The organism is Methylobacterium sp. JK268, from assembly GCF_054052225.1.
Window position 1 is genome coordinate 112,078 of the sequence record NZ_JBSVZN010000004.1, and the last position, 113,568, is coordinate 225,645.

92 protein-coding genes and 3 pseudogenes (1 of these 95 only partly in view) are annotated in these 113,568 nt (G+C 71.6%); 43 read left to right on the forward strand and 52 right to left on the reverse strand.

Annotated features, from left to right (window positions below; all coding sequences use genetic code 11):
- Positions 1-232: 232 nt before the first annotated feature.
- From ACW9J6_RS06110 to ACW9J6_RS06125, 4 genes are read right to left on the reverse strand one after another with little or no spacing between them, the layout of a single operon-like run.
- Positions 233-826, reverse strand: coding sequence for a class I SAM-dependent DNA methyltransferase (locus ACW9J6_RS06110; protein WP_457115556.1), 594 nt, complete (start codon positions 824-826; stop codon positions 233-235).
- The gene (locus ACW9J6_RS06115) at positions 823-1,566 is read right to left on the reverse strand and encodes a PIG-L deacetylase family protein (RefSeq protein WP_457115557.1); all 744 of its coding nucleotides are present in this window, start codon (positions 1,564-1,566) and stop codon (positions 823-825) included. The genes ACW9J6_RS06110 and ACW9J6_RS06115 overlap by 4 nt, the downstream gene beginning before the upstream one ends.
- Positions 1,563-2,717: an acyl-CoA dehydrogenase family protein gene (locus tag ACW9J6_RS06120; protein ID WP_457115558.1), complete on the reverse strand. Its 1,155-nt coding sequence runs from the start codon at positions 2,715-2,717 to the stop codon at positions 1,563-1,565. The genes ACW9J6_RS06115 and ACW9J6_RS06120 overlap by 4 nt, the downstream gene beginning before the upstream one ends.
- Positions 2,710-3,909: a glycosyltransferase gene (locus ACW9J6_RS06125; protein ID WP_457115559.1), complete on the reverse strand. Its 1,200-nt coding sequence runs from the start codon at positions 3,907-3,909 to the stop codon at positions 2,710-2,712. The genes ACW9J6_RS06120 and ACW9J6_RS06125 overlap by 8 nt, the downstream gene beginning before the upstream one ends.
- Before the next feature lie 223 nt (positions 3,910-4,132).
- Here ACW9J6_RS06125 and alr point away from each other — a divergent pair, with 223 nt between their 5' ends.
- A complete protein-coding gene (alr, locus tag ACW9J6_RS06130) occupies positions 4,133-5,224 on the forward strand; it encodes an alanine racemase (protein ID WP_457115560.1) in 1,092 nt (363 codons plus the stop codon).
- On the opposite strand, the gene ACW9J6_RS06135 is transcribed toward alr, so the two are convergent.
- The gene (locus tag ACW9J6_RS06135; protein ID WP_457115561.1) at positions 5,212-5,775 is read right to left on the reverse strand and encodes a cytochrome b; all 564 of its coding nucleotides are present in this window, start codon (positions 5,773-5,775) and stop codon (positions 5,212-5,214) included. The two genes, alr and ACW9J6_RS06135, sit on opposite strands and share 13 nt — an antisense overlap.
- Before the next feature lie 146 nt (positions 5,776-5,921).
- On the opposite strand from ACW9J6_RS06135, the gene radA reads away from it, so the two are divergent.
- Positions 5,922-7,355 carry a DNA repair protein RadA gene (radA, locus tag ACW9J6_RS06140; RefSeq protein WP_457115562.1) on the forward strand — a complete coding sequence of 478 codons (1,434 nt, stop codon included), beginning with the start codon at positions 5,922-5,924 and terminating at the stop codon, positions 7,353-7,355.
- A gap of 301 nt (positions 7,356-7,656) precedes the next feature.
- Here radA and ACW9J6_RS06145 read toward each other — a convergent pair whose 3' ends face one another.
- Positions 7,657-8,748 (reverse strand): transglutaminase-like domain-containing protein, encoded by a 1,092-nt coding sequence (locus tag ACW9J6_RS06145; protein ID WP_457115563.1) that lies wholly within the window; start codon positions 8,746-8,748, stop codon positions 7,657-7,659.
- A gap of 550 nt (positions 8,749-9,298) precedes the next feature.
- Between ACW9J6_RS06145 and ACW9J6_RS06150 the strand changes: the two genes are divergently transcribed.
- The 4 genes from ACW9J6_RS06150 (at position 9,299) to ACW9J6_RS06165 (ending at position 13,327) form a co-directional block, all read left to right on the forward strand.
- Positions 9,299-10,057, forward strand: coding sequence for an SDR family oxidoreductase (locus tag ACW9J6_RS06150; protein ID WP_457115564.1), 759 nt, complete (start codon positions 9,299-9,301; stop codon positions 10,055-10,057).
- Between the two features lie 233 nt (positions 10,058-10,290).
- The gene (locus ACW9J6_RS06155; RefSeq protein ID WP_457115565.1) at positions 10,291-10,887 is read left to right on the forward strand and encodes a CvpA family protein; all 597 of its coding nucleotides are present in this window, start codon (positions 10,291-10,293) and stop codon (positions 10,885-10,887) included.
- Positions 10,888-11,059: 172 nt separating this feature from the next.
- Positions 11,060-12,559, forward strand: coding sequence for an amidophosphoribosyltransferase (gene purF, locus ACW9J6_RS06160; protein WP_457115566.1), 1,500 nt, complete (start codon positions 11,060-11,062; stop codon positions 12,557-12,559).
- Between the two features lie 6 nt (positions 12,560-12,565).
- Positions 12,566-13,327, forward strand: coding sequence for an SDR family NAD(P)-dependent oxidoreductase (locus ACW9J6_RS06165; RefSeq protein ID WP_457115567.1), 762 nt, complete (start codon positions 12,566-12,568; stop codon positions 13,325-13,327).
- Positions 13,328-13,336: 9 nt separating this feature from the next.
- Here ACW9J6_RS06165 and ACW9J6_RS06170 read toward each other — a convergent pair whose 3' ends face one another.
- Positions 13,337-15,031, reverse strand: coding sequence for a methyl-accepting chemotaxis protein (locus ACW9J6_RS06170; RefSeq protein ID WP_457115568.1), 1,695 nt, complete (start codon positions 15,029-15,031; stop codon positions 13,337-13,339).
- 266 nt (positions 15,032-15,297) lie between these two features.
- Here ACW9J6_RS06170 and ACW9J6_RS06175 point away from each other — a divergent pair, with 266 nt between their 5' ends.
- From ACW9J6_RS06175 to ACW9J6_RS06185, 3 genes are all read left to right on the forward strand, one after another.
- Positions 15,298-15,705: a dihydrofolate reductase gene (locus ACW9J6_RS06175; protein WP_457115569.1), complete on the forward strand. Its 408-nt coding sequence runs from the start codon at positions 15,298-15,300 to the stop codon at positions 15,703-15,705.
- 169 nt (positions 15,706-15,874) lie between these two features.
- Positions 15,875-16,120 (forward strand): hypothetical protein, encoded by a 246-nt coding sequence (locus tag ACW9J6_RS06180; RefSeq protein ID WP_457115570.1) that lies wholly within the window; start codon positions 15,875-15,877, stop codon positions 16,118-16,120.
- Positions 16,117-16,287, forward strand: coding sequence for a hypothetical protein (locus tag ACW9J6_RS06185; RefSeq protein ID WP_457115571.1), 171 nt, complete (start codon positions 16,117-16,119; stop codon positions 16,285-16,287). The genes ACW9J6_RS06180 and ACW9J6_RS06185 overlap by 4 nt, the downstream gene beginning before the upstream one ends.
- Positions 16,288-16,297: 10 nt before the next feature.
- Here ACW9J6_RS06185 and der read toward each other — a convergent pair whose 3' ends face one another.
- From der to ACW9J6_RS06200, 3 genes are all read right to left on the reverse strand, one after another.
- Positions 16,298-17,638: a ribosome biogenesis GTPase Der gene (der, locus tag ACW9J6_RS06190; protein WP_457115572.1), complete on the reverse strand. Its 1,341-nt coding sequence runs from the start codon at positions 17,636-17,638 to the stop codon at positions 16,298-16,300.
- Positions 17,639-17,745: 107 nt separating this feature from the next.
- The gene (locus ACW9J6_RS06195) at positions 17,746-18,468 is read right to left on the reverse strand and encodes a tetratricopeptide repeat protein (protein WP_457115573.1); all 723 of its coding nucleotides are present in this window, start codon (positions 18,466-18,468) and stop codon (positions 17,746-17,748) included.
- A gap of 83 nt (positions 18,469-18,551) precedes the next feature.
- Entirely contained in the window at positions 18,552-19,145 is a 594-nt protein-coding gene (locus ACW9J6_RS06200) for an NnrU family protein (RefSeq protein ID WP_457115574.1), read from the reverse strand.
- 94 nt (positions 19,146-19,239) lie between these two features.
- Here ACW9J6_RS06200 and ACW9J6_RS06205 point away from each other — a divergent pair, with 94 nt between their 5' ends.
- The 6 genes and pseudogenes from ACW9J6_RS06205 to ACW9J6_RS06230 all read left to right on the forward strand — a co-directional run bounded on the left by ACW9J6_RS06205 (position 19,240) and on the right by ACW9J6_RS06230 (position 24,198).
- Positions 19,240-20,406 carry a hypothetical protein gene (locus ACW9J6_RS06205; protein ID WP_457115575.1) on the forward strand — a complete coding sequence of 389 codons (1,167 nt, stop codon included), beginning with the start codon at positions 19,240-19,242 and terminating at the stop codon, positions 20,404-20,406.
- A 335-nt stretch (positions 20,407-20,741) separates the two neighbouring features.
- Positions 20,742-21,527 carry a COG4705 family protein gene (locus tag ACW9J6_RS06210; protein WP_457115576.1) on the forward strand — a complete coding sequence of 262 codons (786 nt, stop codon included), beginning with the start codon at positions 20,742-20,744 and terminating at the stop codon, positions 21,525-21,527.
- 188 nt (positions 21,528-21,715) lie between these two features.
- Positions 21,716-22,111, forward strand: a complete 396-nt coding sequence (locus tag ACW9J6_RS06215; protein WP_457115577.1) for a hypothetical protein — start codon at positions 21,716-21,718, stop codon at positions 22,109-22,111.
- Positions 22,112-22,189: 78 nt separating this feature from the next.
- Positions 22,190-22,543 (forward strand): annotated as a pseudogene (locus ACW9J6_RS06220) (response regulator); the annotation flags it as partial.
- A gap of 129 nt (positions 22,544-22,672) precedes the next feature.
- Positions 22,673-22,852, forward strand: a complete 180-nt coding sequence (locus tag ACW9J6_RS06225; RefSeq protein ID WP_457115578.1) for a winged helix-turn-helix domain-containing protein — start codon at positions 22,673-22,675, stop codon at positions 22,850-22,852.
- A complete protein-coding gene (locus ACW9J6_RS06230) occupies positions 22,852-24,198 on the forward strand; it encodes a sensor histidine kinase (RefSeq protein WP_457115765.1) in 1,347 nt (448 codons plus the stop codon). Before ACW9J6_RS06225 ends, ACW9J6_RS06230 begins: the two co-directional genes overlap by 1 nt.
- Before the next feature lie 18 nt (positions 24,199-24,216).
- On the opposite strand, the gene ACW9J6_RS06235 is transcribed toward ACW9J6_RS06230, so the two are convergent.
- From ACW9J6_RS06235 to ACW9J6_RS06275, 9 genes and pseudogenes are all read right to left on the reverse strand, one after another.
- Positions 24,217-24,993 carry a COG4705 family protein gene (locus ACW9J6_RS06235; RefSeq protein WP_457115579.1) on the reverse strand — a complete coding sequence of 259 codons (777 nt, stop codon included), beginning with the start codon at positions 24,991-24,993 and terminating at the stop codon, positions 24,217-24,219.
- 264 nt (positions 24,994-25,257) lie between these two features.
- Positions 25,258-25,686 carry an acyl-CoA thioesterase gene (locus ACW9J6_RS06240; protein WP_457115580.1) on the reverse strand — a complete coding sequence of 143 codons (429 nt, stop codon included), beginning with the start codon at positions 25,684-25,686 and terminating at the stop codon, positions 25,258-25,260.
- A complete protein-coding gene (truB, locus tag ACW9J6_RS06245) occupies positions 25,679-26,689 on the reverse strand; it encodes a tRNA pseudouridine(55) synthase TruB (RefSeq protein ID WP_457115581.1) in 1,011 nt (336 codons plus the stop codon). Before truB ends, ACW9J6_RS06240 begins: the two co-directional genes overlap by 8 nt.
- A 388-nt stretch (positions 26,690-27,077) precedes the next feature.
- Entirely contained in the window at positions 27,078-27,503 is a 426-nt protein-coding gene (rbfA, locus tag ACW9J6_RS06250) for a 30S ribosome-binding factor RbfA (protein WP_457115582.1), read from the reverse strand.
- A 166-nt stretch (positions 27,504-27,669) separates the two neighbouring features.
- Positions 27,670-30,597 carry a translation initiation factor IF-2 gene (infB, locus tag ACW9J6_RS06255; protein WP_457115583.1) on the reverse strand — a complete coding sequence of 976 codons (2,928 nt, stop codon included), beginning with the start codon at positions 30,595-30,597 and terminating at the stop codon, positions 27,670-27,672.
- Between the two features lie 112 nt (positions 30,598-30,709).
- Positions 30,710-31,489: an RNA-binding protein gene (locus ACW9J6_RS06260; protein ID WP_457115584.1), complete on the reverse strand. Its 780-nt coding sequence runs from the start codon at positions 31,487-31,489 to the stop codon at positions 30,710-30,712.
- A 162-nt stretch (positions 31,490-31,651) separates the two neighbouring features.
- Positions 31,652-33,268, reverse strand: a complete 1,617-nt coding sequence (gene nusA, locus ACW9J6_RS06265) for a transcription termination factor NusA (RefSeq protein WP_457115585.1) — start codon at positions 33,266-33,268, stop codon at positions 31,652-31,654.
- A gap of 86 nt (positions 33,269-33,354) precedes the next feature.
- Positions 33,355-33,951 (reverse strand): annotated as a pseudogene (gene rimP, locus ACW9J6_RS06270) (ribosome maturation factor RimP); the annotation flags it as partial.
- Positions 33,952-34,146: 195 nt separating this feature from the next.
- Positions 34,147-34,869 carry a GntR family transcriptional regulator gene (locus ACW9J6_RS06275; RefSeq protein ID WP_457115586.1) on the reverse strand — a complete coding sequence of 241 codons (723 nt, stop codon included), beginning with the start codon at positions 34,867-34,869 and terminating at the stop codon, positions 34,147-34,149.
- 154 nt (positions 34,870-35,023) lie between these two features.
- Here ACW9J6_RS06275 and ACW9J6_RS06280 point away from each other — a divergent pair, with 154 nt between their 5' ends.
- The 9 genes from ACW9J6_RS06280 to ACW9J6_RS06320 all read left to right on the forward strand — a co-directional run bounded on the left by ACW9J6_RS06280 (position 35,024) and on the right by ACW9J6_RS06320 (position 49,081).
- Positions 35,024-36,052, forward strand: coding sequence for a TRAP transporter substrate-binding protein (locus ACW9J6_RS06280; RefSeq protein WP_457115587.1), 1,029 nt, complete (start codon positions 35,024-35,026; stop codon positions 36,050-36,052).
- Between the two features lie 119 nt (positions 36,053-36,171).
- Positions 36,172-37,734: a class I adenylate-forming enzyme family protein gene (locus ACW9J6_RS06285; protein WP_457115588.1), complete on the forward strand. Its 1,563-nt coding sequence runs from the start codon at positions 36,172-36,174 to the stop codon at positions 37,732-37,734.
- 35 nt (positions 37,735-37,769) lie between these two features.
- Positions 37,770-39,509 carry a thiamine pyrophosphate-binding protein gene (locus ACW9J6_RS06290; protein WP_457115589.1) on the forward strand — a complete coding sequence of 580 codons (1,740 nt, stop codon included), beginning with the start codon at positions 37,770-37,772 and terminating at the stop codon, positions 39,507-39,509.
- A gap of 1,146 nt (positions 39,510-40,655) precedes the next feature.
- The gene (locus tag ACW9J6_RS06295; RefSeq protein WP_457115590.1) at positions 40,656-41,984 is read left to right on the forward strand and encodes an exopolysaccharide biosynthesis polyprenyl glycosylphosphotransferase; all 1,329 of its coding nucleotides are present in this window, start codon (positions 40,656-40,658) and stop codon (positions 41,982-41,984) included.
- Between the two features lie 210 nt (positions 41,985-42,194).
- A complete protein-coding gene (locus ACW9J6_RS06300; protein WP_457115591.1) occupies positions 42,195-43,457 on the forward strand; it encodes a nucleotide sugar dehydrogenase in 1,263 nt (420 codons plus the stop codon).
- 17 nt (positions 43,458-43,474) lie between these two features.
- Positions 43,475-44,800 (forward strand): glycosyltransferase family 4 protein, encoded by a 1,326-nt coding sequence (locus ACW9J6_RS06305; protein ID WP_457115592.1) that lies wholly within the window; start codon positions 43,475-43,477, stop codon positions 44,798-44,800.
- Between the two features lie 10 nt (positions 44,801-44,810).
- Positions 44,811-46,277: an O-antigen ligase family protein gene (locus ACW9J6_RS06310; RefSeq protein ID WP_457115593.1), complete on the forward strand. Its 1,467-nt coding sequence runs from the start codon at positions 44,811-44,813 to the stop codon at positions 46,275-46,277.
- Between the two features lie 199 nt (positions 46,278-46,476).
- The gene (locus tag ACW9J6_RS06315) at positions 46,477-47,625 is read left to right on the forward strand and encodes a glycosyltransferase (RefSeq protein ID WP_457115594.1); all 1,149 of its coding nucleotides are present in this window, start codon (positions 46,477-46,479) and stop codon (positions 47,623-47,625) included.
- A 340-nt stretch (positions 47,626-47,965) separates the two neighbouring features.
- Positions 47,966-49,081 (forward strand): glycosyltransferase, encoded by a 1,116-nt coding sequence (locus ACW9J6_RS06320; protein ID WP_457115595.1) that lies wholly within the window; start codon positions 47,966-47,968, stop codon positions 49,079-49,081.
- A 238-nt stretch (positions 49,082-49,319) separates the two neighbouring features.
- Here the strand turns inward: ACW9J6_RS06320 and ACW9J6_RS06325 are convergent, their stop codons facing one another.
- Positions 49,320-51,893: a hypothetical protein gene (locus ACW9J6_RS06325; protein WP_457115596.1), complete on the reverse strand. Its 2,574-nt coding sequence runs from the start codon at positions 51,891-51,893 to the stop codon at positions 49,320-49,322.
- A 349-nt stretch (positions 51,894-52,242) separates the two neighbouring features.
- Here ACW9J6_RS06325 and ACW9J6_RS06330 point away from each other — a divergent pair, with 349 nt between their 5' ends.
- The 5 genes from ACW9J6_RS06330 (at position 52,243) to ACW9J6_RS06350 (ending at position 57,780) form a co-directional block, all read left to right on the forward strand.
- Positions 52,243-52,959 (forward strand): hypothetical protein, encoded by a 717-nt coding sequence (locus ACW9J6_RS06330; RefSeq protein ID WP_457115597.1) that lies wholly within the window; start codon positions 52,243-52,245, stop codon positions 52,957-52,959.
- A gap of 149 nt (positions 52,960-53,108) precedes the next feature.
- Positions 53,109-53,714, forward strand: coding sequence for a hypothetical protein (locus ACW9J6_RS06335; RefSeq protein ID WP_457115598.1), 606 nt, complete (start codon positions 53,109-53,111; stop codon positions 53,712-53,714).
- Between the two features lie 114 nt (positions 53,715-53,828).
- Complete coding sequence (locus ACW9J6_RS06340) at positions 53,829-56,069, forward strand: polysaccharide biosynthesis tyrosine autokinase (protein WP_457115599.1); 2,241 nt, start codon at positions 53,829-53,831, stop codon at positions 56,067-56,069.
- A gap of 79 nt (positions 56,070-56,148) precedes the next feature.
- Positions 56,149-56,907, forward strand: a complete 759-nt coding sequence (locus ACW9J6_RS06345; RefSeq protein ID WP_457115600.1) for a hypothetical protein — start codon at positions 56,149-56,151, stop codon at positions 56,905-56,907.
- 99 nt (positions 56,908-57,006) lie between these two features.
- Positions 57,007-57,780 carry a metallophosphoesterase family protein gene (locus ACW9J6_RS06350; RefSeq protein ID WP_457115601.1) on the forward strand — a complete coding sequence of 258 codons (774 nt, stop codon included), beginning with the start codon at positions 57,007-57,009 and terminating at the stop codon, positions 57,778-57,780.
- Positions 57,781-57,821: 41 nt separating this feature from the next.
- Here ACW9J6_RS06350 and ACW9J6_RS06355 read toward each other — a convergent pair whose 3' ends face one another.
- Positions 57,822-58,970 (reverse strand): hypothetical protein, encoded by a 1,149-nt coding sequence (locus tag ACW9J6_RS06355; protein ID WP_457115602.1) that lies wholly within the window; start codon positions 58,968-58,970, stop codon positions 57,822-57,824.
- A gap of 67 nt (positions 58,971-59,037) precedes the next feature.
- Positions 59,038-60,165: a polysaccharide biosynthesis/export family protein gene (locus ACW9J6_RS06360; RefSeq protein ID WP_457115603.1), complete on the reverse strand. Its 1,128-nt coding sequence runs from the start codon at positions 60,163-60,165 to the stop codon at positions 59,038-59,040.
- Between the two features lie 333 nt (positions 60,166-60,498).
- On the opposite strand from ACW9J6_RS06360, the gene ACW9J6_RS06365 reads away from it, so the two are divergent.
- From ACW9J6_RS06365 to ACW9J6_RS06375, 3 genes are all read left to right on the forward strand, one after another.
- On the forward strand, positions 60,499-60,807 hold the full coding sequence (locus ACW9J6_RS06365) for a hypothetical protein (RefSeq protein ID WP_457115604.1): 309 nt from the start codon (positions 60,499-60,501) through the stop codon (positions 60,805-60,807).
- Between the two features lie 202 nt (positions 60,808-61,009).
- Positions 61,010-62,254: a polysaccharide biosynthesis/export family protein gene (locus ACW9J6_RS06370; protein WP_457115605.1), complete on the forward strand. Its 1,245-nt coding sequence runs from the start codon at positions 61,010-61,012 to the stop codon at positions 62,252-62,254.
- Positions 62,255-62,432: 178 nt separating this feature from the next.
- Complete coding sequence (locus ACW9J6_RS06375) at positions 62,433-63,080, forward strand: transglutaminase-like cysteine peptidase (RefSeq protein ID WP_457115606.1); 648 nt, start codon at positions 62,433-62,435, stop codon at positions 63,078-63,080.
- A 31-nt stretch (positions 63,081-63,111) separates the two neighbouring features.
- Here the strand turns inward: ACW9J6_RS06375 and ACW9J6_RS06380 are convergent, their stop codons facing one another.
- Both ACW9J6_RS06380 and ACW9J6_RS06385 read right to left on the reverse strand, forming a co-directional pair.
- Positions 63,112-64,329: a glycoside hydrolase family 5 protein gene (locus tag ACW9J6_RS06380; RefSeq protein WP_457115607.1), complete on the reverse strand. Its 1,218-nt coding sequence runs from the start codon at positions 64,327-64,329 to the stop codon at positions 63,112-63,114.
- Entirely contained in the window at positions 64,326-65,735 is a 1,410-nt protein-coding gene (locus ACW9J6_RS06385) for an O-antigen ligase family protein (protein WP_457115608.1), read from the reverse strand. Before ACW9J6_RS06385 ends, ACW9J6_RS06380 begins: the two co-directional genes overlap by 4 nt.
- 585 nt (positions 65,736-66,320) lie before the next feature.
- Between ACW9J6_RS06385 and ACW9J6_RS06390 the strand changes: the two genes are divergently transcribed.
- From ACW9J6_RS06390 to ACW9J6_RS06400, 3 genes are all read left to right on the forward strand, one after another.
- The gene (locus tag ACW9J6_RS06390; protein ID WP_457115609.1) at positions 66,321-67,910 is read left to right on the forward strand and encodes a lipopolysaccharide biosynthesis protein; all 1,590 of its coding nucleotides are present in this window, start codon (positions 66,321-66,323) and stop codon (positions 67,908-67,910) included.
- A complete protein-coding gene (locus tag ACW9J6_RS06395; RefSeq protein WP_457115610.1) occupies positions 67,900-69,069 on the forward strand; it encodes a glycosyltransferase family 4 protein in 1,170 nt (389 codons plus the stop codon). The genes ACW9J6_RS06390 and ACW9J6_RS06395 overlap by 11 nt, the downstream gene beginning before the upstream one ends.
- A gap of 180 nt (positions 69,070-69,249) precedes the next feature.
- Positions 69,250-70,407 carry an acyltransferase family protein gene (locus ACW9J6_RS06400; RefSeq protein ID WP_457115611.1) on the forward strand — a complete coding sequence of 386 codons (1,158 nt, stop codon included), beginning with the start codon at positions 69,250-69,252 and terminating at the stop codon, positions 70,405-70,407.
- An 11-nt stretch (positions 70,408-70,418) separates the two neighbouring features.
- On the opposite strand, the gene ACW9J6_RS06405 is transcribed toward ACW9J6_RS06400, so the two are convergent.
- From ACW9J6_RS06405 to ACW9J6_RS06420, 4 genes are all read right to left on the reverse strand, one after another.
- Positions 70,419-70,895 (reverse strand): hypothetical protein, encoded by a 477-nt coding sequence (locus tag ACW9J6_RS06405; protein ID WP_457115612.1) that lies wholly within the window; start codon positions 70,893-70,895, stop codon positions 70,419-70,421.
- On the reverse strand, positions 70,892-72,853 hold the full coding sequence (locus ACW9J6_RS06410; RefSeq protein ID WP_457115613.1) for an alginate lyase family protein: 1,962 nt from the start codon (positions 72,851-72,853) through the stop codon (positions 70,892-70,894). The genes ACW9J6_RS06405 and ACW9J6_RS06410 overlap by 4 nt, the downstream gene beginning before the upstream one ends.
- A 77-nt stretch (positions 72,854-72,930) precedes the next feature.
- Complete coding sequence (locus ACW9J6_RS06415; protein WP_457115614.1) at positions 72,931-74,052, reverse strand: glycosyltransferase family 4 protein; 1,122 nt, start codon at positions 74,050-74,052, stop codon at positions 72,931-72,933.
- Positions 74,053-74,627: 575 nt separating this feature from the next.
- Positions 74,628-76,799, reverse strand: a complete 2,172-nt coding sequence (locus ACW9J6_RS06420) for an Ig-like domain-containing protein (protein ID WP_457115615.1) — start codon at positions 76,797-76,799, stop codon at positions 74,628-74,630.
- 482 nt (positions 76,800-77,281) lie between these two features.
- Between ACW9J6_RS06420 and ACW9J6_RS06425 the strand changes: the two genes are divergently transcribed.
- The 5 genes from ACW9J6_RS06425 to ACW9J6_RS06445 all read left to right on the forward strand — a co-directional run bounded on the left by ACW9J6_RS06425 (position 77,282) and on the right by ACW9J6_RS06445 (position 83,148).
- Positions 77,282-78,580, forward strand: coding sequence for an acyltransferase family protein (locus ACW9J6_RS06425; RefSeq protein WP_457115616.1), 1,299 nt, complete (start codon positions 77,282-77,284; stop codon positions 78,578-78,580).
- 161 nt (positions 78,581-78,741) lie between these two features.
- The gene (locus tag ACW9J6_RS06430; protein ID WP_457115617.1) at positions 78,742-80,370 is read left to right on the forward strand and encodes a glucosamine inositolphosphorylceramide transferase family protein; all 1,629 of its coding nucleotides are present in this window, start codon (positions 78,742-78,744) and stop codon (positions 80,368-80,370) included.
- A 38-nt stretch (positions 80,371-80,408) separates the two neighbouring features.
- Positions 80,409-80,576: a hypothetical protein gene (locus tag ACW9J6_RS06435; RefSeq protein ID WP_457115618.1), complete on the forward strand. Its 168-nt coding sequence runs from the start codon at positions 80,409-80,411 to the stop codon at positions 80,574-80,576.
- Between the two features lie 82 nt (positions 80,577-80,658).
- Positions 80,659-81,759, forward strand: a complete 1,101-nt coding sequence (locus ACW9J6_RS06440) for a glycosyltransferase (RefSeq protein ID WP_457115619.1) — start codon at positions 80,659-80,661, stop codon at positions 81,757-81,759.
- Positions 81,760-82,380: 621 nt separating this feature from the next.
- Positions 82,381-83,148, forward strand: coding sequence for a class I SAM-dependent methyltransferase (locus ACW9J6_RS06445; protein ID WP_457115620.1), 768 nt, complete (start codon positions 82,381-82,383; stop codon positions 83,146-83,148).
- Positions 83,149-83,289: 141 nt separating this feature from the next.
- Here the strand turns inward: ACW9J6_RS06445 and ACW9J6_RS06450 are convergent.
- Positions 83,290-83,619 (reverse strand): annotated as a pseudogene (locus ACW9J6_RS06450) (transposase); the annotation flags it as partial.
- Positions 83,620-83,899: 280 nt separating this feature from the next.
- Positions 83,900-85,033: an acyltransferase family protein gene (locus ACW9J6_RS06455; protein ID WP_457115621.1), complete on the reverse strand. Its 1,134-nt coding sequence runs from the start codon at positions 85,031-85,033 to the stop codon at positions 83,900-83,902.
- Between the two features lie 984 nt (positions 85,034-86,017).
- On the opposite strand from ACW9J6_RS06455, the gene poxB reads away from it, so the two are divergent.
- A complete protein-coding gene (gene poxB / locus ACW9J6_RS06460) occupies positions 86,018-87,745 on the forward strand; it encodes a ubiquinone-dependent pyruvate dehydrogenase (RefSeq protein WP_457115622.1) in 1,728 nt (575 codons plus the stop codon).
- Between the two features lie 13 nt (positions 87,746-87,758).
- Here the strand turns inward: poxB and ACW9J6_RS06465 are convergent, their stop codons facing one another.
- The gene (locus tag ACW9J6_RS06465; RefSeq protein ID WP_457115623.1) at positions 87,759-88,136 is read right to left on the reverse strand and encodes a hypothetical protein; all 378 of its coding nucleotides are present in this window, start codon (positions 88,134-88,136) and stop codon (positions 87,759-87,761) included.
- Between the two features lie 68 nt (positions 88,137-88,204).
- On the reverse strand, positions 88,205-88,801 hold the full coding sequence (locus tag ACW9J6_RS06470; protein ID WP_457115624.1) for a sigma-70 family RNA polymerase sigma factor: 597 nt from the start codon (positions 88,799-88,801) through the stop codon (positions 88,205-88,207).
- Between the two features lie 389 nt (positions 88,802-89,190).
- Here ACW9J6_RS06470 and ACW9J6_RS06475 point away from each other — a divergent pair, with 389 nt between their 5' ends.
- Together ACW9J6_RS06475 and ACW9J6_RS06480 are read left to right on the forward strand one after the other, a co-directional pair.
- Entirely contained in the window at positions 89,191-90,255 is a 1,065-nt protein-coding gene (locus ACW9J6_RS06475; RefSeq protein ID WP_457115625.1) for an alpha/beta fold hydrolase, read from the forward strand.
- A 268-nt stretch (positions 90,256-90,523) separates the two neighbouring features.
- Positions 90,524-91,552 (forward strand): DUF3616 domain-containing protein, encoded by a 1,029-nt coding sequence (locus tag ACW9J6_RS06480; RefSeq protein ID WP_457115626.1) that lies wholly within the window; start codon positions 90,524-90,526, stop codon positions 91,550-91,552.
- A gap of 84 nt (positions 91,553-91,636) precedes the next feature.
- On the opposite strand, the gene ACW9J6_RS06485 is transcribed toward ACW9J6_RS06480, so the two are convergent.
- The 20 genes from ACW9J6_RS06485 to bchF form a co-directional block, all read right to left on the reverse strand.
- The gene (locus tag ACW9J6_RS06485; RefSeq protein ID WP_457115627.1) at positions 91,637-91,801 is read right to left on the reverse strand and encodes a hypothetical protein; all 165 of its coding nucleotides are present in this window, start codon (positions 91,799-91,801) and stop codon (positions 91,637-91,639) included.
- Positions 91,798-92,853: a phytoene/squalene synthase family protein gene (locus tag ACW9J6_RS06490; RefSeq protein ID WP_457115628.1), complete on the reverse strand. Its 1,056-nt coding sequence runs from the start codon at positions 92,851-92,853 to the stop codon at positions 91,798-91,800. Before ACW9J6_RS06490 ends, ACW9J6_RS06485 begins: the two co-directional genes overlap by 4 nt.
- The gene (locus ACW9J6_RS06495) at positions 92,834-94,360 is read right to left on the reverse strand and encodes a phytoene desaturase (RefSeq protein WP_457115629.1); all 1,527 of its coding nucleotides are present in this window, start codon (positions 94,358-94,360) and stop codon (positions 92,834-92,836) included. Before ACW9J6_RS06495 ends, ACW9J6_RS06490 begins: the two co-directional genes overlap by 20 nt.
- Before the next feature lie 53 nt (positions 94,361-94,413).
- Positions 94,414-95,301 carry an alpha/beta fold hydrolase BchO gene (gene bchO / locus ACW9J6_RS06500; RefSeq protein WP_457115630.1) on the reverse strand — a complete coding sequence of 296 codons (888 nt, stop codon included), beginning with the start codon at positions 95,299-95,301 and terminating at the stop codon, positions 94,414-94,416.
- A gap of 6 nt (positions 95,302-95,307) precedes the next feature.
- The gene (locus ACW9J6_RS06505; RefSeq protein ID WP_457115631.1) at positions 95,308-97,020 is read right to left on the reverse strand and encodes a magnesium chelatase subunit D; all 1,713 of its coding nucleotides are present in this window, start codon (positions 97,018-97,020) and stop codon (positions 95,308-95,310) included.
- Positions 97,017-98,036, reverse strand: coding sequence for a magnesium chelatase ATPase subunit I (gene bchI, locus ACW9J6_RS06510; RefSeq protein WP_457115766.1), 1,020 nt, complete (start codon positions 98,034-98,036; stop codon positions 97,017-97,019). Before bchI ends, ACW9J6_RS06505 begins: the two co-directional genes overlap by 4 nt.
- Before the next feature lie 386 nt (positions 98,037-98,422).
- Positions 98,423-99,634: a 5-aminolevulinate synthase gene (gene hemA / locus ACW9J6_RS06515; RefSeq protein ID WP_457115632.1), complete on the reverse strand. Its 1,212-nt coding sequence runs from the start codon at positions 99,632-99,634 to the stop codon at positions 98,423-98,425.
- 37 nt (positions 99,635-99,671) lie between these two features.
- On the reverse strand, positions 99,672-100,463 hold the full coding sequence (gene puhE, locus ACW9J6_RS06520; RefSeq protein ID WP_457115633.1) for a putative photosynthetic complex assembly protein PuhE: 792 nt from the start codon (positions 100,461-100,463) through the stop codon (positions 99,672-99,674).
- Between the two features lie 7 nt (positions 100,464-100,470).
- A complete protein-coding gene (gene acsF / locus ACW9J6_RS06525; protein WP_457115634.1) occupies positions 100,471-101,532 on the reverse strand; it encodes a magnesium-protoporphyrin IX monomethyl ester (oxidative) cyclase in 1,062 nt (353 codons plus the stop codon).
- Entirely contained in the window at positions 101,529-101,828 is a 300-nt protein-coding gene (locus ACW9J6_RS06530; RefSeq protein ID WP_457115767.1) for a hypothetical protein, read from the reverse strand. The genes acsF and ACW9J6_RS06530 overlap by 4 nt, the downstream gene beginning before the upstream one ends.
- A complete protein-coding gene (gene puhC / locus ACW9J6_RS06535; RefSeq protein WP_457115635.1) occupies positions 101,828-102,280 on the reverse strand; it encodes a photosynthetic complex assembly protein PuhC in 453 nt (150 codons plus the stop codon). Before puhC ends, ACW9J6_RS06530 begins: the two co-directional genes overlap by 1 nt.
- Before the next feature lie 10 nt (positions 102,281-102,290).
- A complete protein-coding gene (gene puhB, locus ACW9J6_RS06540) occupies positions 102,291-102,917 on the reverse strand; it encodes a photosynthetic complex putative assembly protein PuhB (protein ID WP_457115636.1) in 627 nt (208 codons plus the stop codon).
- Positions 102,914-103,699 carry a photosynthetic reaction center subunit H gene (puhA, locus tag ACW9J6_RS06545; protein ID WP_457115637.1) on the reverse strand — a complete coding sequence of 262 codons (786 nt, stop codon included), beginning with the start codon at positions 103,697-103,699 and terminating at the stop codon, positions 102,914-102,916. The genes puhB and puhA overlap by 4 nt, the downstream gene beginning before the upstream one ends.
- Positions 103,700-103,710: 11 nt before the next feature.
- Positions 103,711-105,120, reverse strand: a complete 1,410-nt coding sequence (locus ACW9J6_RS06550) for an MFS transporter (RefSeq protein ID WP_457115638.1) — start codon at positions 105,118-105,120, stop codon at positions 103,711-103,713.
- The gene (gene bchM / locus ACW9J6_RS06555) at positions 105,117-105,815 is read right to left on the reverse strand and encodes a magnesium protoporphyrin IX methyltransferase (RefSeq protein WP_457115639.1); all 699 of its coding nucleotides are present in this window, start codon (positions 105,813-105,815) and stop codon (positions 105,117-105,119) included. Before bchM ends, ACW9J6_RS06550 begins: the two co-directional genes overlap by 4 nt.
- 233 nt (positions 105,816-106,048) lie before the next feature.
- On the reverse strand, positions 106,049-106,942 hold the full coding sequence (gene bchL / locus ACW9J6_RS06560; RefSeq protein ID WP_457115640.1) for a ferredoxin:protochlorophyllide reductase (ATP-dependent) iron-sulfur ATP-binding protein: 894 nt from the start codon (positions 106,940-106,942) through the stop codon (positions 106,049-106,051).
- Positions 106,939-110,655, reverse strand: coding sequence for a magnesium chelatase subunit H (locus tag ACW9J6_RS06565; protein ID WP_457115641.1), 3,717 nt, complete (start codon positions 110,653-110,655; stop codon positions 106,939-106,941). The genes bchL and ACW9J6_RS06565 overlap by 4 nt, the downstream gene beginning before the upstream one ends.
- Positions 110,630-112,165, reverse strand: coding sequence for a ferredoxin:protochlorophyllide reductase (ATP-dependent) subunit B (gene bchB, locus ACW9J6_RS06570; RefSeq protein ID WP_457115642.1), 1,536 nt, complete (start codon positions 112,163-112,165; stop codon positions 110,630-110,632). The genes ACW9J6_RS06565 and bchB overlap by 26 nt, the downstream gene beginning before the upstream one ends.
- 4 nt (positions 112,166-112,169) lie before the next feature.
- On the reverse strand, positions 112,170-113,432 hold the full coding sequence (locus ACW9J6_RS06575) for a ferredoxin:protochlorophyllide reductase (ATP-dependent) subunit N (protein ID WP_457115643.1): 1,263 nt from the start codon (positions 113,430-113,432) through the stop codon (positions 112,170-112,172).
- A protein-coding gene (gene bchF, locus ACW9J6_RS06580) for a 2-vinyl bacteriochlorophyllide hydratase (RefSeq protein WP_457115644.1) crosses the window boundary here: on the reverse strand, positions 113,429-113,568 show its 3' portion. The gene runs 367 nt beyond the window's last position; only the last 140 of its 507 coding nucleotides appear in the window; its start codon lies off the right edge, out of view; its stop codon occupies positions 113,429-113,431. Before bchF ends, ACW9J6_RS06575 begins: the two co-directional genes overlap by 4 nt.

The window sequence follows — 113,568 nt, forward strand, 5'->3', positions numbered from 1 at the left end:
TGTTGCGGCTTCCAGGGGCGTTCAGTCGAAGAATCCACGACCGAGACGACTGAATCTGCAAACTGCCTGCGAGGTGCGGGCATGCGCACGACCCGACGTGTGAATCCGCAAGCCCGTGCGGGAGAGGGGTGCCCGCGATAGACCCGGCAACCGTCGTGTGCCGACGTAAGATGATTCCGCTCGCCGCACGCGGGGAGAGGAGATCCCGCGCGCGCTGGACTGGCATCGTCCGTTACAGCCCCGCGCGCGCCGCCAGTAGGTCGAGCCGGTAGGCCTCCGACCTGTCCTGGCGCGTGACCTTCAGGAAGGACGCGGCGCTCCGGATGAACAGCTCCGCCGCGGCGTCGCCGCCGAGCGGGTAGTCGGTCTCGCCCGTCCAGTGCACCAGCAGGACGTCGCCACCGGGCGCGAGGGCGTCCCGCACGCGGTCGGCCAGCCGCCCGACATCGCCCGCGTCGAGGTAGTAGACGACCTCCGAGAGCAGGATCAGGTCGAAGCGGCCCTCGGGCCAGGTCCCGGGCACCTGCGCCCACGCGAAGCGGACCTGCGGGCAGTCGCGGCAGCGGGCGCGGGCCTGGTCGAGGGCGCCCTCGGCCACGTCCAGGGCGAGGAGCGCGTCGCAGCGCCCGGCGAGGTCCCGCGTCAGCACGCCGATCGAGCAGCCGATCTCCAGGGCCGCGCCGTAGCGCGCGCGGGGCAGGGCCGCCAGCGTCGCGGCGTATTTCGCGCGCTCGTAGCCGCTGGTGGCGAAATCCCAGGGGTCCGGGTCGGCGGCGTAGCGGGCGTCGAAATAGGCGGGCGGCAGCGAGGTCGGGTGGCGCGTCACGGCACCGCCTCCGGATCGACCGCGATGAAGATCTCGAAGGGCCGCGCGAACCGCGCGAGCATCGCCGCGTCGAGGCGGAAGCCGTCCGGATCGTCGGTGATCAGGTCCGTCGTCTGCGAGCGATGCGCCGCGATCGCCGCGGCCTTGGCGGGCAGGTGCCGGGCGATGTCGAGGCGGCAACCCCGCGGCGCCTCCCCGACCTCGGTGTCCGGCGGCAGCGTCCAGCCCCAGACCGGGTAGGCGTGGAGGCGCAGATCGGGGATCCGCGCGCGGCGCGCGAGCGTCGCGGCGGCCCGGTGGTCGCAATGCGGATCCTGCGCCCAGGTGACGAACAGGGCCCCGGCCCCGCTCTCGCGCGCGGCGTCCGCGATGGCCTGCGCGGCGGCCTCCGCCTCCGGCCCCTGCTCGGGCACGAAGCGATCGGGCAGGCGAAGGAAGCGGATCCCCGCCGGATCGAGGCCGAGCGCCCGCGCCGCCTCGCGCGTCTCGGCCTCGCGCAGGGCCCGCAGCCGCTCCGGCGGGTGGCTCGGCGAGTTCGGATGCGAGCCGACGCCGTCGCTCACCACCACGAGGCGCACGGGCAGACCCCGGGCGCAGGCCTCCGCGATGAGCCCGCCGCAGCCGAGGCTCTCGTCGTCCGGATGCGGCGCGACCACCACCAGGCCGCGCCCGCCGGTCAGGTCGGGCAGCGTGCCGAAGGGCAGCGCCTCGGCGGCGGCGAGGTAGGCATCAGCCCTCATCGCTCCTCCTCCGGCCGCCAGAGGTCGCCCGAGGGCTCCCCGGCCGCCAGGATGGTCCGCGCCGCCTCGGTCAGCGCGCGGTCGGGGGCGGGCTGGCGCAGATAGGTGGCGAGGTCGCGCGAGAGGCGCTCCAGCGGATGCCCGCCCAGGAAGCCCGCGAGCCCGACCGAGCGCTGCGCGAGCTGCAGCAGGTCGAGCCCGGCCCGCTCGACGGCGAGCCGCGCGAGGTTGACGAAGGCGACGATGCGCTCGGGCGCGAGCGCCTCCTCCCGGACGATCCGCGCGGCGCGCCCGACCCAGAGCCCCGCCCCTTCGAGGGCGATCGCGCCCTCTCCCAGGCGGGCGAGCTGGTGCGGATCGGTGCCCCGGCCCGTGCGCACGAGGTGGTCCCGCCACGCATCGAGCACCGCCGAGAGGCCGCCGAGCTGCACGGCCGCGAAGCGCCACGCGCCGCCCGAGAAGGCGGGCTGGCGGTGATAGTCGTCGGGCGCCCCCAGCAGGGCGTCGGCCGCGACGGGCAGGCCGGTGAAGTCGAGGGTGCCCGTGGCCGAGGCGCGCATGCCCTGCGCGCGCCACTCCGACAGGTCGGCACGGGTCCCCGGCGCCAGGGGCACCACGAGCATCTGCGGCGCGGTTTGCCCCGGGCGACGGGCCGTCACCAGGGCGCGCGTGACGAAGCCGGCGCCGGACGCGAAGGTCTTCACGCCCCGCAGGGTGAGCCCGTCGCTCCCGGCCGCCAGGACGAGGCCGCCCTCCCCGGGCTCGGTGTTCCAGACCGCGAACAGGTGGCCGGCCTGCGCGTCGGCGAAGAGCCGCCCGCTCTGCGCCGCCGTGCCGTAGCGGGCGACGAGCTGGAGGGCGTTGACGTGACCCTCGTAGAGCCGCCCGAGGGCGAGGCTGCCGGAGCCGAGGAGGCGCAGCACCTCGGCGAGATCGGCGGCGCCGGGCTCCTCCCCGAGCCCCGTCCCGCCCGCGGCCGAGGGCACCGGGGCGGCGAGGAGGCCGAGGCGGGCGAGATCCGCGACGTCCTCGGCCGGGAAGCCGCCGTCGCGGTCCTGCGCGTCCGCCCGCGCGGCGGCGGCCCGAGCCGCCGCCCGGGACGCCGCGAGGATCGCCCGGATCCCGTCGCAGGGCAGCGTCCGCTCAGGCATGGCCGGGATGCTCCGCCGCGGCGGCGGCAAGCGGGACGGACGCGAGGGGCCGCTCGCGGCGCGTCGCCCGCCGCAGGCGATCCGAGAGGCGCAGCAGCACCAGGGCGGCGCGGGCGCGGCGGATTTCGGCCGGCAGCCGGCTCGGACAGAGGCGGCGCGGCGCGAGGTGCGGGCTCGCGCCCTCGACCGCGTCGAGGAGCGCCCCGAGCGTCGGCAGGCGGGCGAGCGCCTCCGCCTCGGCGCGCCGCAGGCCGAGGCGGGGCGCCCAGAGACCGGTGCGGCCGAGGCGCCCCGCCGCGTGCAGGTCCCGCAGGCGTCGCCGCCACGCGTAGCGCCGCAGCGCCCGCAGCAGCGGTTCCAGGCGGGGATCGCAGGGAGATTCCGGCGCCGCGCAGCGCAGCCGCATCGTGTCGGCGGCCCCGCCCGGGGCGCGGCCCTCCAGCCGGCCCGAGGTGACGACGACGATGCCCGGCTCGTGGCGCACCCGGGCATCCGCCGCCCGCAGCGCGGCCACGAAGGCCCGGTCCTCGCCGAGGGCGAGCGGTGGCAGCCCGCCCACGCGGCGGTAGACCGAGAGGCGCACCGCGAGGCTCGCGCCCGAGTCGGTCCAGTGGCAGGGCCAGGGATCGTCGGGGCGCGGATCGATCCGGGCCGCGATCTCGGTGAGCAGGGCCTCGTAGCGGCTCTCCAGCCGGCCGCGGGCGTGCAGGGACTCGGGCAGGCGGGCGGCCTCGTCCGGGTCGAGGGCGATCCGCCCGGCCACGGCATCGGCCCCGTCCGCCAGGGCCGCGAGGCTGCGCCGGACCCAGTCGGCCGGCACCCGGCTGTCGGCGTCGGTGGTGAGGATCACGCCGTCCGGGGAGCCCACCTCCTCCAGCCAGGACGCCGCCGCCTCCATGGCCTCGCGGCGCGCCCAGCCCGCGGTGGCCCGGTCGGAGACGCACGCGATCACCCGGAGCGGCACCGGCAGCGTCCCGCGCAGGGCCGCGACCTCGCGGGCCGTCCCGTCCGTGCAGTTGTTGAGGAACAGCACGATGCCGAACCCGGCGACGCCGTCCTGGACCGACAGCGCCCGCAGGCAGGCCCCGATCCGCTCCGCCTCATTGCGCACCGGGATCGCGGCGATGCAGGCCAGGCGCGCGGCCGGCACGGGCCCGGCCTCGCGCAGCAACACGGTCTGCGGGTCTGTCACGCGACGGCCTCCGGTGGGCCGCGTCCGGACCGCCGGCGACCTCGAGATCCTCACGTAGGTCAACGCACCCGCCTGTCCCGCGCCTGCGACCAAATCGAGCAAGCGCGACGATGCTCGGGCGCGGATGGGGCGCCCGCCGGCCGCGAACCGGCTATAAGCCCCCGACGGGCGGCGAACGCGTGTCGTGCCGAACCCCGACTCCACCCCGCAGGACGGTGATGCGATGACGAACCTGCCGCACGGCGCCCGCCTCACGATCGACCTCGCCGCGCTGGCGGCGAACTGGCGGCGCCTCGCCGGGGAGGCCGAGGGCGCCGACTGCGCGGCCGTCATCAAGGCCGACGCCTATGGCTGCGGCATCGCCCGGGCGGCGCCGGCCCTGGCGCGGGCGGGCTGCCGGACCTTCTTCGTCGCCCACCTCTCCGAGGGCGAGGCGGCCCGGGCGGCCTCGCCCGAGGCGGTGATCTACGTGCTGAACGGCATGCCGCCCGGGAGCGCACCCGCCTACCCGGCGGCGGACCTGCGGCCGGTCCTGGGCGCCCGGGAGGAGATCGCCGAGTGGGCGGAGTTCTGCCGCGCCCGCGGCGAGCGCCTGCCGGCCGCCCTCCACGTCGACACGGGCATGAATCGGCTCGGCCTCACGCCCGATCAGGCCCTCGATCTCGCGGGCGATCCGGTGCTCGACGCCTTCGCGCCCGCGCTGCTGATGAGCCACCTCGTCGGCGCCGAGGTGCCGGACGATCCCGTCACGGCGCGCCAGATCGTGGAGTTCGCGCGGGTGCGCGCGGCCTTCCCGGCCCTGCCGGCCTCGCTCGCCAACTCGTCCGGGACCTTCCTCGGCCCAGCGGTGCGCCACCAACTCGCGCGGCCGGGCTACGCGCTCTACGGCGGCAACCCGGTGCCGGGGCGGCCGAACCCGATGCGGCCGGTGGTGCGGCTCGACGCTCCGATCCTTCAGGTGCGGGAGGTCGCGGCCGGGGAGACGGCGGGCTACAACGCCCGCTGGACGGCGCCGGGGCCGCGCCGCCTCGCCACCCTGTCCCTCGGCTACGCGGACGGCTACCCGCGGGCCGGGTCCGGCCGCGCGGAGGCGATCGTCGCCGGGATCCGCTGCCCGCTGGTCGGCACGATCTCGATGGACCTCGTGATCCTCGACGTCACGGCGGTGCCGCCGGAGGCCGCGACCCGCGGCGCCCCCGCCACGCTGATCGGCGACAGCCTCGACGTCGACGAGGTGGGCCGGCGCGCCGGCACCATCGGCTACGAGATCCTGACCAATCTCGGCCGGCGCTACGCGCGGCACTACGTCGGCTGAACCCGCCGGGCGGGCCACATCCGCCCCAGCACCTCGTCGCGGCGGATGGCGGCGTGCCAGACCACCGCCGCGACGTGGAGCGCCAGCAGCCCGCCGATCGCCCAGGCGCCCCATTCGTGCACGGCGGCGCCCGTGTGCGACAGCGCCTTGTCGAGGGGCACGAGCCGCGGCCAGGAGAAGAGCCCGAACCAGGGCAGCGAATAGCCGCCGGCCCCGGAATCGACGTAGCCGCTCAGCGGCATCAGCAGCATCAGGCCGTAGAGGGCGAGGTGGGCGGCGCGCGCCGCCGCGTGGGCGAGGCGCGAAGGCGGCGCGCGGTAGGACGGCTCGCCGAGGATCCACCGCGAGACGAGGCGGAGCGGCAGCAGGACCAGCACCGTCAGGCCGATCGACTTGTGGATATCGAGGATCTCCCGGCGCGGCGAGGTGCCGGGTGGCAGGTACGCGGCCGCGATCCCGAGCGCCAGGGCGATTCCGATCAGGGCGGCCATGCCCCAGTGGAAGCCGCGCTGCGCGGGGTGGTAGCGGGGGACGTCGGGCTCGCTGGGCATCGGGGGCCGGCTGCGTTGAGGAAGCAAGGCTCGTGTCGCCGAGGATTGCGGCCCCAGAGCGGCGCGCGCGTTGCTCCCGCGTCACCGTTGCATCCGGCCGCCGCCGGGGACATATCGGGAACGTCGAGGAGCTCCCCACCGCGCCGATGGCCAAGACCCACCAGACCTTCGTCTGCCAGTCCTGCGGGGCGGTCTACAATCGCTGGCGCGGGCGCTGCGAGGCCTGCAACGGCTGGAACTCGATCGTCGAGGAGACGGGCGCCGGCAGCCCCGCCGCCGGGCCGGTCGCGACGCGGCCGAGCCGGGCCAAGGGGCGGGTCTTCCCCCTGGAGGGGCTGGCGGGCGAGGTCAAGGACGCGCCGCGCACGCCCTCCGGCATCGCCGAACTCGACCGGGTGACCGGCGGCGGCTTCGTGCCCGGCTCGGTGATCCTGCTGGGGGGCGATCCCGGCATCGGCAAGTCGACGCTGCTGATGCAGGCCTCGGCGGCGCTGGCGGCCCGGGGCGAGCGGGTCGCCTACATCTCGGGCGAGGAGGCGGTCGGGCAGGTGCGGCTGCGGGCCGAGCGGCTGGGCCTCGCGGGCACGCCGGTGGAACTCGCGGCCGAGACCAACGTCGAGGACATCGTTGCCACCCTGAGCCAGGGCCGCGCGCCGGCGCTGGCGATCATCGATTCGATCCAGACCATGTGGACCGAGACGGTGGAATCGGCGCCCGGCACCGTCACGCAGGTGCGCGGCTCGGCCCAGAGCCTGATCCGCTTCGCCAAGACCACCGGCACCTCGGTGATCCTGGTCGGCCACGTCACCAAGGACGGCCAGATCGCCGGGCCGCGGGTGGTCGAGCACATGGTCGACGCGGTCGCCTCCTTCGAGGGCGACCAGGGCCACCACTTCCGCATCCTGCGGGCGGTCAAGAACCGCTTCGGCCCCACCGACGAGATCGGCGTGTTCGAGATGACGGATGCGGGCCTCGCGGAGGTGCCGAACCCCTCCGCCCTGTTCCTGGCGAGCCGCGACCACGCCGCGCCCGGCACGGCGGTCTTCGCCGGCATGGAGGGCACGCGCCCGCTGCTCTGCGAGATCCAGGCCCTCGTCGCCCCCTCGGCGCTCGGCATGCCGCGCCGCGCGGTGGTGGGCTGGGATCCGAACCGCCTGTCCATGGTGCTCGCCGTGCTGGAGGCCCATGCGGGCATCCGGCTCGGCACCCACGACGTCTACCTCAACGTGGCGGGGGGCCTGCGGATCGGCGAGCCGGCGGCGGACCTGGCGGTGGCCGCGGCCCTCGTCTCCTCGCTGTCGGGCGCGCCGCTCCCGTCGGACGCGGTGTATTTCGGCGAGATCGGCCTCTCGGGCGCGATCCGGCCGGTGGCGCAGGCGAGCGCGCGGCTCAAAGAGGCGCAGAAGCTCGGCTTTGCCCGAGCGCTGATGCCGGAGGGACGCGGCGAGCCGCCGGAGAAGGGATTTCCGGCCGAGGCGCTGCGGCACATCACCGATCTGGTGGCCGGGGTGGCGGCGGACCGGCCGGCGGGCCGAGGCGGGCGGCGGCCTCGGGTGCCGGTCTACGAGGCGGAGGAGTAGGATCGAGAGGTGTTCGGGCCGCTTCGCGCGTCCGGACGCACCGCCGTGATCAGCCAGTCACGACACGCAACGGCGGTCGGGGACCGCACATCCGCAGGACGGCAGACCCCGTCGCAGGACAACGGACGATCCATGTCGGGACCGAACGGACGGATGAGCCGGCCGCCCTCCAGATCCCGCGCGACGAGCGTGGTGCGCCCCGGGGCCAGACCCGGACGGACGCGTTGGCAGTCCTGCGGTCTTGAAGCCTGGCGAACCTCATGAGCGGCCCGGAGACCGACTCGGTCGCAGAGCGGCCGGTTCAGGCCGCGTCCAGGAGCCGGGCGGTGATGCGGTAGGCGAAGCGCTCCGGATCCAGGCAGTCGAGGCGCGTGCCCGCCACCTCGGCCTCGGGATACATGAAGAAGCCGACGGGCGGCCCCGCCGTGCCCGGCAGGCGCAGGTCGTGGCCGGAATTGTAGGCGAGCCAGTTCGTCTCCCAGGCGCCGAAGAGCGCCGCGCGCGCGGCCGCCACCTTGGCGTCCGAGATCGGGAGACGGCCCGGCGGCTCCTCCAGCGCGACCTTTCGGACGTCGGCCGGGTCGACCGGCACCCATCCGAAGCCGGACAGGAACACCTCGGCCCGGCAGTGCTGGGCCTTGGTGATCGTGTCGCCGTTCGCCCCGAGGCTCGCGTAACCGAACCGGGACGGCGCCACGCGGATGCCGTAGACGTCGCGCGCCGGCAGCCCGGCCGCGCGGGCCAGGCCGACGTAGAGCGCGTTGATGTCCGCGCATTTTCCGCCGAGGTCGCCCATCGCGAGCATCGAGGCGACGTCGCCCAGCCCGCAGCCCCGCACGGCGGCCTTGCGGAAGGTGTTCTCGACCACCCAGGCGTAGATCGCCCGCGCTTTCTCGAGGTCGGTGTGCGCGTCCGCGGTGATGCGCTCGGCCGTCTGACCAACGATGCCGTCGGTCGGGATCAGCGCGGTCGGGGCCGTGTAGAGCTGCCGCTCGGCCGCCGTGAGGGGCGCGGCCTCGCCCGGACGGTCGAGCGCCACGGCGCGGTCGCGAGCCTCGAAGGTACTCACGATGGTCGCGTCCAGCGGGGACTCGCCCGGCTGCCAGCGCAGGTGCAGGAGGGCGGTCCCGTAGACCGGGTCGCGGTGGATGCCGGCCTCCGCCCGCGTGCTCCAGGTGTCGCCGAGCGGGCGCGTCCAATCCGCTGCGACCGAGGGGAGTGGCACCCAGGCCTGGGCCGAGCCGCCCGCGGGCAGCGTGAGCCGCGTGGTGACCTCGTAGCGCCGCCAGGCGCCGGGACGTGGCGCGAAAACCTCCTGCGCCCCGGCCGGCCGCGGCAGGACCGATGAGGCGGCCAGGAGACCACCGGCCGCCAGCAGATCGCGTCGACGCATCAGCCAATCCCCCATTCGTGCATCCGGACGGTGACCCGTACCGAGGCCGAATGGGAGATAGGCGCGCGTGGGGGGACGTCGACCGACGCTGTGTCCGGCATCGGACACACATTGCCATCAGGGTGGGCCGGCAGGTGCTCAAGGACGTGCTGCCGCTGAGGGGAGCGGGGCTGACCGGGGTCGACAGGGCCCGCGCGGAGCTCGAACCCGGGGCCGCGCAGGAGACGAAGCGGCCGCGCCCGCCCCGTCTCCCACGCTCCGCTCTCGCCGAGTGCCTCGGCACCCCGGTCCACCCGGCCGGGGCGCTGCCCTGCGGGGCAGGCCGAACGCTCGGCGCCGGGCCCGCCGAAGCGGGACACGCGGCCCCCCGTTCGGCCGCGACGCGCGGGACTTGCCATCAAGAACCGTCCGGACACGCGGCATTGACCGCTCATCGAACCCGACCGAAGAATACAGAAAAACATTCAGGTGGCCCCGGGAGCAATTCCACCAAACATCGCGACGTCAAGCGCACGGGGAGATCGCCGCGAGAAGACGGGAGGGACTGAGCATGCCGCGAAACATCGAAGGGCAGGTCGCCTGGGTCACGGGGGCGGGCTCCGGAATCGGCGAGGCTGCCGCGGTGACGCTCGCCAAAGCCGGGGTGCGGCTCGCCCTGACGGGGCGAGGCCGGGAGGCACTCGAGGCGACGGCCGATCGCGTCCGGGAGGCGGGCGGTGAGGCGCTGGTCGCGCCCGCCGACATGGGCCGGGCCGACGCGGTCGAGCGGGCGTGGGAGGTCGTCCGATCCCACTACGGCCGCTGCGACATCCTGGTGAACTCTGCCGGTCTCAACGTTCCGAAGCGGGGTTGGAGCGAGATCGACCCGGCCGGGATCGACGCGGTCATCGGGGTGGATCTCAACGGTCCCTTCTACGCCTCGCGCCTCGTGCTGCCGACCATGCGGGCTCAGCGCGACGGGCTGATCATCCAGGTCTCGTCCTGGGCCGGACGGTACGTGTCGAAGCTGACGGGGCCGGCCTACTCGGCCGCGAAGCACGGGCTCGTGGCACTCTCGGAGAGCTTGAACCAGGAGGAATGCGGTAACGGCATCCGGTCCTGCTGCATCTGTCCCGGCGAGGTGGCGACGCCCATCCTTGACAAGCGTCCCGTCCCGGTCTCCGCGGAGGACAAGGCGCGGATGCTGCAGGCGGACGATCTCGCGGAGACGATCCTGTTCGTGGCCCGCCTTCCCCCGTCCGTCTGCGTCAACGAGATCCTGATCAGCCCGACGTGGAACCGCGGCTACCTGGAGGGTGTGAGGCTCTGATCCCGTCCGGGCGGATCACGCGACCGTCCGAGTGGGCGGTCGCCGCTTCGCGACCGGCCATGCAGGGGGACCGGGGGTCACGGCAGACCGCCGCCGGGCACGCCAACCTCACTCCCGTTCCGGCGCGACAGCGCCGCGGGTGACGGATCGACTCGGGCGGAGTATAGGTCGGCCCGCGGCGCGGAGCAGCCGCAACCCTGGTCAACGCCGCCCGCTCCCGGTCCGTTCCTGAGATGCCGTTCTCCGTTCTCGATCTCGTCGTCCTCGGCGTGGTGGTCATCTCGGCCCTGCTCGCGGCCGTGCGCGGCTTCACCCGGGAGGTCCTGGCGATCGTCGCCTGGGTCGTCGCCGCGGCCGTCGCCTGGAAGCTCCACCCGCTGCTGCAGCCGGTGGTGATGCAGCACGTCTCCAGCGAGACGGTCTCGCGCGTGGTCGCCATCGCGGCGATCTTCCTCGGCACGCTCCTCGTCGTCTCGATCATCACCGTGAAGGTGTCGGACCTGATCCTCGATTCGCGCATCGGCGCGGTCGACCGCAGCCTCGGCCTCGCCTTCGGGGCCGCCCGCGGCTTCCTGATCTGCGTCATCGGCTGGGTGTTCCTCGCCTGGCTCGTGCAGGGCAAGGTGCCGGACTGGGCGCAGCAGGCGCGCAGCCGCGAGATCCTCGACAATACCGGCCAGAAGCTCGTCGCCATGCTGCCGGGCAACCCGGACGAGCTGCTCAAGCAGTTCCGCAAGCCCAAGCCCGAGACGGAGCCCGGCGCCGACGCCCCCGCGGAAGCCGACGCGCCGCCCCAGCGCCGGACGGATGCCACCCCTGCGCGCCGGTAGTCCCGCGCGCCTTGGCTCCGCCTCCTTCGGCGACTACATGACGATCGCGACACCGGGCCGGTTCCACCGCCCCGGTCTCTCCGTCGTGGACGATACGGGATTCGGCCTCGCGCGTCGGGCGCCGGGCCGCTAGCCAGGGCCGTGACGGGATCGGCCGCGAGGGGCTTTCATCATGGCAGCACGGATGGATTCGGGCCGGGGCGACGCTGCTCTCAGCGCGGACTTCGCCGGACTGGACCTCGACGGCGACACGCTGCGCGAGGAGTGCGGCGTCTTCGGCATCCACGCGCATCCCGACGCGGCGGCGATCGTGGCGCTCGGCCTGCACGCCCTCCAGCACCGCGGCCAGGAGGCGGCCGGCATCGTCTCCTTCGACGGCCGGGTGTTCCACTCGGAGCGGCGGCTGGGCCTCGTCGGCGATTCCTTCTCCGACCTCGCCACGATCGAGCGCCTGAAGGGGCTCTCGGCCATCGGCCACGTGCGCTACTCGACCACCGGCGAGACGATCCTGCGCAACGTGCAGCCGCTCTTCGCCGAGCTGGAGACCGGCGGCCTCGCGATCGCCCATAACGGCAACCTGACGAACGGGCTCCTGCTGCGCCGCCAGCTCGTGCGGGACGGCGCCATCTGCCAGTCGACCTCCGACACCGAGGCGATCCTCCATCTCGTCGCCCGCAGCCGCCACGTGCGCATCGTCGATCGGGTGATGGACGCCCTGCGCCAGATCGAGGGCGCCTACGCCCTCGTGATGCTCACGAACAAGAAGCTGATCGGCGCCCGCGATCCCCTCGGCATCCGCCCGCTGGTGCTGGGCGAGCTCGACGGCCGCTACATCCTGGCCTCGGAGACCTGCGCCCTCGACATCATCGGCGCGCGCTTCGTGCGCGACATCGAGAACGGCGAGATGGTGGTGATCGACGAGGACGGCATCCGCTCGATCCGCTTCGCGCCCGAGGCGCCGATGCGGCCCTGCATCTTCGAGTACATCTACTTCGCGCGGCCGGACTCGGTCGTGAACGGCAAGAACGTCTACGCGGTGCGCAAGAGCATCGGCGTCGAGCTCGCCAAGGAGGCGCCCGCCGACGCCGACATCGTGGTGCCGGTGCCGGATTCCGGGGTGCCGGCCGCACTCGGCTACGCCCAGGAGACCGGCCTGCCCTTCGAGATGGGCATCATCCGCAACCACTATGTCGGGCGCACCTTCATCCAGCCGACCCAGTCGGTGCGCGAACTCGGCGTGCGCATGAAGCACTCGGCCAACCGCGCGGCGATCGCCGGCAAGCGGATCGTGCTCGTCGACGACAGCCTCGTGCGCGGCACCACCTCGGTGAAGATCGTGCGCATGATGCGCGAGGCCGGCGCCAGCGAGGTGCATTTCCGGATCGCCTCGCCGCCGATCACCCACCCGGACTTCTACGGGATCGACACGCCCGAGAAGGAGAAGCTGCTCGCCGCCACCCACGACCTGGAGGGCATGCGCCGCTATATCGGCGCCGACTCGCTTGCCTTCCTGTCGATCGGCGGCCTCTATCGCGCGATGGGCGAGGAGGGCCGCCATCAGGCCTGTCCGCAATACACCGACCATTGCTTCACGGGCGACTACCCCACCCCCCTGACCGACCTCGCGGTCGCCTCGCCCCGGCGCATGGCGATCCTCGCCGAAGCTGACTGAGTGCCGATGTCCGACACCCCCCTCCCGGAGACGAAGCCCCTCGCCGAGCGCATCGCGGTCGTGACCGGCGCCTCCCGCGGCATCGGCCGCGCGGCGGCGCTGGCGCTCGCCGCGGCCGGCGCCCACGTGATCGCGATCGCGCGCACGCAGGGCGCCCTGGAGGAGCTCGACGACACCATCCGGCAGGCGGGCGGCACCGCCACCCTGGTCCCCCTCGACCTCACCGACTACGAGGCGATCGACCGGCTCGGCGCGGCGATCCACGAGCGCTGGGGCCGGCTCGATGTGCTCGTCGGCAATGCCGGCACGCTCGGCCGGCTGATGCCGCTGGGGCACGTGGAGCCCAAGCTCTGGGCGACCGTGATGGACGTCAATCTGACGGCCAACTGGCGGCTGATCCGCTCCCTCGACCCGCTGCTGCGGATGTCCGATGCGGGCCGGGCGATCTTCGTGACCTCCGGGGCGGCGTCGAGCTGCAAGGCCTACTGGGGTCCCTACGCGGTGTCGAAGGCCGCCCTGGAGGCCCTGGTGCGCACCTACGCGGCCGAGACCGCGACGACGCCGGTGCGGGCGATGCTGGTCAATCCGGGCCCCCTGCGCACCGCCATGCGCCGGGCCGCGATGCCGGGCGAGGACCCGGAGACCCTGCGCACCCCGGACGATCTCGCCCCGCACATCGTGCGGCTGGCCCGGCCGGACTGGCGCGAGACCGGGCTGATCTACGACTTCCCGACCGACCGGCTCCTGACCCCGCAGAAGCCGGCCTGACCGGCTCCGTCACGCCGCTCTGACATCCGACAGGAACCGGCCGATCTCCTGGGCGAGGCCCTCGGACTGGCGCGAGAGGGCGTGGGCGGCGTCGAGCACGTGGCCTGCCGCCGTGCCGGTGACGCTCGCGCCGTCGCGCAGGTCGGCGATGTTGGCCGTCACCAGCGCGGTGCCGGTCGCGGCTTCCTGCACGTTGCGCGTGATCTCCTGCGTGGCGGCGCCCTGCTCCTCCATGGCCGCGGCGATGCCGGTGGCGTGCTGGGACATCTCGGCGATCACCTCGCCGATCCGGTGGAGGTCGGAGACCGCCTCCCGGGTCGCGGCCTGGATCTCGGCGATCTGGGCGCTGATCTCCTCGGTCGCCCGGGTGGTCTGTCCGGCGAGGTCCTTCACCTCGGCGGCGACCACCCCGAAGCCGCGGCCGGCCGCGCCCGCCCGCGCCGCCTCGATGGTGGCGTTGAGCGCCAGCAGGTTGGTCTGCGCGGCGATCGAGGCGATCGCCGAGACCACGCTGCCGATGCGCTCGGCGGTGGCGGCGAGCCGCTGAACGGTGGCATCGGTGCGGCGCGCATCCTCCACCGCCCGGCCGGCGATCGCCGAGGACTGGGCGACCTGGTGGCCGATCTCGCGGATCGAGGCGGACATCTCCTCGCTCGCCGCCGCCACCGTCTGCACGTTCGCCGAGGTCTGATGGGCGGCCCCCGCCACCGCCACCGATTGCCGGGCGCCCTGCTCGGCCGTCGCCGCCATGCCGGTCGCGGTCGATTGCAGGGAGCCCGCCGCGGCGGCGAGGCCCTGGGTCAGGCTCGCCACCCGGCCCTCCAGGGCCCGGGTCAACCCGTCGAGCCGCTCGGCGCGCCGCATCTTGGCGTCGGCCTCTGCTTCCTGCGCGGCGGCGAGGTCGCGCGCCCGGATCGCGTTGTCCTTGAACACCTGCAGCGAGCGGGCGAGGTGCCCGACCTCGTCCCGGCGCGCCGTCCCGGCGACCTCGACCGCGAGGTCGCCCTCCGCGAGGCGGCCCATCGCCCCGGTCATCCGCTTGAGCGGCCGCGACACGCCGAGAAGGGCGACGGCCGCGAGCACCCCGAGGGCGAGGGTCAGTCCGCCGGCGCCCAACAGGGCGAGACGCCCCGCGGCGGTCTCGGCGATGCGTCCCGCCTCCTCCTTCGCCCGCGCGAGGTCGTGCCGGTTGGCCTCGATCCGCTCGTTGATCGCCGCCACGGCCTCCTGCCGCGCGTGCCGTCCCTCGCCGCTCGAGATCGCGAAGGCGGCCTGGCCCTGGCCCTTGAGGCCGAGGCCGATCGCCCGGCCGGCCTCGGCGAAGTAGGCGTCGAGCCGCTGCCGGGCCGCCTCGTTGGCGGCGCGACGCACGGGATCGTCGGAGAGGGCGAGCAGCCGCTCCACCCCGCCGCGGGCCGCGGCCTGCGCCTTCGTGAACCCGGCCTGGAAGGCGTGCATCGCCTCGGGATCGTGCTCCAGGAGGATGTTCTTCTCCTGGATCGTCGCCTCGTTCACCGCGGTGGCGACCTCACCGGCGATGATCGCGCGGCTCGCCGACACGTCGACGAGATGACGGGTCAGGTCGCCGAGCCCGTCGAGTTGCGCGCGCGCCAGCGTCACCAGGGCGACCGCGACGGCCGTCATCAGCAGGACCGGCAGCGCCAGCTTGCCGATCAGCGGCAAATCGTTCAGAAACCTCGACATCCTCGACCCCCGGACCGGATATGCGCGTTGGCGCGACGGTTGAACCGCCGTATTCGTCGGCCGAATGATGGCCCGATAAAAATTAATGTCGGTTTCTCAGAAAGAAAACTAACCCAGCGGCAGATGTCAGCTAACGGTTACAAGTAGAGAGGCATGCGAGCCGGGCCCGGAACGGGCGGTCGGTGCGGCGGCGCGCCCGCCGCGGGCACGCGGTAGGCGTCGCGTGGGGAATGCCCTATCACCGGCGCGAGGAGCGAGGAGCTGCGATGATCGACGTGCGGGCGATGTGCGCCATCGGGCAGCGGGGCCAACTCGGCCTCGACGGGCGCCTGCCCTGGGAGGGCAACACCGATCCGCTCTACGTGGAGGACGTGACCCGCTTCTTCGCGGAGACCCAGGGCCACGTGCTGATCGCCGGGCCGAAGACGATCGAGGCGGTGCCGGACTTCGCCTACAAGGACCGCACCATCGACATCATCCGCTCGCACGAGGACCCGCGGGCGGTGCTGGCCCGCTACAGGGGCCGGCGGGTCTTCGTGGGCGGAGGCGTGGCCGTGTGGAACGTCTACGCGCCCTTCATCCAGCAATGGGACATCACCCGCCTGCCCTACGACGGGGAGGCGGACCGCTGGTTCGATCCCGCCTGGCTGGTGGGCGGCCCAGCGCGGGCCTGACGCGGGCGCGCCGCCCCGGCCTCGGGCGGCCTTCATCCGCTCCAGGAAGCGGCCGGTCTTCCCCACGAACGTGTCGGATTGCCGGGACAGGTCGCGGGCGGTCCCGAGCATCTGGCCGGCGCCGGTCCCGGTCGCCCCGGCGCCGTCGCGCAGGGTCTCGATCGCGGTCGTGACGCTCGCCGTGCCGCGGGCCGCCGCCTGCACGGTGCGGGTGATCTCCCGCGTCGCCGTCCCCTTCTCGTCCCTGGCGGCAGCGATGGGGGACACGTGCTGCGAGCCGGTCGCGATGACGTGGCCGATCCTGTCGCTGTCGGCGGCCGGAGCGGACCATGACGGCGCGGGCGGCCGCTCTGCGCGCTTGGCGCGGCGCACCCGGCCTGCCAGGGTGCCGACGCAGCGGGGGGCGATTCGATGACCACGTCGGACGATCAGTTCAAGCGCAAGCCGCGCCGGAAGGCGGAGCGCGCGCGCGTGCTCACCGTCTCGGCGGAGCAGAAGGCGGCCTACGAGGCGCTCCTGCGGGAGAAGGAGGAGCGCGAGGCCTACGCCAAGCACCTGCCCCAGGACCAGAAGGTCCGCTGAGCCCGGCCCGTCACTCGCCCTTGTCGAAGGGGTTCTTCGAGGTGCGCAGCGACAGCCGGATCGGCACGCCCGGCAGGTCGAAAGCGTCGCGCAGGCTGTTGACGAGGTAGCGCGTGTAGGATTTCGGCAGCGCGCCGAGCTGGTTGCCGAACAGCGCGAAGTGCGGCGGGCGCGCCTTCACCTGCGTCGCGTAGCGGATCTTGATGCGCCGCCCCGAGACCGCGGGCGGCGGATTGGCCTGCACGGCCTCCGAGAGCCACTGGTTGATGCGGGCGGTGGGCACCCGCCGGTTCCAGACTTCGTGCGTCGCGATCACCGCCTGCATCAGCCGGTCGATGCCCTCGCCCGCGAGGCCGGAGAGCGGCACGGTGGCGGCGCCGCGCACCTGCGGCAGTAGGCGGGCGGCCTTCTCCTTCAGCTCCTTGAGCAGGCCCGGCTGGTCTGCGACCAGGTCCCACTTGTTGAGACCCATGACCAGCGCCCGGCCCTCCTGCTCGACGAGGTCGACGATGGTCAGGTCCTGCTTCTCGAACGGAATCGTGGCGTCGAGGAGCACCACCACCACCTCGGCGAAGCGCACGGCGCGCAGCCCGTCGGAGACCGCGAGCTTCTCCAGCTTGTCGTCGATCCGGGCGCGGCGGCGCATGCCGGCGGTGTCGTGGAGCTTGATCGCCCGGCCGCGCCACTCCCAGTCGAGGGAAATCGAGTCGCGGGTGATGCCGGCCTCGGGCCCGACGAGGAGCCTCTCCTCGCCGAGCATCCGGTTGATCAGCGTCGACTTGCCCGCATTCGGGCGTCCGACGATCGCGACCCGGAGCGGCTTGTCCACGCCCTCCTCGTCGTCGAAGTCGGCCTCCGGCAGCATCTCCTCCAGGGCGTCGGCGAGTTGCCCCATCCCTTCCCCGTGCTCGGCCGAGACCGGTACCGGGTCGCCGAGTCCGAGCCCGAAGGCCTCGTAGGCGCCGGCCAACCCGGCGCCGCCCTCGGCCTTGTTGGCGAGGAGGATCACCGGCTTGTCGGCGCGCCGGACCAGCTCCGCGAAGGGCTGGTCGGCGGGGAGCAGACCCGCGCGGGCGTCGATCACGAACAGGACGGCGTCGGCCTCGGCGATGGCCGCCTCGGTCTGGGCGCGCATCCGGCCGGCGAGGGACTCCGCGTCCGCCTCCTCCAGCCCCGCCGTGTCGATGATGGTGAAGCGCAGGTGCCCGAGCCGCGCCTCGCCCTCGCGGCGGTCGCGGGTCACGCCGGGCCGGTCGTCGACGAGGGCGAGCTTGCGGCCGACGAGGCGGTTGAACAGCGTCGACTTGCCGACGTTGGGACGCCCGACGATCGCGACGATGGGCATCGGCATGGTGCGGATCCTGACCGAGACGAGGGTTGAGATGAAGTTATAGCGCGATCGGCCCCTCTTCCGTCGGGAAGAGGGGCCGATCGCGCCGGGACGGAACGGCTCTGGCGTCAGCGCGTGACGTCGGGCGGCGGCGGGGCCGCCGGGGCGGCCGGCGCGGCGTCGCTGACCTTCACGGGCCCGCCCGCCACCAGGGCGACGTAGACCTCCAGGCGCTGACGCAGGCCCTGCGGGGTCTCGCGGTCCGCCGCGATCTGGTCGAACCAGCGGCCGGCGGCCTCGTAGTCGCCCTTGCGCAGGGCGGCGAGGCCGAGCATCTCGCGGGCGGTGTGGCGGAAGGCGTTCCCCGAGGCAGCGAGCCCCTGGAGGGTGTTCAGCGCCTCGGGATCGTTCCCGTCGAGGCGCAGCATCGCCCCGCGCAACCGCGCCGCGTCCCGCAGGCCCGGGCCGACCGCCGTGTCGTCCGCGATCGCCGCGTAGGCCTTGGCGCCCGCGGCCGGGTCGGTCTGGCCGAGTTCGGCGGCGGCGCGCAGGCGCGCGAGGGCCCGGTAGCCGGCGGGCGACTCGGCCGCCACCGCCTCGAACGTCTTGGCGGCCTCGGCGCCCTTGTCCTTGGGAAGGTCCTTGGCCTGGCGCACCGCCTGGTCGAAGCGGTTGCTCGCCGCCTCGGCCTGGACCTGCTGCTCGTGCTGCCAGAAGCGCCAGCCGCCGACGCCGATCACCACCAGCACCGCGATGCCGATGAAGACGCCGCTGTAGCGCTTCCAGATCTCGGCGGCGCGGTCACGGCGGTAATCCTCGTTGACCTCGCGAATGAACTCGTCTTCTTTCATCTCGGAACCGCTCGCCAAACCGTGCCGCGCGCGCCCCGCGACAGGGGCGTCCGCCTAGCACGATCGCGGGCGGATGGCGAGCTTCAGGCCTGGCCCGGCCAGACCGCCACGCCGATCAGCCAGGGATGCAGGAAGCGGGCGAAGGCGAACCACGCGACGAGGCCGATCGCCACCGCCAGCGCGTCGTTGCGCCACCCGGCCGCCGCCGCGGCCGGTCCGACATGGGGCTTCACCTCGTCCCGCCGCTTGACGCTGATGCGGGCCGCCACCGCCCAGGCGAGGACGCTGCCGAACAGGACGATCGAGCCGAGATCGCCGTTGGCGAGGAGATGCGCCAGCGCCCAGATCTTCACGCCCGCCAGCATCGGGTGCTTCAGCGCCCCCTTGATCCGCCCCGGCAGGTAGGCGGCGACGAAGGCGATGAAGGCCAGGAGCACCAGCAGCAGCGCGAGGTGGCGGGTGAAGACGGGGGGCGACCAGACGTCGATATAGCCGTTCGCGCGGTAGCGGCCGTAGCCGATGGACGTGACCACGATCCCGACCAGGGACAGGATCGAGTATCCCATCTTGTAGGGCCCCTCCCCGATCCGCGCGATCAACCGGGCGCGGGGACCGCGCAGCATGGTGAAGGCGTGCGTGCCGAGGAACAGCACGAGGCCGAGCACGAGGACCAGCATGGACGGGCTCCGCGGTCAGGACAGCGCCGGCTCGGCGCAAGCGAACCGCAAGCATTTGTCGGACAGGTTGGCGGGACGAGTCCAGGTTGTCCCGATGCGCTTCGCCCTCCTCGCCGCGTGTCTCTGCGTCGCGGTCTCCGCCGCCCTCCCGTCCCGGGCGGAGCTCGGCCCGCCGCTCTCGGCCCTGACCCTGGTCGGTCCACCGAGTCCCGTGTTCCGGGCGACCCGGGACGCCTGCGACGGGAACGACGTGCCCGACGCGCCCGCCCGGGCCTTCCGGGACGCGGCGGGCTCCCTCGTGGTGTTCGGCCTGCACTATCGCAACCGGGCGCTGCGCGGGCCGGACCTGGAGCATCTCACGCTCGACTGCCGGGTCGTGCTCGAGTCGGGCCTGGCCGCGGAGCCGGAGCGCTACGACGACCGTAGCTGGATCACCGCGACCTGGACCGAGGACGGGCGCGCCGTCGCGGCCCTCCTCCATCACGAGTATCACGGGGAGGCGCATCCGGGCCGCTGCGTCTCCGGCGAGACGATGGCCTGCTGGTACAACACGATCCTGGCGGCGCGCTCCACCGACGGCGGCGAGAGCTTCGTGCGCGCCCGCCCGCCCGCGGTCGTGGCCGGCCCGCCCTTCCGGCAGGAGGTGGGGCAGGGCCGCCATCGGGGATTCTTCAACCCCTCGAACATCGTGCAGGATGGGCCTTCCCGCTACTTCTTCGCCTCGACGACCGGCTGGGACGGGCAGCCCTTCGGCGTCTGCCTGTTCCGGTCCGACGACCTGCGCGACCCCGCCCGCTGGCGGGCCTGGGACGGGCGCGGCTTCAACGTCGCCTTCCCGGACCCCTACGGCAAGGGCAGACGGCCGGGAGGTTCCTGCGCGCCGATCGCGCCCTTCCCTGCGCCGGTCGGCTCGGTGAGCCGCCACCGCGGCACCGGGATGTGGGTCGCGGTGTTCCAGGCCGCGGCGGGCGGGCTCTTCCCGCGCTCGGGCTTCTACTGGACCACCTCGCGGGACTTGATCCGCTGGGACGCGCCGCGCCTGCTCCTCGCCGGCCCGACCCTCTACGACGACCCCTGCCGGGCCGACGGCGACCTCATCAGCTACCCGTCGCTTCTCGACCCGCAGGCGAGCGGCCGCAACTTCGACGACGTGGGCGACCGGGCGGAGCTGTTCTACGCGGTGCTGCGCCGGAAGGGCTGCGAGATCACCTCCGACCGCGACCTCGTGCGGCGGCCCGTGGCGATCAAGGTCTGGCCGTAGGGTCAGACCCCGATCGGCTTGACCCCGCGGATGGCCGAAGAGGGCGTGTCTCTGCCTGTCGCGCAGACACGCCCTCAGAGCAGAAATGTGCCACGTCCAAACCTTCGCTCTGCGCCACCGGAATGGCCGCACGCGAGGGCGGTCACCGTCGCAACCCCCGACCCAGCGACCATCCGGTCGCGGGGTCTGTCGCGCAATCGCGGGGCGGAGGAGAACGGGGGTGAGCCGGCGCGCCCGCCAACGGCTCAGGCGAATGCCGATCCCGATCGCCTCTAAGCCACCCCTAAGTCGTTCCCGTGATCCTGGGTCCTGTGCCGACGCAGGGAGGGATGGCGATGACGGCAGCCGTGAGCGCTTCCGAGCGCATGCTGAACAAGGTCCCGGAGGTCACGCTGATCTTCTGGCTCATCAAGGTGATGTCGACCACGGTCGGCGAGACCGGCGCCGACTACCTCGCCGTCCATGTCGGCCTGGGAACCGCGATGACAGGTGGAATCATGGTGGCGTTGCTAGCGGCCGCGCTGGCCCTCCAGCTCCGCACGCGCCGCTACGTGCCCTGGATCTACTGGCTCACCGTGGTGCTGGTCAGCATCGTCGGTACGCAACTGACCGACTTCCTGACCGACAAGCTGGAGGTCAGCCTCTACGCCAGCACAGCGGCCTTCGCCGTCGCGCTCGCAGCGGTCTTCGGGCTCTGGTTCGCAGTCGAGCGCACGCTGTCGATCCACACCATCGTGACCCGCAGGCGCGAAAGCTTCTACTGGCTCGCCATCCTGCTCACCTTCGCCCTGGGTACGGCGGCGGGCGACCTCGCCACGGAGGCGCTGGGGCTCGGATTCAATTGGGGCGTCGTCGCGTTCGGCGTGCTGATCGCCGCGGTGGCCCTCGCCCATCGCCTCGGAGCCAACGCCGTCCTCGCCTTCTGGGTCGCGTACATCCTGACCCGCCCCCTCGGCGCCGCCCTCGGGGACCTGCTCTCGCAGTCCCGGGAATACGGCGGCCTGGGCTTCGGCACCGTCGTCACCAGCCTCGTCTTCCTCGGCGTGATCATCGCCTTGGTCACCATCGTGACCTTGAACGCGGCGCCGGCCGCCGGCGCGCGCCCCGCCCAGCGGGCCTGACCCTGCGGAGGGGCGCACCGCCTCACGGGACGAGGCCGCACGACACCCCGGCGTGCGGTCCCGACCAGGAGCGGATCCCGGGCTGCGGGCGGACCGGCCCGGTTCGCCTCTAAGCGATGGCTAAGTCCCGGCAGGCAGACGGTCCTCGGTGACCGGAAGCGAACACCGGCTTGAGAGGAGAGCGACCCATGACGTTCAAGACCATCGCCTGCACCGCCGCGGCCCTGGCCTTCACGGCCCTGTCGCTGCAAGCGGCAGGATGGGGTGACGGGCCCGTGGTCGGCACCGCGCATGCCGCTGCCTCGAAGCTGGGCGACCTCGGCCGGTTCAAGGCCATCGCGGTCGACACCCAGACGCTCGTCGACAAGGGGTACCTCGCGGCCGCCAAGGCCCGGATCAAGGACCTGGAGACCCAGTGGGACGAGGCCGAGGCCGGCCTGAAGCCCCGGGCGGCCGCGGACTGGCACAAGGTCGACAAGGCCATCGACCGCGCGCTGGAGGCGCTGCGGGCCGCGCCGCCGGACGCCGCGGCCTGCAAGGCCGCGCTCGCCGACCTCCTGCAGACCATCAACGCCATGGGCTGAGACGGCTTGCAACCGCCCCCGGTCATCCGGGATCGTCGGGGATACGCCGCACCGGGCGGCGACGGGTCGGATCGGACGATGCGGGTTCTCCTCGTCGAGGACGACAGGATGATCGGGGCCGCGCTCCAGCAGGCGCTGCGGGACGCGGCCTACGCGGTCGACTGGGTGCGGGACGCCGCCGCCGCCGAGGCGGCCGTTGCGACGGAAACCTACGACATCGCCCTCCTCGACCTCGGCCTGCCCGACACCGACGGGATCGACGTGCTGCGCCGCCTGCGCGCGGGCCGAGCGGCCATGCCGGTCATCATCGTCACCGCCCGGGACGGCGTGGAGGACCGCGTCGGGGGCCTCGACGTCGGCGCCGACGACTACGTCACGAAGCCATTCGAGCCGCGCGAGTTGCTGGCCCGGATGAGGGCGGTCCTGCGGCGGCCGCGGGCCGCCGCGGCGCCGCTGCTCGACAACGGCATCGTCAGCCTCGACCCATCAACCCTCTAGGAGCACAACGGCGGGGTCACCTGCCGCCCTACCAGGCGGGAATTCGCCTGCCTGCAGGCCCTCATGCACCGCCCCGGCACCATCCTGTCGCGGCAAGATCTGGAGGGGCGCATCTACGGCTGGAACGAGGAGGTCGAGAGCAACGCCGTCGAGTTCCTGATCCACTCCGTGCGCCGCAAGCTCGGGAACGCGGTGATCCGCAACGTCCGCGGGGTCGGCTGGATGGTGGACCGGCCCGCGTGATGCGCTCCGTCCGGGCTCGCCTGTTCGTTGGGCTCTCGGTGCTCGTCGTGGGGACGAACGTCGGGTTCGGCCTGCTCGCGTACCGTCGCGCCGTCGAGGAAGCCACGGAGCTCCAGGACGCCGTGCTGCGCCAGGTCGGCCAGTTCGCCGTCCATGCGGGCGCATCGACCATCGATTGGACCGACGACCGGGACGAACCCGAGTTTCGCGTCGTCATCGAGACGCTGGGGGCCGCTCGGCGCGGTTCGCCTCTCGAAGGGGTCGCGTCCGACATCCCCGACGGGATCTCGACGGTCCGGCATGGCGGCGAGGCATGGCGGCTTCTCGTCCGCACGCGCCCGGACGGCGGCCGGGTCGGGATCGGCCAGTCGACGGCGAGCCGGGACGAGCGGATCAGGGACACGCTCCTCCAGACGCTCGTGCCCGTCCTGATGCTGGTGCCCTGCCTGCTCCTGCTCATCGGCATGATCATCCAGGCGAGTTTCAGGCCCTTGTCGGTCCTGGCGGCCCGTCTCGACGCACGGGCGACGGGCGACCTGCGCACCCTTCCGGCCGGGGAGGTCCCCGACGAGATCCGCCCCTTCGTCGAAGCCATCAACCGTCTCCTCGGCCGGGTCGGGCAGATGTTCGAGCAGCGCCGCCGCTTCGTGGCGGACGCGGCGCACGAGTTGAGAACCCCGGTCACGGCGCTCACCGTCCAGGCCGACAACCTGTCCCGCCTCGGCCTGTCTCCGGAGGCCGCGGAGCGCCTGGCCGCGCTCCGCGGCGGCATCCGGCGGGTCGCCCACCTGTTGGAACAGCTCCTCTCCCTCGCCCGCTACGAGGCCGGCCCGTCGCGCACGGCCCCCGTCACCGACCTCGATTGGGCCGCACGGGAGGCGGTTGCTGACCTGATGCCGGCTGCCTTCGAGCGCGCGATGGACCTGGGTTTCGGCCGGATCGAGACCGCGCGGGTGGTGGCCGATCCGACCAGCCTGCGGGTCATGATCCGCAACCTCGTCGACAACGCTCTCCGCCACGCGCCGTGCGGCGGGCCGATCGACGTCGAGGTTTTCCGGGACGGAGCCGACGCGGTCCTCCGGGTGACGGATACCGGTCCCGGCATCCCCGAGGCGGACCTCGACCGCATCTTCGACCCGTTCGTCCGGGGCCGCCAGGTCGATGGCGGCGGCACCGGCCTCGGCCTCTCCATCGTCCGGAGCATCGCGGATGCCTGCGGCGGGTCGGTCGCGCTCGCGAATCGGACGGACGGCCCGCGCGGCCTCGTGGCGACCGTGCGGCTCCCGGCGGCGCGAGACGCCCTGACCCATTCCCCACCCGCCGCGGGCGGCCCCGCGATGCCGTGAAAGGACGCCTGTCCAGGTTCAGGGCTTCGCCACCGTCGTCTGGGGATGCTCGCCCGCGCGCTGGGGCAGGAGCACGATCAGGGCGATGATGCAGGCCGCGATCACGGCCGAGGCCAGCGGCCGGCTGAGGTTCAGGCCGCCCTGACTGACGGGCTTGTCGAGGAAGTCGCCGACCGTCGCCCCGAGCGGCCGGGTCAGGATGAAAGCCGCCCAGAACAGGGCGACCCGCGAGACCTCCGTCCGGTAGTACAGGAGCACGACGGCGGCGAGCGCGACGGCGAAGACGACGGCGCCCCCCTCGTAGCCGAGACCGCCGGTGTCGGCGAGCCAGTCGCCGAGCGCCGTGCCGAGGGTCTGCGAGACGGTGATGGCCGCCCAGTAGAAGGCCTCGACGCGCGGGGTCGAGACCGTGTTCACCGAGATCGTGCCCTCGGTGGCGTACCAGATCCCGAGCACGGCCGCGAGGCAGGCGAGCAAGAGGCTCGAGCCGCCGGTATAGCCGATCCCGAGGGAGCGGTCGGCGAAGTCGGCCATGGTCGTGCCGAAGGTGGTCGAGGCGACGATGGTCGCCCAGTACAGGGCCGGGTGGAACCGCTTCGCCAGGATCTGGGCGACGACCAGGGCGACGAGGACGATTGCGAACAGCGCCGTTCCTGCCAGGTAGCCCCAGTCGAGCGTCATCGTGACGGTGTCGCCACCCGTCTCGCCCAGAGTCGTCGCGAGGATCTTGACGACCCAGAAGCCGAGAGTGACGGCCGGTACCTTGCTCAGTGCTGCTTTGTCGTCCGCGTGCATGGCGGGTCGATCCTCGCGTCGGTGATGCGGCCACGCCCTGTCGAAGGGCGCAGGTCCGCGCTCACAGCCGGTGATGCGTCAGACTGAGCGGAGACTTAGTGCACCTCACAAAACTCCCGTCGCGCTGGAGGCGCCACGGCGAGCGGCGACGGTGATCGGGAGTTTTGTGAGAGACACGTAGCGGCTCCGGATCGCATGCCCTCGACGCCACGTGCACGCGGACATGGGGGACTTGCTTGGACGGTCCGGCCGAGGGAGGCGGCGTCAGCCGACCTCGACGACCAGCCGCTCCGTCGCCTCCCGCGCCGCGCCGTCGAGCGCACGCGGCCGGCGGGTGGCGGAATCGATCATCACGCAACTCGCCTCCGCCTCGCCGACGAGACGGTCGTCGCAGAGGATGCGGTTGCGGAAGCCGAGGGAACTGCGCCCGAGGCGGGCCAGCCAGGTCGCGGTGCGGACCCGGCCCGGGAAGTGCAGCTCGCCGCGGAAGTCGATCACGAACCGCGCGATGACGAGAGCGACGCCCGCCGGCACCACCGGGGCGAGGTGGGTGGCGAAGAACAGCACCCGCCCGCTCTCGCAGAAGCCCGCGAAGACCGCGTTGTTGACGTGGCCGTTGGCGTCCGTGTCGCGGTAGCGCAGGACGTCGTCGGTCCACAGGACCCGCGGGTCGTCGGGGGGCAGATCAGCCATGGCGCGGCGTCGGGGCCGTGCCGCCGAGGTGGAACACCCGGTGCGGCACCAATTCGCCCCGCTCCACGTCCCCCACGGCCACGAGGATGCCGTTGCAGGTGGCGTAGGCCTTGCCCCCGATCGGCGCGTCGCGCCCGCGCAGGATCACGGACTGGCCGCGCATCAGCCGCAGGGCCATGTCCCGCGAGACCGGCACGCAGGGGACGGCGTCGAGGGCGGTCTCCACCGGTCGCAGCACCGCCGGCAGGTCCTCGCCCTGGGCGGCCTCCAGCGCCCCGACCGTGCAGGACTGGTCCTCCGTGAAGGGGCCGACCCGGGTGCGGCGCAGGGCCGAGACGTGGCCGAGGCAGCCCAGCGCCCGGCCGAGGTCGCGGGCGATCGCCCGCACGTAGGTGCCCTTGCCGCACTCGGCCTCGATGATCGTGCGCTCCTCCGTGTGGGCGACGATCGCCAGGCGATCGATCTGGACCGGCCGGGCCACGAGGTCGACCACCTCGCCGTCGCGGGCGAGGTCGTAGGCGCGCTCGCCCTGGATCTTGATCGCGGAGTAGCGCGGCGGCACCTGCTCGATCGCCCCGACGAAGCGCGGCAGCACCGCCTCGACGGCCTCCCGGGTCGGACGCTGGTCGGAGGTGCCGACCGGCCGTCCCTCCGCGTCGTCCGTGTCGGTCTCGGTGCCCCAGGTCACCGTGAAGACGTAGGCCTTGCGGCCGTCCATCACGAAGGGAACGGTCTTCGTCGCCTCGCCGAGCGCGATCGGCAGGATGCCGGAGGCGAGCGGATCGAGTGTGCCGGCGTGCCCCGCCTTCTTGGCGTTGAGGGCGCGCTTCACCGCCGCGACCGCGTGGGTCGAGGTCATGCCGACGCCCTTGTCGAGGATGACCCAGCCGCTGATCTCGCGGCGCTTGGGACGCTCGCCCTGCGGGCGCCCGCGGCCGCGGGGCGGCCGCGCCTCGCGCGGTGCAGCCGAAACCGTTCCGGCAGCCTGGTCCTCGTGCATCATCGGTCCCCGTCCCAGAAAAGCAGGCAGCGCGACCGATATCCGCCGGCCGGCCGCTCCCCATCGTCGATAATCGCTTTGGTGACCCGCCGTTTCGTCGGCGCGGCAAGCTGGAGCAGGCTGCTCCCGCATCGGCGCGCGAGACCCGCTCCGGGTTCGAGTACTGCACGCCCGGCGCCGAAGCGCCGGCGCATCATCGCCGCGAGCCTCTCGGGACGCCAGACGGACCCGCCATCGACCAAGGCCGCGATCCGGAACAGGCTCCGGCCCGGCCCGACCGGCGCCTCTCCTAGAGCAGTATCCGATCACGCTGCAATCGGAAACTGCTCTAGGTCTTTGATTTTAACGCATTTTCTGCGACGAACCGGGATCCACTTCGTCGGAAAATGCTCTAGTGGTCCGTCCCTGCCTCGGGCTCGACGTCCCGCTCGGGTTCGAGGTCCCGCTGAACCTTGTCGCTGCGCAGCAGGCGGTCGATCCGCGCCGCCTCGTCGAAGGTCTCGTCGCGCCGGAAGCGCAGCTCGGGCGCGAATTTGAGGTTCACGCGGCGGGCCACCTCCTGCCGGAGCACCTTGCGGTTGCGCTCCAGCGCCTCCAGCACCGGCGCCTCGTCCTGGCCGCCGAGCGGCATCACGAAGGCGGTCGCGTGCTTCAGGTCCGGCGACATGCGGACCTCCGGCACGGTGATGACGTGGCGCGTCAGCACCGGATCCTGAATGTCGCCGCGGCCGAGCACCTCGGCGATGGCGTGGCGGACGAGCTCGGCCACGCGCTGCTGGCGCTGCGAGGGTCCGGCGGTGTCGTTTGGCTTGCGCATCGTGTCGTCTTCCGGGCTGGGACCGGGCCGGGGATCCCGGCCGGGCCGCGCCCGGCCAGGGGTGACGCCTCGGGGCCTGAACCGACGAGCCCGAGGCGGCGGGCGCCCCGGGCTCGTGGGAAAGGGTGGCCGCCCGGCGAGGCGGCCGAACGGCATCAGGCGAGGATCAGAGCGTCCGACGCTCCTCGTGGACGATGTAGCACTCGATCACGTCCCGGACGCGCATGTCCTGGTAGTTCTCGAACGCCATGCCGCATTCCTGACCGGCCGACACCTCCTTGGCGTCGTCCTTGAAGCGCTTGAGCTGCGAGAGCTTGCCCTCGTGCACCACGACGTTGTCGCGGATGAGCCGGACATGGGCGCCGCGCTCGACGCGGCCGTCCTCGACGCGGCAGCCCGCGATCTTGCCGACCTTCGAGACGTTGAAGATCTCGAGGATCCGCGCCTCGCCCAGGCGCTCCTCGCGGAGCGTCGGCGGGAGCAGGCCGGACATCGCCGCCTTCACGTCATCCACGAGGTCGTAGATGATGTTGTAGTAGCGGATCTCGACGCCCGCGCGCTCGGCGGCCTCGCGGGCCTCCTTGTGGGCGCGGACGTTGAAGCCGATCACCACCGCGCCCGACGCCTGGGCGAGGGTGATGTCGGATTCGGTGATGCCGCCGACGCCGGTGTGCAGGATGCGCGCCGCGACCTCGTCGTTGCCGAGCTTGTCGAGGGCGCCCGCGATGGCCTCCACCGAGCCCTGCACGTCGCCCTTGACGACGAGCGCGAACTCCTTGCGGCCGGCCCCCTCCTTGAGGTCGCGCATCATGTCCATGAGCGACCGGCCCGAGGCGGCGCCCGCCGCGGCGGCGCGCTCGCGCTTCACGCGGGCACGGTACTCGGTGACCTCGCGGGCGCGGGCCTCGTTCTCGACCACCGCGACGCGGTCGCCCGCCTCCGGCGTGCCGTTGAAGCCCAGTACCTCGACGGGGACCGCCGGGCCCGCCTCCCTGACGCTGCGGCCGCTGTCGTCGATCAGGGCGCGCACGCGGCCCCACTCGGCGCCGGCCACCACGATGTCGCCGGTGTGCAGCGTGCCGCGGGCGACGAGCACGGTCGCGACCGGGCCGCGGCCGCGATCGAGCTTCGCCTCGATCACCGTGCCCTCCGCCGAGCGGTCGGGGTTGGCGCGCAGGTTCAGGATCTCCGCCTGGAGGGCGAGGCCCTCCAGCAGCTCGTCGAGGCCCTGCCGGGTCTTGGCCGAGACCTCGAACTCGAGGGTCTCGCCGCCCATCGATTCCACCTGCACGTTGTGCTGGAGGAGTTCGGTGCGCACCCGCTGCGGGTTGGCGTCGGGCTTGTCGATCTTGTTGATCGCCACGACCAGCGGCACCTCGGCCGCCTTGGCGTGCGAGATCGCCTCGATCGTCTGGGGCATGACGCCGTCATCGGCCGCCACTACCAGCACGACGATGTCCGTCACCTTGGCGCCGCGGGCGCGCATGGAGGTGAAGGCCGCGTGGCCGGGGGTGTCGATGAAGGTGATCTTGCCGCCGGACGGCGAGGTCACCTGGTAGGCGCCGATGTGCTGGGTAATGCCACCCGCCTCGCCCTCGACGACGTTGGCGTTGCGGACCGCGTCGAGCAGCGAGGTCTTGCCGTGGTCGACGTGGCCCATGATGGTCACGACCGGCGGACGCGGCAGGGTGTCGTCGTCCTCGTCGGGCGCGTCGAACAGACCCTCCTCGACGTCGGACTCCGCCACGCGGCGCACCGTGTGGCCGAGTTCCTCGGCGATCAGCTGGGCCGAGTCCGAGTCGATCACGTCGGTGATCTTGTGGATCTGGCCCTGCTTCATCAACAGGCGGATGACATCCACCGCCCGCTCGCTCATGCGGTTGGCGAGTTCCTGGATGGTGATCGTCTCGGGGATGACCACCTCGCGCGCCAGCTTCTCCTTCTGCTCCATCTGGCGATGGCCGGTGAGGCGCTGGGTGCGGCGGCGGAAGGCCGCGAGCGACCGGGTCCGCTCGTCCTCGCCCGAGGTCGCGTTGGCGATGGTGAGCCGGCCGCGGTTGCGCTCGGCGCCCGCCGTCTTCGGCGTCTTGGGCGGCGTGATGATCTTGAGCGGCATGCCGGGCCGCCGGATCACCCGCTTGGTGTCGGCCTCCTCCTCGGCCGCCGTCGCCGGAGCGCGGCCCGCGGGCGCGGTCCGTGCCGGCGTCGCCCCGGCGGCGGGCTGGGCGCTCGCGGCGGCGGGCTTCGGCTCGGGCTTCGGGGGCTCGGGCGGCTTCGGCGCCGGACGGGCCATGAAGTTGAGGTCGCGGGGCTTGCGCGTATCCGCGGTGATCACGCGGCGCGGCTCGGCCGGCGCGGCCGGACGCAGCGCGGGGCGCGCGGCGGCCCCCGCAGCACCGGCGGGGCGCGCGGCAGCGGCCGGGCGGGCCGGGGCGGCGGCGGCCGGACGGGGCTGAGCCGGGGCGGCCGGCTGAGCGGCCGGCGCAGGGGCGGCGGGCGCCGCGCCCTGGGGGGCGCTCGGCGCCACCACCTGCGCGGCGGCGGCGGCGCGGGCCGCCTCCTCGCTCATGCGGCGCTCCGCCTCCTCGGCGGCCCGGCGCTTGCGGGCCTCCTCCTGGCGGCGGCGCTCCTCTTCCTCGCGCTTGCGGGCCTCGCCGGCCTCGCGCTCGCGGATCTCGGCGGCCTCGCGCTCGGCCCGGCGGCGGGCCTCGTCGGCGGCGCGGCGGCGCTCGTCCTCCTCGCGGCGGCGGGCATCCTGCAGCGCGGCCATGCGGGCGCTCTGCTCCTGATCGCTCAGCGTGCGCAGCACGACGCCCGAGCGGGCCGGCGCCTGACGCGGCTCGGCGGAGCGCGGCGCGGGAGCGCTCGCGGCAGGCCGGCTCGGGGCCGGCGCCGGGGCGGTCTCCTTCGGGGCGGCCGGCGCCTGCGGGGCACCGATGACGCGACGCTTCACCGTCTCGACCACGACCGACTTCGAGCGGCCGTGGGAGAAGCTCTGGCGCACGATGCCCTGCTCGACAGGACGCTTCACCGAGAGCGTCTTCGCGGAGCCACCATGCAGCGTCTTGTCGCCCGGATTCTTCGTCTCACTCATTCAGTTCAGATCCTGGGGGTTCTCATCGTCCCGGGATCCGGCCTCCCGGAGGCCGCCTCCCACCTCTGCATCCCGGGAACGCGCCCGGGAGGGGCCGATCCCATTCATTCCATCACCGGCCTTCCGGGGACCGGTCACGATCTCGTTCCGTCGCCTGGACGTCGTCCGGGAGGGCCGCGTCGGCGTCGCCGTGCGGCGCCACTCCGACATCCCCGGGCGCGGCCTCCGCACCGCGGAAACGGCGGAGCCGACGCCAACGCGCGAGCAAGCCGGCCGTGCCGGCCCCCGCGGCGAGGGCAGCGTGTATCACATGATCCCGGCCCAAGGCCATGTCCAATTCTGCGCCGGACAGGTCATCCACCACCGGGATCTCGCATATGGCATCACCGTAGCGGCGGCGCAATGCCTGGGCGAGCTTGCGGCGGCCGTCCGGGCTGGCGTCGCTGGCATGCAGAAGGGCGGCGACGCCCTCGCGGGACCCGATGGCGCTCTCCACCTTGGTGAAGCCCGTGGTGACGCAGCCCGCCTTGTTGGCCATCGCCAGCGCCTGCCGGAGGTCGGCGCGCAGGCCCGCCTCGATCACGTCCGCGAGATCGGGCGGCACATTCGACGCCTTGCCCTTGAAGGCCCGCTGGAACAGGCGCTTGCGCAGGGCCTCGGCGACGCTCGCCCGGGTGGCCGTCACCCAGGCGCCGCGCCCCGGGAGCCGGGCCTTCAGGTCCGGGACCACGGTCCCGTCGGGGGACAGGGCGAAGCGGATCAGGCCCGACGGGTTCTGGGCCTTGCGGGTGACGAGGCAGGTCCGCTCCGCCTGCGCGCGCCCGCGCCCGATCCCGGCATCGAGGATGTCGGGCGGGAGATCGTCGGCGGCCGGGGCGGTGTCCTGCTGCATCGGGAGCATGGGTGCTGGGAATGGAATGATGGAGGCGGAGAACGGGATCCCCTCTCCCGGGTGGGAGAGGGGAAACGCGCTCGACCTTGAACCGTGAGCGTCAACTTCGAGAGCGACCACCCTCCCCCGGCGAGGGGGAGGATCCGGGCGCGCCGCCTCCGATCAGGTCGGCTGACCCTCGGTCTCCTCCAGGGCCTCCTCCTCGTCCTCGGCGGGGGCCTCCTCCTCGGGCGCCTCGATCCAGCCGGCGCGCACGCGGGCCGCGACGATCATCGCCTCGGCCTCGGCGCGCGAGAGGTCGAACCCGTCGAGGTAGCCCGCGTGGCGGACCGCCTCGGCGCCGCGCCCCTCCGTGTAGCCGACGAGGTCGTCGGTGGCGCAGCCGGCGAGGTCCTCGATCGTCCGCACCTCGTTCTGGCCGAGCGCCACCAGCATCGGCGTCGTGATGCCGTCGATCTCGCGCAGCTCGTCCTCGACGCCGAGTTCCCGGCGCCGGGCGTCGTTCTCCGCCTCGATCCGGGCCAGGTACTCGCGGGCGCGCTCCTGGATCTCGGCGCCCGTATCCTCGTCGAGGCCCTGGATGTTGGCGATGTCGGCGGGCTCCACGAAGGCGATCTCCTCCACCGAGCGGAAACCCTCGGCGGCGAGGAGCTGGCCCACCGTCTCGTCCACGTCGAGGGCCTCCATGAAGGCGTTGGTGCGCTCCACGAACTCCTTCTGGCGCCGCTCCGATTCCTCGGCCTCGGTCAGGATGTCGATGTCCCAGCCGGTGAGCTGCGAGGCGAGCCGCACGTTCTGGCCGCGGCGGCCGATCGCCAGGGAGAGCTGGTCGTCGGGCACCACCACCTCGATGCGGTCGGCCTCCTCGTCGAGCACGACCTTGACCACCTCGGCAGGCTGCAGCGCGTTCACGATGAAGGTCGCCTGGTCCTGCGACCACGGGATGATGTCGATCTTCTCGCCCTGCAACTCGCCGACCACCGCCTGCACGCGCGAGCCGCGCATGCCGACGCAGGCGCCGACCGGGTCTATGGAGGAATCGCGGGAGATCACCGCGATCTTGGCGCGCGAGCCGGGGTCGCGGGCCACCGCCTTCACCTCGACGATGCCGTCGTAAATCTCCGGCACCTCCTGGGCGAAGAGCTTCGCCATGAATTGCGGGTGGGAGCGCGAGAGGAAGATCTGCGGCCCGCGCACCTCGCGGCGCACGTCGAACAGGTAGGCGCGGATGCGGTCGCCCGGCCGGAAGGTCTCGCGCGGGATCGACTCGTCGCGGCGCACGATGCCCTCGCCGCGACCGAGGTCCACGATGGTGTTGCCGTACTCGACGCGCTTGACGAGGCCGTTGACGATCTCGCCGATGCGGTCCTTGTACTCCTCGTACTGGCGGTCGCGCTCGGCGTCCCGGACCTTCTGGACGATGACCTGCTTGGCCGACTGGGCGGCGACGCGGCCGAAATCGAAAGGCGGCAGGGTGTCGGCGATGACGTCGCCGATCTGCGCCGCCGGGTTGTGGCGCCGCGCGGTCTCGAGGTCGATCTCGCGGGCGTCGTTCTCCACCTGCTCGACCACGAGCAGGTGCCGGGAGAGCCGCAGGGCGCCGGTGCGCGAGTCGATCTCCGCGTGGACGTCCGTCTCGGCGCCGTAGCGCGAGCGGGCGGCCTTGGCGATCGCCTCCTCCATGGCGCCGATGACGATCGAGCGGTCGATGACCTTCTCGCGGGCGACGGCGTCGGCGATCTGCAGGAGTTCGAGTCGGTTGGCGCTGACGACGGCCATGGCGTTCTTGTCCCTCTACGCTGTGACTGTGCGCCTCGCGGCGCGGATGGGTGGGTGCGGAGCGGTCAGGAGGCGGCCGGCGGCGCGTCCTCGTCCCCCTCCTCCTCGGAAGCCTCGGTGGGGCCGCCGCGGCGCAGGGATTCGCGGATCAGGGCGTCGGTGAGAACGAGATGCGCCTCGCCGATATCGGCCAGCCGCAGGTCGTAGGCGTCCGGCAGCCCCTCCTTGACGTCGGCGAGTTCGATCCGGACCGTGTCGCCCTCGGGCGCCCGGATGATGCCGCGAAAGCGCTTGCGCCCGTCCAGCGGCAGGCCGAGCTCCACCTTCGCCTCGTGGCCCGCCCAGCGGGCGAAGTCCCCGGCGCGCACCAGCGGCCGGTCGATCCCCGGCGAGGAGATCTCCAGGTGGTAGGCGCGCCCGATCGGGTCGTCGACGTCGAGGAGCGGCGAGATCGTGCGGCTGACCGCCTCGCAATCCTCCACCGTCATGGTGCCGTCCGGCCGCTCGGCCATGATCTGGACCGTGCAGCCGTTCTGGCCGGAGACGCGCACCCGCACGAGGCGGAAGCCGAGCCCCTCGATCGAGGGTTCGACGATCTGCGCCACGCGGGCCGCGACGCCGGTCTCGGTGATGAGCCGCTTCTCGACCGGCTCGGTCGCGCGGATGTCTGGGGCGTCGGTCATCAGTCCTTGCCGTGCCGTCCGGATGGTCAAGTCCGGTTCCGGTCGCGCTCGCCCCGGCTCGCGGCAATAAAAAAGAGCGGACCCCGGGGGGCCCACTCCCGCACCGCAGCCTCATCGACCGCGAACAGAACTGTTGATCGGCTAGATAATCCGGTGACAAGCGGATTGCAAGGCGTTTGAGGGGCAGCCCAGGGCTCAGCGGCGGACGAGGCGGCGCCGGCTGTCCTCGGCCGTGGCCTCCTCCTGCGCCTGAAGGCGGGCGACGAAGACGGTGGCGGCGCGGGCGATGTGCTGCTGCGAGAGCCGGTCGGCCCGCTCCCCCTCCCCGGCCGCGACGGCCTCCAGGATGGCGGCGTGCTCGTCCCAGATGCGGCGGGGCATCGCCTCGTCCTCGCGCAGAACCTCGCCCATGATCCGCTGCAGGTGGTTGAAGTGCGGCGCCACCGTCTCGACGATGATCGGGTTTCCGGAGATCTCTCCCAGGAAGCGGTGAAAGGCGATGTCCGCCGCGATGAGCCGGGAGACGGACGGGCTCGCCGCGGCCTCCCGCCCCGCCGCGATCAGGGCCGGCCCCTCGCGCCCGGCGCGCGCGGCGCCGCGCTCGGCCGCGAGCCGGCTCGTCAGCCCCTCCAGCACGCCCCTGACCTCGTAGAAGTTGCGCACGAAGGAGGCTTCCAGCGGCGCCACCACCAGCCCTCGACGGGGGGCGTCGCGCACGATGCCGTGATTGCGCAGAAGCAGCAGCGCCTGCTGGACCGGCTGGCGCGAGACGCCGTAGGCCTCCGCCAGTTCGTCCTGGATCAGGCGCGCGTTCGGCGCCAGCCGCCCCTCGGTGATCTCGCTGAAGATGGCCTCGTAGACCTGCTCGACCAGCCGGTGGCGCGTCGCGCTCGCCCGGCCCTGTGTCCCACCGGCCATCGCCGGACCCCTCTCACCACGCACTCACACGATGGCGTGTTGCGCAAAGCGCGGGTTCGTGCAATAGCGAATTCAACATTCGAATTCCGAATTCAAATTCGCAGACCGGCTTCGCCGGTTGAGGCGGCGGGAATTCAGCACAGGGAGCGAAACGATGACGGGTCTCAGTCGGCGGCGCCTGCTCGCGTCCGGCCTCTCGGCGGCGGCCATCGGCACCATCGGGTGCCCCGTCGGGTGCCCCGCCCTGGCGCAGGGGGCGAAGCTGAGCCTCAAGCTCGGCACCGACCTCCCCGTCGCGCACCCGGTGAACGTCCGGCTGAAGGAGGCCATCGCGGCGATCGCCCAGGAGACGGGCGGCGCCGTCGAGATCGCCCTGTTCCCGTCGAACCAGCTCGGCAGCGACTCGGACATGCTGTCCCAGATCCGCTCCGGCGCCCTCGAATTGGCGACCTTCCCGGGCACCGTGGTGTCCACCCTCGTGCCGGCCACCTCCCTGACCGGGCTCGGCTTCGCCTTCACGAGCTACGACAAGGTCTGGGCCGCCATGGACGGCGAGGTCGGCAACTACATCCGGCGCGCCATCGAGAAGACCAACCTCGTCCCGTTCCAGGCGACCTGGGACAACGGCTTCCGGCAGATCACCACCAGCACGCGGCCGATCGAGACGCCGGCCGACCTCAAGGGGTTCAAGATCCGCGTGCCGGTCGTGCCACTCTGGGTGTCGATGTTCGCGGCGCTCGGCGCCGCGCCGGTGAGCATCCCCCTGAGCGAGGCCTATTCGGCACTGCAGACCCGCATCGCCGACGGCCAGGAGAACCCGCTGGCGCTGATCAACTTCGCCAAGTTCTACGAGGTGCAGAAGTACTGCTCCCTCACCAACCACGCCTGGGACGGGTTCTGGCTGATGGCGAACGGCCGCGTCTGGCGCGGCATCCCGGCCGACGTGCAGCAGGTCATGGCCAAGCACTTCAACGCCGCCGCCCTCTTGGAGCGCGACGACATCGCGAAGGCGAATGTCAGCCTGCAGAAGGACCTGGAGAGCAAGGGCCTCGCCTTCAACAGCGTCGACCCGGGCGCCTTCCAGGCGGCCCTGCGCGCCACGAAGTTCTACGGCCAGTGGCGCGAGAAGTTCGGACCCGAGGCCTGGGCGCTGGTGCAGAAATACGCCGGCGACATCGGCTGAGATCGAGGCTTTTGTTTTTGCCGCATGGTCTGCGACGAACCGGCATCGGCTTCGTCGAACACTGCTCGGGTCCGGCGCGCGCCCGCGCCGACCCCACGACGTCTCGGACGGAGCGACCGATGAGAGATGTGCTCACGCACGGACAGATGCTCGCCGTGCAGGCGCGCCTGCAGCCCGATCGGATCGGCGCGCGCGACCTCGATCGCGCGATGACCTTCCGCCAGTGGAACGCGCGGGCCTGCCGGCTCGCCAATGCGCTCCTCGGGCTCGGGCTCGCCAAGGGCGACCGGATCGCCGTGCTCGCCTACAACTGCGTCGAGTGGCTGGAGATCTACGCCGCCACCGCCAAGGCGGGCCTGGTGGCGGTGCCGATCAATTTCCGGCTGGTGGGTCCGGAGGTCCGCTTCATCCTGGAGGACGCGGAGGTCTCGGGCCTGATCGTCCAGGACCAGCTCGGCGGCATTCTGGAGGAGATCCGCGCGGACCTGCCGGTGCCGGAGGACCGGGTGATCTGGTTCGGGGCCGCCGCCCGCCCGGCGGGGCTGCACGGCTACGAGGACCTGATCGCCGCGGCGAGCGAGGCCGAGCCGGCGGCGTCGATCGACCCCGCCGATCCCTGGATGCTGATGTACACCTCGGGCACGACCGGCCGTCCGAAGGGTGCGATCCGCAGCCATCGCGGGGCCGCGATGCTGTCGCTCGTCACCGCGATCGAGCTGCGGATCGGGCGGCCGGACGCCGCCCTGCTCGTCATGCCGATGTGCCACGCCAACTCGCTCTACTTCTTCGGGTCATTCAGCTATTGCGGCGGCGCGACCAGCGTCTACTCGCGCAAGAGCTTCGATCCGGAGCATTGCGTGCGCGTGCTGGCGCAGGGGGGCGCCACCTTCACCTCGCTGGTGCCGACCCACTACGCGATGATGCTCGCCCTGCCGGCCGCGAACCGGGCGCAGCACGATCTCGGCCGCGTCACCCGGCTGATGATCTCCTCCGCCCCAGCGCGGCCCGACACGAAGCGGGCGGTGATGGAGATGTTCCCGCGGTCGGGCCTCTACGAGCTCTACGGGGCGACGGAGGTCGGCTGGGCCACGATGCTGCATCCCGAGGAGCAGTTCACCAAGCTCGGCTCGGTCGGGCGCGAATGCGTCGGCTCGGCGCCGATCCGCCTCCTCGACGACGCGGGCAACGAGGTCCCGGACGGCGAAGCGGGCGAGCTCTACTGCAGCAATCCCTACCTGTTCGACGGCTACTGGAAGCTGCCCGAGAAGACCCGCGACGCCTTCCGGGGCGCCTACTGCACCGTCGGCGACATGGCGCGGCGCGATGCGGACGGGTTCATCCACCTCGTCGACCGCAAGAGCAACATGATCATCTCAGGGGGCGAGAACGTCTACCCGTCCGAGGTCGAGGCGGTGATCGGCGCCCACCCCGCCGTGCACGATGTCGCGGTGGTGGGCCTGCCGGATGCCACTTGGGGCGAGCGCGTCCACGCGGCGGTGGTGCTGCGCGCGGGCGCCGCGGCCGACGCGGCCGCGATCCTCGACTGGTGCCGGGACCGGATCGCCGGGTTCAAGCGCCCCCGCACGGTCTCGTTCCTGGACGACGAGGCGATGCCCCGCACCGCCACGGGCAAGAACCTGCACCGCAAGCTCAAGGAGCGGCTCACGGCCGAGGGCGCGTGAGCGTCCCGGAGAGCGAGGAGCCCAGGAGGAGACGGATGAGCCAAGCGCCACAACCGGTCATGGACCTGAACGCCGACGAGCATTCCTGCGCGGCCTGGATCGCGCGCTTCCTCAAGGCACGCGGCATCGCCCGGATCTACGGGCTGCAGGGCGGCCACATCCAGCCGATCTGGGACCACGCCGCCCGGCTCGGCATCCGCATCGTCGACGTGCGCGACGAGGGCGCGGCGGTGCACATGGCCCACGCCCACGCGGAGCTGACCGGAGAACTCGGCGTCTGCATGGCGACGGCCGGCCCCGGCGTCACCAACTGCGTCACCGGCATCGCCAACGCATCCCTCGCCCGCGTCCCCGTCCTGCTCATCGGCGGCTGCACCTCGCGGCCGCAGGCGAATCTCGGACCGCTGCAGGACATCCCGCACGTCGAGATCCTGCGGCCGGTCACGCGCCAGTCGCGCACCGCCCGGGTGGCCGAACAGGTGATCCGGGAGCTCGACGAGGCCGTGAGCCGCGCCATGGGCGATGCCGGCGAGCCGGGTCCCGTCTACGTCGAGATCCCGACCGACGTGCTACGGGCGCACGTGCCGCCGCTTCTCGTCCTCGACGACTGGATGCGCCCGAAGCCCCCGCGCCGGCTGCCTCCCGACCCGGCGGCCGTGGCGGAGGCGGTGGAGACGTTGTGGTCCGCCAAGCGCCCGCTCGTGGTGAGCGGCCGCGGGGCGCGGCAGGCGGGCGGCGCGCTGGTGCGCCTGCTCGACGCGCTCGGCGCGGTCTATCTCGACACGCAGGAGAGCCGCGGCCTCGTCCCGGCCGACCATCCGGCGACGGTCGGCGCGGTGCGCGCCGCGGCGATGAGCGAGGCGGACGTCGTCCTGGTGGTGGGGCGCAAGCTCGACTACCAGCTCGGCTACGGCTCCCCCGCCGTGTTCCCGCAGGCCCGTTTCGTGCGGATCGCCGACAATGCCGGCGAACTCATCGACAACCGCCGCGGCGAGCCTGAACTCCTCGCCACCCCGGCCCTCGCCCTCGACGCCATCGTGGAGGCGGCCGGCAACCGCGCGCCCGCCCTCGACCGCGCCTGGGCGGACGGACTGCGCCGCCGCCACCGGGAGCGCGCGGGGGCCGCCACGGCGGCCGCGACGGGGTCCGACGGGCGCGTCCACCCAGCCGCGATCTTCGCGGCGATCCGCGCGACGGCGGCGCCCGACTTCATCGCGGTGGCGGATGGCGGCGACCTCCTCAGCTTCGCCCGCGTCGGCCTGGAGGCGCGCACCTACATGGATGCGGGCGCCTTCGGCTGCCTGGGGGTCGGCGTTCCCTTCGCCATCGCGGCCTCCCTCGCCTATCCGGAGCGGCAGGTGGTCTGCGTCACCGGCGACGGGGCCTTCGGCATCAACGCCATGGAGATCGACACCGCGGTCCGCCACGGGGCGAAGACCGTGATCGTGGTCTCCAACAACGCGGCCTGGAACATCGAGCGCTACGACCAGGAGACCAATTACGGCGGCCGGGTCGTCGGCACGCTGCTGGCCGATTCCGACTATGCCGGGATGGCCCGCGCGCTCGGGGCGCACGGCGAGCGGGTCGAGAGGCCCGAGGACCTGCCGGCCGCCCTGGAGCGGGCGCTCGCCAACGCGCCCGCCCTCGTGGACGTGGCGACCTCCCGCACCGCCGTCTCCTCGGACGCGCGCAAGGGCCTCGGCTTCGTGCCCGACTACCAGCCGCTCACGGCCTGGGACGACGCGGAGAAGCGGCGGCGCGGCGAGACGGCGTGACGCCCGACGGTCCCCGGGGAGCTCGGCCGCACCTCATCGCGGTACTCGCCCGCTCCCCGCCGGCAACGCACGGGGCGCCCGTTGCCGGCGGCCGGGCGAGATCGCCCGGCGATGCCGTCGACTGCGTAGTCTGGCCCGTGTGTGGCGTGCGGCAAGGCCCGCAAGCTGGATGGGGGCCGCGTGCGCCGGGCCGAGGGCCGGCGACCCCACGCTGCGGGCGAGCCCGCCCTCTCACGGGCCAATATCCCGTTTCACCGACGAGACGAACTGCACCCGAACGTCTCATCGATCCGACTAAACCATAATTGACTTTCCTTCTTCGCGATTGCGCTTGAAGAATGATGTAAATTTACATTCAATCAACGATTATGTCGCGAAACGTACAGACGGTTCCGCGCGCCCATTGCGTCACATCGCCCGCCGCGCTTCCGCGGCGCGCCTGTCGAAAAGATGGTCACAGAACCGTCATACTATTTGATATCCGCGCGAACGAACTGTGGTGAATCTGCAACTTTCACGATCAATTCGTAAAATCGGCATTCTGAGCGGCAGAAAGGCTTCCTCCCCGACTGAAACGACCGAAGCCCTTTCCCTGATCACGAGGCGATATCTTCAGTCGAGAAACGTCGGGAAGGGCATCGGCGCGGTCCGGCACCGCGTCGACGGCGGATCGTGTCTTTCTAGGACTTGCCGCCAACAAAAAGCAATCAATCGAGCGCGACCAGCCGGGGACCCGCCTCTTGAGCCAATTCGGGCGGCGGAGCGGCCTTGGTCGCTGCCGAGCGGCGATGTCCGCCCGTATCCGACCGGCGGAGGGCAACAGGAATTCTTTCCTTCTCTTCAGGGCAGACATCGGGCAGGCATGATCCAAACCTGACAGCAAAATCGCCGCAGACGTCACATCTACACCGTTTTCTCACTGAAAACTGTCCGTATATTGCAGTATAAAACGACTTGATGCCTAGCAAAAAAACGTCTAATCGGGGCCAAGCGCCCTCCATAAGCCGCCCTTCTCCGGTTGGACTGCGTATAGATATGATCGAGTTGACAACTCAGCAGTTCAATCACGAACACGGCATTGCTGATCAACGGTTGTGGCCGGCGGCATGGCACAGGGCCACGCGGCCGAGCGCGCTCGTCGACGCCATGCTGATCGCCTCGGCCAGTCTTCTATCCCACGGCTTCTACGAGCACGTGGTCCTCGGGACCGACCGCGGCGCGGCGATGGCCGCGGGCATCGCGGCCATCGCGCTCGCGGTCTTCGTCCCGACCGCGAGGCTTCAGGGTCATTACGATGCGGACAAGCGCTGGCTTCTGCGCGCCGAGATCGGTGCGGTGCTCGCCCTCTGGATCCTGTCGGTCCTGTTCCTGATCGCCGTGGGCTTCGCGCTGAAGATCGGGAACGACTTCTCGCGGGGGTCGACCTTCCTGTTCGCCGGCTCGGGGGCGATGGCGCTCTGCGGGCACCGCCTGCTCCGTCGGCAATGGGCCGAGGCCGCGCGCAGGAAGGGCCAGGTCCGAGCGCAGAGCGTCGCGCTGATCGGTACGGAGGAGCGCCTGGCGGACGGCAGGATCCGCGAGGCGATGGCGGAGGCGGGCCTGCGGGTCCGGACGCAGGGCACCCTGCGCGGCGCTTCGCTGCCCGGCACGGACCCGGCGGCCGCGCTCAGGGACGTCCTGTCCGCGATCTGGGAGACGGATGCCGAGGAGATCTTCGTCGCCGCCAGCCTGGAGGAGTGGCTGTCGCTCCGGGACGCCTTGCGGGCGCAACCGCTGCCCGTCTACCTGATCCCGGACGACAAGCTGAGCCAGGTGATCGGCTGCCGCCGACGCGCCGTCCACGGCGGGCACGTGGTGGAGGTGCAGCGCGGCCCGCTCTCCGAGGAGGAGCAGCGGCTCAAGCGCTGGTTCGACATCACCGTGGCGGCCCTGGCGCTGTTCCTGCTCGGACCGCTCCTCCTGGTGGTTGCGCTCGCGGTGAAGCTCGACACGCCGGGCGAGGTCCTGTTTCGCCAGACGCGGCGCGGCTTCAACGGCAAACTGTTCCAGATCTACAAGTTCCGCAGCATGCACGTGCAGGAGAACGGCGAGGTGATCCGTCAGGCCTCGCGCCACGACAGCCGCGTGACCCGCGTCGGCTGGTGGTTGCGGCGCAGCAGCATCGACGAGTTGCCGCAGCTGCTGAACGTCCTGCGCGGGGAGATGTCGCTCGTCGGGCCGCGGCCGCACGCCCTCGCGCACGACAATCACTACGCCAAGCTGATCGAGAACTACGCCTTCCGGCATCACGTCAAACCCGGCATCACCGGCTGGGCGCAGGCCAACGGTCACCGCGGCGAGACCCCGTCCATCGAGGCGATGAAGCGGCGCGTCGAGCACGACGTCTGGTACGTGGACCATGCCGGGCTGCTGCTCGACCTGAAGATCATCGTGATGACGGTTCTCAGCATCGTCGTCGCGAAGAACGCCTTCTGACGATGGGCCGTCGAACGGACAGACGTCAGCCCCGCCGGGACCATCATCGTCCGCCCGGGCGGGGACACGGATCGGAAGGGACGACCACGTCCGACACGGCCTGATCGCGTGCCGGACGCCCGTCGCGGGCGATCGGACGCGAGATGCCGACGGAACTCCCAATCACGAACTCGGCAGGGTCGCGGTCGCGATCTGCATCGGAGAGGTATGATGCGCGTCGCTGTATTCGGTCTCGGCTACGTCGGTCTCACGACGACGGCCTGCCTCACGCGGCAGGGCCATCAGGTCGTCGGCATCGACGTGAGCGAGGAGAAGGTTCACCAGATCAACGAGGGCCGCTCGCCCCTGGTGGAGCCGGGGATCGAGGACCTGCTTCGCGCCGCCGTCGACCGCGGCCTGCTGACCTGCACCGGCCGCGTCGGGAGCGAGCTCGACGGCTGCGACGTCGCCATCGTGTGCGTCGGCACGCCGAGCGCCGCGGACGGGTCGCACAACATGCGCTACATCGCGGAGGTCTCGCGCCAGATCGCCCACGCGATCGGGCCGCGCCGGGCCGAGCCGCTCACGGTGATCTACCGCAGCACCATCCGCCCCGGCTCCATCGACGAGCTGATCCACCCGATCTTCCGGTCCGTCCTGCGCGACCGCGTCGGCCTCGTCGAGGTCGTCTACAATCCCGAGTTCCTGCGCGAGTCGACCGCGATCGAGGACTATTTCCGGCCGCCGAAGATCGTCATCGGGACCGCCGACGGCCGGCCCTGCCGCCGGCTCGACGCGCTGAACGCCGGCATCGAGGCGCCGGTCTTCTACACGCATTACCGCGAGGCCGAGTTCACCAAGTTCGTCGACAACACCTTCCACGCCCTCAAGGTCGCCTTCGCGAACGAGATCGGCCGCGTCTGCACCCAGATGAACATCAACACCCGGAAGGTCCACGAGATCTTCATCTCCGACACGAAGCTGAACATCTCGGCGCATTACCTGCGTCCGGGCGGGCCGTTCGGCGGCTCCTGCCTGCCGAAGGACGTTCGGGCGCTGCAGTACATCTCGGGGGACATCGGCGCGAACACGCCCGTGGTCGACGCGCTGCTGCGGTCGAACGAGGCCCACAAGCACTTCGTGTTCCAGCACTGCACGAAGGGCTTGTCCGCCGGCGCCCGCGTGCTGATGCTCGGCCTCGCCTTCAAGAGCGACAGCGATGATCTTCGCGAGAGTCCGCACATCGATCTCGCGCGCAAATTGATCCAGGCCGACTTCCGGGTCTCCGTCTACGACCCGCTGCTGCGGCCGGAGAATCTCGTCGGCCAGAACCTCGGTTACGCGGTCTCCTACCTTCCCGAACTCTCCAACATCCTGGTCGACCGCGAGACGGCGCTGGAGGAGGAGTACGACCTCGTGATCGACACGAACGGGCGCGGCAGCGAGATCGAGTTCCGGCGGACCCGGATCGTGGACGTCAGCAGGTTGTCATGAGCCCGACGGTCACTCCCATGAGCACGGACGCTCCCGCAGGCCACGCCGCCGCGCCCCTCGCGGGACGGCGGATCCTGATCATCGTCGAGAACCTGCCGGTCCCCTTCGACCGCCGGGTCTGGCAGGAGGCGCGCACGCTGGCGGAGGCGGGCGCGACCGTGTCGGTCATCTGCCCGACCGGCAAGGGTTACGAGGCCCGCTACGAGTGTCTCGAGGGCGTGCATATCTACCGGCACCCGCTGCCCGCCGACGCGGACAGCGCGCTCGGCTACCTGCGCGAGTACGCCGCCGCCCTGTTCCACGAGACGCGGCTGGCCTGGAAGGTCTTCTTCCGGCACGGCTTCGACGTGATCCAGGGCTGCAATCCCCCCGACCTGATCTTCCTGGTGGCGCTTCCCTTCAAGCTGCTCGGCAAGGCGTTCGTCTTCGATCATCACGACATCAACCCCGAGCTGTACGAGGCCAAGTTCGGCCGGCGCGACATCTTCTGGCGGCTGATGGTCCTGCTGGAACGCCTGACCTTCGCGTCGGCGGACGTGTCGATCGCCACCAACGCGAGCTACCGGCAGATCGCGGTGGAGCGCGGGCGCATGGAGGCCGACCGGGTCTTCGTGGTCCGCAGCGGCCCCGACCTGAGGCGGCTGAAGGCGATGCCGCCGAACCCCGCCCTGCGGCGCGGGCGGCGCTTCCTCGTCGGGTATCTGGGCGTCATGGGCGATCAGGAGGGCATCGATCTCCTGCTCGAGGCGGCCTCGCACCTCGTCTTCACGCTCGGCCGCGACGACATCCAGTTCTGCCTCGTGGGCGGCGGCTCCAGCCTCGAGAAGCTGCGGGAGCAGGCGCGCCGGATGAACCTCGGCGACCACGTCGTCTTCACCGGTCGCGTCCCGGACGACGAGATGTTCGAGGTGATCTCGACGGCCGACCTCTGCGTCAACCCGGACCGGGTCAACGCCATGAACGACAAGTCCACGATGAACAAGATCATCGAGTACATGGCGTTCGGCAAACCGATCGTGCAGTTCGACGTCACCGAGGGCCGACGCTCGGCGGAGGGCGCGTCGCTCTACGCGAAGGCCAACGACCCGATCGACTTCGCCCGCAAGATCGTCGACGTCCTGAACGATCCCGACCGGGCCGCCGAGATGGGGCGGATCGGTCGCGAGCGGGTGGTGCGCGAGCTGTCCTGGGAGCACCAGAAGCCGATCCTGATCCGTGCCTATCAGCGGGCGCTGCGCATCGCGTCGCTCACCGAGCCGCGGGGCGGCGGCGCGGACACGGCCCTCGGGGGCGCGCTCCTGTCGCCGTCGGCGCCGTCTGCGGAGTCGCGCCCGCGGCAGTGAGCGGTCACCGATGGGAACGCCCGGGAAGCCGCCGGATCGCACGCGCGCGGGTTCGCCTCGGAGCGGCGCGACGACTCGCATCGAGAGCGTCTCGCTGAGCCTGCTCTGCGGGGCGGTCGCCATCGCGCCGCTGTCCTACGGCGCGGTCGAGCCGGCCTGGACGGCCGCCCTCCTCGCCGCCGTCGGGGCGAGCCTCCTGCTCGCCCGCTGGCCGCGGGACGCGTCCGCCCTGGCCGCGCCCGCGCGCGCGATCCTGGCCACGATCGTCCTCGTCGCCGGGATCGCCCTCATCCAGCACTGGCCGGGCGCGCCGCTCGTCGCGGCGGATCCCGTCTGGGCCGAGGTCGGACCGCTGCTCGGGCGCGCCCTGCCCGAGCGCGCGGCCGCCGTGGCGGCGCTCCCGCGGGAGACGCTCGCGCCCGCGCTCCTCATCGCCCTGACGGCCATGCGGGCCCTGCTCGCGGGCGCGGACCGGCGGGCGACCCGGCGGCTCCTCGCCGTCCTGGCGTGGTCGGGTCTCCTCTACGCGGTCGCGGGGATCGTGCTCCTCGAAGTGGCGCCGGACCGCACGCTGTGGGGCGTCAAGACCGCGTATCTCGGCAGCCTGACCGGTCCCTTCGTGAACCGGAACACCGCCGCCACTTATTTCGGCAGCGCGGCCGTGCTGTGGTTGATCGCCGCCCTGCGGCGGCGCGGGCCGGCGGACGCGAGGCGCCGGGTCGGCGCGGCCTGCGCCTTCCTGTGCTGCCTCGGGGCCGTCGCCCTCACCGGGTCCCGCGCCGGCTTCCTCCTGTCCGTCGGCACGGCCGGGGCCTGCGCCCTGCTCTGCCGGCCCGGCCGATCGTTTCGCCGAGGAGCGCGCCGGGGGCGACGCGCGGCCGCCGCCGCGGCGACGCTCCTCGCGCTGGCCCTCGCGGAATTCTGGGGCGGCGCGATCGCCGCGCGGATCCAGTCCGGCGGACTCGGGGACGAGGGCCGCCTCCAGGTCTACGCGACGGTCCTGCGGATGATGGCGGAGCGGCCGCTGCTCGGCTTCGGCCTCGGATCCTTCGAAGCCGTGTTCCCGGCCTATCGCGGCGCCGCGCTCGGCAGCTACGGGGTCTGGGACATCGCCCACAGCACCCCCCTCGAACTGGGCGTCGAACTCGGGATACCGGCCCTCGCCGGCGTCGCGGCGCTGTGGTGCTGGGGCGCCGTGACGCTCGCGCGCGCTTATCGCGGCGGCCGTCGCGGCGTCTCCGCCGTGGCGGCGGCCCTGTGCGTCGGCGGCCTGGGGACCCTGCACTCGGCCGTCGACTTCTCGCTGCAGATCCCGGGCTACGCGGTCGCCTTCGCGGCGGTCGTCGGGTGCGGCCTCGGACGCGCGTGCACGATCCTGGCCCGGACGTCGCCGGGGCGCGACCTTCGGACCGAGCGGCGGGTCCTCCCGGCCATGCCTGATCGAGTCAACCGCGCGGAGGCCGAACGGCTTGCCTGACCCTCTTCCCACGCTCCACGGCAGGGGCACCGCGGCACCCGGGCGCGCGGCCCCCCGCACCGGCCCGCGGGCGGCCCGCACGGGCGACGCGGACGTCCGGTTCTCCGCCGCCGCCCGCGCCGCGGGCCCGGCGCTCGGCGACGACGAGACCGGACCGCATGGGGCGCGCTGTCCCGGAATTGAAGCAACCGACATGACAATGAGTCGACGCACCGACACGCGCCCGGTCGTGCTGTTCTTCGTATCGGGCCTCACCACCGGCGGAGCCGAGCGGCACACGATCGACCTGCGCGCCCGGCTCCGGCGGAAGGGATGGCGGACCCGGGTCATCGCGTACGGGGCCCGTCAGTCGGAAGCCATCCTGACGATGGAGGGGGCCGATGACGTGGTCCAGCTCGGCATCGTCGGGATGCCCCGGCTGCGCGGCTGGGTCGCCGCCTGGCGCGCGCTGCGTCGCGAGCGGGCGGCCGTCGTCGTCGCCGTGAACCAGACGCCCCTGATCGTCGCGGTCGCGTTGCGCCTCGCCGGAGCCTTCCGGGCGCCCATCGTCGGCGTCTTCCACACCACGGTGCTCCAGAAGTCGGACGAGCGGAAGTTCTTCCTCTACCGCGCCGCCCTGCGGCTCGCCGACACCCTCGTGTATGTCAGTAAGAATCAGCGCCGCTACTGGTCGGCGCGCCGGCTGCGCTGTCGCAGGACCTGCACGATCCTGAACGGGATCGACCTCGCGTGGTTTCGAAGCGACCCGCTGGACAGGCCGGCGCTCCGCGCGAGCCTGGGCTTCTCGGAGGCCGATTTCGTCATCGGGTGCGTCGCGGTCCTCCGGCCCGAGAAGAACCATCTCCAACTCCTCGCCGCGGTCGCGGTCCTGCGCGCTCGCGGCATCCGGGCCTGCGCCCTTCTCATCGGGGACGGCCCGATGCGGGACGAGATCGTCGCCGTGGCGCGCCGGCTGTCCGTCGATCAGCACATCGTCCTGGCGGGAGAACACGCCGATGTCCGGCCGCTCGTCGTCTCCTGCGACGTGGGCGCACTCTGCAGTTGCGCCGTCGAGACCTTCTCGCTCGCGGCCCTCGAGTTCCTCGCCATGGGGGTTCCGATGGTGATGTCCGACATCGGGGGAGCCTCGGAGATCGTGACCCACGGCGTGAACGGGTACGTGTTCCCGTGCGGCGACACGGACGCGCTCGTCGCCGCGCTGACCGCCCTGGCGGACGCAGAACTCCGCGCCGCCATGGCCGGCGTCGCGCGGGTCTCGGTCGAGGCACTGACCGTCGAGCGAATGGTCGACGCCTATGCCGGCCTGCTCGAGGGCTTTCTCCCCCGTTCTCCCGATGCGACCGCGTGAGCGGCCAGGTGAGGTCCCATTCCGAGCGACGCGGCAGGACGGCCGCGGGGGAGGACGGCATGCATCGAGCCCGCTCCTGGAGCGAACGGAAGCGACGACGGATCCCGCGATCTTTCCCGGCTCGATATTTACGCCCGAGCCTCGTCCACACCTGTCGGCGCGGCTCACCTCTCGGACGGAACGCGCGCAACTCGGACATTGATCTGCAGATTGACCGCAAAGCCCCATCAATTTGGTGCATCGGAACACCATCCACCATTGACTAGTCGAACGTCTTCCGTCATCTCGGTCAATAAGACATAGCAGCAGTCCTTATATATTAAGGATAACGGGTGTCACGATGCAACCAAAGCCCAAGCTCACCTTCTTCGTGCCGGGTTTGAGCGTCGGCGGCGCGGAGCGCCACACCCTCGATTTGCGATCGCGGTTGGAGTCACTCGGCTATCCAACGTCACTCCTGGTCTATGGGAGCGCCCGCTCTGAGCATGTCCTCACGTGGCCGGGCGCGCGGGACGCCGTGATGCTCGGTTGCGGGGGCGCTTTCAGCCCGCGATCCTGGCACCGCGTCGGCCAAGCCCTCGCGCGCGAGAACCCGGACATCCTCTTCGCGATCAACCCGACGCCGATCGTGTCCGCGATCCCGTTCAGCTGGGGCCTGCGCGCGAAGGTCGTCGGCATCCTCCACTCCACGGTCCCTCGCCGGGGCGAGGGAGCCCGGACGGCGCTGTTCATGGCCGCGGCGCGGTTCCTCGACACGCTCGTCTACGTGAGCGAGAACCAGCGCACCTACTGGCGCAAGCGGGGCCTGCGGGCGCGCCGCGACGTGGCGATCGTCAACGGCATCGACCTGACGCGCTTCTCCCCGCGCCCGTCGGGCCGGGAGGAGGTCCGGCGCGCGTGGGGCATGGCGCCGACCGATTTCGTGATGGGCCTCCTCGGGGCCATGCGGCCGGAGAAGAACCACCGGCAGCTCATCGACGCGCTCGTCGGGCTGCGGCAGGCGGGCATCCCCGCGAAGGTCGTCCTCGTCGGCGACGGGCCGGAGCGCGACGCCATCACCCGCTACGTCGCGCAGACGGAGATGTCGCCCCACGTCCTCTTCGTCGGCGAGCAGTCGGATGTCCGCCTCGCCATCGCCGGCCTCGATGTCGGCGTTCTGTGCAGCTCGACCGAGACGCTGTCCCTCTCGGCCCTCGAGATCCTCGCGAGCGGGGTGCCGGTCGTCCTGTCGGACGTCGGCGGCTCACCGGAGATCGTGCAGGACGGCGTGAACGGTTACCTCTTCGAGGTCGGCCGGACGGACCAGCTCGTCAGCCGGCTCGCGCGGGTCGCCGAGCCGGGGGAGCGCCGCAGGTTGGCGGCGGCGGCGCAGACCTCGGCGACCCGGTTCGACATCCACCGCATGGTCGACGGCTACGATGCGCTGATCGGGGAGCTCGTCCGCCCGGGCCCCTGACCCGCCGGGCCTGGCGGCCCGGCGGACCGTATCGGCGGCCGGTGGATCGGACCGCGCCGCGTGTCGTGGTCCTCCATCCCTCCCTCGTGCAGGCTTCGCTCGCGCCGAACCGGAAACCGCTTCGGCGGGACGCGGTCTAGAGCAGCATCCGATCGCGCTGCAATCGGATGCTGCTCTAGGTCTTTGATTTTTACGCATTTTCTACGACGAACCGGTATCCACTTCGTCGGAAAATGCTCTAATGGAAGCCGAAATCCGCCGAGGTCAGACCCGCGGGATTGACGCCCTTGATGAGGATCTGGTCGGAGGGGCTGAACGCGATGAGCGTATCGCTGCCCGACTGGTGCATCAGGCTCGTGAGGTGTGAGAAATCGGCAGCGAGGCTGGATTTCACGTCGATGACGTCGTGGCCGGGGGCGTTGCCGGCCTGGAAGCCGGTGATGACCGCGCTCCCGAAGGAGGGCTCGAAGATCAGGCGGTCGTTCTGGCCGCGCAGGCTGATCGACTCGCCCGTGCTTCCGTTCACGATGAAGGTGACGTTCGAGGCGTTGATGGTCACGCCGTGCGACCCGTCCGCCAAGGTGCGATCCGTGTAGAGGACCGAGCCGTCCACGCCGTAGGCCGTGTGCGACGCCGCGGCACTCTGCCCCGTCACGAAGGCGTAGGTGTCGTAGGAGGCGTCCGCGTGCTGCACGGTCCGGTTGGCCAGCGCGCCGCCGGCACCGTAGGTCTCGCTCACCGTGTCGGTCCCGAAGCTCTTCTTGCTCAGCAGGGAGCCGTCGGCCCGGAACTGCTCGACGAGCGTGACCCTGCCGCTGCCGTCGTAGCTGGTCAGCGCCGACGCGTAATCCTTGCCGGTCACGCCGAAGGCGAAGGAGTCGTAGGACTTGTCGGCGTGCTGCACGATACGGCTCGCCAGGGCGCCGCCCGCGCCGTAGGTCTCGGTCACCGTGTCGGCCCCGAAGCTCTTCTTGCTGAGGAGGCTCCCGTCGGCCCGGAACTGCTCGATGAGCGTGACCTTGCCGCTGGCGTCGTAGCTGGTCAGCGCCGACGCGTAGTCCTTACCGGTCACGCCGAAGGCGTACGAGTCGTAGGAGGTGTCGGCGTGCTGCACGATCCGGCTCGCCAGGGCGCCGCCCGCGCCGTAGGTCTCGGTCACCGTGTCGGTCCCGAAGCTCTTCTTGCTGAGCAGCGAGCCGTCGGCCCGGAACTGCGCGACGAGCGTGACCTTGCCGCTGGCGTCGTAGCTGGTCAGTGCCGAGGCGTAGTCCTTGCCGGTGACGCCGAAGATATAGGAGTCCGAGGAGGTGTCGGCGTGCCGCACGGTGCGGCTCGCGAGGACGCCGCCGGCACCGTAGGTCTCGCTCACCGTGTCGGCCCCGACCATCTGCTTCGTCAGCAGGGAGCCGTCGGCCCGGAACTGCTCGCTGAGGACGAGCTTGCCGGTGGCGTCGTAGCCGGCCAGCGTCGACGCGTAATCCTTGCCGACGATGCCGGCGGTCAGGACCTCGTAGGACTTGTCCGCATGCTGCACGACCTGAACCGTCGGCGTCGCCGCCCCGCCGACCGGACCCGCTTGGTCCGCCGGGCCGGTCACGGCCGACGCGGCCGCGGCGAGAAGGCCCGTCACGCTCGACGAGGTCAGGCTGGCGCCCATCCCGCCCGCCTGCGCGGCGATCTGCTGCACGATCGAGGTCCCCGTCGCGCCCAGCAGCGACGCCGCCGCGACCGGCAGGGTGGCGAAAGACTCCCCGCTGTTCAGGGCCATCGACCAGTTATTGTAAAGATGAGTGGCGCTCGAAAGTTTGTAGAAGACGTTATTGTAGTGGTAGTTTCCAACCTGCTTGAAGAATGAGTCACCGCTATTGAGGTAGATCGCGTTGTCGTGGAAGCTCAGCTGCCCCGCCTGGTAGGCGGCATCCATGAACACGTTCGCCATCTGCTTGGTCGCGTTGTTCTGCTCGACGACCGTGTTGTGCGACACGTCGAAGTTCGAGAAGCTGCTGGCGAAGGCGCCGCCGCCGTTGTGCAGCGTCAGGAAGTTCCCGTTGTTCAGGCTGACATTGTTGACGATCGAGACGTTCGACAGACTGCTCTTGTTACCGCCCGCCTCGATGAATCCCTCGCTGTTCTCAACCCAGTTGTCGTGGATCCGGATGTTGCTCAGCGTCCCGAACAGCTCGATGCCGCCGCCGTCCTGACCGTAATCGTAGCTCGGCGCCTTCGCGTTCACGATCTTCGTGAACGACACCTCGTTGTTGCTGTTGCCGATCATCACACCGATGGCGCCGTAATCGTCATCAAACACGTTCGCCGTGTTCTTCACCATCGTCAGATCGTGGAAGTCGCTGTGCGTCACGAGGTTGTCGGTGCCGTTCAGCATCACCCCCTCGCCGACGTGGGTCGCCTCCACGTTCCGGATCGTCACGTGGCTCGACGTCCGCGTCACGTTGATCCCCGCCTGACCCGCATCCGCCAGCTTCAGACCGTCGATCACCACGTGCTGCGCGTTCGCGACCTGGATCGCGTCCGAGTAGCCCGCCGCCGTGTTGCCGATCACCGCCGCCGGGCCGCTCCCGTAGGTCGTGAACGTGATCGGCGCCGACGCCGTGCCCGATGCCGTGATCGTCAGCGCGCCCCCGTTGCTCGCCGACGCGGCGCAGGACGTGCCGGCCTTGAACGCCACGGTGTCGCCCGGCCGCAGCGCGAGCTTGTTCACCGCCGCCAGGCTCGCCAGCGGCGCGCTCGCCGACACGCCGCTGTTGCGATCGCTCGCGGCCGAGGAAGACGAGTCGACGTAGTAAACGGTCATGAAAGTCGTCCTCAGATCAGGCATAAATTCCTGTGACGACCATTTGATACATGTCATTTTTTGCGGGTCTGTCGATAAATATGGGTCGATTCGGATGATCAGGATCATCGAGCCTTAACTATCCTGGCCCAACTCCGACCGGAGGCCGCGGATCAACCGTCGCGTCGCGAGACGCTCGACGGGCCGAGACTCTGCCGCCACGCGGAGGGCCTGCCGCGCAGCGCACGGCAAAGACGAGATCGGTACTCCCGGACCCGCCGCCCGCTCTTCACCGGACCGCGCCCGCGCCGTTTACGATCCGCACCGTCCCGGCTTGACCGGAATTTAATCCTGTGATGAAGATCGACTGGTGGATGTCGATGGGATTTTCTCGGTGAGGCGTCCGCCGGATCGGATTTTCGTCATGATCGCTGCCCGGTCGACTCGCGTGGTGATGTACGCCGTCGCGCTCGCTCCGGCCCTCGTCGGGACCGCGCGCGCGGAGAGCTGCGCGCTGCCGCGCGCGCCGGACGTCGAGGCGGCGATCGCGCGGCTGGCGCAGGACGCGAGGCCCCTGCTGGCCGCCTACGCCGGGGGCGGAGGAGCGCTGGCGAGCGAGGTGCGCAACGTCGTCTCCCGCGACTCGTCGGCAGTCGGACGGATCCTCGACCTCGTGCCGAGCGCGACCCCGGCGCAGCGCGTGGCGCTCGGAACGGGGCTGGGCGCGGCCGCGACGATCTGCTTGCGCAGCAACGCGACGGTCGCCCGGCAACTCCAGCAGGCGGTGCTTCTCGCCAGCAGCGACGACGTTCGGCGCGGCTTCGAGAGCGTCGTGGGCGACATTCGCACCGAAGCCATCGGGCCCGCCGCGCACGCGACGTCGAACGCCCCGATCACCGTCCTGGACAGCGGGCCGAGCATCACCGTCTTCCGCTCGCGCGAGCCGGAGCGGCCCGGCCCCGTCGTGACGGCTCCCTTCACGACGACCCTGTTCTCCACCGGTCTGATCGGCGCGGTGGGGCCGCAGCGCGGTTCACAAAACCGAGACCCGCTCCGCTTCTCTCCGGTCAGCGCCTTTCGACCGTGAGCATAGAGGCCCGCCACACCGCCAAGTCTGCTGGGTTGTGGTTGCTCGCGTTAGTCTCTTAATGTAAATGACCCGGGAAAGACCGGATTTTCAACAGGCGGCGGCTTGCTTCCACTGATACAATCCGTCAAGCGGAAGGCGGTGAACAGTTGAGATTTCCTTCATGGGTGACGCCGGTCTGTCTGTCGCTCGGGCTGCTCGGGCCGTGGCCGGCGCAATCGGCCTGCACGCCGCGCTACCGGACCAGCGGCGAGAGCGTGAGCGCCCTGACGGACGACCCCGGCGCGCTGCTGCGGCGGCACCGGAACGATCAGGCCGGGCTCGCCGTCGAAGTGAACACCTTCGTGCTGAGCGATCTCGCCACGCTGCCCGTGCTGCTGAAGCTCAGCCGCACCGCGTCGGTGGAGCAGCGCCAATCGGTGGGCTACGGGCTCGGGAGAGCGGCGGCCTACTGCACGTCGCGCGACGGGGATGTCGGCCGCCGCATCGCCGAGGGCGTGCGCACGCTCGGCGACCGGGACGTGTCCTTCGGCTTCCGGCTGGCGCAGCAGGGTCTGGACAGCGGGGCACCGCGTCTCGGCAGCCTCTCGCCGGACGGCGGGGGTACGGCGCTGAGGACCGGCGACCTGGACGGCGGCGTTCTGCCGATGCGCGGCGAGTCGGACGCCGGCGCGGGGCGGCTGAGCCCGCGGCTCAGTCCGGACTCACACCTGGATGCGCGCGACCTCGACTTGCCGAGCCTGAAGGCGCGGTGAGGGCGGTGTCACGTCGGGGACCTGCGCCGCTTGCGCGGCGGAGGGTCCGCGGCATGCGTGGTTGTGATCGGGATCGTGCCGGGACGCGCTCGCGCCGGGCAGGAGGCAGGCGGGATGTTGAAGGTCGTTGATCAAGCAGCCCTGATCGCGGAGGAGCCGGCGGCGCGGTCGGTGCCGAAGCTCGGTCTCGCGGACATGGTCGCCATCGCGCGGCGCCGCTGGCCCGTCATCCTCGGCGCCATGGCGATCGGCTTCGCCCTCGCCTGCGGCTACGCGTTCACGGCGACGCCGAGCTACACGGCCTCGGCCAAGGTGATGATCGGCACGAAGAAGAGCAACCTTCTAAGCAAGCAGGAATTCGTCACCGAGTCACAGGTCGACGCCGGAACGGTCGAGAGCCAGGTCGAGATCCTGAAGTCCGAGAGCGTGGCGCGATCGGTCATTCGCGACCAGAACCTGCTCAGCGATCCCGAGTTCGTCGGCTCCGACGAGCCGTCCTTGCTCGGATCGCTGGTCTCGCTGATCAGCTTCGGCGGCCAAGCGACGATGCGGGCGCAGGAGGACGTCGAGCGCGACGCCATTCAGGCCTTCGTGCAGCGCGTCACCGCCAAGCGGCTCGGCCTCACCTACGTGATCCAGGTCGACTTCCGATCCAGGAGCGCGGAGAAGTCGGCCCGCCTCGCGAACGCGATCGCGGACGCCTACATGGTCGGCGAGCTGGAGGCGAAGTACCAGGCGACGCGCCGGGCCGGGCGCTGGCTTCAGGAGCGGCTCACGGAACTGAAGGCGCAGGCGACGAAGTCCGACCTCGCCGTGCAAGCCTTCAAGAGCCAGAACAACATCGTCGATACCAGCCGCGGCCTGATGAGCGAGCAGCAGCTCGCCGACGTGAACAGCCAGCTGATCCAGGCGCGGGCCGTGACGGCGGAGGCGAAGGCGCGGCTGGACCGCGTGCGCCAGATCAGCAGCGGCGACCTGCCCGACGCCACCGTCGCCGACGCCCTGCGCAACGACGTCATCAATCGCGCCCGCGCGCAGTACCTCGACGCCGCGCGGCGCGAGGCGGATTGGTCCGCGAAGTACGGCGCCGACCACGCGGCGGCCGTCAACCTGCGCATGCAGATGGCCGAGTTGAAGCGGTCGATCGGCGACGAGGTCCGCCGCATCGCGCAGACGTACGACAGCGACTACCAGATCGCGCGCGCGCGCGAGCAGTCGCTCGAGACCAGCCTCGAGAAGCTGGTCCAGCAGGCGGGAACGACGAGCCAGGCGCAGGTCAAACTGCGCGATCTCGAGAGCTCCGCTCAGACCTACCGCAACATGTACGACAATTTCCTGCAGAAGTTCGAGGAAGCGACCCAGCAGCAGACCTTCCCGATCAGCGACGCGCGGGTGATCACGGCCGCGACCGAACCGTCGGGCAAGTCGTCGCCGAAGCCGACGCTGATTGTCCCGGCCGGCGCCATCGCGGGTCTGATGCTCGGCCTGATGGCCGCGGTCGGGCTCGAACTCGTCGGCAGCGCCTTCCGGACGCCCGCGGACGTCAAGCAGTTCGTGGGGTCCGAGTGCATCGGCATCCTCCCGAGCATCCCGGTGAACGCCGTGCCGCGCCGCTCCCCGCCCGGGCCCGGCCAGATCGCCCAGGGCGCGAGCAACCGCCTCCGCTACGTCGTGGACGAGCCGTTCTCGCGCTACACGGAGGTTCTGCGCAACGTGAAGGTCGCCGTCGACACCGCCCGCCTGACGCGGGAGGTGCGCGTCATCGGCCTCGTGTCCTCCCTCCCCAAGGAGGGGAAGACGACCGTCGCCGCGAACCTCGCGGAACTCGTCGCGCAGACGGGGCACGCCACGCTGCTGATCGACGCGGACCTGCGGAACCCGACCCTGACGCGGCACCTCGCGCCCGCGGCGAGCGCGGGCATCGTCGAGGCGCTGCGCGGCGGCGGCGGCGTTGCCGAGGCGATCCACCGCGACGCGGAGACCGGGCTGCACTTCCTGCCCGCCGTGGTGCCGAACCGCATCGCCAACACCGCCGAGCTGCTCGCCTCCGATCGAATGGCCGAGATCCTGACGAAGGCCCGCGACGCCTACGAGTACATCTTCGTCGACTTCGCTCCCCTGATGGCGGTGGTCGACGCCAAGGCCGCCGCGCACCTGATCGACGGCTTCATCTACATCCTGGAGTGGGACAAGACCTCGCGGCAGGCGGTCCAGGAAGCCCTGGCCGATGCCGGCATGGTCCACGAGCGGATGCTCGGCGTGCTGCTCAACAACGCCAATGCCAGCGCGCTCAAGCGCATGGAGTACTACAAGGGCCGGTACTACAGCAGCTACTATCAGAGCGGGGCGGCGTGACGCGGAGGCTGGCGGCGCCCCGGGACGCGGCCGTCGCCCGCATTCCGTCGGGCCGCACTGGAGCGACCTGACGCGACCCATGCGCCCCACCGCCCAAGGCCGCCCGGTCCTGCGTGTCCTGTGGACGCTTCTGGCGGCCGCCGGGGTCGCCTGCGGCCTCGCCGACCTGCGGCTCCTCGGCGCCTCACCCGACGCGCCGGAGATCGCGGAGGCGATCATCCGCGGAGCCCGCCTCGACGCGGGCGGGCTGGGCGCCCTCGCCGACCGCCTCGACCGCGGCGACGGCCCCTGCCAGCTCCGCCGCATGCGCCACTGGCTGATCATCCGCTCGCGGCTGGCCGGGGAGCGTCTCGACAGCGGCGACCTCGACGCGATCGACGCGGCCTGGGCCGACGTCGATGCCCGCGCGGACGCCATCCTCGCCTGTTTCCCGCGGGACGGGATGGGGTGGCTGTCGAAAGCCTGGGTCGCGCTGCAGCGCGGGGGCCCGAGCGAGGCCGCGTTCCGGGCCCTGCGCAACTCCTACGCGTTCGCGCCCCACGAGGGCTGGCTCGGCGTGCGGCGCAACCGCCTCGTCCTCCTGCGCTACGGCGTCCTGCCGGCGGATCTCCGGGAGCGCGCGCTGCGCGAATTCGCGGACCTGCTCGCGTCGCGCTTCGTCGACGAATGCGTGTCGACCTTCCTGCAGGCGGACCCGCCCCTGCGCACCCTCCTGCTCGGAACCCTGGACCCCGTGCCGACGATCTGGAAGACGAAGTTCCAGCAGGGACTGCAACTCGCCGAAGTCGAGGTCGAGATCACCGGGGTGCCCGTGAAGCCGCCCCGGCCCTGGCGCTGAGCCCCGTCCGGCGGTCCGCGCACCGGCCGGAACGGATCCTGCTCGGCGGAGAGCGGCGAGTCCCACGACGAGACAGGTTCACGACCCATGAGGCGTGCGGTGCGAGGATTGACCGGGTGGCTGCAGCGGCGGGCAGCCGCGGACCGACCCGCCGGACGTCAGCCCTCGACCCCGCCCGGGATCCGGATCTACGTCGTGGGCGACGTCCACGGCCGCTGCGACCTCCTCGACGACGTGCTGATCCGGGTCGCGGCGCATACCCGAGCCAATCCGGGTCCCGAGAGCCTTCTCGTGCTCATGGGCGATTACGTGGACCGAGGCCCGCACTCGGCGAGCGTGCTGGCGCGGCTGGCGCGGCTGAGGGACACGCGCAACGTGGTGGCGCTGATGGGCAACCACGAGGCGATGATGCTCTCGGGCCTCGGGAGTGTCGACCGTCTGGCGGACTGGGTTCGCAACGGCGGTCAGGAGACCCTGCTCTCCTACGGGCTCGACCCCACGCTCCGCCTCGGCGACGCCGCGCAGGGCCGCGCCTTCCTGGACGAGGCGATCCGGACGATCCCGGCGGACCACCTGGGATGCCTGCGCGCCCTGAGGCCGTGCTTCGCGCTGGGCGACTACTTCTTCGCCCATGCGGGCGTCAGGCCCGGCCGCGGCCTCGATCAGCAGCGATGCGAGGACCTGCTCTGGATCCGGGAGCCGTTCCTGTCCTCGTCCGCGGATTTCGGGGCGGTCGTCGTGCACGGGCACAATCCCGTCCCGCGGCCGGATATCCGCGACAACCGCATCAACGTCGATACCGGCGCCTACATCACGGGCCGGCTCACCTGCCTGATCCTTCAGGGGACCGACCGGCAGGTGCTCGGCGGCTGACCGCGGCGAGGGCTGGCACCGGGGCCGACCCGGATCCCCGATCAGTAGGCGCCCTTCCCGGCGGCCGGGCTCCCGGCCCGCAGGCGAAAGTTCTTCCTGTCCGGATCGACGAAACCAGGATCGGCGAAGGCGTCACCGGGGCCGAGCGTCATCGACCAGTTGTTGAACAGGTGGGTGGCCTTGTCGCGGAGCCAGTAGACGTTGCCGGAGTAGTAGCCGCCCGGCCGCTTGAACACGCTGTCCCCCGCGTTGAGGGCGACGACGTTGTCCTCGACGCGGAAGGCGTCCGGGGCCGGATCCGCGTCGAGGTAGAACACGCCCATCGCCTTGGGCCCGGCGGCCGTGGCCACGATGGTGTTGCGCCGCAGCCTGACGCTGCGGAACGTCGCCGCGTAGGCGCCGCCGCCGTTGTGCGGGTTGAAGAAGGGCTTGTCGTGCAGGTTCAGCGCGACGTTGAAGGCGATGTCGACGTCCTGGATCGCATCGCCGCGCGCGCCGCCCGCCTCCATGAACCCGACGCTGTCCTCGCACCAATTGTGATGGATGCGCGCCGCGCTCACCGCGCCGAACAATTCGATGCAGCCGCCATCCTCGCCGTAATCGTCGCTGGGGGCGGCGTTCGCGACGAAGCGATTGTGGTCGATCTCGTGACCGTCTCCCGACAGCAGGATGCCGTTGGCCCCGTAATCGTCGTCGGGACTCACGCTCCTCGGCGTGACCTTCACCATGGAGAGGTCGTGGATGAAGCTGCCGGTGACCCGGCCGCGCGAGCCCATCAGGCCGATCCCGATGCCCACGCGGGCGATCTCGACGCCACGGACCGTCACGCCCACCGTGCCCTTCGGGGCGGAGACCCCGTAGCGGTTGGTGTCCGAGATCGTGATGCCGTCCACCACCGTGTGGGAGCCGACCGTGAGGGCGTCGGTGTAGAGGGCCGGACCGCCCGTGATCCGGCCGCCCCCGGTGACCGTCACGGGGCGCTCCGCCGTCCCCGCCGCGGCCATGACGACCGGTCCCTCGATCACGGTGCCCTTCGGGACCACGAGCCGCGTGCCGGGCGGGTAGGGCTTGGCGAGATCGGAGGCGGTCCGGACGGTGACCGGCGGCCCGGCCCCGGCCCGCGCGCCGCCCGAGCCCGGGAGGAACGCTCCGGTCAGCGCGGCGACGGCGAGAAGGTGCCGGCGCCTCATCGGCCCTCCCGCGGGCGAGGACGCGCGGTCCCGGCCGGAGGCCGGGTCGGCCATGCCGCCGACCCGCTCAGCGCGCCACCGCCGTCACGTCGGCGGCCGGCAGGGTGAAGCTGCGGAAGATCAGGCTCAGCTTCGAGATGTCGGAGGCCGGATGCTCGGCCACGTAGATGATGTCCTTGTGGCGCACGTAGAGGTCGTTGGCCAGGAAGATGCCTCCCGCCTTGGTCCAGTTCGCCCGGTAGATCGTCGGGATGCTGGTGCCCTGGTAGGCCGCGGTATCGACGCCCATGGCGGCGAGGGCGGTTGGTGTCTCGTAGCGCAGGACGTAGATGGCGCCCGCGTCGGAGCGCAGGCCGTCGAGGCCGCCGGCCTTCGCGATCGCCTCGGCGAGCGTCTCGTTGTCGTTGTCGAAGGCGAACCGCCGGTTGTTGGTCCCTCCGATCGAGCCGGGCGAGGGCGTCGACCCCAGCACCATGAAGATCCGCTGCTCGCGGGAGACGTAGATCACGTCGCCGGGCAGCACCGCGACGTTCTGGGCGGGGTCGCGGACGATCGCGGAGAGCGAGGCCTGCCCGGTGCTGCGCCCGCGCTGGATGGTCACGACCGTCTCGTAGGCCGGATTGCGCGGCCCGCCCGCGCGGGCGACCGCCCCCAGCACCTTCAGCGTGCCGGGATCGAGCGGGAAGCGCGCGGGCTGGTTGACCTCACCGATCACGCTGACCTCGTTGCCCCGGCGCTCGACGAGGGAGACGACGACCTGCGGCTCGATCGCCCGGTTGCGCAGCTTCTGCACGATCTCGTCGGAGACCTCCTGCGCCGAGCGGCCGGCGGCGCGGATGGTCCCGGCATACGGGATGACGATGTTCCCGGCCCCGTCCACCTGCTGGTTGGGAACCTGGATGAAGTTGCCCGACCGCGAGCCCGCCTCGTTGGGGATGAACAATCCGCCCGCCTGCGCCTCGAAGATGGTGGCGGACACGATGTCCCCGAGCCCGATCTGCCCGCCGCGCGAACCGCCCCGGCCCAGGAAGCCGCCCGGGAACACGGGGTTCTTGGCGAGCGTGACCCGGTTGGCGACCTCGACCGTCCGCGCGCCGAGATCCACCAGCGCGTAGCTCACGGTGGGCGCCGGCTCCGCCACCACCACGTCGGCGAGGTCCTCGACGCTCGTCCGCGCCGGACCATCCTTGGGCACGAATTGACAAGCACCAAGAAAGGTCAGGAGCAGAACTGCTACGAACCGCATCCGATCCCCCATGAGACGCGTTTGGGGCGACGCTCTCGGCGTCTCCTCCACAACAGGCTGCGGCTATGGCGCAGTTCGCACTTTGACGAAAGCAGCATCCTCCGTAAAACGCGCAAAAAGAGTTGCGAAGGATGGTTTATCGACCAATTTCCCACTGCTCCGTCTCGTCGATGTCACACATGCTGCGACCAAATGGGGCTGTTGGAAGTGACATTTCGGTGGTTGCAAAGTGCGTCTGCGTGAACCAGCCTGCCGTGCAGGAGGCCTGAAATGAGAGCTGCTGTGCTGATCACGGCGTTTGTGCTGAGTTTACAACCAGCCATTGATATTGCCCGAGCGGCTGAGCCCGCGCGAAGCGTCCCGCCCGACCTGCGTGCGGGGCCGGGGGCGCGGGCGCCCGGCTGGGAGGTCGCCTCGGCGCCCGGCGCGATCGTGCTGCCGCCCTGCGGCAACGGCATCCCGCTGCTGCTGCGGTGCACGCCCCGCGTGCAAGTCACGATGGATCCCCGGGACGTCGACCTGCTGAACAGGGTCGCGGTCGCGCCGCGGCCGCGGTCGCGCCCCTACATCCAGACCTTCTCCTGGGATTGATCCGCTCATCCCCGGACCTGAACGGGATTGCGGCGGCCGCGGCCGATCGGCCCCGCGTCTCGGCCGAGGGGGCGCGGAATGCTCCCGCGCCGTCGACACGATGCGGCTGGAGCGCGGTGAGCGGCGCCGATGCGGCGCGCCCGCGCACCGGCCCCTCCCCTGCGGGCGGTCCCGGAAGAGCCGCGCCGAACGAGAGAGATCCATGAAGCGTCTGATCACCGCCATCTGGCTGTCGGCGGCCCTCGTCGCGCCCGCGCGCCTCCGGGCGGAGGAGTACCGCCTCCAGGTCGGCGACACGCTGGAACTGTCGGTGGCGGGCCTCGCGCTGCAGCGGCGCATGACGATCGACGTCGACGGCCGGATCTCGCTGCCCCTCGTGGGCGAGGTCGAGGCCGGCGGGCGAACGGTCTCCGAACTCGCCGACTACGTGCGGCGCGAGATGCCGACGAAGTACCTGAATGTCCGCACGGCCGAGGGCAAGGACCAGATGACCGTGATCGAGGGCCAGGAGATCTCGATCTACGTCGCGGAATACGTGCCCGTCTACGTCAACGGCGACGTCAGCCGCCCGGGCGATCAGAGGTTCCGGCCCGGAATGACGGTGCGCCAGGCGATCTCGCTGGCCGGCGGCATCGACGTGATGCGGTTCCGGGTCGACAACCCGGGCTTGGTGACGATGGACTTCGAGGACGAGCTGCGGACCAAGTGGATGGACTGGGAGCGGTTCCGGACCCGCCAGAGCTTCTTCCTGCGCGCGCTCAACCGGCCGGCGGCGGCGGGCCCCGCTTTCGCCCTCAAGTCGCCGCTGCCGCAGGCGGCGCGGGACCAGATCGCGCGGATCGAGACCGATCAGCTCCGGGCCGGCGTCGACAAGTTCGACCAGGAGAGGGCGGGGATCGAGCAGAAGATCGCGCTCCTCGACGGCGGCATCAAGACCCTCGCCGACCTGAAGAAGACCGACGACGAGAACCTGAAGCTCGACAGTTCGGAAGCGTCGCGGATCAACGACCTGTTCAGCAAGGGCACCCTCCCGGCCAACCGGGTCGCGGACGCGCGCCGGCTGGTGCTGCTGTCGGCGACGAGCTCGCTCCAGGTCGGCGTGCAGCTCGAGAATGCCCGCCGGGACCGCGCCAACGCGAAGGCGGATCTGGACAAGCTCATCAACGAGCGCAACGAGAAGCTGCTGGCCGATCTGCAGGACGCCACCGACTCGCTCGCGAAGGCCCAGTCCCGCATCGACGCGCTGACCCAGAAGATGGTCTACACGAGCGCGCTGCGGTCCCAGCTGCTCGGGTCCGGGATCAGCACGCCGCGCGTCAAGATCGTGCGCCGGGTCACGGGCGCCCCGCAGGTGACCGCCGCCGACCTCGACGCAATCCTCAGCCCCGGGGACGTCGTCGAGGTGCGGCTCGACATCATGCCCACCGGGCGGACCGCCGAGAACTGAGCGCCCGCGGCCCGGGACGCAGCCTCGGCGACACCCCAGTTCGGCCGGCATCCCGCCATAGGGTGGTCTTCAACAGCCCTTAACGGCTCGCCGACTAGACATGGGCAGGCGCGTCGCGCGCGCCCGGCCCTCGCGGCCGGCGGGCGGCCGCCGCGCGGTCGCGCGGAGTCGGGACGGAATGGTGCTCGCAGCAACGATTCGGGTCGGTGCCGCCGCAGCCCTCGCCGCTCCCCTCTGCCTCTCCCCGGCCGGTCCCGCGCGGGCGGGCAAGGCGGGCCTGCCGGGGGCGGTCATCCCGGACGGGCCGGCCGCACTCGCGCCCTTCGCCTATCTGCGCTTCTGCCAGAGATCTCCCGGGGACTGCGCCGCGTCGCAGCCGGCCGCCCGCGTCGAGCTCACGCCGGAGCGGATGCGGGAACTCGCGGCGGTCAACCGGGCGGTCAACGGCCGCATCGCGCCCCGGGCGCAACTCTCGGACGCGGAGGCGTGGTCGCTCACCGGCCGGCGCGGCAACTGCAACACCTTCGCGCTGCAGAAGCGCCACGAACTGCGCGAGCGGGGCTGGCCCCTCGGGGCCCTGTCGCTCGCCGTCGTGAGCACGCAAGCAGGGGTCGGGCACCTCGTGCTCGTCGTGCGGGGAACGACCGGCGACCTCGTCCTCGACAATTTGCGCGAGGACATCCGGAGCTGGAGCATTGCGGACTACCGCTGGCACAAGATCCAGGCGGCCGGCCAGCCGGAGAACTGGGTCGAGATCCCCTCGCGTCCCGGGGATTTCGGGCCGCGGCGGCCGCGCGCCCAGGTCGCCGACGCGCTGGCGGAGTGATCCGCGATCCGCGAGATTGGGGCGGACGCGCTCAGCGCGGCTCGCCCGTCAGGCCCAGGGCGACCAGCACGTCGGCTTCGAGCGGGGGCTCGTAGGCCCAGTAGGCCCAGGGGAAGCCGCGCGCCTCGGCCGCGCTCCGCACGGCCCTCAGCCAGGCGAGCCGGTCCGCCTCGACCGCCTCGACCTTCGCGACGCGCCACACCCCGCCGAACTCGCCGAGCATCACCCGATCGGCGGGGATTCCGTGGCGTCGCGCCCAATCGGCCACCTCCCCGAAGCGCCGTCCGATCAGGTCGGCGTCGCTCGGGGTCGCCATGTAGTCGCGGATCAGCTTGCGCGTCGCGTCCCGCGCCGTGTCCCCGGCGGCGGCCGGCAGGGCCGGGTCGGCCGCGATGCGCGCCGCGGCCGCCTCGAGGAGCGCGCCGGCCTCTTCGGGGCGCGGCGGCCAGTGGAGACCCTTGACGAAGCGCGCGCCCTCGCCCGGTACGCCCTGATGGGTGAAGGTGTGCGGGTCATAGTAGTGGAACGTATAGAGGACGTTGCTCGCCCGGAAGGGCGACGGGTCGAGGCCGACCAGCGCGTCGATCGAACTCCACTGCGCTCCGGTCAGGACGAGCGCGAGGTCGGGGGAGCCCCGCCGCGCCGCCTCGTGCAGGCGCTCCATCATGGGCTGCCAGCGCGCGACATCCGATGTCCGCTCGAGGCGCGGCTCGTTCATGAGTTCGAGGGCGACGCGGTCGTGCGGCAGCACGGTCAGGGCGGCCGCGAGGCGGCCGGCCGCCCGCGCGTAGGCGTCGAACAGCCCGGCGCCCTCGGGGGCGACCAGCCGATCCGGGGCGAGGCGCGGGTTGACGCCCACCGGGTGCAGGTCGACCACGACGGCGAGGCCCGCGCCGAGGAGGCGGCGCGCCGTCTCGACGACCCGCTGCTCGACGGCGTCGCGCCGCTCCCCGTCGGTCGCGATCAGGATGCTCGGATCGACCGTCAGCCGGACGAAGTCGAAGCCCGCCCGCGCCAGGGCCGCGAGCGCCGCGTCCTCGACCTGGAAGCGCGGGCTCGCGAAGGGCGGCCACGCGTAGGTCACCTCGTCGCCGCGGCGCACCACCTCCGGCCAGTTCAGGAGGTCGTGCATGTTCATGCCCCGGCGCAGCCGCGGCGCCGGCGGCGCCGCGGCCCGGCCCGGCTGGTCGACAGCCAGGACGGCGAGCCCGGCGATCACCGCGCGGCGCGTCGCGGTGCCCCGTCTCATTCCGTCTCGGCTCCGACGGGACCGCGCGGGGCGCGCAGCGCCAGCGCCCCCCGGGCGGTGGCGGCGCGCCCGGACGCCCGGACCGCCGCGCCGCCGGGCACGCGGCGGTCCAGCCGCTCGCCCTGGAGCACGGTGAACAGGGCGCAGAACGTGACGGCGCCCTGGAAGCCCGTGCAGTCGAACGGCGTCGACTCGGTGATGCCCATGAACAGGGCCGCCAGCACGATCAGGAACACGATCTCCAGGGCGGCGCGGTCGGCGGAGGGCGGCCGCGACACGATCGCCCCGCCCACACGCGCCAGCCCCACGGCGACGGGTGCGAAGAAGGCGAGCGTGCCGACGAGCCCGAGATCCAGCAGGCTCGTCAGGTACATGTTCTCGGGACCGACGATCGCCTGCTTGGTGTAGCTCTCGACGAAGGCGAGGAAGGCCGGTCCCCCGAAGGTCTGGTAGCCGTGGCCGAGCAGCGGGGCCGACTGGATGTAGTCGACCGAGATCGCCCAGATCTCGGTGCGCCCGGTCAGCGTCAGGTCGCGGCCGAGGAGGCCGAAGACCTGGTCGGCGAAGACCGTGACGACCGCCGCCCCCGCGGCCAGGCCGATCACGGCCGCCAGCAGCGTGACCCCCGCCCCCATGCCCTGCGCGATGCGCACCAGCGCGAGACCGCAGAACATCGTCAGGCACCCGATCAGGGAGGTGGCGGATCCGGAGAACCCCAGGCAGGCGACGGCGCAGAGCCAAGCCACCATCCGGTAGAGCCACGGCGCCTTCAGGAGATGCCCGTACACCAGCAGGGTGACGGTCCCGTAGGCGGCCCACGGCCCGAGCCCGTTCTTGTGGCTGAACACGCCGCGCCAGCGACCCACATGCGACGCCTGGACGACTTCCTGGCCGGTATGGGTTCCGATCGACGGAACCAGGACGGCGAGGAGGGTGCTGACGATCACGACCCCGGCGATGAGGTGCAGCAGCAGGTTCGCCGTGGTCTCGCGGCCGAGCCGCCGGATGACGACCGGCAGGGCGACGGACAGGGCCGTCAGGACGAGGGCGGCGCGCAGCACCTCCTTGATCTCGTCGGCCCAGAGGCAGGAGACCAGCGCCAGCACGATGTACGGCGCCAGCGAGCGCGGGAATGCCTCGCGCACGGCCTGCAGCCCCGCGCTCGCGAACACGACGAGGACGACGGCGGCGCACACGGCGACGCGGACGTAGACGAGGATCGCGCCGATCGGGTCGTCGATGTTCGGATCGTTCAGGCGGTTGAAGAAGACGTCCCGGCCGATGGCCGCGTAGGCCATCAGGAGCATGAGGAACAGGAGGCTCAGCGCGAAGCGCTCCGACGGGGCGGCGAGGCCGTCGACGCCCGCCCTCCCCGTCCCTCCCCGTCGCTTCGACGCTGCGTCCATGTCGACCTTCGGATTGGGACGAACCGGCTCGGCGCGGGCGGGCCCGGCGACGCCCCCGGGATCACCCGGACGCCCCATCCCCCGGGACGTGCGGTCTCGCCATCGTGGTAGGAATGCAGTCTTAGTGGGTTCCGTCCCGCGACTCAACAGAGCGCGGCCGGGAGGGCGGCGGCAAGGCCCCGCGCGCGCCGCGAGCCGCGAGGGCGAAGCGGGCTCGCGGGGCCGATCAGGCCCGCGTTCCGGGGCCGTTCCCGGCGGAGAGCCGGACCGCGACGGGGTGCGATGGTCGGATCGAAGCCGCCGCGACAGTCGATGGGCGGTCCTTGCTGCCGCCGACCCTGCGGCAGTCCCATTCCCGTCGAGCCGATCACGTCGCGATGTCGAGACGACATTGCCCTCGCTCTAGGGACCGTGATGGTCGGATATTTAATGTATATCTCCCCAAAACATCTATCGTTTTTCCTGGCGAGACTTCCACAGAGCGCGTATAGAGCGCGTCAGACAACAGCGCCGCCTTCTCTGAGAACCGACCCAGGTTGAAGGTGTTCCGGCGACGCAGCGACACGCAGTCCAGGACGAGGTCAGATGGGGGCACAAGGCCAGCGCGGCGACGAGAGCCGTCGGCATCATCCGGTGCACCCCGACCCCGGCGGAACCGCAGCGGCGCTGGCAGAGGATGCGGCGCCGAGGCCGCCCGATGACGCGGCGCGCGGCGGCGCGCGGGCGCGGCACCGCCTCGGCGTCGGGGTGTGGGCGGGCGGCCAGTTCCTCCAGCAGGTGCTCACGCTCCTGACGGGCATCCTGATCGCCCGGACGCTCGGCTCGTCGGATTACGGCATCGTCAACATCCTGCGGAATCTGGGGGTGCTGGCCGTCACGCTGACGCCGCTCGGCCTCGACATCGCTCTCCTCAAGTATCTGGGCCGGCACGCGATCGACGAGCCGGGCGTGGCGGCCGTCGTGCGGCAGCTGCGCCTCCTCGTCCTCGGGCTCAACGTCGCGATCGTCGCCCTGCTCGCGCTGGGGGGCGCCGGCCTCGTCGAGCGCTGGCTCTACCCGCTGCCGAACTTCCGTCACCTCCTGCTCATCACGGCGCTCGGGCTGCCCTTCTCCGCCGACCTGGTGGTGATGGGCGCCGTGGCGCGGGCCCGCGGCGAGATCGCCTCCTACGCGCTCCTGACGCTCTACCTGCAATCCGTGCTGCGGGTCGGACTGGTGGTCCTGGCCGCGCTCTACGCGCCCTACGTGACCGCCATCGTCTGGATCAACACCGCTCAGGTCGCGGTGAGCGGGCTCGCCATCCAGGCGCGGGAGTGGCTCGCGCGTCGCGGCGACGGGTTGGCGGTCGCCGGTTCGCGGGGCGGGGACGTCCGGGCGATCCTGTCCGAGTCGGTCCTGATGGGCCTCAACGTGTTCATCTACGCGTCGATGCGCTTCGTCGACGTCCTGACGCTGGGGCTCTACGCAACGCCCAAGACCGTCGGCGAGTACGGCGCCCTCAACACCGTCTCCCAACTCGTTCACCTCTATCCTTTCGCCGCCAGCCTGACGCTCGGTCCCCAGGTCTCGCGGCACTACCACGCGGGCGACCTCGCGGGCGTCCGCAGGGCGCTCGACGACTACCTGCGGTTCGCCTCCATCGTCGCCGGCTTCGTGTTCGGCGGCATCGCGGTGTTCGGGGATCGGCTGGACCTGCTGTTCGGGGCGAGCTTCCACTTCCGCTCCGACGTCGCGTTCCTGCTGCCGCTCGGGTACCTGCTCAGCGCGACGCTGGCGCCGACCGGCTACGCCCTCTCGATGACCGGGCGCCACAAGGCCGAACTCGTGATCCTCGCCTCCGGGGGCGTGCTGCTGGTGGTCCTGTGCAACCTGCTCGTGCCGGCGCTCGAGCAGGTCGGGGCCGCCACCGCGGTCGTCATCACCTTCACGATGATCAACGTGGTGCGCTTCGCCTGGGTCGCGCGGGCGCTCGGCTTCGTTCCGGGCCGTCCGGCCGACATCCTGCCGCCGCTGGTCGCCCTCGCGCTCGCTTCCGCGGCGCGGCGCGCCGTCGACATGATCGGGGAGCGCTCGCTCCTCCTCACCATCGCGGCCTGCCTGCTCTACGCGGCGGCCTTCTCGGCAGCCTATCTGCCGGCCCTGCGCCGGCGCTGGAGGGGTCCGCTTGCGACCTGATCCCGAGCCACGGCGGCGCCGCGTCGCGCTGTTCGCGCCGCACTTCGCCGAGTACGCCACCCGCCTCGCGCTGGCGCTGGCGGCCCGATCCGACGTCCTGCTCGTGGCCGAGCGGGCGAACCTGCGCAGCGAGTGCCGGGACGAACTCGTGGCGGAGGCGCGCGCCGCGCTGCGGCTCGTCACCTACGACGCCCACAGCCGTCTCGGCCGCCTCGCGGCCCGCGCGCGCGTCCCGCTCGCGATCACCGGCTTCCGGCCGGACGTGCTCCACGTGCAGGAACAGCCCGACGCGCTCACCGCCCGCATCGTCGGATGGCTCGGGCGCCGGACGCCGGTCCTCCTCACGGTGCACGATCCGCGCCCGCATAGCGGGCGCGACGCGGCCTATGCGCGGCGCCAGGACGCGCATCGGCAGCGGGTGCGCGGGGCGGCCAGCGCCTTCCACGTCCACGGCGACCATTGCCGGCGCGAGCTGGCCGCGGCCCTCGCGGACGACCGGCCCATCGTCAGCACGCTGCACGGCGCGATCCTCCGCCCCGTCCCGGGCGAGGCGCGCGCGCCGGAGGCGGGACGCGTCCTGTTCTTCGGGCGCATGGAGGCCTACAAGGGCCTGGAGACCCTGCTGGACGCGGCCGACGCGCTCGCCCGCCGGAACGTTCCTGCCCGGATCGTGGTGGCCGGCCGGGGCCCGGAGCTGGACCGGCTGCGGCCGCGCCTGACGGCCCATCCCGAAATCGAGATCATCGACAAGTTCCTCACGCCCGCGGAGGCCACCGCGCAGTTCCAGCGCGCCGAGGTCGTCGTCGCCCCCTATCGCGACGCGACCCAGAGCGGGGTCGTCGCGGCCGCCGTCGGGAACGACCGGGCCGTCGTGGCGACCGCCGTGGGCGGACTGATCGACTCGGTCCGCGACGGCCATAGCGGATTGCTGGTCCCCCCGGACCGGCCCGACCTCCTGGCCGACGCGCTCGCCCGCCTGATCGCGGATCGCGCCCTCTGCGCGCGCCTCGGGGCGGGGGCGCGGGCGGAGGCGGCCGGACGCTTCGCGTGGTCGACGGTCGCGGACGAGATCCTGCGGGCCTACCCGCCGCCGCGCGGCGGTCACGGTGGCCGCCGCGGGCTGAGCCCCGAAAAGTCGCGGCACGGTCGACGCCCTTGACGATCGCGCGATGACCTCGTTAATCAGCTGGCCTCACGAAAGCAACGCCCGATCGCACTGTCATTCGGCGCCGCTCGATCTGATTGTTTTGGACGCATTTTCTACGCTGAACCGGCATCCACTTCAGCAGGAAATGCCCGAAGCCTCATGATGTCTTCACTCGCAATCGGGGAGCACCACATGCGCGAGACCATCGCCTCCGCAGCGGCGTCCCCGGCTGGCTCCAGCGGCCAGATCGAGTCGATCCAGTACGGGCGCGCGCTCGCAGCTTTGGGCGTCTTCCTGTTCCACATGGACATCCTGATCACGCAGAGGATCGGGCGCACCGCCGCGTCGGGAACGATGTTCGGCGGCTCGACCGGCGTCGAGTTCTTCTTCGTCATCAGCGGCTTCATCATCCTCCATGTCCATCGGCGAGACCTCGATCATCCTCAGGCGATCTTCGATTTTCTGGCGAAGAGGTGTGTCCGGCTGTTTCCGATATACTGGCTCGTCGTTATCCCCCTGGGCCTCCTCATGTTCCGGTTCCGCGGCTTTGGAATCGCTGTCGATATCGATTTGTCGAAATTTCTCCGCGACGTTTTCTTGATACCGCGCGAAGGTGCCCGGATCCTGCAGCCGTCCTGGACGCTGCAGCACGAACTCGTCTTCTACATTCTCTTCTCTACGCTGATCCTGAACGTCAGAATCGGGATTGTTGTCATGATTGTCTGGCAAGGCGCCTGTGCGATCGTGGCGCTGAACGAACTGATCCCGGTCGGCTACCAGAACATGCAGCCGCTGTCGCGCTTCGTCGGGCACGAGAACTTCGGCTTCGCGCTGGGGATGCTCACGGCGCTGGCCCATGCGCGGTTCTTCGGTCGCTATCCGGGATGGTTCAGGGCGATCGGGAGCATTGGCGCGATCGGACTCGTCGCCTGTCTCGTCCTCCAGGGATACCGCGGCGGGGTGGTTCTGCCGAACGCGGCGGCCGAGACCCTCCTGTTCCTGGTGCTCTACGCGATGGTGATCTGCGGGCTGCTGTCCGCCCGCCCCCGAGGAGCCGGATCGCTCGCCCGCGCCCTCGGCGTCGTCGGGGCCTCGTCCTACGTTCTCTATCTGATCCACGAGCCGCTCTCGTCCGCCGTTCTCACGGTCCTCGGCGCGAGCCCGCTGCGCGGCTCCGTCGGCGCGCCTACGGCTGCGGCGATCGTCGTCGTCGTCGTGGTCGCGGCGTCGATCGCCGTCCACGTCTGCGTCGAGGCTCCGCTGCTCGAACGATGCCGCGCGGCGGTTCTCCGGGGCCGGCATCGCCCCGCGCAGGCCCCGTCGCGTCCTGATCCGGCCGCCGCTCGATGAAGCCGCGCGGATCAGGGGTGGGCTGGCCCCCCGGGGCTCCTGCGCAGGGTCCAGGTTTCGGGCGAACCGGCCCGCGTCACGGTCATCGTGTCGTCGCCGAGCAGGGCGAGGTAGCGGTCCCGCCCGACCTCGAAGATCACCATCGGGCCGGTGACGTCGATGATCGCCACCGGGTCCCACTGGAAGGGCAGCGCCGGATCGAGATTCGCCGCGAGAGCGTCCGCGTCGAAGGTGAAGCGGCGCCCATCCCCGGCCCAGACCCCCGCGAGGAGCGCCCGCGCCCTCCCGGCATCCGGGCTCACGCTGCGAAAGCCGGACGCCCCACCGCCCTGCGCGAGGCAAGGCGCGGGGGACAGGGACGGCAGGGTCCACGGGACGAGGAGCGCGGCGAGACGCGCGAGATCGCGTCCCCGCCGGCGGCGCGGATGCGTGGTGCGAAGGTCCTCCTGCGCCGCGCCGCCGCTGCGACCGGGTCCGGCGCCGCTCACGGCACCGCCGGCGCGAGCACGAGGCGGGTGCGGATGCCGGACGCGCCCATGCTGCCGCGCCAGACGAGCCGCGGCGCCGCGATCTTCTGCCCGAAGGCCGGCGACACCCAGCCGCCGGCCGCGTCCGCGCCGCCCGCCGCGACGGACACCTCGCCGGGAGCCTCGATCGCGAGGGTGAGGATCGGAGCCCCGTTGCGCTCCGCGCGCCACGACGTCCCCTCCCGGATGAGGCTGATCGCGGGCGCGAACTGGAACACGATCTCGGCGGCGACCGCCTGCCGCGGCGCCGGGTCGAGCCGGTCGGTGATGGACAGTCCCTCCGGCCGGGCCTCGACCAGGCGGAGGTGATCCGTGCCGAACCGGCCGCGGTAGCCGTCGTGCCGCCCGAGCACGGACCAGTTCGGCCCCGGCCGGGCGTGATCGAGCGCGGCGCGGGCCTTGTGCGACCAGTTGAACGGCCCGGAGATCGTGCTCTGGTCCGCCCCGCCGAGCGTCACGGTGTTGTGCGCCCGCGTGCCCCGGAACCAGTCCCGCCAGCGGCCCCCGGAATGGTACAGGTAGGTGCCGGGATCGACGAGGACCGGCGCCCCGTCGACCGACAGGATAAGTGCGTTGGCGTCGGCGTGCCCGTGCGCCGCGATGGCGAGGTAGCCCAGCGGCCCGTGGTCGAGCACGACGGTCAGGTCGCGGCCCGCCCGCACCTCGCGGACCACCGTGAGCCCGCCGGCCGGGAACGTGGTGAGGCCCTGCGGGGCCGTGCCGCCCCGGCCCCTCGCGCCGAAGACGGCGTCGCGCAGTTCGGGGTACGGCGCGGCCGGGCCGAGACCGGGCTGGCCGAGGAAGCCGCCGATCGCCGCCGCGACCGAGGCCGGGTAGGCGTCCTCCCGCGCATGGGCGAGGGTCACGACCCGCCCCTCGTCGTCGTCGCCGATGGCCGGCACGGTCCCGTCCGGACTCGCGAGCGTCAGGACGAAGCGGGCGAAGGCGGCCAGCCGCTCGTCCACCGCGCCCGCGAGCGGATGCCCGCTCCTCCGGGCCGTCGCCGCCGCGAGCAGGAGCATCTCGGCCGTGAAGGCCCCGTAGGTGGGGGATTGCTCGGCCGGAGCCCCATCGGCGAGGATCTGGAGCCCCGCCTCGCGTTCGAGGACGGCGCGCGACGCCGCCCGCACCGCGCCGCTCGCGCTGAGTTCGGGCATCGCGGTCGCGATCAGGAATTCGGCCGTCGCCTCCGCGACGAGGTGGTTGTTGGCCGAGCTGAAGCCGGACGGGTAGCGGCGCAGCCAGTAGAGATGGGCCGCGAGCATCGCGCGGATCCGCGCGCCCGACCCGGCCGAGAGCGCCTCCCCGCACAGGCTCGCCACCACGAGGAGCGAGACCGCCCGCATGGCGAGCTCGATGCCCGAATTCCACGCGATCCCGCGGAAGGGCGGGTTGGCACCGTGCCAGCTCGCGATGGCCGCCTCGAGCGCGGCGAGCGCCGCCGCGTCGCCGTGAAGGGCGACGGCCGCGGCGAGCGGCTGGAGGTGCTGCAGGCGGTTGAACTCCCAGACATACTTCACGTCGCCGAGGTTGCGCTCGTGCCGATAGGCGATGTCGAAGCAGAAGCGCTCGGCGCCGGGCCACGCGCGGCTCGTCACCGGGTCGAGCCGCCAGACGCCGGGGGGGAAGAGCGCGTCGGGATCCCGCTCGGGCCAGGCGACGCCGAGCGCCGCGAAGCGCCCGGCCTTCAGGGCCGCCGCAGCGGCGGCCACCGCCGCCGCGAGATCCGGCGTCGCGTGGCGCAGCACCGCGTCCCGCAATCCCGGCAGGACCGGGAGCGGCCCCTCCCCCACCGCGAAGGCGGACCAGCCGAAGGTGCGGCGGCGGGAGAGCGCCCGCTTGCCCTGCTCCATCACCCGGTGGGCGATCTCGGCGGCGCTCATGCTCGCGAGTCGCCGCGCGTACCAAGCGATGGACATGGAGGGTGCCTGGGTTGGGCGCCCGTCCGCGAACGGGAACGGCGCCGGGTGCGGGTGGAGGGACCGGGCCGTGGCGCTCAGCGGCGCGCCATCGCGGCGGCTCGGCGCCAGGTCTCGACGAGCGTCGCCGCGTAGCGGGTGAGTTCCAGCCTGTCCTCGAACACGCGCCGCGCCCCCGCCCCGAGCCGGCGGCGCAAGGCCTCGTCGCAGAGCAGGCCGTCGAGGGCGGCGGCGAGGCCCTCCACGTCGCCCGGCGCGACGAGAAGACCGGTCTGCCCATCCTCGACGATGTCCGGGATCGCGCCGACCGGCGTGCAGACGACCGGGCGTCCGCGGGCGAAGGCCTCGACCACGGAGAGGGGCAGATTCTCGTCGTAGGAGGGCAGAACCACGATGTCGCTGTCGGCGAGGAGCTCCTCGTAGGTCGTCCCCGAGACCCAGCCCGGCACCGCCACGCGGTCGGCCAGGCCGAGGGCCTCCACGGCGCGCCGCGTCCGCTCCACCTCGCCGTCGCCGGCCAGGGTCGCGCGCCAATTCCGCTGCGGGAGCCGCGCGAGCGCGGCGGCGAGGTCGAGCACGCCCTTGCGCTCGCCGAGGCGCCCGGCGAACAGGATGTGGAGCGGCCGTCCCTCCGGCCTGTCCGCGACGCCCGGATCGCGCGTCGAGGAGGGCAGGATCACCGTCGGTACGGACGGGACGCGCCCGGCGATGTAGTCCCGCCACACGCTCCCCAGCACCAGGACGGCCGCGCTGCCGGCGAACATCCCGGTGATGGCGCGGCTCAGGGGCGCGGGCGCCCCGTCCCAGAACTGGCGGTAGCGCGAGCCGTGCAGGTGCAGCACGTAGGGAAGACCCAGCAGCCGGCAGAACCCGCTCACGATCAGCTTGCGATAAGTGCTGCCGCGCTGGGAGAGATTGATGTGCACGGCGTCGATCCCGCCGACGAAGCGGCGGCGCGCGAGGCCGGCCAGCAGGCGGGCGATCAGCAGCGGCGACGCCGCGTGGGACCCCTGGCCCCGGGTCGTCATGAACACGGCCTCGACATGCGCGAACTGGGGCAGCCGAAGGGCGGATCGCATCTCGTCCATCTGGCGGTCGATCCCGCCGCGCCCCCCCTGCCCGAGCGGCGTCACGACCACGACGCGGAGGCGGTCCGGCGCGGTCCGGGGCCGGGCATCCTGCATCGCTCTGTCCGCCATGGCCGATGTCCTCCTCCGCCCCGATCCATCGCCCCGCGTTCATCCGCAAGAACGAGCGCGACGCCGTGAAGAACCATCGCCCTACCGCGCTGTTAGCAGTTTATAGGGACACCAAAAATGAAAATCAGCGCCGCCCAACCATCATTCCACCAACAAAGTTATCCAGCATATAGGATACATATATTGAAATATTCAGAGATGTGTTGGAACAAAGGCGTTGGATTGATCGACCTCATCGGTCAATTTGACTCAACCCGGCAGCGTTGAACGGAGATCGACGAGGCCGACGGCTGAGATCAAGATCCGCGACTCGTCTCTCGGAGCGGATCGCGCGGCTGGCTTTCGGCGAGATCCGGCCCGCGAGCACTTCGGGGAGGTCGAGGCCTGTCGCACGCGCGTCGCGCCGCGACCTCCCGCGGCCTTGCGGCAGCCGGAGGCGTTGGGCGCGAGCGCCGCGCCCTGCGCCACGCAGATGGGACCCGCCGGCGGTCGCGGGGACCTGGGATCCCACTGGAGCGGTCAGCGCCTCGCCCACGCGGAACTCTGCACGATCGCGGAATCGCGCGGCGATCACCTCACAACCTGAAATCCGAAGCGCTCAAGCTGGTGCCGTTCACGAGGAACTGGAAATCCGCGACCCTGTCCCCGTTCACGTCCCCCGACACGAGGAGATTGCCGCCCGTCACCCTGGCATAGTGCAGCTCGCCCGCCCGGCCGTCGAACCCGCCCGTCCCGAACCACCGGAAGGCCTGGTCACCCGCGACCAGGCTGTTGGCGTCGATCGCCCGCAGGTCGATCCTGTCGCCCTCCGCCGCCGAGAAATCCCCGATCACGTCCATCGCCGAGGCCGGGCCGAAATCGGAGAGCGCCTGGAACGCGAACGTGTCCGCTCCGCTTCCCCCGTACAGCGTGTCGCTGCCCGCCCCGCCGATCAGCGTGTCGTCGCCGGCGCCGCCCGACAGGTAATCGTTCCCGTTCCCCCCATCCAGCCGGTCCGCCCCTGCGTTCCCGCGCAGGCTGTCATCGCCGTCGAGGCCGTACAGCCGGTTGGCGGCGTCGTTGCCGGTCAGCGTGTTCGGGAGATCGTTGCCCGTCCCGTCGATCGACGACGCGCCGAGAAGAGTGAGGCTCCGCACGTTCGGCTGCAGGTCGTAGCTGGCGGTGGCGTCCACGTTGCTCTTGCCGGTGATCACCGCACCGCCGGCCGGGGACCTCGAGCTGCTCAGGGCGAGGCTCAGGGAACTTCCGCCACCGGCATGCCCGGCCACGTCGGTGTAGCTCCCGGCCGCGACCGCGACCGTGTCGGAACCCCGGTCTCCAACCGGCGCCGTGTAGCGCGCGGTGTAGGACGTCCCGCTCACCGCCCTCAGGTCGCTGAGCGTGCCGTACCGCGCCGAGATGTCGGCGGCGTCGAACCCGGTCACGGTCTCGCTGAAGGTGAACGTGATGGTCGCGGTCCGTCCGGCCGCCAGGTCCGCGCGATCGGACGTCTCCCGGACCGAGGGTCCGATCGTGTCCCGCGGATGCCGCCGCGGATCGGGATCGCCGGGCGGCAACGAGGACCGCGATGCCGCAAGACCCACCGGGGTCACGCTGGTCAGCGTCGCTCCAGCCCCGCCCGACTGCGCCGCGACCCGCGCGACGATCGAGGACCCGGACGGTCCCTGGAGCGTGCCCCAGCGTTCGTCACGGCCCAGCGCCATGCCCCAGTTGGTGTAGAGATGCGTCGTCGAGGACGGCTTGTAAAAGACGTTACCGCTGTGATAGTCGCCAGTCTGTTTGAAAAACGAACTTCCAGTGTTGAGATAAAGTACGTTGTTCTTGAACTTCACTCCAGACGTGTTGGCAGCCGAATCGAACATCACGCTCGCCGATTGACCGGGCCTGTTGTTCTCCTCGACAACCGTGTTGTGCGACACGTCGAAGCTCGAGAAGCTGCTGGCGAAGGCGCCGCCGCCGTTGTGCAGCGTCAGGAAGTTCCCGTTGTTCAAGCTGACATTGTTGACGATCGAGATGTTCGACAGACTGCTCTTGATGCCGCCAGCCTCGATGAAGCCCTCGCTGTTCTCAACCCAGTTGTCGTGAATCCGGATGTTGCTCAGCGTCCCGAACAGCTCGATGCCGCCGCCGTCCTGACCGTAATCGTAGCTCGGCGCCTTCGCGTTCACGATCTTCGTGAACGACACTTCGTTGTTGCTGTTGCCGATCATCACACCGATGGCGCCGTAATCGTCATTCAACACGTTCGCCGTGTTCTTCACCATCGTCAGATCGTGGAAGTCGCTGTGCGTCACGAGGTTGTCGGTGCCGTTCAGCATCACCCCCTCGCCGACGTGGGTCGCCTCCACGTTCCGGATCGTCACGTGGCTCGACGTCCGCGTCACGTTGATCCCCGCCTGACCCGCATCCGCCAGCTTCAGACCGTCGATCACCACGTGCTGCGCGTTCGCGACCTGGATCGCGTCCGAGTAGCCCGCCGCCGTGTTGCCGATCACCGCCGCCGGGCCGCTCCCGTAGGTCGTGAACGTGATCGGCGCCGACGCCGTGCCCGATGCCGTGATCGTCAGCGCGCCCCCGTTGCTCGCCGACGCGGCGCAGGACGTGCCGGCCTTGAACGCCACGGTGTCGCCCGGCCGCAGCGCGAGCTTGTTCACCGCCGCCAGGCTCGCCAGCGGCGCGCTCGCCGACACGCCGCTGTTGCGATCGCTCGCGGCCGAGGAAGACGAATCAACGTAGTAAATGGTCATGTCGGAGTCTCTTGATCAAATACTCATTTGACATCTTGCGACACACCATCGCCCTACGTCATCGTGAGTGTCGCCCAACGGAAGTAACCGGCCGTCGATCCTCGGCTGAAGAGCATCGCGCCTCGATGCATTTCGACGTAACGCAATCCTTCGTCTATATTTTCCTCCATTTCAGTCTATCCTCGTCCTCATAAACACTAATATGGTTAAAATATGATTAACATGATCACAGCCCACCGGACCGATCTGCCCCAACACGCTCGGCAACGTCGCGCGTCGGCTCCGCCGCAGCGATGGACTTGAGATGCAGAATGCACCGGGGATCGATGCGGCCGATCGGACGTTCGCCGCGCCCTGGCCGCCGTCGAGCCGCACCATCGACCAGACGATTCTGAGCGGAGGCCGTCGCCCGTCTCGGCGCGACCGGCAGAGCGGCCTCGGCCGAGAGCGATGTCGCGAGATCGACTGCGCCGTCACGATCGATGGCGGCGCGCATCATCAGTGGACGCAATCGAGCGACTGTGAGAAAGCATCAAAACCGGCAACGTGGTCAATCCAGACCGCGTCACCGCACCTCATCGATCGCGGAACAGGTCGTGCTCAGAAACAAACGAACGAGACCATCGCGGCCCCTTGTCGCAACAACACTGCATACGCTGTCTCTCGGCCCGGACCATGTTCCAGCGCGGACTGGACATATTCCTTCTCTCGACGGAATTCGAGCCTGCAGCATCGGCATCGTGATGTTGTCTCACTTCGTTAACAATAAACTATTCCCGGGCGGACTCGGCGTCAATGTGTTTTTCGTCATCAGTGGATTCTTGATCACTCGATTGCTATTTGCCGAGTACAAACAAAACGAAGGTATCGATTTACGGAATTTCTATGCGCGCCGCGCGCTTCGCCTCTACCCCGTCATCATCGTGTATACCGTTTTCGCGGTGGGGCTGTCATACGTCGTCGGGCGCAGGATCAATCTGACAGAACCTGCGTCAGCGCTGTTTTATTTTGCGAATTACTATTATTCCTATCTCGATCTAATAGGTCAGCGCGGCGGCACCATGCCGTTCGCGATCTTCTGGTCCCTCTCGATCGAGGAGCATTTCTACCTGATCTTTCCGATTATTCTGATCGTGACGACGAGCAATATCAGCAAGTTGATCTCGCTGCTCGCGTCGGTGATCGTGGCCGTGCTCATCGGGCGGGTCGTGACGGCCTGGCTGCGGCCCGATCTGCTGGACAGCTACGTCTTCTACTACCAGACACAATTTCGGGTCGACAGTCTCGCGGTCGGCGTCCTGCTCGCAGCCCTGTGCGAGGTGCCGTCGCGGGGCGCGATGATCCGGGTGCTCACCCGCCCCTGGCTCGCGGCCGGGTCGCTGGTCGCCGTGATCGCCTGCCTGACACTGCGCGATCCCTGGTTCAGGGAGACGATCCGCTACACCGTCCTGTCGTTGGCGATCATGGTCCTGATCGTCAACGTCGTGTTCAGCGAACGATACCGACCGATCAACCTCGTCCTCAACAGCCGGCCGATGATCCTGATGGGACGTCTCAGTTACTCCCTCTACGTGTGGCATCTGATCGTGCCGGACATCCTGTCTGCGATGGGGGTCACGGGTCCGAAGTACGTGCAGGCCCCGGCCGAGATCGTGATGAGCTTCCTGGTCGCAGCGGCGTCCTACTACGGCGTCGAGAAACCTTGCCTGTCGTTCCGCCACCGGTTCGGCTCGAGAGCCAGCGATCCGAGCCCCCGCTTGCGCGTGGCCAAGGGCGGCTGACGGAGTCGCCCGACGCGGTGCGGGCAGCCGCGGAAGGGCGACGTCGCCGTCGGACCCGGAGCGCGGTCGACCGCGGCCGCACGGGGACCAAGCCACGATGCGCGGGGGCGGACGATCGGCCCCTCGACCGGATCCAGTCAGCAGCGGGACCAAACGGAGCGATGAGGATACAGATCATCCTTGACGTGGACGCCGCCTTCGCGTGGCACTCGCAGCTCGCGGCGAGGCTGCGCGGGGCGGGCCATCAGGTCGCCGTCGCGGCGGTGGGCGGACCGACCCACTGGCCCGCCTCCCTGAGGCTGCTCCTCGACCTGGAGCGCCTGGTGATCCGGCGGGCCCGTCGCCTCCGCTTGCACGCGCCCCTGCCGCCCGAGCTCCTGAGCAGCCGGCTCGACGGCCGACCGGATCTCGTCCTCGACCTGTCCAGCCGACCGGTGGCGGCGGCCGACGGGATCCGCCTGCTCTTCGACGGCCGGCCCGCTCCCGCCGCGGCGGTCTCGGCCCTCCTGGACGGGCGCCGGCCTCGCCTCGACCTCGTCGAGCGGGGACGGGTCCTGGGGTCGGCCCTCCCCGCCAACGAAGAGCCCGGCCTCCTCACCTCCGGCCTTGCCGCGAGCTTCGCCCGCTGCGTCGACCTGTGCCTGCGCGAGGTGGCGCGGCGGACGGATCCGCGGGCCTCACGCGACGACGCGGTGCCGGCGTCGCCGCCGTCCGCGCGGGAACGGCCCGCTCCGGGAGGCCCCCCGCGCTTCGCCTCGGACGCCGTCCGGTTCGGTGCGGCCCACCTCGCCGCGAAGCTGGGGCAGAGACTGACGCGCCTGCTCACCGGGCCGCTGACGTGGCGCATCGGGTACCGGCGGCTCGGCGGGCCCGGCATTCTCGAGACCGGCACCGTGCCGGAAACCGGGTATTCCTGGGTGCCGGACGACGGCCGGCGCTTCCTGGCCGATCCGTTCCTGATCGCGCATCGGGGGCGGACCTGGCTGTTCTGCGAGGAATTTCCCTACGCCACGCGGACCGGCATCATCTCGGCCTGCGAGATCGACGCCGACGGCGTCGCGGGGCCGATGCGGCCGGTGCTCGAGTCCGGAAGCCACCTGTCCTACCCCTTCGTCTTCGCGCAGGACGGCGAGGTCTGGATGATCCCCGAGAGCCTGGCGGCCGGCGAGGTGGTGCTCTACCGAGCGACCGCCTTCCCCTTCGGCTGGCAGCCCGAGCGCCGGCTGCTCGACGGCATCGCGGCGGCCGACGCGACGCCGATCCTGCACGAGGGCCGGCTCTGGCTGTTCGCCAGCCTGGTGGGCGAGCCCGGCGGGTCGAGCTGGGACGCCTTGGGCCTGTTCCACGCGCCGAACCTTGGCGCCGCCTTCTCGGCCCACCCGTTGAACCCCGTGCTGGTCGACGCCGCTGCCGCGAGGCCGGCGGGACGGATGTATCGGCAAGGGGGCCGCCTGATGAGGCTCGCGCAGGATTGCCGCGCCCGCTACGGCGCCGCGACGACGGTCGCGGTGATCGATCGCCTGGACCCCGAGGGCTACGCTCAGACCGTGACTCACCGCATCGCGCCGCCGTCCTCCTGGAACGCCGCCGGCCTGCACACGATCGACGTCGGCGGCGGCTACGAGGCGATCGACCTCCTCTCGCGCACCCTCCCCGTGTCGGAGGGCAGCGGCAGGGCCGCGATGCCCCGCCACCGCGGGGCGGGACGATCGGCACCGGCATCGACGCGTGCGCGGGCGCTTCAGTTCCGCGGCGATGTGGAAATGTCGGCGGATGGTCATGTCCGGTAGCCGTTCACGACCTCACCACCAGGATAGCGGGCCGACGGATGAACAACGGTGAGGCCGAAGGTGAGGATCGACCCGATTTCGAAAGTGAAGCGAACGCGTGGATCACGCCCGTGATGGCGGACGAGCCCGCATCGTGGTCTCGGGACGCGGTGCCGATGCTCGCCCGCCGTGGCGCAATGCGTGGGCGTGCCCGGCTTGCCTTCTGAACTCCGTGCGGCACCGAGGGCGCGACGACGCCCACGGAGGCCACGCCCGCCCTCCTCCTGCCAGCTGCGGTGAATACGCCCCATGCAACGTATCGTGATCTTCGTGCCGGGGCTCCCCATGGGCGGCGCAGAGCGCCACTCGATCGACCTCCGGCACAGGCTGCGGCAGCGTGGCCACCACGTCGACCTGCTGGTCTTCGGACCTCGCCGCTCGCCGGCCATCCTCGCGATGCCGGGCATCGATCCCTTCATCGCGATCGGTGCCGACGGCATGTCGAAGCCGGGCGGCTGGGTGAGGGTTCATCGCGCCCTCCGGGAGACCCGCCCGACGGTCATCCTCGCCGTCAACCAGACACCCCTGATCGTGAGTGTCGTCTCGCGAGCGTTGCGCGCGACCCGGGCGCGCATCGCGTGCGTCTTCCATACGACGCTGCTGCGGGAGAGCGAGGAGCAGCGCCTGGGCCTGTTCCGGGGGGCGCTGAGGCGCGCCGATGCGATCGTCTACGTGAGCGACAATCAGAGGCGGCTCTGGGAGGGACGCGACCTGAGGGCTCCGCGGTCGGAGGTGATCCTGAACGGCATCGACCTCGACCGCTTCTCGGGCGGAGCCGCCGACCGCGCCGCGAGCCGCGGCCGACTGGGATACACCGACGACGATTTCGTGGTCGGATCGGTCGCGGCCCTCCGCCCCGAGAAGAACCAGGTTCAGATCATCGACGCGGTCGCGGACCTGCGCCGACGGGGCGTCGCGGCCCGGGGGCTGCTGGTGGGGGACGGGCCGATGCGCGAGGCGATCGTGCAGCGCTGCCGGCAGCACGGGCTGGAGGAGCAGATCACGCTCGCGGGAGAGCAGGACGACGTGCGGCCGTGGGTGGCGGCGTGCGACGTCGGCGTCCTTCCGAGCGTCGCGGTCGAGACGTTCTCGTTGTCGGCGCTCGAATTCCTCGCCTCGGGCGTCCCGATGGTCATGTCCGACATCGGAGGCGCCTCCGAAATCGTCGAGAACGGTCGGAACGGCTTCCTGTTCTCCCCCGGCGATACGCCGCAGCTGGTCGACAGGCTGTTGGACGTCTCCCAGCCGGAGCGACGCGTGTCGTTTTCCGCACAAGCCCGACCCTCTGTTCAGCATCTGGCCATCGATCGCATGGTCGATCAGTACGAAGACTTGCTCCGGACACTTTGAGTCCCATCCCATTGATGTGAACACCTGTGTGGAGCAGGGAGGCCGGAAAATTCCAAGACCTGTCTCATGCGCCATGGATCAACCGGCCCGACGCCTGCTCTGATGCACTGGCACATACAGAGGGTTCACACCACGCCTGGGCCGTGCTACCGATGCTGGATGGTTCAGACTGCGTGCATGATACTTGACGCCTCAGAACGGGCCCAGCTGTTAGCTGTTGTCACCGGTCGCAGACAATCCCTCATGCCGGTCAACCGGACGGTCTACAACACTATGCTGGCGACGCTCTGGAACTCTGCTCGGATGAGCAACCCGGCCGAGAGGGCCGGCGCAGGGGATCGACCGCGCGCGGGCACCGACGATGGTCGAGCGGATGGGACCGAGTCGGTCGAGGCTGCAGTGACCACGTGGCGGCAAACGGCCGGCGGGAACCGGTCATTCGTGGTGGCGGCGGTCACGTTCCGCCGCAGATCCGCGGTGTCGGCGCGGCCGGAGCGCCGCGCGGCCTGATCTCTTCGATCGCGCGCCGTCCCGTTCATCCCTCGCCTCCGAGGCCGCCGTTGTCGCAGCGGGTGTGCCGACCTCAGCTCCGGGATGGCTCTACGATGAGGAGTTCGGAACTTGGCTGTTGAGACACACTTTCCTCTTTTCGAGAAAGCGATTCATCATTACTTGAGAGACAAGCAAAATATCAGAATTCTGGAAGTCGGATCGGGCGATGGTAGTCTGGTCAAGGCTTTCGTCGATGCGGGATATGATGCGTTTGGATGCGATATAGTCGAGGGTCGCTTCAGCCGTTACATGAAAGATAGCTCTCGTGTGCTCCCCATCCAAATTCGACCCTACAAACTCCCATTCGGAGATAACTATTTTGACGTAGTTCTGAGCGCAAACGTTCTTGAGCACGTCAACAACAAGGAAGAAACCGCGTTGGAGATTCGCCGCGTGCTAAAAAATGGCGGATTAACTATCAATGCTTTTCCTTCAAAATGGTACATTCCTCTGGAGCCCCACATCAAAGTTCCATTTGTTTCGTGGATGTGGCCGAATGTTCCTGAACTATGGATAAAAATCTGGGCACACCTTGGAATTAGGAACGAATATCAGACCGACATGTCTGCCAAAGAAGTTTTTATGGACAACAAGAGATTTTGCACCGAAGCAATTAATTATATATCTCGCGAGAAATATCGGAAGATTTTCCAAGACATATTCACAGAAATTGATTTTCCTGCGCATCTTTACGCAAGATGGCACAACGGCAAGGCCGGATTCGTGATGAGAGCGCTTCCTGATTGGCTTAAGCCCATGATGCTCCTCTTCAGAGAGGATTTCTTGGTGGCAAGGAAAATGCCGAATGTGAGAGAGGACGGTTCAGTGCCGTCGTAGCGCGCTGGGCACGCCGCCGCAGGGAGCGCCGGCCTCATCCCGAGCCGCTCGACCGGAGCCACCGGCGACGATCGCGCGATTAGTCTGCTGCCGGAACAAGTCCCGGCTCGTTGTGGTCTCGTCGGTCCATGCGCTGCCGCGAACTCCCGGAACGTCGGCCTCCTGGATCACCGCGGTCAGCGCCTTCTCGGCCATCCGGCGCGGTTCCAGGAAGCAGGGGAGGTAGCTGCCGTTGCGCAGCTTGGGGATGCGCAGTTCCACCGTGCCGGCGCGGGTCTCCCAGTCGCGCAGGCGGTAGCCGTTGCGCTGGGCCAGCCGCTCGGGGCTCTTCTCACCGTGGGCAGCGCCGGTCCGCGCGGTGACCTCCAGCTCCATCAGGGGTTGCGCGGCAAAGCCGATCATCTCGCGCAGCTGATCGGGGCCGAGGCTCTTCTCCAACGGCGCCTGAAGGCTCATCATCTCGTCGGCCATCGGGGGTCTCCCGGGTTCGGGGTTGGTGCAAGCAACCCGATCCTAACCCGTCACCGCCGGTGACCACCCCCCCCCGCGAGAGACCCCGCCTGCTACGCCGCTGCGGAGGGCGCGCAGGCGGGATCTCTCGCCTTCGTTCAGCTACACCGCTCGGTGCAACATGACCCCTTAGCGAGGGCCGCTCACCCGGGAGCGACCTCTCCTGGCGGCGATCCGCCCGGACACGGGGCTGTGCCGGGCGCGATGCGGCCGTCCTGCCGCGCGCGGTCGAGCCGTCCGCTCAGGCGATCCGCGATCGGCGTCTTGCGATTATCGATTTCAGCTTGAGGGCCGGCCGTTCAACACCGATCCAAGAGATCGCCGCAAAGATTATCGTGATGACGAGCCCGCTTATTCGAAACAGGTTCTTGCTGTGTGTCAAACTCGGAAATGCGGAAATTAGCGCTTGGCATATCGGGAATCCGTACAGATATATACCATAGGAGAAATCGTTCCGCTTCAGCACACCTGGATACGGGACATGTGTCATGCCAAGCGTCACAGTGAAATATACGATCAGAGGAGCAAGAAGGAAGAGAGCGTAATCATAATATTTCAACACAAACGCTACGGAGAATGCGATGAGAGCAAGCCACCATGACAGCCGGATCCGATCCTTCCACGTGTACAGAGCCGCTCCGAGTGCAAAATGATTAATCAAGAACAGAGTTGAAAAATTTCCGTTAGAATATATCTCAAATCCCTCAAAACTTAGCAATGCAACAACGCAGCTGGTCGAGATCGCAGCGGCTGTCAAAGCGATTTTGTTGTAAAAAATTTTGGTGCTCATGAGAATAATCAAAAATAAATAGCAATAAAATTCACTGGGAAGCGTCCACAAATTCCAATTTACAATGCCAGGTATGCCGTAATTCCCCAGAAAAACTCCAGGCAGTTTGAATGTGACTATCCCGAATGTATTTAGAAAATAGAGATAAAATTGCTTGTCATTGAAGTAATCGATGAGTGAAAGTTCTGTGAAGAGTGGCCCAAGAACAAGTGCTGAGAGACACACTTCGACGCACAGCGCAGGCACGATGCGAAGCAATCGGAAGGACAGGAAGATCGGCACGGAGCGGGTTCGATCCGCAGAGCCGGCGACGAGGAATCCACTCAACGCAAAGAACATCGCAACGGCGAACGGCGTGACCGTATGGAAGAATATTGCGCCCTGCTCTGCGAGGCCAATGCTTTTAAGAACGCCCGCGTGTGAACCGGAATCTTGCTGACCGAGCATCGCCGCGGCGGGCGCTCGACGAATACTCTCTATGTGGACTATAAGTATAAACATGGAAAGAGAAAGCCTAAGAATGTCGAAGCCGCTACCCGTCGAGTCATGATGTCGAGATATTTTGTGCATCGCTTCACCTTTCATTTGATCTATACGCGAAAAAGACACACGCTATATTGCAATCGGTTGATATCGCACGTCTACGATCTTGCAAAGGCGATAACAGGAGCCTGGTTAAGGTCGGCGACACCGAGATACATTCTGATGCGATGCGTGGGAAAAATAGATGAATGAATTATGCGTCTCGTTACAGTGCTACTCAGCTCGCAGACTGAGGCCACAGAGCAAATCCGTCGAACCGGCGGCTGACCAGGATCAGATCTCAAGGAGCAGACTGCCCTCCCAAAGGTCAGCAGTAAGCGTGATGCGGGCGGGCAAGCGTCCTTAGAAACCGGACTGCGCGTCGACCCGGTTCACGATCCGCGACCGGCCCTTTCGGAGAGCCGCTCAGGTGAGGTGAAAGCAAAGTACCTCTGATAAACAGATCTCGGAAATAATAATTACAATGTTTCATTTCATGTAATCGTAATTCATGGATCTAAGTTTATTAAATTTTCATTTAATGCGGCAATTATCGATTTGGCAAAAGCCATTCATATGCCGAATCGAGACAAATTCTTCTGCTTCGGCAAACGAGCCGGTCACGGCGCCGAGGACCGCGTCGGGCTCTGCATCGCCGTCCCGGAGGGAGGCCCTTCCGGTGGTCAGGGCGTACGCGGGCCGTGCGACCGGCGGATGGTCGGTGGGGTTCGCGACAGGGATTGCGCCGGTCGGGGCCCGTCGGGCACCCCGGATCACCGCCTTCGCCACCGTCCGGCGGCGGGCCTGAGCGGCGTCTCCCCCCGTTGCGGCAAGCGCGGTGGCCGTCCGGCTCAGCCCGGCGAACGCGCGCTCACCGGCCGATCGACGGCAAGGCGTCGCCGGGCGATGCGGCGCCGATGTCCGCGGTTCATGCGCGACCTACATCCTGCCCCGGGGAAGCCCGCATCGTCGGCCCGGCCCCGCCGGTGGGCGGGCCCGGACGACAGCCGTCCCGCCCCGCCGGGGCGCCCCGCCAGGAGACCCGCCATGGCCCGCCAGACCGTCGCCGACCTCATCGCCGACACCCTGCACGCCGCCGGGGTGCGGCGGATCTACGGGATCGTCGGGGATTCGCTGAACGGACTGATCGATTCCCTGCGCCGCAAGCGCAGCATCGAGTGGATCCACGTCCGCCACGAGGAGGTGGCGGCCTTCGCGGCCGGGGCCGAGGCGCACCTGACCGGCGCGCTTGCCGTCTGCGCCGGGTCCTGCGGGCCGGGCAACCTGCACCTGATCAACGGGCTCTACGATTGCCACCGCTCGCGGGTTCCGGTGCTGGCCATCGCCGCCCACATCCCGTCGGCCGAGATCGGCTCGGGCTACTTCCAGGAGACCAAGCCCGAGGCGCTGTTCGCGGACTGCGCCCACTATGTCGGGCCGGTCGCCACCGTGTCGCAGATCGGGCGCACCCTCGACATCGCCATCCGGGAGGCCGTCGGCAAGAGCGGCGTCTCGGTGGTGGTGATCCCGGGCGACGTGGCGCTGGAATCGATCGAGGTGCCGACCGCGCCGCGCTGGATCACGCCGCGGCCCCCGGTGGTGCATCCCCACCCGCGGGACCTCGACGCGCTCGGCGATTTCCTGCGGGAGGCCGAGCGCGTCACGATCCTGGCCGGCGGCGGCTGCGCGGGGGCGCATGACGAGCTCGTGGCCCTGGCGGCGGCCCTGAAGGCGCCGGTGGTGCACGCCCTGCGCGGCAAGGAGCACGTCGAGTACGACAACCCCTACGACGTGGGCATGACCGGGCTGATCGGCTTCTCGTCGGGCTACCAGGCCATGATGGATTGCGACGCCCTGCTGATGCTCGGCACCGATTTCCCCTACCGGCAATTCTACCCGGAGCGCGCCCGGGTGGCGCAGGTCGACCTGGACCCGGGCCGGATCGGCCGGCGCACCCGCGTCGATCTCGGGGTGGTCGCGGACGTGCGCACCACGCTCGCCGCCCTGCTGCCGCGCCTGCCCGACCGGCCGGAGCGCGGCTTCCTCGACCGGGCGCTGGCGCATTACCGCGACGCCCGCAAGGGCCTCGACGACCTCGCGGTCGGGCATCCGGGCCGCAAGCCCATCCACCCGCAATACCTCGCCCGGATGCTCGACGGGGCGGCGGCCGAGGACGCGGTGTTCACCTGCGACGTCGGCACGCCGACGATCTGGGCCGCCCGCTACCTGACCATGAACGGGAAGCGGCGGCTGCTCGGCTCCTTCTGGCACGGCTCGATGGCGAACGCCCTGCCGCAGGCGATCGGCGCCCAGGCCGCCTTTCCGGACCGGCAGGTGATCTCCTTCTCGGGCGACGGCGGCTTCGCCATGCTGATGGGCGACCTCCTCACGCTGAGGCAGCAGGGCCTGCCCGTGAAGGTGATCGTGCTCAACAACGGCACGCTCGGCTTCGTGGAACTGGAGATGAAGGCCTCCGGCTTCCTCGACACCGGCGTCGCTCTCGACAACCCGGACTTCGCCCGCGTGGCGGAGGCGGCGGGCGTGCGCGGCCTGCGCGTCGAGGACCCGGCCGATCTCGACGGCGCCCTGCGGGAGGCCTTCCGGCACGACGGCCCGGCCCTCGTCGACGTGGTCACGAACCGCCAGGAACTCGCCCTGCCGCCGAAGACCACGATGGAGCAGGCCAAGGGCTTCGGGGTCTACCTCGCGCGGGCGATCATCAGCGGGCGCGGCGACGAGATCGTGGAACTGGCGCGCACGAACCTCCTTCGCTGAGCGCGGGGCCCGCTCAGCCGGTGCGCCGGGCCCTCCAGCGCCCCGCGCAGGGAACGGGCCCGGCGAGCGACCAGCGGCCGGTGCCGGCCGCCGCGCGCAGCCGGCCGGTGACCGTGATACTGGCGAGCCCTTGGCGGATCGCACCCGTGATTCGGCCGTCGGCGCCGGCCCGTCCCGACGCGTCGACGCCGGTGCCGCCGGCATCGTCCACGATCCCGTCGCGGATCACGATCGGGTAGCGGTAGGGGCCCGCGCAGGTCCCGCTCTCGGTCGTCGCCACGACCGCCCAGGTCCCGTCGAACGCGCGGCCGGTCGCGGCGGGCGCGGCCGATGCGGCCGCCAGGGTGAGAACCAGGAGGGGCGGACCCACGGCCCGGCGAAGTCGGTTCATGATCTCCTCTGCTTCGATCGTCCCGCCGGTCGCGGGCGCACCCGCCGCGACCGGCGGGCATGGGAGCCTCAGCTCTCGCCGAGATCCCGCAGCATCACGCTGCGGGCCCGGCTGACGCGGCTCTTCACCGTCCCGACCGGACAGCCGAGCACCTCGGCCGCCGCCTCGTAGGACAGCCCCTCCACCGCCACGAGGAGCAGCGCCTCGCGGAAGGCGGGTTCGAGCCGGTCGAGGGCCGCCTGAAGGTCGCGGATCGCGAGCCGGTGGTCCTGCCCGGCCGGCTCGGCGAGGTCGGTCGCGTGCCGTCCGTCCGGATCCGCCACCTCGAGACGATGCTTGCGCCGCCCGTTGACGAAGCCGTTGCGCAGGATCGTGAACAGCCACGCCAGCAGGTTGGTGCCGGGCTCGAACCGGGCCCGGTGCTCCCAGGCCTTGAGCAGGGTGGTCTGGACGAGGTCGTCGGCCTCCGCGGCGTGGCGAGTCAGCGACAGCGCGTAGCGGCGCAGCCGCGGCACAGTCCCGATGAGGTCGCCCCGGAAGCCGGCGGGAACCTGGTGCTCGGCCTCGGCCGCGTCGAGCGCCGCGCAAAGGCGCTCGACCACACGCCCGAGGCGCGATTCGCCGTCGAGGTGGACAACCTCAGGGTAGTATTCGCGGAGCAGCAATCCGAGATGCGCCTGTCCGGCGGCGATCGCGTCCCCTGTCTGAGTGGTTGGAATTGGCTGTTCGTCAACTGTCTGCACGGAACGTCAACTCATGGCGGGTGCGAGCGGGCAGTCATCGCTGGCTTCCTACCCCATTCTCGCGGTCGTGACTTATTTAGTCACAGTCAAAACTGCGTCAATGGTATATCTATACCGGTGCAGCATACGCCAAAAGGAGGATCCAACTCGGCGTAGGCCATCGGTCTCGACGCCATAGGGATCGGCCGCGCGGCGCGGCCCTTCGGCGAGCATCGGCCGCGCGGCGCGGCCCTGGGGAATGGCGCCGGTCGCCCCACATTCGACGGGCGTTGACGACGGCACGCCGCCCCACGAGACGCCCGAGGTGATCGATGCCCCACCGGCCCCACTCCGTCCTGCCGCTCCTGGCGCGGCAGGCCGCCAAGCTCCTCGGGCTCGCCGCCCTCGGCGGAAGCGGCGCGTGGCTCGCCTACAGTCGGCTGGCGATCGATCACCGGGTCCCGCTGCCGCGTGTCCTGCCGGGTGCCCTGGAAGAGCTGCGCACGCCCGACGGCCGCGTCGCCCTGCACGGCAGCGCCGGAGGATCCGGCACGCCGCTGCTTCTCGTCCACTCGATCAACGCGGCGGCGAGCGCCTACGAGGTCCGCCCCCTCTTCATGCAGGCTCTCGGCGGCCGCCCCGTCTACGCGGTCGAACTGCCCGGATTCGGCTTCTCGGAGCGGCGGCGCCGGCTCTACACACCGGACGTCATGGTGCGGGCGATCCAGGCGGCGGCGGCGGAGATCCGGCGCCGGCACGGGGGCGGCCCGATCGACGCGGTCGCGCTCTCCCTCTCGGCCGAGTACCTCGCCCGGGCGGCCGTCGAGCGGCCGGCGGATTATCGCCACCTCACGCTCATCAGCCCGACCGGGTTCGACGCGCGGCTCTCCGGTGGCGGCCCCGCCGGCGGGCACCGCGGCAAGGACGGGCTGCGCGCCGCCCTCGACGCGCCGCCCTGGGGACGCGCCCTGTTCGACGCCCTGGTCAGCCGCCCGAGCATGCGCTTCTTCCTGGAGAAGACCTGGGGCGCCCGGGACATCGACGAGGGCCTGCTCGCCTACGGGTACGCCTCGGCCCACCAGCCGGGGGCCGAGCACGCGCCGTTCTGCTTCATCGCCGGCCACCTCTTCCCGACCGACGCCACCACCCTGTACGAAGCCCTCGACCACCCGGTCCTGGTGCTCCACGGCACGCGCGGCGACTTCGTCGACTACCGCGACCTGCCCCGCTTCGCCGCGCGGCGCAACTGGACCGTGCGGCGCCTGGAGACGGGCGCCTTCCCGCATTTCGAGGATCTCGCGGCGGTGACGCGCGCCATCGACCGCGCGCAGGCGGAACTCGAGGCGGGGGCGGGCCGAATCGGGCCGGGAGGCCGCGAGACGAAGCCGGTCGCCTGATCGCTCCTGCGACGGGCCGGTCTCCCGCGGGTGCCCTCGTCCAGTGCCGGGCCGAACGGGCGGGTGCCTGCCCTCGGTCAGGGGCGGTCGTGCATTTCGGGTTGCGCGGGTTTCCGCTTCGTCGGACCCTGCTGTTGCGGCACGCCGCCAAGATGGGGCCTCGGCTCGATTTTGCGCGGCCCCTCATTGAAGCCCGTCGTCGCCGCGCGATGTTTGACGGTGGACGGTCCCGCTTCGACCGGGCCGCCGGAGAGAGGGGAGGACCGCCATGAGACGCCTGCGGCCACTCGCGTCCGCGCTCGCCATCTGCCTGCCGGCCACGGCCGCCCTGGCGGAGGTGAAGGCCGGGCCGGTGCTGATGCATTGGGGGATGTGCGAGGCGTCCGGCGCAGTCCCGTATCCGGCCGGCAGCTTCGGGGACCGCTTCCTCGTGGTGAACGACGAGGACAATGTCCTTCGCCTCTACAAGGCCGAGGAGACCGGCGCGCCGCTGCCGCTCAAGGGGGCGGATCTCGGCGAGGCGTTCGGCCTCGGCGCCGGCGACGCGGCGACGAAGGCGGATCTCGAAGCCGCGACCTGGCTCGGGTCGGACCTCGTGGTGCTGGGGTCACACAGCCGTTCCAACGACGGCGAGGTGCGCGAGCCGCGCCGTCAGGTGGCGGCCATGACCCTGGCCGGCCCGTCCGACGCGCCGGCCCTGACGCCCAAGGGAACGGCCTTCCACGGCCTCGCCAAGGCGCTGGCGGCCCTGGATCCGCGCTTGGCCGAGCGCATCGCCCTCGACCTGCCGAAGCGGCCCGACCTCAGCCCGCGGCGGCGCGGCTTCAACATCGAGGGGCTCGCCCCCGCCCCGGACGGGCGCGGGCTGCTGATCGGACTGCGCAACCCGCTCAGCGCCGACAACGACGCGATGCTGGTGCCCTTCGAGAACCCGGCCGAGGTGCTGGGGAGCGGCGCCGCGCCCAAGGTCGGCAAGCCGATCGGCCTCGACCTCAAGGGGCGCGGCATCCGCGACATCGCCTATGCGGCGCAGGCCAAGGCCTATTTCATCATCGCGGGCGGGTCGGGGAGCGGCGGCGAGGCCTTCGACCTCTACCGCTGGTCCGGCGAGGCGGGCGCGGCGCCGAGCCGGGTGCCCGGCGTCGCCGCGGCCCTCGCCGCCATCCCGGACTTCCAGCCCGAGGGCCTGCTCGTCGCCCCCGACGGCAGCAAGGTGCGCCTCCTCAGCGACGACGGCGACACCTGCCCGGCGCGGCGGCCACAGGCCTTCCGCAGCGTGCTCCTGGAGCTGAACTGAGACGCGGCGCCGGACGGGATCCGCCCGGTCCGGCGTCCGCGCCCCGGAGAGCCAAGCCTCCACCGGCGGGTGCGCCGCTCGCCGTCACGCGCCGGGATCGGCGTCCCCGGTCGCGGCCGGTCCGGCCCGGCGACGCGCCTCCTCGCGGCGCCGGTCGCGGCGCAGGACCCAGAGCTGCCAGGCGGCCAGACCCAGGACGGCGCCGAAGCCGAGGGCGAGGTCCAGAATGCCGAAGAGGTGATCGCTCACGACGGCGCGGCGCCGCCGACACCCTCGCGCTCGCGCAGCACCTCGATCAGATCGAGCACCCGCACCGCCTGCGCCCCGAGATCCCACCACGCCGGCGGCCGGGCGGCGCGCACGAGCGGCTGCGCCGCGACGGCCTCCACCAGGAACGCGGCCTCGGGCAACGGCGGCAGACCCAAGTCCTCGGCCGCGTGCGGCAGCGCCGCCCTCGCGAGGAGCTGCGCCTTGCGGGTGCCCGGGACGCGAGCCCGGCGAGAGACTGGATCGAGCCCGCCGCGTTCGAGGTCGCGGCCGATCTCGGCGTAGATCAGGCCCGCGGCGCGCACCGCCGGCCGGCAGCCGGGCGGCAGCAGGGCGATGCCCGACTGCGCACGGGCATAGAGGAGGTCGGCCGCTCGCAGCAGCCGCGCCACCACCCCGGCGAGCGCGGGGCTCGGCGCCGGATCGGCCAGGAAGGCGGCCGGGTCGATCCCGGCCTCGCGCAGCCAGGATTCGGGCAGGTAGAGGCGGCCGGTGCGCGCGTCCTCGCCGACGTCACGGGCGACGTTGGTGAGCTGCATGGCGATACCGAGGTCGCAGGCCCGCGCCAGGGCCTGCGGCGAGCGCTCGCCCATCACCAGCGTCATCATCGCCCCGACGGAGCCCGCCACCCGGGCCGCGTAGGCGACGAGCGCGGACAGGTCCGGGGGGCGACGCCCTTGCGCGTCCCAGGCGAGCCCGTCGAGGAGCGCGGCCGGCAGCGCTTCCGGGATGGCGTGCCGGGCCACGATCTCGGCGAGCGCCCGGTCGGCGGGCGCGTCGAGGGGGCGGCCCGCATAGGCGCGGGCGAGCCGGTCGCGCAAGGAGGGCACCGCGTCGGCCCGGGCCCCCGCCCCGTCCACCGCGTCGTCGGACAGGCGGCAGAAGGCGTAGAGCCCGTAGGCATCCCGCCGCACGGCGCGGGGCAGCAGCCAGGAGGCGGCGTAAAAGCTGCGCGAGCCGTCCCGGATCGCCGCCCGGCAGGCGGCGTGGTCGGCGGGACGGGCGAGCGGGAGATCAGGCGAAGACGGCGGCATCCGGCACCACGCGATCGAGGATCTTCGAGGAAGAGAGCACGCCGGGCAGCCCGGCCCCCGGATGGGTGCCGGCGCCGACGAGGTAGAGGTGGCGCACCGACCCGCTGCGGTTATGCGGGCGGAAATACGCGCTCTGGGTGAGGATCGGTTCGAGGCCGAACCCCGCGCCGCGCCAGGCCAGGAAATCGTCGCGAAAATCGAGCGGCGTCGTCACCCGCGAGGTGACGAGGGCGTCCGACAGGCCCGGCAGCACGGTGGCTTCGAGATGCGCGGCGATGCGCCGCCGGTAGGGCTCGGCGAGCGCTGCCCAGTCCTGCCCGCCGGCGAGGTTCGGCACGGGGCTCAGCACGTAGAAGGCGTCGCAGCCCGGCGGCGCGAGGGCCGGATCCGTGGCGGTGGGGCGGTGCAGGTAGAGGCTGACATCCTCCGCCAGAACCTTGCGGTCGAAGATGTCGGAGAGCAGCCCCCGATAGCGCGGCCCGAGCAGGATCGTGTGGTGCGCGAGGTCCGGGTAGGTGCGGTTCGTGCCGAAATACCAGACGAACAGCCCCATGGAGGACTGCGCCCGCGCGAGCCGCCGCTCCCGCCAGCCCCGCGCCTCCGGCGGCAGCAGGTTGAGGGCGGTCCAGACCGAATCGGCGTTCGACACCACGATGTCGGCGGGAACCTGCGTGCCGTCCGCGAGGGCGACCCCGCGGGCGGTGCCGTCCTCGACGAGGATGCGGGCCACCTCGGCGCCGCAGCGCACCGCGCCGCCCTGCCCCTCGATCAGCCACACTAGCCCGCGCACCAGGGCGCCGGTGCCGCCCATCGCCGAGTGCACGCCCCAGCGCCGCTCCAGGGCGGCGATCAGGCAGTAGATCGCGCTCGCCCGGAAGGGCGAGCCGCCGATCAGCAGCGGGTGGAAGCTGAACGCCGTGCGCAGGCGCTCGTTGCGGAAGATGCGCGAGACCAGCCCATAGACGCTGCGATGTCCGCCCAGGCGCAGGAGATCGGGGGCAATGCGCAGCATGTCGGCGACGGCTCCGAAGGGCACGTGGCCGAGTTGCTCGAACCCGACCCGGCAGATCTCCTCCGAGACCGCCATGAAGCGGTCGTAGGCGGCGGATTCGCCTGGAGCCAACCGCTCCACCTCGGCCCGCATCGTCTCGGCCTCGCCGGACATGGCGAAGGTGGCGCCGTCGTCGAAGCGGATCCGGTAGAAGGGCCGCATCGGCACGAGCGTCACGTCGTCGGCGAGGCGCCGCCCGCACAGGGCCCACAGTTCCTCGAACAGGAACGGCGCGGTGACGATGGTCGGCCCGGCATCGAAGGTGAAGCCGTCCTGGCGGTGGACCCGCGCCCGCCCGCCGGGCTGGTCGAGGCGCTCCAGCACGGTGACGGCGTAGCCCCGCGCGCCGAGCCGCACCGCCGCGGCGAGTCCGCCGAAGCCGCTGCCGATCACCACTGCGCGGGGCTGGCGCCGGGCGGGAACGACCCGCGGCGGCGCCTCGTCGAGTGTCAACATAAGTTGACACTATCTTCGGGGAACGGGGGCGTGGCAAGAGGGAACGAGGCCGTTCAGGCGACCACCCCCTCCCGCCCCGCCGCCTCCCGGACCAGCCCCGCGACCACCTCCGGCTTCTCCTCGTGGGCGAGGTGGCCGAGGCCGCGCAGCAGCTCCACCCGGGGCCGCCCGCCGAGCCGGTCGGCGAGCCCGAAGGACACGTCCGGCGCGATGGTGCGGTCCTCGCCTCCAACGATCAGCAGCAGCGGCACCGCGAGGCGCGGGAGATCCCGGTCGAGGGCGACGAGGTCCCAGTTCGCCATCATGCCGAGCGCCCCCGCCACGTGGGCGGGCTTCTGGAACAGGCGGCGGTAGAGGTCGAGGCCGGCACGGTCGAGGGTCGAGCCGGTGCCGCGGATCAGCCGCTCCACGGCCGCGCGGTCGGCCGACCACGCGAAGACGCGGGGCGTGACGGGGTTGAGGAACAGGGCGCGGGCCATGGCGGGGAAGATCAGCCCGGCCATGCCCGGAAAGGGCTTGAGCGCCGCGTTGAGCCCGACGAGCAGGCGGGGTGCCAGCACGCCGTCGAGACAGAGGCGGGCCGCGATCGCGGCGCCGGCCGAGTGGCCGACGACGACCTGCGGCGCGGCGCCCAGCACCCGCAGCAGCTCGGCCACGGCACGGGCCATGCGCGGCAGCGACGGCGACGACAGCGCGTCCGTGAAGCCGTGCCCGGCCAGGTCCGGGGCGATCACCCGGAAGTCGCGGGCGAGCAGCGGCATCAGCCCCCGCCAGGAATGGGTCGCCGCGCCGGTGCCGTGCAAGAGCAGGAGCCCCGGCCCCTCGCCCATCTCCTGCACGTGCCAGGTGAGGCCGCCCGCCTCCACGAAGCGGCTCGCCTCGCGGTTCGGCCAGTCGCGGCCCTCCCGCGCGAAGGCGGGTCTGTCGTCGGAGAGGAGCATCCTCATTCAGCCCGGCGGCGCGGCCTCCCGCACCGCCCGGGACAGGCGCGCGGCGTCGGCCTGCGGCAGGGCGAGATAGCGCGCCGCCAGGGCCTCGGCGAGGCGGCGAGCGCCGTCCTGCGGGCGGGCGGCGGTGTCGATCACCAGGGCGCGGGTCCCGCCCTCGGCCAGGGCCCGCGCGGCGGCGAGCGCGTCCGCCTCCGCCCGCGCCCGGCCCGGCGCCCCGTCGCGCGCCACGTTGGCGCGGCCGTCGGTGAGCAGCACGAGGACGGGGCTGCGCCCGGCGCGCCGCTCCGCGGCGGCGACGCGCGCGGCCGCGTCGAGCCCCGCCGCCAGCGGCGTGCCGCCGCCGCCGGGGAGCGCCGCGAGCGCGCGCTTGGCCCGCACCAGCGCGCGGGTCGGGGCGAGCAGCAGGTCCGCCCCGCGGCCCCGGAAGGCGACGAGGGCCACCCGGTCGCGGCGCACGTAGCACTCGCCGAGCAGCAGCTCGACGGCCCCCTTGGCCTCGGCCAGCCGCTCCAGGGCGGCGGAGCCGGAGGCGTCGACCGCGAAGACCGTCGTGGTCTCTCGGCTCTGCACGAGGCGGCGGATGCGCAGGTCGTCCGCGGCGATCCGGATGCGCGCCACCCCGTCGCCGCGCCGCAGCCGCTGCCAGGGCGCGGCGGCGCGCAGGGTCTCGACCAGGGCGAGGCGCCCGCGCCGCGGGTCGCCGGGCCGGGCGCCCACCGGGCGGCCGCGGCGGGCCTGGGACGCGGCGGCCCCCGCCCGGCCGGACCCGGCGATCCGGGCGCGCTGTCCGGCTCCCGCCAGCAGCCGGGCGAGGAGCCCGGGCGGCAGGCTCGCCGCCGCGGCCGCGAGGAGGCGGTCGTCCTCGCCCATGGCCTCGGCGGGACCCGGCTCCGGCGCCTCGCCGTCCGGCGGCGGCGCGGGCGGAGGCGATTCCGCCTCCTGCGGCCAGACCGTCGCGCGGGGCGCGAGCACGAGGGCCGTCGCGGCCGCGATGTCCTGGTCCTCCACGGCCGCGCGCCCCGCCAGGGCCGCGTGCAGCCGCGCCGCGCGCAGCGCCAGGAGCGGCGCCCGCAGCGAGGCGATGCCGAGCCGGGCGGCGAGCGCGCAGAGCGTCGCGGCCTCCTCCTCGCCGGCGGCCGGATCCCGCCCGCGGCACGCTGCGAGGTCCGGGAGCGGCGGCGTGGCGGCGAGCGCGCCCGCGGGCACCGCGTCGAGGTCGAGGTGGAGCGCCGACCGGTCCGCGAGGCAGGCGGGCAGCACCTCGTCCTCGCCCTCTCCCTCGTCGAGGAGCACGAGGCCGAAGCGCGCCGGGAGCCGCGTGGCGACGCCGTCGCGGGCGAGGTCGACCGCCCCCGCGTCGAGGGCCTGCGCGATCCGCGCCGCAGCGCCGGCGCCGAGCCGCTCGGCCATCGGCACGACGATCACCCCGCCATGGGCGCGGGCGAGCAGGCCCGGCTGCAGCACCGGCCGACCGGTCCGCAGCGTCGCGGGTAGGTCGAGTCCGCCGAGGAGCGCGTCGTCGGCGATTCCGGCGGGCAGCCGGGCGACCGGACTCCCGGCCGGCAGCAGGGCGCGCAGGCGGTCGAGCCAGGCGTCGCGCACCGGTCCCGGCCGGGCGCGCAGCACGATCCCGAGGCCCGCCGGATCGAGCGCCGCGAGCGCCGCCGCGAGGCAGGCGCGCGCCCAGGTCGCGTCCGGCGCGGCGCTCACCCGAGCACCTCCGAGAGCGCGCGGGCGACCCGCGCCTCGGACCCGGCCTCGTCGAGGGGGTTGCGGCGCAGGCGGTGGCCGAGGGAAGCGGGGGCGACCTCGCGCAGGTGAGCGACCGTGACCTCCGGCGCGCCGTCGAGGGCCGCCAGGGCCCGGGCCGCGCGCATCAGCGTGAGTTCGCCGCGCAGGCCATCGGTGCCGAGGGCCAGGCAGAGCCGCGCGGCGGCCTCCAGGACAGCATCCGGCAGGTCGAGGCCGGGCAGGCGCGCGCGCGCCGCCAGGATCCCGTCGCCGAGCCGTCCCTCCTCGGCCGCCCATTCGCGGGCGAAGCCGGCCGGGTCGCGCTCGTAGGCGTCGCGCCGCCGCACGATCGCCACCCGGGCGGCGAGGTCGGCGGGAGTCGCCACCGCCACCGCGAGGCCGAAGCGGTCGAGGAGCTGCGGGCGCAGGTCGCCCTCCTCCGGGTTGCCGCTGCCGACGAGGACGAAGCGCGCCGGGTGGCGCAGGCTCAGGCCCTCGCGCTCCACCGTGTTGACGCCGGAGGCCGCCACGTCGAGGAGCAGGTCGACGAGGTGATCCTCCAGCAGGTTGACCTCGTCGATGTAGAGGAAGCCGCGGTTGGCGCGGGCGAGCAGGCCCGGCTCGAAGGCCTTCTCGCCGGCCCCGAGCGCCTTGCCGATGTCGAGGGCGCCGACGACGCGATCCTCGGTGGCGCCGAGCGGCAGGTCGACCACCGGGACCGGCACCTGCTGCACCGGCAGGCCCTTCGGGAGGCGGGTGGCGCAGGCGGCGCACAGGCCGGCCTCGTCGGCAGGGTCGCAGGAATAGGCGCAGCCCGCCACCGCGCGCATCGGCGGCAGCAGCGCGGCGAGCGCCCGCACCGCCGTGGACTTGCCGGTGCCGCGGTCACCGAAGACCAGCACGCCGCCCACCGCCGGATCGACCGCCGCCACCAGGAGCGAGCGCTTCATCGCCTCCTGGCCGACGATGGCCGAGAACGGATAGGGCGGCCGCACGGCGACCGGAACGGGCGCCGGCGGCGCGACGAAGCCCGGCTTCGGAGCCCGCCGGGACAGGGCCGATTGGGTGAGCGCCACGACGTCTCCTGGGCTTCGGGCGGGGCACAGCCAGCATCCGCCAGGAGGGGCGGAGTGTCCAATGAAATTGACATTCTGAACGTTCAAATCGATCTGACACTTGGGACGCGGGCGCCCTCACCCTCCCCCCTCTGCGGGGGAGGGTGGCCTGCGGAGCAGGCCGGGAGATGGGCCGGCGCGACGCTGATCCAGGGGCCGCCCGTCACCACGCTTCAGGCCGATCCGGCATCGTGGTTCCCCTCTCCCGCCCGGCTCCGCCGGGCACCCTCCCCCGCAGAGGGGGGAGGGTTGGGGATGCGCCCGACTCACGCCGCCCGCGCCAGCCCGATCCGCCCCCAGATCATCCCGAGCGCGTCGGCGAGATGCGCGATGTCGGCGTCGCTGTGCAGCGGCGAGGGCGTGATGCGCAGGCGCTCGGTGCCGCGGGGCACGGTCGGGTAGTTGATGGGCTGCACGTAGATCGCGAACTCGTCCAGGAGCTCGTCGCTGATCCGCTTGCACAGGACCGGGTCGCCCACCATCACCGGGACGATGTGGCTGTCGTTATCCATCACCGGGATGCCGATCGCCGCGAGGCGGCGGCGCACCGCCGCGACGCGGTCCTGGTGGCGGGCGCGCTCGGCGCCGCTCGCCTTGAGGTGGCGGATGCTCGCCGCCGCCCCCGCCGCGATGGCGGGCGGCAGCGAGGTGGTGAAGATGAAGCCCGAGGCGAAGCTGCGCACGAAGTCGCACAGGGCCGCCGAGGCCGCGATGTAGCCGCCCGAGACCGCGAAGGCCTTGCCGAGCGTGCCCTCGATGACCGTGAGGCGGTGCATCAGCCCTTCGCGCTCGGCGATGCCGCCGCCGCGGGGCCCGTAGAGCCCGACCGCGTGGACCTCGTCGAGATAGGTCATGGCCCCGTGCGCCTCGGCGACGTCGCAGAGTTCGGCGATCGGCGCGATGTCGCCGTCCATCGAGTAGACCGACTCGAAGGCGACGAGCTTCGGCAGGCCGGGGGCGACCCGGCTCAAGCGGCGATCGAGGTCCTCGGGATCGTTGTGGCGGAAGATGTGGCGCTCGGCGCGGCTCGCCCGGATCCCCTCGATCATCGAGGCGTGGTTGCCCTCGTCGGAGAAGACCACGCAGCCCGGCAGCTTGCTCGCGAGCGTGCCGAGCCCGGCCCAGTTGGACACGTAGCCCGACGTGAACAGGAGCGCCGCCTCCTTGGCGTGCAGGTCGGCGAGTTCCTGCTCCAGGAGCACGTGGTAGTGGTTGGTGCCCGAGATGTTTCGGGTGCCCCCCGCCCCGGCGCCGCAGCGGTCGATCGCCTCGTGCATCGCCGCCGTCACCACCGGGTGCTGGCCCATGCCGAGATAATCGTTGGAGCACCACACCGTCACCTCGCGGGTGCCATGGGCGCCGTGCTGGGTGGCGTAGGGAAAGCGCCCGGCCTGCCGCTCCAGGTCGGTGAAGACGCGGTAGCGTCCCTCGCGGTGGAGGCCCTGGAGCGCGGAGGCGAAGAACGAGTCGTAGTCCATGGGGCTCCCCTGGGGATCGCGTGGGGCGGGAGGGCGGTCAGGGCGCGGTGGCGCGGGTGTCGTCGGCGGCGGGGCGGCGGGACAGGCCCCAGCCCCAGAGCGCCGCGGAGGGCAGCGGCAGCATCAGGAAGCCGTGCTCCAGGATCGCGAGCGCCATCAGCGTCGCCATCATGGTGTGGCCCGCCCGCTTGAAGGCGGAGGCGCTCTCGGTCACGGCGGGGTGCAGCAGCACCAGGAGGAAGCCGGTGGCGAGGATCATCGCCACCGGGAAGAGCGCGTTCATCGGCGCGCGCCGGAAGAAGCTGCCGAGGTAGCGCAGGTGCTCGGGCAGGAACTCGGTGTGGTGGTTGCGCACGCCGAGGAACAGGTTGAGCCGCGCGCTGAGGTTCATCCCCCACAGGACGAGGTAGGTCCACAGCGCGATGCGGTTCGGGCTTCCCGCCGTCAGGTAGGCGACCGCGACCGCGCCGAGGATGATCGCCGCCTCGTGCCAGAGATTGGTGGCCGCCGCCGCGCCGAACCGGGCGAGGCCCTGCGCGGCGGGCGTCTCGGCGGTGCGCCGCGGTCCGGTCAGGTAGCCCATGTAGAAGGCCATCTCCTGCCAGCCCCAGACGATCAGCGCCGCGGTGAACGCCGCGTAGGCCCCCGCCTCGCTCTCCGCGCCGGCGCTGCGGGCAATGGCCCAGAAGGCACCGAGGAGCGCGAGGCTCGTCGCCGCGAAGCTCCAGGCGTGGGTGCGGCGCGGCCGGTGGTTCAGCCAGAGGATCACCCCGGTCAGGAACCACCAGATCACGACGGCGTAGAGGATCGGCGCGGCGTAGGTGGACATGGCGGCGCTACCAGGCGGGGCTGAGGCGGATCTGCGCGGGCATCGGGTTCGTCTTCGCCGGCAGCAGCATCAGCCGCCCGAAGGCAAGGGCCGCCCGCGCCGCGTGGGCGGCGTGGCTCAGACGCCCGAGGAGGCCGCCCCGCGCCTTCGCGTCCTCGATCCCCCGCGCGCAGGCGAGGAGCCGCTCCAGGCCCGCCGCGAAGGCCGGGTGGTCGAGGTCGAGGGTGAGCGGGAAGACCTGCCGCGAGATCTCCGAGGTGATCGCGAAGACGGTGGCGTCGTACTCGCTCGGCACGATCCCGAGCGCCTGGTGGAAGGCCGGCCGGCAATGGTCGCGCACGTACATCGTGCAGAACACCGCCAGCAGGAAGAACTTGATCCAGTAGGTGTTGACGCCCGAGAGCAGCTTCGGATTGGCGCGCATCAGCAGCGCGAAGGCCTCGCCGTGGCGGAACTCGTCGTTGCACCACTTCTCGAACCACTTGAAGATCGGATGGAAGCGGCGGTCCGGATGCCGCTCGAGGTGCCGGAAGATGGTGATGTAGCGGGCGTAGCCGATCTTCTCGGAGAGGTAGGTGGCGTAGAAGATGAACTTCGGCCGGAAGTAGGTGTACTTCTTGGCCCGGGTCAGGAAGCCGAGGTCGATGCCGACGCCGAAATCCTTGAGCGTGTCGTTGATGAAGCCGGCGTGGCGGGCCTCGTCGCGGCTCATGAAGCCGAACAGCTCGCGGATGTCCTTGTTCTTGGCGCGCTTGCGCATCTCCGCGTAGAGGACGCAGCCCGAGAACTCGGCGGTGATCGACGAGACCAGGAAGTCCAGGAATTCCTTGCGCAACTCCCGATCGAGCGTCGAGAGGTCGATGTCGAACTCGGCATTGCGCACGAAGTGGCGCTTGTTCGGGTCGCTACGCATCTCGGCGATGAGGACGTCCCACTCGGCGCGGACCGGCTCGACATTGGTGCGGTCGAGTTCCTCGAAGTCCGTGGTGTAGAAGCGCGGGCTCAGGAAGGTGGTGGACTGAGCCGTGCGGGTGCTCTCGTTCGGGGTGGGGAGGGAAGTCGCGCTCATAGCCGCGTCCTTTCCGAGAAGCTGACTTCGTAGAGTTCGGTGAGTTCGAAATGGCCCGCGATGCGGGTCCAGAGGCGCTCGACCGCGCCGGCGCGCACCACGGTCGCGGTGCGGCGCACCACGATCCGCTCGCCGTAGGGCACCTCCGTCGGCGCGTCGTGCACCGTCACCTCGTCGCCCGGCTCGGCGACGATCCCGCCGTCGAGCGTCACGTGGGCGTGCAAGCTCTCGGCCGTCTGCTCGATCTCGATCGTGCAGGGCACCTCGATGCGGCGTCCGCCGCCCAACCACTGCATCACGATGCGCCCCTCCCCTGGTCGAGCAGCCGCGCGAAGGCGGCCGCGTTGGTGGTCCCGAAGGCTTCGAGGTTGATCCGCCGGCCCGAGGCCACGTCGTCGAGCGACAGCGTGCCGTCGTCCCAGCGGGTGAGGCGGAAGGGCGGCTCGCGCGGCAGCCCCTCGCGCAGGCGCGCCTGGGCCATCACCCGCAGGGTGGCGCGCAGGAAGCCGTCCTCGCCCGGTTGCACCACCGTGACGAGGCGGCCGTTCCGGGCGTCGCTGAGCGCGATGCTGCCGCCGTCCCGGTCCTCGACGGCGAGGTCGAGCACCTGGACCGGATGCGCCGCCGGCATGTGCGTGGTGCCCACATCCGTGAAGCGCCCGATCGCCACGGCGCCGAGGGCGAAGGCGATCAGGAGGGCGGCAGCGCGGATCTGCGCGCGGGGCACCGGCATGTGCATGTCGGACATCGCGGCCTCCTCACGATGCCGCCGCCGCGAGGCGGCCGGGCAGGTCGGGCAGGGCGGCGGGCGCGACCGGCAGGCCCTGCACGGGCTGGCCGTTCGCCTCGGCGAGGGCGGCGGCGAGGCGCGCGGCCAGGGCCTCGGCCTCCGGCACGCAGCGCAGCATCGGCTCCGGCCGGGTCAGCCGCCAGGGCCGGGCGTGCGGCCACAGGTGCAGGTAGGCGAGCCGGGTGCCGGCCTTGAGCAGCAGCGGGACGTCGCCCGAGCCGTCGTGGAAGCGCCGCAGGGACGCTGCCTCGATCTCCCGCAGCGGCAGGTTCACGGTGAGCTGCAGCGCGATGCCGATCCGCAGCATCAGCCGCCGGTCGGTGAGCGTGTAGACCGTGGTGCGGCTCGCCGCCCAGGCGAGGGCGAGGAGGAGCGCGAGGGCGAGCGCCCCCGCCTCCAGCGCCGGCAGCGCCGCCAGGGGCCGGCCGGTGGCCCCGGCCTGCCAGGCCCCGAGCAGCCCGAAATAGGCCGCCACGAGGTCGACGTGGAAGACGCGCCGGGCGAGGGGCAGCATCGCCGGGCGGGCCTGCCAGAGCAGGCGCTCGCCCTCGGGCAGCGGGGCGGGCAGCCCCTCCGGGATGGGCCGGCCGGTCACAGGAGCGGCTCCTCGCGGCCGGGCGTCGCGTAGAGCGTGCCGGCGCCGAAGAAGGCCATGATCCGGTCCTCCTCGCGGATGGTCACGCTGTCGGCGTCGCGGTGGGCGGGCGTCCCGGCGAATTGCCCGGCGAGCAGGGCCTCGACCACGACGCGCCCGTTGCCGCCCTGGACGTCGGCGAAGACGACCGGCACCAGCACGGTGCGGCCCGAGGCGCCCGCGAGGGCGACCTCGTAGTAGCGGGGCAGCGACTCGCCGCGATCGATCCAGATGTCCCGGACCGTGCCGGCCACCGCCCGGTCGGCGCCGACCACCGGCAGGCCGCGGGGATCGGTGTTCTGCTTCGCGACCACGAACTCGGTGGCGACGCGCATCGGCACGATGCGGTGCTTGCCCTCCCAGGTCAGGTCCGGCGTGTCGGTGCGCTCGGCCCAGGCGCCGGGGCCGACGCCGTCGCCGAGGCGCGCATCGTCCCGCGCGGTCGGCTCGATCGGCGCGCCGGGCCAGACCTCCCGCTTGACGGCCTTGAGCGGGCCGGTCGGCCCCTCCTCGGGCCGCGGCGCCAGCACGGTCTTGCCGTCGGCCAGCACGAAGGCCTTCGGGCTCGGCAGGAACAGCCAGTCCCAGCCCTGGAGGCCGCCCCGCGTCTCGGATTCGAGGGGGTAGCCCTCCCGGCGGTCCTCCCGGCGCAGGTAGAAGACGAGGCCGGTGAAGAAGATCCAGAAGGCGTAGAGCACGACCTGCGCGACGTCGATGTAGCTCGTGATGGCACCCTTGGGCATGGTGGCCTCCTTCAGGGCAGGGCCGGGCGGGCGGTGAGCGGGGTTCGGTCGGGCCGGCGGCGCACCAGCGGCCCGATCGCCACCAGGGTGGCGAACAAGAGGGCGATCTCGACGTGGTAGACGACGAGGTAGCCGGTCGAGGGATCGGTGAGCGCCTCGCCGAGGCGGCCGTTGACCGCGAGCGCCGAGCCGGCGTCGCGCAGGATGCCGCTCGCGGCGATCGCCGCGCCGGCCGCGCTCGCCTGCACGGCCCCCCAGGCGCCGAGGGCGAGGCCCGCCTGCTCGGGCGCGGCATCGGCCATCGAGGCGGTGAGCGTGCCGTGGGCGAAGAGGCCGCCGCCGACGCCGATCAGCGCGACCCCGCAGGCGAACAGTCCGCCGGAGCCGAGCGGCGCCGCGAAGACCACCGCCGAGAAGGCCGCGATGCCGACCACCGCCCCGGCCGCCGCGACCCGGAACGGATCGCCGCCGCGGTTGAGCCAGCGCGCGGCCGTGAGAAGCCCGGCCCCGCCGCCCACCGCCAGCACCGCGGTGAGCGCGGTCGTGGCGGCGACGGGCAGGCGCAGGATCTGGCCGCCATAGGGTTCGAGCAGGATGTCCTGCATGCTGAACCCCGCCGTGCCGAGGCCCGTGGCGAGGAGCCGCCGCCGGGCGCGGGGCTGCGCCGCGTAGGCCGCCCAGGCCTCGGCGAAGCCGCGGGCGGGCGCGGCTCGGCGCGAGGGATCGCGCGGCTCCTGCTTCCACAGGGCGATCCCGTTCAGCACCAGGGTGGCGAGCGCCGCGCCCTGGATCACCTGGATCAGCCGGATCGCCGAGAAGTGGTGGAGCGCCAGCCCGAACACCACCGCGCTCGCCATCATGCCGGCGAGCAGCATGGCGCAGAGCAGCGCCACCACCTTCGGGCGGGCCTCGGCGGGGGCGAGGTCGGTGGCGAGCGCCAGCCCGACCGTCTGCGTGGTGTGGAGGCCGGCCCCGACCAGCACGAAGGCTAGCGCCGCCGCCGCCTGCCCGACCACGATCGGCCCGGTCGTGTCGCCGGACAGGATCAGCAGCGCGAAGGGCATGATCGCGAATCCGCCGAACTGCAGCAGCGTGCCGAACCACAGGTAGGGCACGCGCCGCCAGCCCAGCACCGAGCGGTGGGTGTCCGACCGGAACCCGACCAGCGCCCGGAACGGCGCGGCGAGCAGCGGCAGCGACAGCATCACGGCGACGATCCAGGCCGGCACGTCGAGTTCGACGATCATCACCCGGTTGAGCGTGCCGATCAGCAGCACCGCCGCCATCCCGACCGTGACCTGGAACAGCGACAGCCGCAGCAGCCGCCCGAGCGGCAGCGCCTCCGTGGCCGCGTCCGCGAAGGGCAGGTAGCGGGGCCCGAGATCCGCGAGGGCCCGGGCGAGGCGGGTCGCCGCGCTCATCGGCGCACCACCTCCAGGGCGTTGGAGAGGTAGAAGCCGCTGGTGATCCGCCGCGACCGCGCCAGCGAGAATCCGGCGAGGCCGGGCTCGCGGGCGATGCGGCGGCGCAGGCTGCCCTCGCCCACCGGCTCGATCGCGGGCGCCCGGTCGCCCCGCGGGAAGAGACGGCCGGCCGCGTGCATCAGGGTCAGCAATGGCGTGCGCGGCGCCACCGTGAACAGCAGCGAGCCCTCGGTGCGGGCGGCGAGCGCGGCCAGCGCCCGCACGATGTCGGGGCTGCGGTAGTGGATCAGCGAATCCATCGCCACGACGTGGTCGAAGCGCCCGAGGCGCGCGTCGAGCATGTCGCCGACCCGGAAGTCGAGGCGGCCGGCGAGGGCCGGGTCGGTGCGCTCGCGGGCGAGGCCGACCAGCGTCGGCGAGACGTCGACGGCGACCACCTCGGCGCCGCGCCGCGCTGCCTCGACGGCGAGGGCACCGGTGCCGCAGCCGGCATCGAGCAGGCGCCGCCCGGAGAGGTCGGCGGGCAGCCAGGACAGCAGTCCGGCCCGCATCGCGTCGCGGCCCGCCCGCACCGTGGCGCGGATGCGGCTCACCGGCGCGTCGGAGGTGAGCCGCGCCCAGGCCTCGACGGCGGTGCGGTCGAAATAGGTCTCGAGCTGCGAGCGGCGGGCCGCGTAGGTCGGGCTGGTCATGGGTGCTGGCCTCCGAAGGCTCGCGCCTCAACCCTCCCCCCACTGCGGGGGAGGGTGGCCTGCGGAGCAGGCCGGGAGAGGGGCAGCGCGACGCTGATCAAGGTGACTCCCGCACCACGGTTCAGTCTCTTCCTGAAGCGGGGTTCCCCTCTCCCGCCCCGCTCCGCGGGGCACCCTCCCCCGCAGAGGGGGGAGGGTCGGCGCGCGTGGATCAACGTCATCCCGCCGCCCCCTCAGTCGAAGCCCAGGAACTCGAACAGCTCCCGGTCCTTCATCGGCGCCGCGGGCAGCGCCTCGACGCCCGCCCAGAGCGCTTCGGCGAGCTGCAGGTACTCCTGCTGCACCGCCAGCAGTTCCGGCGAGGGCTCCATCTCGAACAGCGTCGCCTTCCGCAGGCGCGAGCGGCGCACCACGTCGAGGTCGCGAAAATGGGCGAGGCGCTTGAGCCCCACCGCGTCGTTGAAGCGGTCGATCTCGTCGGTGGCCGCCGAGCGGTTGGCGATCACGCCGCCGAGGCGCACGCCGTAGTTCTTCGACTTGGCGTGGATCGCCGCGACGATCCGGTTCATGGCGAAGATCGAGTCGAAGTCGTTCGCCGTGACGATCAGCGCCCGGTCCGCGTGCTGGAGCGGCGAGGCGAAACCGCCGCAGACGACGTCGCCGAGCACGTCGAAGATCACCACGTCGGTGTCTTCGAGGAGGTGATGCTCCTTGAGGAGCTTCACGGTCTGGCCGACCACGTAGCCGCCGCAGCCGGTGCCGGCGGGCGGGCCGCCGGCCTCGACGCACATCACGCCGTTGTAGCCCTCGACCACGAAGTCCTCGACGCGCAGTTCCTCCGAGTGGAACTGCACCGCCTCCAGGGCATCGATCACGGTCGGCGCCAGGCGCTTCGTCAGCGTGAAGGTCGAATCGTGCTTGGGGTCGCAGCCGATCTGCAGAACCCGCTTGCCGAGCTTCGAGAAGGCGACCGAGAGATTCGACGAGGTGGTGCTCTTGCCGATACCGCCCTTGCCGTAGACGGCGAAGACCTTCGCGGTCTCGATGCGGATGTCCGGGTCGAGGGCGACCTGGAGGCTTCCCTCCTCCCGCCTCGCCGCCACCGGGTTTCGGATCGCGATGTTCATGCGGCAGCCTCCGCGGTGATGCCTTCGAGCCGGTCCTCCAGGGCCTCCTCGGCCCGGTCGAGCGCGGCGCGGGTCTCGGGGTCGGGGGTCCAGAAGCCGCGCCGGTGCGCCTCGATCAGGCGGTGGGCGACCTTGGCCGAAGCGGCGGGATTCAGCGCCGCCATGCGCTCGCGCATGGCCTCGTCGAGCACGTAGGTCTCGGTGATGCGCTGGTAGATCCAGGGCGCGACCTGATCGGTGGTCGCCGACCAGCCCACCGTGTTGGTGAGGTGCTGGTCGATCTGGCGCACGCCCTCGTAGCCGTGGCCGAGCATCCCCTCGACCCATTTCGGGTTGAGCATGCGGGTGCGGGTCTCCAGCGCCACCTGCTCGGCGAGCGAGCGCACCCGGCCCTCGCCCCGCGTCTGGTCGCTGATGTAGACCGGCACGCTCGTGCCGCGGGCGCGGGCCACCGCCCGGGCCATGCCGCCGAGCCCGTCGAAATAGTGGTCGACGCTCGTCACCCCGACCTCGACGGAATCGAGGTTCTGGTAGGCGAAATCGACCTCGGCCAGCACCGCCTGCATCAGCGCGCGCTGCGGCTGCGGCCTGCCCGTGCGGCCATACGCGAAGCTCTTGCGGCGGGAGAAGGTCTCGCAGAGGTCGGCCTCGTCCTCCCAGCGCCCGCTGTCGACGAGGTGGTTGAGGTTCGCCCCGTAGGCGCCCTCGGTGTTGCTGAAGACGCGCAAAGCCGCCGTCTCGAGGTCGATGTCGCGGGACGACGCGAGCGCCAGGGCGTGCTTGCGCACGAAGTTCTGCTCCGGCGGCTCCTCGGCGCTGGCCGCGAGATAGGCGGCCTCGGCGATGAGCTTCGTCTGCAGGGGCAGCAGGTCCCGGAAGATGCCTGAGAGCGTCGCCACCACGTCGATGCGCGGGCGGCCGAGTTCCGCGAGCGGGATCAGCGTCGCGCCGCAGAGCCGGCCGTAGCCGTCGAAGCGCGGCGCGGCCCCCATCAGCGCGAGCGCCTGCGCCACCGGCGCGCCCTCGCTCTTCAGGTTGTCGCTGCCCCACAGGACCAGGGCGACGCTCTCGGGGAGCGGGGCGCCGTCGGCCGCGTGGCGGGCGAGCAGCCGCTCGACCTGCGCGCGGCCATCCGCCAGCGCGAAGGCGCTCGGGATCCGGTAGGGGTCGAAGCCGTGGAGGTTGCGGCCGGTGGGCAGGATCGCGGGCGAGCGCAGCACGTCGCCGCCCGCGACCGGCGCCACGAAGCGGCCGTCGAGGGCGCGCAGCAGGGCCGGGATCTCGTGGTCCTCGGCGAGGAGCCGGTCGGTCTCGTAGAGCGCCTGGAAGGCCGCCCGCGCCGCATCGTCCGGGGCGAGCCCCGCCGCCGCGAGCGCCGTCTCGATGGACGCGCCCGCGACCAGACGCTCGATCCCGGCGCGGGCGGGCGCGAGGCCGTGGACGGATTCGGCGAGCGCCAGCAGCAGGTCGGCGCGCTCGGCCGGCGGCGTGCCCTGGCCGACGACGTGGAGCCCGTGCGGGATCAGGGTGTGCTCGACCTCGATCAGCCGGACGGCGAGGTCCGCGATGCGACGCTCGGCATCCTCACGCCACTCCTCGTCGGCGGTGGCGAGGTCGAGGGCCTCGGCCTGGCCGCGGATCAGGAGGGCGAGCTTCTCCCGCTCGGCCGCATCCTCGGGCGGCAGCGCGCGGCGGCGCTCCAGGGACGCCTTGAGGTCGATGAGCCCGCGATAGAGCCCGGCCTGGGCGAGGCTCGGGGTCAGGTAGCTCACCAGCGTCGCGGCGGCGCGGCGCTTGGCCAGCGTGCCCTCGGACGGGTTGTTGGCGGCGTAGAGGTAGACGTTCGGCAGCGCGCCGATCAGCCGCTCCGGCCAGCAGGCGGCCGAGAGGCCGGTCTGCTTGCCGGGCATGAATTCGAGCGCTCCGTGGGTGCCGAAATGCAGGACGGCGTCGGCGGAGAAATCCTCGCGCAGGTAGCGGTAGAAGGCCGAGAAGGCGTGGGTCGGCGCGAAGCCCTTCTCGAAGAGCAGCCGCATCGGATCGCCCTCGTAGCCGAAGGCGGGCTGCACGCCGACGAAGACGTTGCCGAAGCGCGCGCCGAGCACCAGCAGGGAGGCGCCGTCGCTCTGGTGGCGGCCGGGCGCCGGCCCCCACTGCGCCTCGATCTCGGCGAGGTGGGCCTCGCGCCGCACCTGCTCGTCGGCCGGGATGCGGTGGGCGACGTTGGCCGGGGTGCCGAAGCGGCCGGCATTGCCCTCCAGCACGCGCGAGCGCAGGGCATCGACCGTGTCCGGCACCTCGACCGCGTAGCCGTCTTCCCGCAGGCCCTTGAGCACGCGGTGAAGGGAGTCCCACACCGACAGGAAGGCGGCGGTGCCGGTCGCGCCCGCATTCGGCGGGAAATTGAACAGCACCACGGCGAGGCGGCGCTCATGCTTGGGCCGACGGCGCAGGGCGGCGAGCCGCGCGACCCGCTCGGCGAGGCATTCGGCCCGCTCGGGGTGGACCGCCATGTCGCGGGAGCCCTCGGCGCCCTTGGCCGAGCGCCCGCCGAACACCATCGGGGCGGTGGCGCCGTCGAGTTCGGGGATCGCCACCATCATGGTGGCCTCGACCGGCGACAGGCCGCGGTCGGAGGCCTCCCACTGCTCCAGGCTCTGGAACTCGACGGCGTGGGCGGCGAGGTAGGGTACGTCGAGCCGCGCCAGCATCGCGCCCGCCGCGGCGGCGTCGTTGTAGGCCGGGCCGCCGACGAGCGAGAAGCCGGTGAGCGAGACGAGCGCGTCGATCGCCGGGCGGCCGTTCTCGACGAAGAACCGCTCCACCGCCGGGCGGTTGTCGAGGCCGCTGGCGAAGGCCGGCACCACGGCGAGGCCGCGCGCTTCGAGGGCCGCGATCACCCCGTCGTAATGGGCGGTGTTCCCGGCGAGCACGTAGGAGCGCATCAGGAGCAGGCCGACCCGGCCGGTCGCGCCGGCCGGCACGGGCAGGCGGTCGGCGCGCTCGCCGACGCGGCCGGGCAGGCGCGGGTGGTAGAGGCCGGTCTCCGGATAGGCGACCGGGTCGGCGACCGCGAGGCGGCCCCGCCAGCCTGCCCGCGCGCCCGCCGCGTAGCGGGAGGCGAGGAAGCGCACGAGGTTGACGACGTTCTCGTCCGAGCCGGCGAGCCAGTACTGCAGGGTCATGAAGTAGGCGCGCACGTCCTGGGCCGAGCCCGGGATGAAGCGCAGGATGCGGGGAATCTGGCGGATCAGCGCCATCTGCCGGGCGCCGCTCCCCTGCGGGCCCTTGCGCCCGCGCAGCTTCTTGAGGAAGTCGAGGGCGCCGCGCTGCGAACCGTCCATCGCGAAGCGGTTCATCCGGGTGGTGCGGACCACCTCGGCGGCGGAGAGGCAGCCGACCATCGCGTCGCAATGCGGGCGGCGGGCGAGCAGGGCCGGCAGCACCGCCTGGACGTGCTCGTCCATGAACAGCATGGCCGAGAGCACGATGTCCGCCCGGGCGATGTCGGCCCGGCAGGCATCGAGGGCGGCCGGGTCGGTGTCCCACTCGGCGGCGGCGTGGAAGCCGAGGACCAGGCCGGGCGCCGTCGCGGCCAGCGTGCGGCGCGCCCGCTCCACCGCCCCGGCGAGGTGGTTGTCGAGGGTGACGATGACGACGCGCAGCTCCGGCAGCGCGCCCGCCGCCTCACCGGCTGAAATGCGCTTTGGCATCGTACAGGGTCTCGACGGTGATGAGGGGCAGCGCCCGCTCGCGGGCGAATCGCTCGGTGTTGCCGCGGGCCTTGCCCCGCACGAAGAACGGCACCTTCTTGAGTTCGCGCTCCGCCTCGATCGACCAGACCGCCGGCACGGCGATGCTGGCCGTCGCGGCGAGGACGGGCGCGAGCGCCGCCTCCTCGCGCGGGCGCCCGCCGAGATGCGAGGGAGCGACGCCGTCGTGGAATTCCGGGTCGTCCCGGAACATCGCGAGCAGGTGCTCCTCCAGGCCCATCATCAGCGGGTGGACCAGGGTGTCGAACAGGACGTTGGCGCCCTCGAAGCCCATCTGCGGCGAGTGGCGGGCGGGCACGTCCTGCACGTGCATCGGCGCCGAGATCACCGCGCAGGGAATGCCGAGCCGCTTGGCGACGTGGCGCTCCATCTGCGTGCCGAGCACCAGCTCGGGCTGCGCGGCCATGATCGCCGCCTCGACGGCGAGGTAGTCGTCGGTGACGAGCGCCTCGATGCCGTGGGCGGCCGCCTCCTCGCGCACCTCGCGGGCGAATTCCCGCGCGTAGGTGCCGAGGCCGACGAGGGCGAAGCCGAGTTCCGCCGTGGCGACCCGCGCCGCCGCGACCGCGTGGGTGGCGTCGCCGAACACGAAGACGCGCTTGCCCGTCAGGTAGGTCGAGTCGACCGAGCGGGAGTACCAGGGCAGCCGCGAGCCCTCGCCGTCGAGGACGGGCGACGGGTCGATTTCTGCCCGCGCCGCCACCGCCTCCACGAAGGCGCGGGTGCCGCGCACCCCGATCGGCGGGATCTCCACGAAGGGCTGGCGATGGGTGCGCTCCAGCCACTGGGCGGCGGCGCGCGCCACCTCGGGATAGAGCACCACGTTGATGGCGGCGTCGCCGAGCCGGGCGAGGTCGGCGGGCGTCGCGCCGAGCGGCGCCACGACGTTCACGGCGATGCCGAGCCTCTCGAGAAGGGCGCGGACCTCGCGCAGGTCGTCGCGGTTCCGGAAGCCGAGGGACGTCGGCCCGAGGATGTTGCAGGTCGCCCGCGCGGGCGGCGTCTCGGGAGCGCGGGCGAGCGCGCGGACCAGCCGGTAGAAGGTCTCGGACGCCCCCCAGTTCTCTTTCTTCTGGTAGGCGGGCAGGTCGAGCGGGATAACCGGGATCGGTAGGCCGAGCGCCCGGGACAGGCCGGCCGGATCGTCCTGCAGCAGCTCAGCCGTGCAGGAGGCGCCGACGATCATCGCCTGTGGGCGGAAGCGCCCGTAGGCGGCGGCCACCGCCTGCTTGAAGATCTCCGCGGTGTCGGACCCGAGGTCGCGGGCCTGGAAGGTCGTGTAGGTGACGGGCGGGCGGGCGTCGCGCCGCTCGATCATCGTGAAGAGCAGGTCGGCGTAGGTGTCGCCCTGCGGCGCGTGCAGCACGTAGTGCAGGCCGCGCATGGAGGCGGCGATCCGCATCGCGCCGATGTGGGGGGGTCCCTCGTAGGTCCAGAGCGTGAGCTGCATCCGCCTAGACCTCCAGCCGCGCGCGGCGCGCGAGGGGACGGGTGAACAGCCCGGCGAGGTCGCCGGCCTGGTCGTAGCCCTGGATCGGGGTGAACAGGAGCTCGATCGACCACTTGGTCGCGAGGTCCTCCGCCTCGAGCGGATTGGCGAGGCCGAGGCCGCAGACCGTGAGGTCGGGCCGCGCCGCGCGGCAGCGGTCGAGCTGGTCGTCGAGGCTCTGGCCCTCGGTGACCGCTGTCCCGTCGGGCAGCAGCGCGAGATCCTCGGCGAGGTGGCTGCGATGCAGGTAGGGCGTGCCGACCTCGATCAGCTCCGCGCCCATCTCCCGCGACAGGAACCGCGCGAGCGGCACTTCCAGTTGCGAATCGGGGAAGAAGAACACGCGCTTCCCCGCGAGGCGCGCCCGGTGGGCGCCGAGGGCCCGCGCGGCCCGGGCGCGGCCCGCCGCCGTCACCTCGGCGATTCGGGCAGCCGGGATGCCGAAGGCGCGGGCGGCGGCCTCGAGCCAGAGGGTGGTGCCCTCCTGGCCCAGCGGGAACGGCGCCGGGATGCGGGCGGCGCCGCGATCCTCAAGCGCCCGGGCGGTGTCGGCGAGAAAGGGCTGCGCCAGGATGTAGCGCGTGCGCGGCCCGATCGCCGCGCGGTCGGCAGCGCGCCGCCCCGGCAGGAACCGGACCGTGCCGATCCTGAGATCGGCCAAGAGCCGCGCGAACTGGTCCTCGACCACGTCCGCGAGCGCCCCGACGACGAGGAGCGCGGTCTCGTCCCCCGCCGGCAGGTCGGGCACCATCGCGGAAAGGCAGGCATCCTCGCCCTGCGTGAAGGTCGTCTCGATGCCGCTCCCCGAGTAGCTGAGGACGCGCACCGCCGGCGCGAAATCCGCCGACAGGCGGGCGGCCGCGCGGGAGAGGTCGAGCTTGATCACCTCGGAGGGGCAGGAGCCGACCAGGAACAGCAGCTTGATGTCGGGCCGGCGCTCCAGCAGGCGGCGGACCACGCGGTCGAGCTCCTCGTGCGCGTCGGCGAGGCCGGCGAGGTCGCGCTCCTCGATGATCGCCGTGGCGAAGCGCGGCTCGGCGAAGATCATCACGCCCGCCGCCGACTGGATCAGGTGCGCGCAGGTGCGCGAGCCGACCACCAGGAAGAAGGCGTCCTGGATCTTGCGGTGGAGCCAGACGATGCCGGTGAGGCCGCAGAACACGGCCCGCTGGCCGCGCTCCTGACGGATCTCCGGCCCGCAGGCCACGGGAGCGGCGAGGCCCGTCATCGCGCCGCCTCCGCGAGAGCGGCGGCCGGGACGCGGCCGGGAGCCTGCAGGCGGGCGGCGCGCAGCTTCAGGAGGAACTGCGCGGCGTTGACGACGTAGCTGGCATAGGCGGAGAGCGCCAGGAGCATCAGCCCGG

Excerpts from the sequence above, each read along its gene's own strand:
- ACW9J6_RS06310 (WP_457115593.1), top strand. The coding sequence starts at position 44,811 with ATGGGAACGCCCGGGAAGCCGCCGGATCGCACGCGCGCGGGTTCGCCT.
- ACW9J6_RS06195 (WP_457115573.1), bottom strand. The coding sequence starts at position 18,468 with ATGAAAGAAGACGAGTTCATTCGCGAGGTCAACGAGGATTACCGCCGT.
- ACW9J6_RS06235 (WP_457115579.1), bottom strand. The coding sequence starts at position 24,993 with ATGCACGCGGACGACAAAGCAGCACTGAGCAAGGTACCGGCCGTCACT.
- rbfA (WP_457115582.1), bottom strand. The coding sequence starts at position 27,503 with ATGCGCAAGCCAAACGACACCGCCGGACCCTCGCAGCGCCAGCAGCGC.
- ACW9J6_RS06385 (WP_457115608.1), bottom strand. The coding sequence starts at position 65,735 with ATGGACGCAGCGTCGAAGCGACGGGGAGGGACGGGGAGGGCGGGCGTC.
- ACW9J6_RS06415 (WP_457115614.1), bottom strand. The coding sequence starts at position 74,052 with ATGGCGGACAGAGCGATGCAGGATGCCCGGCCCCGGACCGCGCCGGAC.
- purF (WP_457115566.1), top strand. The coding sequence starts at position 11,060 with ATGGCAGCACGGATGGATTCGGGCCGGGGCGACGCTGCTCTCAGCGCG.
- ACW9J6_RS06375 (WP_457115606.1), top strand. The coding sequence starts at position 62,433 with ATGGTGCTCGCAGCAACGATTCGGGTCGGTGCCGCCGCAGCCCTCGCC.
- ACW9J6_RS06315 (WP_457115594.1), top strand. The coding sequence starts at position 46,477 with ATGAGTCGACGCACCGACACGCGCCCGGTCGTGCTGTTCTTCGTATCG.
- ACW9J6_RS06135 (WP_457115561.1), bottom strand. The coding sequence starts at position 5,775 with ATGCCCAGCGAGCCCGACGTCCCCCGCTACCACCCCGCGCAGCGCGGC.
- ACW9J6_RS06435 (WP_457115618.1), top strand. The coding sequence starts at position 80,409 with ATGAACAACGGTGAGGCCGAAGGTGAGGATCGACCCGATTTCGAAAGT.
- ACW9J6_RS06465 (WP_457115623.1), bottom strand. The coding sequence starts at position 88,136 with ATGAACCGACTTCGCCGGGCCGTGGGTCCGCCCCTCCTGGTTCTCACC.
- ACW9J6_RS06565 (WP_457115641.1), bottom strand. The coding sequence starts at position 110,655 with ATGCCAAAGCGCATTTCAGCCGGTGAGGCGGCGGGCGCGCTGCCGGAG.
- ACW9J6_RS06120 (WP_457115558.1), bottom strand. The coding sequence starts at position 2,717 with ATGCCTGAGCGGACGCTGCCCTGCGACGGGATCCGGGCGATCCTCGCG.
- ACW9J6_RS06185 (WP_457115571.1), top strand. The coding sequence starts at position 16,117 with ATGACCACGTCGGACGATCAGTTCAAGCGCAAGCCGCGCCGGAAGGCG.
- ACW9J6_RS06475 (WP_457115625.1), top strand. The coding sequence starts at position 89,191 with ATGCCCCACCGGCCCCACTCCGTCCTGCCGCTCCTGGCGCGGCAGGCC.
- ACW9J6_RS06370 (WP_457115605.1), top strand. The coding sequence starts at position 61,010 with ATGAAGCGTCTGATCACCGCCATCTGGCTGTCGGCGGCCCTCGTCGCG.
- ACW9J6_RS06150 (WP_457115564.1), top strand. The coding sequence starts at position 9,299 with ATGCCGCGAAACATCGAAGGGCAGGTCGCCTGGGTCACGGGGGCGGGC.
- ACW9J6_RS06210 (WP_457115576.1), top strand. The coding sequence starts at position 20,742 with ATGACGGCAGCCGTGAGCGCTTCCGAGCGCATGCTGAACAAGGTCCCG.
- truB (WP_457115581.1), bottom strand. The coding sequence starts at position 26,689 with ATGATGCACGAGGACCAGGCTGCCGGAACGGTTTCGGCTGCACCGCGC.
- ACW9J6_RS06155 (WP_457115565.1), top strand. The coding sequence starts at position 10,291 with ATGCCGTTCTCCGTTCTCGATCTCGTCGTCCTCGGCGTGGTGGTCATC.
- ACW9J6_RS06325 (WP_457115596.1), bottom strand. The coding sequence starts at position 51,893 with ATGACCGTTTACTACGTCGACTCGTCTTCCTCGGCCGCGAGCGATCGC.
- ACW9J6_RS06440 (WP_457115619.1), top strand. The coding sequence starts at position 80,659 with ATGCAACGTATCGTGATCTTCGTGCCGGGGCTCCCCATGGGCGGCGCA.
- bchM (WP_457115639.1), bottom strand. The coding sequence starts at position 105,815 with ATGACCAGCCCGACCTACGCGGCCCGCCGCTCGCAGCTCGAGACCTAT.
- ACW9J6_RS06400 (WP_457115611.1), top strand. The coding sequence starts at position 69,250 with ATGCGCGAGACCATCGCCTCCGCAGCGGCGTCCCCGGCTGGCTCCAGC.
- ACW9J6_RS06175 (WP_457115569.1), top strand. The coding sequence starts at position 15,298 with ATGATCGACGTGCGGGCGATGTGCGCCATCGGGCAGCGGGGCCAACTC.
- ACW9J6_RS06430 (WP_457115617.1), top strand. The coding sequence starts at position 78,742 with ATGAGGATACAGATCATCCTTGACGTGGACGCCGCCTTCGCGTGGCAC.
- ACW9J6_RS06390 (WP_457115609.1), top strand. The coding sequence starts at position 66,321 with ATGGGGGCACAAGGCCAGCGCGGCGACGAGAGCCGTCGGCATCATCCG.
- ACW9J6_RS06260 (WP_457115584.1), bottom strand. The coding sequence starts at position 31,489 with ATGCAGCAGGACACCGCCCCGGCCGCCGACGATCTCCCGCCCGACATC.
- ACW9J6_RS06305 (WP_457115592.1), top strand. The coding sequence starts at position 43,475 with ATGAGCACGGACGCTCCCGCAGGCCACGCCGCCGCGCCCCTCGCGGGA.
- ACW9J6_RS06495 (WP_457115629.1), bottom strand. The coding sequence starts at position 94,360 with ATGTTGACACTCGACGAGGCGCCGCCGCGGGTCGTTCCCGCCCGGCGC.
- ACW9J6_RS06345 (WP_457115600.1), top strand. The coding sequence starts at position 56,149 with ATGCGCCCCACCGCCCAAGGCCGCCCGGTCCTGCGTGTCCTGTGGACG.
- ACW9J6_RS06165 (WP_457115567.1), top strand. The coding sequence starts at position 12,566 with ATGTCCGACACCCCCCTCCCGGAGACGAAGCCCCTCGCCGAGCGCATC.
- ACW9J6_RS06490 (WP_457115628.1), bottom strand. The coding sequence starts at position 92,853 with ATGCCGCCGTCTTCGCCTGATCTCCCGCTCGCCCGTCCCGCCGACCAC.
- puhA (WP_457115637.1), bottom strand. The coding sequence starts at position 103,699 with ATGCCCAAGGGTGCCATCACGAGCTACATCGACGTCGCGCAGGTCGTG.
- ACW9J6_RS06420 (WP_457115615.1), bottom strand. The coding sequence starts at position 76,799 with ATGACCATTTACTACGTTGATTCGTCTTCCTCGGCCGCGAGCGATCGC.
- ACW9J6_RS06205 (WP_457115575.1), top strand. The coding sequence starts at position 19,240 with ATGCGCTTCGCCCTCCTCGCCGCGTGTCTCTGCGTCGCGGTCTCCGCC.
- ACW9J6_RS06240 (WP_457115580.1), bottom strand. The coding sequence starts at position 25,686 with ATGGCTGATCTGCCCCCCGACGACCCGCGGGTCCTGTGGACCGACGAC.
- ACW9J6_RS06145 (WP_457115563.1), bottom strand. The coding sequence starts at position 8,748 with ATGCGTCGACGCGATCTGCTGGCGGCCGGTGGTCTCCTGGCCGCCTCA.
- ACW9J6_RS06225 (WP_457115578.1), top strand. The coding sequence starts at position 22,673 with ATGCACCGCCCCGGCACCATCCTGTCGCGGCAAGATCTGGAGGGGCGC.
- ACW9J6_RS06285 (WP_457115588.1), top strand. The coding sequence starts at position 36,172 with ATGAGAGATGTGCTCACGCACGGACAGATGCTCGCCGTGCAGGCGCGC.
- ACW9J6_RS06280 (WP_457115587.1), top strand. The coding sequence starts at position 35,024 with ATGACGGGTCTCAGTCGGCGGCGCCTGCTCGCGTCCGGCCTCTCGGCG.
- der (WP_457115572.1), bottom strand. The coding sequence starts at position 17,638 with ATGCCGATGCCCATCGTCGCGATCGTCGGGCGTCCCAACGTCGGCAAG.
- ACW9J6_RS06425 (WP_457115616.1), top strand. The coding sequence starts at position 77,282 with ATGGCGGCGCGCATCATCAGTGGACGCAATCGAGCGACTGTGAGAAAG.
- puhC (WP_457115635.1), bottom strand. The coding sequence starts at position 102,280 with ATGTCCGACATGCACATGCCGGTGCCCCGCGCGCAGATCCGCGCTGCC.
- ACW9J6_RS06290 (WP_457115589.1), top strand. The coding sequence starts at position 37,770 with ATGAGCCAAGCGCCACAACCGGTCATGGACCTGAACGCCGACGAGCAT.
- ACW9J6_RS06200 (WP_457115574.1), bottom strand. The coding sequence starts at position 19,145 with ATGCTGGTCCTCGTGCTCGGCCTCGTGCTGTTCCTCGGCACGCACGCC.
- ACW9J6_RS06340 (WP_457115599.1), top strand. The coding sequence starts at position 53,829 with ATGTTGAAGGTCGTTGATCAAGCAGCCCTGATCGCGGAGGAGCCGGCG.
- ACW9J6_RS06275 (WP_457115586.1), bottom strand. The coding sequence starts at position 34,869 with ATGGCCGGTGGGACACAGGGCCGGGCGAGCGCGACGCGCCACCGGCTG.
- poxB (WP_457115622.1), top strand. The coding sequence starts at position 86,018 with ATGGCCCGCCAGACCGTCGCCGACCTCATCGCCGACACCCTGCACGCC.
- ACW9J6_RS06300 (WP_457115591.1), top strand. The coding sequence starts at position 42,195 with ATGCGCGTCGCTGTATTCGGTCTCGGCTACGTCGGTCTCACGACGACG.
- ACW9J6_RS06170 (WP_457115568.1), bottom strand. The coding sequence starts at position 15,031 with ATGTCGAGGTTTCTGAACGATTTGCCGCTGATCGGCAAGCTGGCGCTG.
- hemA (WP_457115632.1), bottom strand. The coding sequence starts at position 99,634 with ATGGACTACGACTCGTTCTTCGCCTCCGCGCTCCAGGGCCTCCACCGC.
- ACW9J6_RS06295 (WP_457115590.1), top strand. The coding sequence starts at position 40,656 with ATGCTGATCGCCTCGGCCAGTCTTCTATCCCACGGCTTCTACGAGCAC.
- bchL (WP_457115640.1), bottom strand. The coding sequence starts at position 106,942 with ATGAACATCGCGATCCGAAACCCGGTGGCGGCGAGGCGGGAGGAGGGA.
- ACW9J6_RS06455 (WP_457115621.1), bottom strand. The coding sequence starts at position 85,033 with ATGAAAGGTGAAGCGATGCACAAAATATCTCGACATCATGACTCGACG.
- infB (WP_457115583.1), bottom strand. The coding sequence starts at position 30,597 with ATGAGTGAGACGAAGAATCCGGGCGACAAGACGCTGCATGGTGGCTCC.
- ACW9J6_RS06215 (WP_457115577.1), top strand. The coding sequence starts at position 21,716 with ATGACGTTCAAGACCATCGCCTGCACCGCCGCGGCCCTGGCCTTCACG.
- ACW9J6_RS06575 (WP_457115643.1), bottom strand. The coding sequence starts at position 113,432 with ATGACGGGCCTCGCCGCTCCCGTGGCCTGCGGGCCGGAGATCCGTCAG.
- bchO (WP_457115630.1), bottom strand. The coding sequence starts at position 95,301 with ATGCTCCTCTCCGACGACAGACCCGCCTTCGCGCGGGAGGGCCGCGAC.
- ACW9J6_RS06230 (WP_457115765.1), top strand. The coding sequence starts at position 22,852 with ATGCGCTCCGTCCGGGCTCGCCTGTTCGTTGGGCTCTCGGTGCTCGTC.
- alr (WP_457115560.1), top strand. The coding sequence starts at position 4,133 with ATGACGAACCTGCCGCACGGCGCCCGCCTCACGATCGACCTCGCCGCG.
- ACW9J6_RS06115 (WP_457115557.1), bottom strand. The coding sequence starts at position 1,566 with ATGAGGGCTGATGCCTACCTCGCCGCCGCCGAGGCGCTGCCCTTCGGC.
- ACW9J6_RS06410 (WP_457115613.1), bottom strand. The coding sequence starts at position 72,853 with ATGTCCATCGCTTGGTACGCGCGGCGACTCGCGAGCATGAGCGCCGCC.
- bchB (WP_457115642.1), bottom strand. The coding sequence starts at position 112,165 with ATGCAGCTCACGCTCTGGACCTACGAGGGACCCCCCCACATCGGCGCG.
- ACW9J6_RS06380 (WP_457115607.1), bottom strand. The coding sequence starts at position 64,329 with ATGAGACGGGGCACCGCGACGCGCCGCGCGGTGATCGCCGGGCTCGCC.
- ACW9J6_RS06355 (WP_457115602.1), bottom strand. The coding sequence starts at position 58,970 with ATGAGGCGCCGGCACCTTCTCGCCGTCGCCGCGCTGACCGGAGCGTTC.
- nusA (WP_457115585.1), bottom strand. The coding sequence starts at position 33,268 with ATGGCCGTCGTCAGCGCCAACCGACTCGAACTCCTGCAGATCGCCGAC.
- radA (WP_457115562.1), top strand. The coding sequence starts at position 5,922 with ATGGCCAAGACCCACCAGACCTTCGTCTGCCAGTCCTGCGGGGCGGTC.
- puhE (WP_457115633.1), bottom strand. The coding sequence starts at position 100,463 with ATGTCCACCTACGCCGCGCCGATCCTCTACGCCGTCGTGATCTGGTGG.
- ACW9J6_RS06530 (WP_457115767.1), bottom strand. The coding sequence starts at position 101,828 with ATGCAGTGGTTGGGCGGCGGACGCCGCATCGAGGTGCCCTGCACGATC.
- ACW9J6_RS06550 (WP_457115638.1), bottom strand. The coding sequence starts at position 105,120 with ATGAGCGCGGCGACCCGCCTCGCCCGGGCCCTCGCGGATCTCGGGCCC.
- acsF (WP_457115634.1), bottom strand. The coding sequence starts at position 101,532 with ATGAGCGCGACTTCCCTCCCCACCCCGAACGAGAGCACCCGCACGGCT.
- ACW9J6_RS06480 (WP_457115626.1), top strand. The coding sequence starts at position 90,524 with ATGAGACGCCTGCGGCCACTCGCGTCCGCGCTCGCCATCTGCCTGCCG.
- ACW9J6_RS06320 (WP_457115595.1), top strand. The coding sequence starts at position 47,966 with ATGCAACCAAAGCCCAAGCTCACCTTCTTCGTGCCGGGTTTGAGCGTC.